60 protein-coding genes are annotated in these 84,810 nt (G+C 60.2%); 23 read left to right on the forward strand and 37 right to left on the reverse strand.

The window, feature by feature from the left end:
- Window positions 1-485: 485 nt before the first annotated feature.
- Window positions 486-1,139 carry a DsbA family oxidoreductase gene (locus tag ACI77I_RS17055; RefSeq protein WP_242154661.1) on the reverse strand — a complete coding sequence of 218 codons (654 nt, stop codon included), beginning with the start codon at window positions 1,137-1,139 and terminating at the stop codon, window positions 486-488.
- Window positions 1,140-1,194: 55 nt separating this feature from the next.
- Window positions 1,195-2,214: an alpha/beta fold hydrolase gene (locus ACI77I_RS17060; RefSeq protein WP_094950909.1), complete on the reverse strand. Its 1,020-nt coding sequence runs from the start codon at window positions 2,212-2,214 to the stop codon at window positions 1,195-1,197.
- Between the two features lie 227 nt (window positions 2,215-2,441).
- On the opposite strand from ACI77I_RS17060, the gene ACI77I_RS17065 reads away from it, so the two are divergent.
- Window positions 2,442-3,398 carry a hypothetical protein gene (locus tag ACI77I_RS17065; RefSeq protein WP_406998013.1) on the forward strand — a complete coding sequence of 319 codons (957 nt, stop codon included), beginning with the start codon at window positions 2,442-2,444 and terminating at the stop codon, window positions 3,396-3,398.
- Window positions 3,314-4,231 carry a transcriptional regulator MetR gene (gene metR, locus ACI77I_RS17070; protein ID WP_057012200.1) on the forward strand — a complete coding sequence of 306 codons (918 nt, stop codon included), beginning with the start codon at window positions 3,314-3,316 and terminating at the stop codon, window positions 4,229-4,231. The genes ACI77I_RS17065 and metR overlap by 85 nt, the downstream gene beginning before the upstream one ends.
- A 225-nt stretch (window positions 4,232-4,456) precedes the next feature.
- Here the strand turns inward: metR and ACI77I_RS17075 are convergent, their stop codons facing one another.
- Both ACI77I_RS17075 and ACI77I_RS17080 read right to left on the reverse strand, forming a co-directional pair.
- Window positions 4,457-4,963: a GNAT family N-acetyltransferase gene (locus tag ACI77I_RS17075; protein WP_242154656.1), complete on the reverse strand. Its 507-nt coding sequence runs from the start codon at window positions 4,961-4,963 to the stop codon at window positions 4,457-4,459.
- A complete protein-coding gene (locus tag ACI77I_RS17080) occupies window positions 4,960-5,373 on the reverse strand; it encodes an NUDIX domain-containing protein (RefSeq protein WP_263274601.1) in 414 nt (137 codons plus the stop codon). The genes ACI77I_RS17075 and ACI77I_RS17080 overlap by 4 nt, the downstream gene beginning before the upstream one ends.
- A 231-nt stretch (window positions 5,374-5,604) precedes the next feature.
- Between ACI77I_RS17080 and ACI77I_RS17085 the strand changes: the two genes are divergently transcribed.
- Complete coding sequence (locus ACI77I_RS17085) at window positions 5,605-9,795, forward strand: hypothetical protein (protein ID WP_406998014.1); 4,191 nt, start codon at window positions 5,605-5,607, stop codon at window positions 9,793-9,795.
- Between the two features lie 27 nt (window positions 9,796-9,822).
- Here the strand turns inward: ACI77I_RS17085 and ACI77I_RS17090 are convergent, their stop codons facing one another.
- Window positions 9,823-11,169 carry an HD domain-containing phosphohydrolase gene (locus ACI77I_RS17090; RefSeq protein ID WP_094950914.1) on the reverse strand — a complete coding sequence of 449 codons (1,347 nt, stop codon included), beginning with the start codon at window positions 11,167-11,169 and terminating at the stop codon, window positions 9,823-9,825.
- Window positions 11,170-11,426: 257 nt separating this feature from the next.
- Between ACI77I_RS17090 and ACI77I_RS17095 the strand changes: the two genes are divergently transcribed.
- From ACI77I_RS17095 to ACI77I_RS17110, 4 genes are all read left to right on the forward strand, one after another.
- Entirely contained in the window at window positions 11,427-13,301 is a 1,875-nt protein-coding gene (locus ACI77I_RS17095; protein ID WP_263274599.1) for a bifunctional diguanylate cyclase/phosphodiesterase, read from the forward strand.
- 66 nt (window positions 13,302-13,367) lie between these two features.
- Complete coding sequence (locus ACI77I_RS17100) at window positions 13,368-14,315, forward strand: cytochrome-c peroxidase (protein ID WP_406998038.1); 948 nt, start codon at window positions 13,368-13,370, stop codon at window positions 14,313-14,315.
- Window positions 14,312-16,123 carry a DAHL domain-containing protein gene (locus ACI77I_RS17105; RefSeq protein ID WP_242154649.1) on the forward strand — a complete coding sequence of 604 codons (1,812 nt, stop codon included), beginning with the start codon at window positions 14,312-14,314 and terminating at the stop codon, window positions 16,121-16,123. Before ACI77I_RS17100 ends, ACI77I_RS17105 begins: the two co-directional genes overlap by 4 nt.
- Window positions 16,120-17,505: an ATP-binding protein gene (locus ACI77I_RS17110; RefSeq protein ID WP_094950917.1), complete on the forward strand. Its 1,386-nt coding sequence runs from the start codon at window positions 16,120-16,122 to the stop codon at window positions 17,503-17,505. The genes ACI77I_RS17105 and ACI77I_RS17110 overlap by 4 nt, the downstream gene beginning before the upstream one ends.
- Before the next feature lie 6 nt (window positions 17,506-17,511).
- Here ACI77I_RS17110 and ACI77I_RS17115 read toward each other — a convergent pair whose 3' ends face one another.
- The 3 genes from ACI77I_RS17115 to ACI77I_RS17125 form a co-directional block, all read right to left on the reverse strand.
- Window positions 17,512-17,784 (reverse strand): type B 50S ribosomal protein L31, encoded by a 273-nt coding sequence (locus ACI77I_RS17115; protein WP_094950918.1) that lies wholly within the window; start codon window positions 17,782-17,784, stop codon window positions 17,512-17,514.
- A 100-nt stretch (window positions 17,785-17,884) separates the two neighbouring features.
- A complete protein-coding gene (locus tag ACI77I_RS17120) occupies window positions 17,885-19,210 on the reverse strand; it encodes an APC family permease (RefSeq protein WP_406998015.1) in 1,326 nt (441 codons plus the stop codon).
- A 140-nt stretch (window positions 19,211-19,350) separates the two neighbouring features.
- Window positions 19,351-20,172 (reverse strand): carbon-nitrogen hydrolase family protein, encoded by an 822-nt coding sequence (locus ACI77I_RS17125; protein ID WP_406998016.1) that lies wholly within the window; start codon window positions 20,170-20,172, stop codon window positions 19,351-19,353.
- Between the two features lie 93 nt (window positions 20,173-20,265).
- Between ACI77I_RS17125 and ACI77I_RS17130 the strand changes: the two genes are divergently transcribed.
- From ACI77I_RS17130 to ACI77I_RS17160, 7 genes are all read left to right on the forward strand, one after another.
- On the forward strand, window positions 20,266-21,030 hold the full coding sequence (locus ACI77I_RS17130) for a LuxR C-terminal-related transcriptional regulator (protein WP_094950921.1): 765 nt from the start codon (window positions 20,266-20,268) through the stop codon (window positions 21,028-21,030).
- Between the two features lie 26 nt (window positions 21,031-21,056).
- A complete protein-coding gene (locus ACI77I_RS17135) occupies window positions 21,057-22,676 on the forward strand; it encodes an FMN-binding glutamate synthase family protein (RefSeq protein WP_242154643.1) in 1,620 nt (539 codons plus the stop codon).
- 11 nt (window positions 22,677-22,687) lie between these two features.
- A complete protein-coding gene (locus tag ACI77I_RS17140) occupies window positions 22,688-22,972 on the forward strand; it encodes a putative quinol monooxygenase (protein ID WP_094950923.1) in 285 nt (94 codons plus the stop codon).
- Window positions 22,973-23,030: 58 nt separating this feature from the next.
- The gene (locus ACI77I_RS17145; protein WP_406998017.1) at window positions 23,031-23,327 is read left to right on the forward strand and encodes a cupin domain-containing protein; all 297 of its coding nucleotides are present in this window, start codon (window positions 23,031-23,033) and stop codon (window positions 23,325-23,327) included.
- 131 nt (window positions 23,328-23,458) lie between these two features.
- A complete protein-coding gene (locus ACI77I_RS17150) occupies window positions 23,459-24,589 on the forward strand; it encodes an OpgC family protein (protein ID WP_406998018.1) in 1,131 nt (376 codons plus the stop codon).
- A 20-nt stretch (window positions 24,590-24,609) separates the two neighbouring features.
- Window positions 24,610-25,422 (forward strand): hypothetical protein, encoded by an 813-nt coding sequence (locus ACI77I_RS17155; RefSeq protein ID WP_406998019.1) that lies wholly within the window; start codon window positions 24,610-24,612, stop codon window positions 25,420-25,422.
- Between the two features lie 83 nt (window positions 25,423-25,505).
- Window positions 25,506-26,204 carry an NEL-type E3 ubiquitin ligase domain-containing protein gene (locus ACI77I_RS17160; protein WP_406998039.1) on the forward strand — a complete coding sequence of 233 codons (699 nt, stop codon included), beginning with the start codon at window positions 25,506-25,508 and terminating at the stop codon, window positions 26,202-26,204.
- A 75-nt stretch (window positions 26,205-26,279) separates the two neighbouring features.
- Here the strand turns inward: ACI77I_RS17160 and ACI77I_RS17165 are convergent, their stop codons facing one another.
- The 3 genes from ACI77I_RS17165 to ACI77I_RS17175 all read right to left on the reverse strand — a co-directional run bounded on the left by ACI77I_RS17165 (window position 26,280) and on the right by ACI77I_RS17175 (window position 35,195).
- The gene (locus ACI77I_RS17165; protein WP_406998020.1) at window positions 26,280-31,484 is read right to left on the reverse strand and encodes a dermonecrotic toxin domain-containing protein; all 5,205 of its coding nucleotides are present in this window, start codon (window positions 31,482-31,484) and stop codon (window positions 26,280-26,282) included.
- Window positions 31,485-31,595: 111 nt separating this feature from the next.
- A complete protein-coding gene (locus ACI77I_RS17170) occupies window positions 31,596-33,620 on the reverse strand; it encodes a M3 family metallopeptidase (protein ID WP_406998021.1) in 2,025 nt (674 codons plus the stop codon).
- A gap of 153 nt (window positions 33,621-33,773) precedes the next feature.
- Window positions 33,774-35,195, reverse strand: coding sequence for an amino acid permease (locus ACI77I_RS17175; protein ID WP_406998022.1), 1,422 nt, complete (start codon window positions 35,193-35,195; stop codon window positions 33,774-33,776).
- Window positions 35,196-35,592: 397 nt separating this feature from the next.
- Between ACI77I_RS17175 and ACI77I_RS17180 the strand changes: the two genes are divergently transcribed.
- On the forward strand, window positions 35,593-38,715 hold the full coding sequence (locus ACI77I_RS17180) for a transglycosylase domain-containing protein (RefSeq protein WP_406998023.1): 3,123 nt from the start codon (window positions 35,593-35,595) through the stop codon (window positions 38,713-38,715).
- On the opposite strand, the gene ACI77I_RS17185 is transcribed toward ACI77I_RS17180, so the two are convergent.
- Window positions 38,624-43,312, reverse strand: a complete 4,689-nt coding sequence (locus ACI77I_RS17185) for a hypothetical protein (protein ID WP_406998024.1) — start codon at window positions 43,310-43,312, stop codon at window positions 38,624-38,626. The genes ACI77I_RS17180 and ACI77I_RS17185 overlap by 92 nt on opposite strands.
- A gap of 135 nt (window positions 43,313-43,447) precedes the next feature.
- On the opposite strand from ACI77I_RS17185, the gene ACI77I_RS17190 reads away from it, so the two are divergent.
- Complete coding sequence (locus ACI77I_RS17190; protein WP_406998025.1) at window positions 43,448-48,514, forward strand: dermonecrotic toxin domain-containing protein; 5,067 nt, start codon at window positions 43,448-43,450, stop codon at window positions 48,512-48,514.
- Between the two features lie 194 nt (window positions 48,515-48,708).
- On the opposite strand, the gene ACI77I_RS17195 is transcribed toward ACI77I_RS17190, so the two are convergent.
- The 14 genes from ACI77I_RS17195 to ACI77I_RS17260 form a co-directional block, all read right to left on the reverse strand.
- The gene (locus tag ACI77I_RS17195; protein ID WP_406998026.1) at window positions 48,709-49,206 is read right to left on the reverse strand and encodes a CS1 type fimbrial major subunit; all 498 of its coding nucleotides are present in this window, start codon (window positions 49,204-49,206) and stop codon (window positions 48,709-48,711) included.
- Window positions 49,203-49,943, reverse strand: a complete 741-nt coding sequence (locus ACI77I_RS17200) for a molecular chaperone (protein WP_406998027.1) — start codon at window positions 49,941-49,943, stop codon at window positions 49,203-49,205. The genes ACI77I_RS17195 and ACI77I_RS17200 overlap by 4 nt, the downstream gene beginning before the upstream one ends.
- Window positions 49,944-49,984: 41 nt before the next feature.
- On the reverse strand, window positions 49,985-50,902 hold the full coding sequence (locus ACI77I_RS17205) for a hypothetical protein (RefSeq protein ID WP_406998028.1): 918 nt from the start codon (window positions 50,900-50,902) through the stop codon (window positions 49,985-49,987).
- Between the two features lie 327 nt (window positions 50,903-51,229).
- On the reverse strand, window positions 51,230-53,749 hold the full coding sequence (locus ACI77I_RS17210) for a CS1-pili formation C-terminal domain-containing protein (RefSeq protein ID WP_094950947.1): 2,520 nt from the start codon (window positions 53,747-53,749) through the stop codon (window positions 51,230-51,232).
- Between the two features lie 98 nt (window positions 53,750-53,847).
- Entirely contained in the window at window positions 53,848-54,342 is a 495-nt protein-coding gene (locus ACI77I_RS17215; RefSeq protein ID WP_406998029.1) for a CS1 type fimbrial major subunit, read from the reverse strand.
- Between the two features lie 339 nt (window positions 54,343-54,681).
- Window positions 54,682-55,638, reverse strand: a complete 957-nt coding sequence (locus tag ACI77I_RS17220; RefSeq protein ID WP_406998030.1) for a fimbrial protein — start codon at window positions 55,636-55,638, stop codon at window positions 54,682-54,684.
- Window positions 55,639-55,724: 86 nt separating this feature from the next.
- On the reverse strand, window positions 55,725-56,273 hold the full coding sequence (locus ACI77I_RS17225; RefSeq protein WP_406998032.1) for a fimbrial protein: 549 nt from the start codon (window positions 56,271-56,273) through the stop codon (window positions 55,725-55,727).
- An 11-nt stretch (window positions 56,274-56,284) separates the two neighbouring features.
- Window positions 56,285-56,764: a fimbrial protein gene (locus tag ACI77I_RS17230; protein WP_242154614.1), complete on the reverse strand. Its 480-nt coding sequence runs from the start codon at window positions 56,762-56,764 to the stop codon at window positions 56,285-56,287.
- A gap of 45 nt (window positions 56,765-56,809) precedes the next feature.
- Entirely contained in the window at window positions 56,810-57,304 is a 495-nt protein-coding gene (locus ACI77I_RS17235; RefSeq protein ID WP_242154613.1) for a fimbrial protein, read from the reverse strand.
- A gap of 10 nt (window positions 57,305-57,314) precedes the next feature.
- Complete coding sequence (locus tag ACI77I_RS17240; RefSeq protein ID WP_263274579.1) at window positions 57,315-57,887, reverse strand: fimbrial protein; 573 nt, start codon at window positions 57,885-57,887, stop codon at window positions 57,315-57,317.
- Window positions 57,888-57,908: 21 nt separating this feature from the next.
- The gene (locus ACI77I_RS17245) at window positions 57,909-58,670 is read right to left on the reverse strand and encodes a fimbria/pilus periplasmic chaperone (RefSeq protein ID WP_094950941.1); all 762 of its coding nucleotides are present in this window, start codon (window positions 58,668-58,670) and stop codon (window positions 57,909-57,911) included.
- Window positions 58,667-61,294, reverse strand: coding sequence for an outer membrane usher protein (locus ACI77I_RS17250; RefSeq protein ID WP_406998033.1), 2,628 nt, complete (start codon window positions 61,292-61,294; stop codon window positions 58,667-58,669). The genes ACI77I_RS17245 and ACI77I_RS17250 overlap by 4 nt, the downstream gene beginning before the upstream one ends.
- Window positions 61,295-61,313: 19 nt before the next feature.
- The gene (locus ACI77I_RS17255) at window positions 61,314-61,874 is read right to left on the reverse strand and encodes a fimbrial protein (RefSeq protein ID WP_094950942.1); all 561 of its coding nucleotides are present in this window, start codon (window positions 61,872-61,874) and stop codon (window positions 61,314-61,316) included.
- Window positions 61,875-61,925: 51 nt separating this feature from the next.
- Entirely contained in the window at window positions 61,926-62,435 is a 510-nt protein-coding gene (locus ACI77I_RS17260) for a fimbrial protein (RefSeq protein WP_256589255.1), read from the reverse strand.
- A gap of 538 nt (window positions 62,436-62,973) precedes the next feature.
- Between ACI77I_RS17260 and ACI77I_RS17265 the strand changes: the two genes are divergently transcribed.
- Window positions 62,974-63,495: a PadR family transcriptional regulator gene (locus ACI77I_RS17265; RefSeq protein WP_094950944.1), complete on the forward strand. Its 522-nt coding sequence runs from the start codon at window positions 62,974-62,976 to the stop codon at window positions 63,493-63,495.
- Window positions 63,492-64,259 carry a siderophore-interacting protein gene (locus ACI77I_RS17270; protein ID WP_094950945.1) on the forward strand — a complete coding sequence of 256 codons (768 nt, stop codon included), beginning with the start codon at window positions 63,492-63,494 and terminating at the stop codon, window positions 64,257-64,259. Before ACI77I_RS17265 ends, ACI77I_RS17270 begins: the two co-directional genes overlap by 4 nt.
- Window positions 64,260-64,382: 123 nt before the next feature.
- On the opposite strand, the gene ACI77I_RS17275 is transcribed toward ACI77I_RS17270, so the two are convergent.
- The gene (locus ACI77I_RS17275) at window positions 64,383-65,009 is read right to left on the reverse strand and encodes a Pr6Pr family membrane protein (protein WP_406998034.1); all 627 of its coding nucleotides are present in this window, start codon (window positions 65,007-65,009) and stop codon (window positions 64,383-64,385) included.
- 4 nt (window positions 65,010-65,013) lie between these two features.
- A complete protein-coding gene (locus ACI77I_RS17280; protein ID WP_048720273.1) occupies window positions 65,014-65,247 on the reverse strand; it encodes a VF530 family DNA-binding protein in 234 nt (77 codons plus the stop codon).
- A 324-nt stretch (window positions 65,248-65,571) separates the two neighbouring features.
- Between ACI77I_RS17280 and ACI77I_RS17285 the strand changes: the two genes are divergently transcribed.
- From ACI77I_RS17285 to ACI77I_RS17300, 4 genes are all read left to right on the forward strand, one after another.
- Window positions 65,572-67,590 (forward strand): TonB-dependent receptor, encoded by a 2,019-nt coding sequence (locus ACI77I_RS17285; protein ID WP_406998035.1) that lies wholly within the window; start codon window positions 65,572-65,574, stop codon window positions 67,588-67,590.
- A 554-nt stretch (window positions 67,591-68,144) separates the two neighbouring features.
- Window positions 68,145-70,562 (forward strand): glucose/quinate/shikimate family membrane-bound PQQ-dependent dehydrogenase, encoded by a 2,418-nt coding sequence (locus ACI77I_RS17290; protein WP_242154606.1) that lies wholly within the window; start codon window positions 68,145-68,147, stop codon window positions 70,560-70,562.
- A 219-nt stretch (window positions 70,563-70,781) separates the two neighbouring features.
- Window positions 70,782-71,627 (forward strand): 2OG-Fe(II) oxygenase, encoded by an 846-nt coding sequence (locus ACI77I_RS17295; protein ID WP_094952988.1) that lies wholly within the window; start codon window positions 70,782-70,784, stop codon window positions 71,625-71,627.
- A 34-nt stretch (window positions 71,628-71,661) separates the two neighbouring features.
- Entirely contained in the window at window positions 71,662-73,071 is a 1,410-nt protein-coding gene (locus ACI77I_RS17300; RefSeq protein ID WP_406998036.1) for a pyridoxal phosphate-dependent decarboxylase family protein, read from the forward strand.
- 7 nt (window positions 73,072-73,078) lie between these two features.
- Here the strand turns inward: ACI77I_RS17300 and ACI77I_RS17305 are convergent, their stop codons facing one another.
- The 9 genes from ACI77I_RS17305 to ACI77I_RS17345 all read right to left on the reverse strand — a co-directional run bounded on the left by ACI77I_RS17305 (window position 73,079) and on the right by ACI77I_RS17345 (window position 83,327).
- Window positions 73,079-75,415 (reverse strand): bifunctional diguanylate cyclase/phosphodiesterase, encoded by a 2,337-nt coding sequence (locus ACI77I_RS17305; protein WP_094952990.1) that lies wholly within the window; start codon window positions 75,413-75,415, stop codon window positions 73,079-73,081.
- Between the two features lie 207 nt (window positions 75,416-75,622).
- Window positions 75,623-76,798 (reverse strand): PotD/PotF family extracellular solute-binding protein, encoded by a 1,176-nt coding sequence (locus tag ACI77I_RS17310; RefSeq protein ID WP_406998037.1) that lies wholly within the window; start codon window positions 76,796-76,798, stop codon window positions 75,623-75,625.
- On the reverse strand, window positions 76,795-77,769 hold the full coding sequence (locus ACI77I_RS17315) for a GTP-binding protein (protein ID WP_094952992.1): 975 nt from the start codon (window positions 77,767-77,769) through the stop codon (window positions 76,795-76,797). The genes ACI77I_RS17310 and ACI77I_RS17315 overlap by 4 nt, the downstream gene beginning before the upstream one ends.
- Complete coding sequence (locus ACI77I_RS17320) at window positions 77,766-78,062, reverse strand: hypothetical protein (protein WP_094952993.1); 297 nt, start codon at window positions 78,060-78,062, stop codon at window positions 77,766-77,768. Before ACI77I_RS17320 ends, ACI77I_RS17315 begins: the two co-directional genes overlap by 4 nt.
- A 13-nt stretch (window positions 78,063-78,075) precedes the next feature.
- On the reverse strand, window positions 78,076-78,825 hold the full coding sequence (locus tag ACI77I_RS17325) for an SDR family NAD(P)-dependent oxidoreductase (RefSeq protein ID WP_094952994.1): 750 nt from the start codon (window positions 78,823-78,825) through the stop codon (window positions 78,076-78,078).
- 138 nt (window positions 78,826-78,963) lie between these two features.
- Window positions 78,964-79,725: an SDR family NAD(P)-dependent oxidoreductase gene (locus ACI77I_RS17330; RefSeq protein ID WP_094952995.1), complete on the reverse strand. Its 762-nt coding sequence runs from the start codon at window positions 79,723-79,725 to the stop codon at window positions 78,964-78,966.
- 10 nt (window positions 79,726-79,735) lie between these two features.
- Complete coding sequence (locus tag ACI77I_RS17335; protein WP_242154601.1) at window positions 79,736-81,076, reverse strand: MFS transporter; 1,341 nt, start codon at window positions 81,074-81,076, stop codon at window positions 79,736-79,738.
- Between the two features lie 29 nt (window positions 81,077-81,105).
- Window positions 81,106-81,984: a polysaccharide deacetylase gene (locus ACI77I_RS17340; protein ID WP_053254585.1), complete on the reverse strand. Its 879-nt coding sequence runs from the start codon at window positions 81,982-81,984 to the stop codon at window positions 81,106-81,108.
- 11 nt (window positions 81,985-81,995) lie between these two features.
- Window positions 81,996-83,327, reverse strand: a complete 1,332-nt coding sequence (locus tag ACI77I_RS17345) for an amidase (RefSeq protein WP_094952997.1) — start codon at window positions 83,325-83,327, stop codon at window positions 81,996-81,998.
- Window positions 83,328-83,676: 349 nt separating this feature from the next.
- On the opposite strand from ACI77I_RS17345, the gene ACI77I_RS17350 reads away from it, so the two are divergent.
- Window positions 83,677-84,666, forward strand: a complete 990-nt coding sequence (locus ACI77I_RS17350) for a GntR family transcriptional regulator (RefSeq protein WP_094952998.1) — start codon at window positions 83,677-83,679, stop codon at window positions 84,664-84,666.
- The last annotated feature ends 144 nt before the right edge of the window (window positions 84,667-84,810 follow it).

Consider the following 84,810-nt stretch of genomic DNA (forward strand, 5'->3'; position numbering starts at 1 on the left):
GGTTCAGTTACAAATAAGCTGACTGACCCACCGCATTCGCGAGCAAGCCCGCTCCCACAATTGGATCTCGGTACATCAGACAGAAAGTGTGCCGCTGTGCTTCTGCCCTGCTTCTGCTTCAACCACTCAGGTCGGCTACTAGGCCGCCGTGCTCTTGCTTTTGATCTTGATCTTGATCTTGATCTTGATCTTGATCTTGATCTGAGACGCCCCGTTAACCACGCTGGCCGAACGCAGGCTTGAATCCGTGGGTAACCCGGCAGGACGCCGGGTTAGCCGCGCTGGGCCAAGGATGGCCCATCGCGGCGGCCCACGGATTCAAGCCGGAGTGAGGGCACACCGAGCCTAAGCGAGGTGCCGAGTGGTGGGGCGAGGACCTTTTGGTTACTTTTGGGTCCTTCCAAAAGTGACCCGCTGTAAGAGCGGAACCCTAGGTGGCCGTTACCGCAGCAACGGATATGTACTCAAACCACCAAACGAAACCATCAGCCCTTAGCCTCACTGATAATCTGCCGAATCGCCCCAACAAAAGCCTCAGCCGGCTGCCCCCCACTCACCGCATACTGATCGTTAAACACAATCGTCGGCACCGAAGTCACCCCCCGAGAAATCCACAGCTGCTCCTGCTCACGCACTTCTGCCGCATATTCATCGCTGGCCAAAATCTCAGCAGCACGCTTGATATCCAACCCAACACCTTCAGCAATAATCGCCAAAGTCGCATGGTCGGACGGATCCTGCCCATCAGTGAAGTAAGCCTTGAACAGCGCTTCCTTAAGGTTGTACTGCAACCCCTCCAACCCCGCCCAATGCAGCAGACGATGCGCATCAAAGGTGTTGTAGATACGGCTCTGACCGTCATTGCGAAAAGCAAAGCCCAACGCCGCCCCCATGTCACGAATACGCGCACGGTTAGCCTGCGATTCCTCAGCAGTGGAGCCGTATTTTTCAGTAATGTGCTCAACAATGTTCTGCCCAATCGCAGGCATATTCGGATTCAGCTCAAACGGCTGAAAATGAATCTCAGCCTGCACCTCAGCGCCCAACTGGTCCAACGCCTCGGTCAACCCACGCAGGCCGATAATGCACCAGGGGCAAGACACGTCGCTGACGAAATCGATTTTCAGGGGAGTACTCATGGTAGGCAACCTCGCTGGCATTAATGTGCCGCAAAAGTTGCACGATACACCAACTTCACAACACCTTCGAAGGCTGCCCCAAGTCAATCTGCGCCCAATGCGCGGCATCTTCGCGGTGGGCTTGCAGGTACGGCAACACCGCCGCCAGCAACGGCGCCTTGAACGCCTCCTGAAAACGATGCGCCAAGCCGGGAATCAACTTCAACTGGCTGCCCTGGATATGCGCAGCCAAGTGCACGCCGTGCATCACCGGCAGCAACGGGTCGGCGGTGCCATGCACCACCAACGTCGGCACGCGCAACTGGTTGAGCAACGGCACGCGGCTGGGCTCGGCGAGGATCGCCATGATCTGGCGCTTGACCCCCTCCGGGTTGAAAGCGCGGTCGTAGGACAGCGCCGCCTGATGCAGCAACACCTGGCGATCATCTTTCACATTCGGGCTGCCCAACGCCGCCAGCAGGTCGGCCTGTTGCTCCAGCGCCACCTCACGGTTGGGTGCACTGCGCCGCGACAACAACTGCACCAACGCCGCATTGGGCGCCGGCAGGCCTTCGGCGCCGGAGCTGGTCATGATCAGGGTCAGGCTCTCGACCCGTTGCGGCGCCATGGCCGCCAGGTGCTGGGCGATCATGCCGCCCATGCTCGCACCCAGCACGTGGAATTGGCGGATCTGCAAGGCGTCCATCAGCCCCAAGGCATCGTCGGCCATGTCGGTCAGCGTATACGGCGCCGCTACCGGCAGGCCGAGCTTGTAGCGCAGCACTTCAAAGGTCAGGTTGGCGCTGGCCGGGGCCTGACGCCAAGTCGATAGGCCAACGTCACGGTTGTCGTAGCGAATCACCCGAAAACCTTGTTCGCACAAGGCCACCACGACTTCATCCGGCCAGTGGATCAACTGCCCGCCCAGGCCCATCACCAGCAACAAGGCAGGGTCGGACGCACGGCCGATGCTCTGGTAAGCGATGCTCACCTGAGCCAGGTCGACCGTTTGGGTCGGAACATTGACATCACATCGAGACGCCGCAAAAGACGGCAGGCCGACTAATAGAGCGGCCAGTAAAAGCAACACGCGCATGAAAAACACCGAAACGCAGAACCCCAGTAGAGCGCGAGTCTGATGAAGTTTGTTCAAGCGCGCTGCCACGGTTACGTGACAGTTTGATGAAGGCCGCTCAACGGTCGTCCGATAGTTACATCCCACCCTGGGTCATGGCGATCGCTCTGTAATCATTGTTTAAATGAATGAGCCTCCACCATGACCGACACCCAAGCACGCAACGCTGGCAAGGATGCTGCCTGCAAATGCGCGAGCTGATGGCGGGCACCCCATCGGTATGCAACACCATCAACCAGATGCTCCAAGAACACTTGCAACTAGATGACGAACGCACTGGGGTGGGATTTTTTGCCACCGGCAAACGTGGGGCAGCCCGGTTGTCCATGACCGAGGCCTGCCTTTACCAGCAACAGCGTCCCACCCTAGACCCGCGGCAAATACCCGAAGGCAAAACCCTCTATTTGCCGCCCCACCACCGATTGACGAATTACACGCGGGCCATACTGTTTGATGAGCTCAAGACACTGAACCTGGAGCAAGCGATCAAGGACAACTGGCGACGCTACCTTTGGACCCAGCGGGCCACTCACTCTCCCCTGTCATGGCGTGCCAAAGCCGGCGAACGCTATAAAATCCACTTCGAAGCGTCCGGCCTGACGCTGCTGGCCCAAGGAAACGTGCAGACACCTGCACTCCAACCGCTACTTGCTCTTTTTCATCCGCCTGCGCCTGGGCCTGAAGGGCACAAGGATTACGCGGAGCAAATTTTCCTCACGCTTGCCACGGCCAGCACCCTCACCCTGCCCGGGGCCTGGGTGCTGACACGCGACGGCAATCCGCCAGTCAGCCAACGTTTGTACCTGCCGACCCAAGCGCCTGCCTGGAGGTGTTTCGCCCAGCGCATAGACATGGAGCGCTGGCTGCTCGACCACCAGCAAACCTTGTTTTCAACCATCGAACTCGATCCCCAGGCAACCATTGGGTACCGCGTCGACAACACGCCCCCATCGCCTAGAAGCACTTCCTGCCACGGACATAATCCGAATGGCACCGTGGCCAACATGAATAATGTTCAATGCTTTATCATTGAGCACAAAATTTATTCATGGAGGCCGCCGTGCTGGAAATCCGCCACCTCAAGACCCTGCATGCCCTGCGCGAAGCCGACAGCCTGGTGGAAGCCGCCGAGCGCCTGCACCTGACGCAGTCGGCGCTGTCCCACCAGTTCAAGGAACTGGAAGAACGCCTGGGCATGCAATTGTTCGTGCGCAAGACCAAACCGCTGCGTTTCACCAGCGCCGGTTTGCGGCTGCTGCAATTGGCCGACGCCACCCTGCCGCTGCTACGGGGCGCCGAGCGTGACATTGCACGCTTGGCCGGCGGTACCGCTGGGCGCCTGCACATGGCGATCGAATGCCACAGCTGCTTCCAGTGGCTGATGCCGACCATCGACCAGTTCCGCGATGCCTGGCCGGAAGTCGAGCTGGACCTGGCGTCCGGTTTCGCCTTCGCCCCACTGCCGGCGCTGGCGCGGGGCGACCTGGACCTGGTTGTGACCTCCGACCCGCTGGAACTGCCGGGCATCACCTATGTGCCGTTGTTCACCTACGAAGCCATGCTGGCCGTGGCCAACCAGCACGCGCTGGCGAACAAGTCGTACATCGTGCCCGAAGACCTGCTCACCGAAACCCTGATTACCTACCCGGTGGAGCGCGACCGCCTGGACATTTTCACCCGCTTCCTGGAACCGGCCGATGTGGAACCGGCCCAGGTTCGCACCTCGGAACTCACGGTGATGATGATGCAACTGGTGGCCAGCGGCCGTGGCGTATGCGGCATGCCACATTGGGCGCTGCATGAATACAGCTCGCGCGGGTACGTGAAGGCCAAGCGGTTGGGCGAGAAAGGCTTGTTTGCGACGTTGTATGCGGGGATTCGTGCGGACATGCTGGACGCGCCGTACATGCGCGACTTTTTGCTGACGGCCAAGGACACGTCGTTTTCGACGTTGGACGGCGTCAGCGCCGTGCGTTAGACAACACCGATCAACCTGTGGGAGCTGGCTTGACTGCGATAGCCATCGGTTGAACGCAGAATCTGTAGCAGGCGAGCCCGCTCGCCACGGAGGAATGTGACGGCCGTTGAAAGCCGTGTACATACCTATGCTGGGACGGCATCGCCGCGGTGCTACAGCCAGACCGCGCGGTCTGCATCGCAGGCAAGCCAACGCCCACATTGGCTTGAGTGGGCACCGGGGATTTCAGTCAGCGTTGAGTTCACGCCACATGTGGATCTTGTCGAAATACTCCTCACCCACCCGCACCGCCAGCGGCTCCAGGCCGTACTGGATAAAGCCGCAGCGCTGGTACAACGCAAAGGCGGCGTCGTTACCGGCAGTGACGGTCAGCTGAATCACTTGAAGGCGCGGATGTTTGCGCGCCTCGGCCAGTGCCGCCTCCACCAACTGGCGGCCCAGGCCTTTTTGCTGGTAAGCCCCATTCACGTACATGCCGAACAAGGTCACCTTGTGGCGCGCCTTCTCACGCGGCTCGAAGGCCAGGCCGACAATACCGGCCAACACTTCACCTTCAAAAGCGCCGAGCAATTGATCCAGCGGGTTGTCCAGGCGCTTTTCCCACCAGCTCAATGGCATCCGGGCGCGCTCCGCCACGCTGGAGGTGAACGCCTCGGGATAAGCACCGTAGGCTTCAAGCATCAACGCCCGATAAGCCTCGGCGTTACTGGCCCCAAGCGCGCGAATAATCATGCGTCGCAGGTCAGCGATTGGCGATAGAACGGCAGGATCAAATCGCGCGTCAACGGCGCCAGTTGCAGGCCGCCATCACCGGCCGGGTCGATCCAGCGCACTTCTTCGATTTCAGCAGCGGGCATCACCGCCACGTCGATGTGCACCTGGAACAGCTCGGCTTCCACGGTAAACCCCGGCTCATTGGCAGCCGGTGCCGAGAAGTGGCCCAGGTACACGGCGTCGCTCGGCTCAATGCGCAGGTTCAACTCCTCAAACAGCTCACGGGCCAAGGCTTGGGCGGGTTGTTCGCCGGCGTCGATCTTACCGCCCGGCTGCATGAACGCCTGGGTGCCGCGCTTGCGCACCAGCAGAGTTTGACCGTCGCTGCCAATCAGCAGGGCAGCGGCGATGCGGATAGTCATGGGCATGGAATAAACGCCTCGGATTGAAAAGCGCCAAGGATCACATGCGCTCCATGCGCAGGCAACCGCTTACTTTTGGGGCCACTGAAGTGTCCACCCAGACACGCTGCCAAGGCTGCTTCTATCCGACAGACATATACCACTAAGCCCTATACCGGCGCTCCTACACTCGCAAACTCATATTCAGCCAGGCACGCAGTACCTGCGATGCGCTGCCCCAGTTATAAGAGTTTACCTATGCATAGTTCACTGCCCTCCTCCCAGGAATCTCTGGTTGACGACCCGCAATCGGTCCAGGCCGACAGCGCCCCCCTTGATCCCTCATCCCCCTTGACGCTGCCAGTGGTGCCGCCGGCTTCGTTATCGACCGACGAACAACAGATACACCTTGTCCGTGAGCTTGATAGGCTCAGTTCCCGAACCCACGAACTGCTACGACAACAGCCAAGCCCAGACAGCCTTTACCAGCAGCAATTGGCCGCGATTTTTCCCGACATGCATCGGCCCATCAATCCAAACCAGATTTTTTACAGCCGTTACCGGGAGGACCAGCAGGGGCAAAAGCAACGCCTGTCCAGCGAACCGTTGGGGTTGCTACTGAAGCGTTTGCGCGCGCCTGACGCAGAGGCCTATCTGGCCCAAGAGGCCGGCGCCTTTTTCCGAGAGAACGGCACCCTTGACGCCGATAAACGCCTCCCTTCGGTGGTGCCGACAGCGACGCTGGCGAGCGTTCTGGAAGTAGCCATCACCGTAAGCCTGAATAGTTTCTGGAGGACAGCGCGCGATGCACACCCTAATCCAGAGGAACAACTGGTCGCACTGCGCCGGCAACTGCTGGCCCATCAACTGGCATTGCGCTCAGTTGACGGCACGCTGTCGGCGAATGGACGAACACTGGCCGACAATGTGCTCAAGTACCCAAGTGCTGCGGCGCGGGAACAGGCGTTTAGCGCCGACAACAGGCCTGCGGTACACCGGTTGACGCTGGAGGGTGGCAGTGATTTTGCCGGCGCATTCATCCTCAGCACTGGCGACGGCACGCCTCCCACGGGCAGCGTGATGCTGTATAGCCCGAGCGAGGAATTTGAGGAGTTTGAAAGCCTGGAGCGCCTGAATGAAACCGTCTCCACTCGTCTACAGGCTGGCGGATCGGCGGGGAAATTGCTGATCGCAAGCCTGCCGACTGCCGCACGTGCAGGGCTGAGTAACAGGCCCATGCTGGCAGCGCATCCGTCGCAGATACGTGCTGATGTCATGACAGATAGCATCCGTTCACTGCGGATCCGGCAATATTTTGCCATCCGCGAAGCCTTGCGCCAGGAGACATTACCCTCGACAGGCGCGCTCGATCTGGTCGCGGATCTGACGCCGCAGTTAAATGCCACCGATGCTTTTACGCAGCGCAACCTGCGCCTGATAGAGGTCGAGCCCTCCTGGCTGAAAACGGCCGATGGGCAAGATCAGGTGCGGTACAGGCAACTGGAAAAGGCGATGATTGACAGCAATCAGGCGCTCGCGCCTCTTCTCGAGAAGGTCTCGACGCTGGAAGCGTTCTCCCAGGAGAAGACCGACACCGTGTTGAAACAGCAAAAGCCGGCCTATGCGAACGTGGACATTGCCCCTTATAGAAGCCTGGTACGCCTGCGTGTATCGGCTTCCAGCGCTTACAAGGCGACGGGGTATCGTGACGAGGAAACCGCCACTGTCTATGTCAGTGAAGATCGCAAGATAAACATCCCACAGTTTATGTCGGGACGAAAACTGACATGGGGCACCTGGAGTACCCAGGTCATCGTGGACCTGCGGACACTGGGAAGTTATACCCAGCGCAATGTCGACCCCTGGTCTGCGCATGACATACACAGAACCATCAGCGCCACCGCCACTGTTGTCGACACCGCCGGTAAACAGTGGGGCACGCTCGACAACGCAGATTTGCGTGCGCTCGCCACAGAGGCCGACATCGGCAGAAAATACGCCGAGTACCTGAGATCAGCCTTCTCGCACACCGGCGCGGGAAACACTTTTGCGACGGCCTGGCAGCGCGCCTACGCAGCGAAAATAAACCAGGACGCCCTCGAGAGCCGGCTGAATCCTGACGCCTCCAAGCTGTTTATATTCCAGACACCCGGCAGTGGGTTTGACTGGATCAAGGCCATTACGGAACACCCCGACTCAACCACGCGCCCCCGGGTTAACGCGTTCGAGATAGTGGTCAACCTGCTAGTGATGGGCGGTGCGCAGGAAAGGGGTCAAGGGGGACAGGTCATCAATAACGTCCTCGTCATCAACCGAAAAGGTACAAAGCCCCAAGGGGTCAGTGTGCTGCATACCCCAGATGCTCCGGATGGCGTGCCCTTCAGGGAACTGGTCAACGGGCTGGCGGAGTTGGACACACTGAAAGCCAAGCCCGAATGGAAGGCCTACTTCATCCCGCGTATGGCCACTAAAGATGCGCAAGAGATAACGCGGATCTTCAACGATACGCGCGGTGTACACCGCTACGCCCTGACGCCGATCACCGGTCATTTCCATGCGTACCTGTATTCGGCGCAACTGGGCTTTCAACTCGCACACGCCGATCACCGCTCACGGAGCAATGCTGAAATTTCCCGGGAGTCAGCGGTAAACGCTTTTATGTTTGGCGCTGAGATAGCCGACAGTCTGCTCGGGCTGATACCCGGCAAACCCGCATTGTCGCTTTTGCGCCAGAGTATCCATAAAGGGTTAGCCCGGGCCAAACAGCTGGGGCACCGGATCCCGGGGCTTGTCAATAAAATCGACCCGGGCAAAAAAGCCAGCATCGCAATGTCAGGGGCCTCAATCCGGCCGTTGGAGCCCGCCTGGATCGATGTCGCACCGTATCGGCTGCCCAAACAAACTGACTCGTTCTTTGACGTAGAAAGATTTGCCCGGATGAACCAATACGCGTTGTCGCGCCAGTCGGGCAGCGCCCCGATTTTTTTCGACCGGCACAATAACCCACTTATCGCGATGCGGGACGACGCCGGGCGCTATCACCTGTTTCAGTCCTATGCAGAGGGCGGCGCGCGCTATGTAAAAGACCCGGCAGGCAACAACGTGGACTTTATGGTCGTGCCGGGAGACGCAAAAAGCTGGAAGCCGCGTTTCGAAAGAAACGCTAAAGGGGGAGGCTCCGTGTTGGGCGCCCTGCGCCCTCTCACCGCGGCACAGCAAGTGGATGCCGACCTGATCGCGGCACTGCGGGTTTACTCAAAAGAATCGGACATCCGTATTTCCGAAGAGCTCATTGAAAAGCTAAGTGAATCCCAGAAAAAAAACTTACTCACCAACGCCCGGCAACAGGTGGGTGGCCATGTAGATGAAGCCGAGTTTCGCCGCAGGCTATCGGAACACCACCGTTTAAGCCCACGCGCTAAAAATGTATTACGCAACGCCCTGTTAAACCTACAGTCTGAACTGGACATTTATTACCACCTGAACGGCTCCGCACGATTCTTTATCCCGCCTCTGTCTGCCTCAGAACAGGACCAACTGTTTAACAAAGTAAAAAGAATCATTGGAAAAAATGAGAACTTTTCAAAACAAATCAGGTACTCGATCAGCATTACAGACACCGACACTGGCGCACAATTTGCCGGCTACGCCATCACCCAAAGACAGCTGAACGCGCTGAAGAAATTCTCGGAAAAATACGAGCTTTCGACTTGGGAAAGGGACGTGTTCGAGGCTTTTCTGGGTGACCATGGACGGCGAGCAACGATTAACAAAATAGCGTCAGATCACAACATCACACCTCAAGCGGCACTGGATCAACTTCTGGCAGACGGTGAGACCCTGCAGGTTTATCGCGCCTTCAGGGCAAAAAAATTCAAGGAGAAACTCGAACGGCTTCAGGTACCTTCCTATTCAGAGGATTTTAAAAAATCCGGCGTTCCTTATGTCGTGATATCGCGAGGCAACCCCTCCGGCCCGGAGGCGGGTGCACACATGGTCGACAGTAACACCATCACAAAATTTGAAAATGAGCTGCCTCAATTCTCAACGCCTTTAGAATTTGAAACACCCCGCGTTCAAACACACAAAATTGATAAACCCTCCACTCGGCCAAAGCCCTCGACCGTCCCAGATCCAATCCCTATCCGCGATCCCGCCATCAACACCGTGAAACTGGATGAGCTGGCAGACACTCAAAAAGGGCTCCTGCCAGACAATGCCAAAGCCAAACTTGAGCACATCATTCAGGATATTGAAGCCGGTCGTGTCAGCCGAAAAAAAATAGGTAACTACACCTATGTAGATTTACCGCAAGCGCAGGAGGGCGCGGGCCGTGGTCGATGGCGAGTGGCGATTGAAAGAGCCGGACAAGAAAACGAAAAAGATCTCTTTATAATCAGAGGCGTTTTTGATTATCACGCCAGTAAACCAGTCGCCTGGGGCGTATAGAAGGTCAAAACACCCACACCGTCGCCGCTACGTCAGTAGCGGCGCATCATCCGGCTCCTTGATAAACACCGAATACTTGGCCCCTTCCATCGCCTCAAACGCGATCAACTTGTCCACCAGCGGCAGGTTCAACACCTTGCCAGCGTTGAGCAGCAGCATGCCGTTATCGGCGTTGAGGTTGCGCGCCAGCACCATGCCCTCGGCCAGTTCGCGGGTGGTCAAGACCTTCACGCTCGGGTCACCCAAGGTCACGTCACTTAAAAACGCGGCGCAGGCCTGCACGAAGTCTTCGACCATGTCCGGGTCGTAGAGCTTGCCGGCGTACTTACGGATGTACAGCAGCGCTTCATCGCTGTTCATATGGCGCTCGAGGATCAAGCCCTTTTGCAGCTCGATAAAGTCGACGGCCAGCTTCAATAAGCGCGCGCCCGAGGGGATCAGCTCGCCCTTGAGGTGGTCCGGAAAACCCGTGCCGTCCCAGCGCTCCTGGTGATGACGAATCAGGCGGGCGGCGTCCTTCATCGGCTCCAGGGTCATCAGCAACGACTCACTCTGGGCCGGGTAAGCCCGATAACGCTCGCGGTCGGTACTGTGCAGCAGGTCCGAGGGCGCGACCATCATGCTGTCGCTCCAACTCAACTTGCCGATGTTATACAGCGCGGCGGCCATGGTCAGGTCGCGGGCGCTGGCTTCGTCCATCACCTGAGCTTTGCAATACACGCGTATCAGCTCGATCAACTGGCGGTTGGTCTGCTTCTGCTTGGGCAGGCGCAGGTTGGCCAGCAGTGAAAACACTTCGGTGCCGGTCACGTAGCTGCGCTTGAGCTCATCGTAGGCCAGGTCGAGCATGTCGGCGGTTTGCTGCAGCTCGCTGGTGCGGGCGTCGACACGTTTTTCCAGGGTGGCGTTGAGGGCCTTCAACTGGTCGTTCTGCTCGCGGGTCAACTGTTCAAGACGCAGGCGTTCGCGCTCGGAATGCTGGTGCTCCAGGGACTGGCGCAACGTCAGGAGCATTTCCTCATCGTTCCAGGGTTTGCTGATGTAGCGGTGAATCTGCCCCTCGTTGATCGCCTTGATCATCATGCTCATGTCGGCATAGCCGGTCAGCAGGATGCGGGTGGTGGACGGGTACAGGCGATGGGTCTCGGCCAGCAGCATCGCACCGTCCATGGCCGGCATGCGCGCATCGGTCATCACCAGGTCGATGGGCTGGGCGGCCATGATCTCCAGGGCCTGGGCACCGCTGCCGGCCAGCAGCACGTCGTAGGGTTGGCCACGCAGCAGGCGGCGCAGGCTGTTGAGGATCGACTCTTCGTCATCGACCAGCAAAATAGTGGGGGTGTAGGGGGACGTAGTAGCAGTTTTTTCATCCATGGCGACACCTCCTGACAATGACACATAATTGCTTCATTGCGCCCCGACATGATCAATCGCTGTACTTGCGCAAGCATTGAGCGCTAGATGAATGCCGGGGTAATTGGTGTTGATTTGACGCCAACTGGCCGACTTATTCAAGGGAGCCAACTATGCTTGTGCCATGAAGCCCGTGACCCGCCCTGTTTACTGAAGCATTCACGGTAAGGAAGCCCTATGCGCCAGAAATCGCCGTCACGCGCCTCTCGGAACCAGCCATGAACCCGCGCTCGGGACGCGCCAATCGACGGGTTCTGATCGTCGACGACACGGCTTCGATCCACGCGGACTTCCGCAAGATCCTGTGCGCCGACGCTAACGGCCACGCGTCCCTGGCCAGCATCGAAGAAACCCTGTTCGGCACCGCCCCGGCCGTGCGCCAGACCTTTGTGCTGGATTCCGCCTATCAAGGCCAGGAAGCCCTGGCACTGGTGATCCAAGCCCTGGCCGACAACGCCCCGTATGCCCTGGTGTTCATCGACATGCGCATGCCGCCGGGCTGGGACGGCCTGGAAACCATCGAACAGCTGTGGAACGTCGACCCTCACCTGCAAATTGCCCTGTGCACGGCCTACTCTGACTACTCTTTCGAAGCCATCGAGGCGCGCCTCAAATACGACGACCAACTGCTGATCCTGAAAAAGCCCTTCGACGACCTGGAAATCCGCCAGATGGCCACCGCCCTGACCTGGAAATGGCAGCTGGCGCAGGACGCGGCACTTAAACTGCAGGGGCTTGAGCGCACAATTGAGGAACGCGTGCAGGAACTGCTCAAGGTTTCGCACCTGCTGCAATACGACGCCCTGACCGAACTGCCCAACAGCACACTGCTGGGCGACCGCCTGAGCCAGGCGATTGCCGTGTGCAGGCGCCATGACACCCAGTTGGCCGTGATGTTTATCGGCCTGGACCGCTTCAAGCGCATCAACAACGCCCTGGGCCACCCGGTCGGCGATGAAATGCTCAAGCACGTCAGCCAAAGCCTGGTGGCCACAGTGCGCGAATCGGATTCAGTGTTTCGCTACGGCTCCGACGAATTTGTGCTGATCCTCAACGACATCAAGCACCCCCAGCAAACCCAGTACATTGCCGAAAAACTCCTCGCCGCCGTCAGTACCAGCCGCTATGTGGCCGGCCACGACCTGAGTGTTACGGCAAGCCTGGGCATCAGTGTGTACCCCGATGACAGCAGCAGCGCCGTGGAGCTGATCAAAAAAGCCGAAACCGCCATGCACGCCATCAAAGACCACGGCCCCAACGATTTCAGTTTTTTCATCGACGAGATGAACCTGCGCGCCCAGGAACAGCAAAGCCTGGAAAGCGCCATTCGGCAGGCCCTGCAGCGAGATGAGTTTATCTTGCACTACCAGCCGAAACTGGACCTGAACAGCGGGCAGATCGTCGGCGCCGAAGCGTTGATCCGCTGGCACCAGCCCGACCATGGCTGGATCTACCCGTCGGCGTTCATTCCCGTGGCCGAAGACAGCGGCCTGATCGTACCGTTGAGCCAATGGGTGTTGCGCCAGGCCTGCGAGCAGGCCCGCGCCTGGCAAGCCGCCGGCCTACCGCCCATCTGCATTTCGGTGAACATCTCAGCGATTGATTTTCGCCAGCGTAACTTTGTCGCCAACCTGGCGACGATCCTTGAGCGCACGGGCCTGGAGCCGCGCTTGCTGGAGTTGGAAATCACTGAAAGCGTGCTGATGCAAAACGTCGAGGACACCCTCATCACCCTGCGCGGCATCAAGACCCTGGGCGTGCGCCTGTCCGTCGACGATTTCGGCACCGGGTATTCCAGCCTCAGTTACTTGCGACGCTTTCCGATTGATGTGCTGAAGATTGATCAATCGTTCATCCGCGGCTTGAGCGACAACAGCCAAGACGCGCAACTGATCAGTGCAATCATCAGCCTGGGTAAAAGCCTGGACATGAACATCGTCGCCGAGGGCGTGGAGACGCTTGAACAACTGGCATTCCTCAAAGCCCACCAGTGCGAGGAAGGCCAGGGTTTCCTGTTCAGCAAAGCCGTGGCGGCCGATGAGTTCGCCCAATTATTGCAAACCGGGCACCACAGCCTGATGCCCGGCCACTGACCTTTTGCCCCAAGGAGCGAGCGCTTGAGCCGCACCCCGCCACGTTCTCTGCGCCTGTCGCCACAGGTGCTCGGCATTGCCATTGCCCTGGGCTATGGCGCCTGCTTGCCCGCCACCGCTGCGCCGCTGGATGAACCGCTTAAACCGTTGCCGCCGGTGCCGACGCTGGATGCCGCCACCGTGGAACTGGGACGCCAGCTGTTCAATGAGACACGCCTGTCGGTGAATAACACCCAGTCCTGTGCCAGTTGCCATAACCTGCAAGCGGGGGGTGACGACAACCAGGCGTTTTCCCTGGGCTTCGATGGCAAACCGGTCGGGCTCAACACCCCGACGGTGTTCAATGCCAGCCTGAACTTCAAACAATTCTGGAACGCCCGGGTCGACACCCTGGAGGCGCAGGTTGAACAGGTGGTCACCAGCCCCATGGAAATGGGCAACGACTGGAAAACCGTGGTCCAGGCCTTGTCGGCACTGCCCACTTACCAGGCCGCGTTCCAGCGGATCTACCCCGACGGCGTGACGGCCGCCAACGTTCAAAACGCCCTGGCCACCTATGAGCGCACCCTGCTCACTCCCAACTCACGCTTCGACCAGTACCTGCAAGGCAACACCGAGATCCTCACCGTTCAAGAGAAATACGGCTACCAGCGTTTCAAGGACTATGGCTGCATCGCCTGCCACCAAGGCGCCAATATCGGCGGCAACATGTACCAGAAGTTCGGCGTGATGGGCGATTACTTCAAGGCCCGTGGCAACCCGACCGAAGCCGACCTGGGCCGCTACCTGCTGACCCAGGACGAAGATGACCGCAACGTGTTCAAAGTACCGAGCCTGCGCAACGTGGCGGTCACCGCCCCGTACTTTCACGATGGCTCGGCCAAGACCCTCGAGGAGGCTGTCGACGTCATGTTCACGTACCAGCTGGGGCGAATCCCCACGGCTGAAGACAAGACACTGATCATCCAATTCCTCAAGACACTGACCGGCGAATGGGCGGGCAAGCCCTTATGAAATCATCCCGCCTCGCCAGCCTGCTCACGCTCAGCGGTATCGCCCTGATACTGGCCTCGGTGCTGGTGTTTCTGTACCTCAAGTCGATCGGCGACCAGTCCACCACCTACACCGAGTCCCGCGACCTGATCAGCCAGATCAAGCAACTCAACTCCCAATGGGACGTTGAAGTGCTCAAGGCCCGGATCGCCCTCACCCACAACTATGACCCGCTGGTGGTCCCGTTCAAAGAGATGAGCGCGCTGTGGGCCACCCTGGAAAGTCGCGAGGGGCAACACCGCCACGCAAACCTGGCCGAATGGCAGGCCGAGCAGAATGCGTATCGCCAGTCGTTCCAGGAAAAGGCGCGGCAGGTGGAACAATTCAAGTCGCACAACGCGGTGCTGCGCAATTCCCTGGCCTTTTTGCCGACGGCCGAGGACGACATTCAGGCGCATTTCCTGCAACTGGACGACGCCGAAAAACTGCAACAACAAAGCATCGCCACCGACACCTACGACTTGCTGCTCAGCGCCCTGGAGTTTGCCCAGGTGACGAGCGATGACAAAGCCGCAGACATCCTCGTGGGCCTGAACAAGCTGGCGGTCAACAAACAAAGCCTGCCGCCAGAGTTTCAGGTGCCGGTGGAGATTCTCAGTAACCACATTGCACTGATCCTGCGCGAGCAACCCCTCGTCAATGACCTGCTTGATCGCATTGCCGCGATCCCGTTGTCCGATCAACTCGACGCCATGACCACCCAACTCAATCAGGACCAGGCCGCCGCCGACCTGATTGATCAGAAGTACCACCGCTACCTGCTGGTGTTTTCCGCACTGTTGGTGGTGGTGCTGTTGTACTTGGCGATTCGCTTGTTGCGCAGCTTTGCCGAGATCAACCGGGTCAACCGCGCCTTGCAAGCGGTCAATGAAAGCCTTGAACAGCGTGTAGAGGCGCGCACGCGCGAACTCAAAGACGCCCAGAGCGAACTGCTCGACAGTGCGCGCCAGGCCGGCATGGCGGAAATCGCGACCAATGTGCTGCACAACGTCGGCAACGTGCTTAATAGCGTGAACATCTCCGCCGAGCTGGTCACGCGCAAGCTGCGCACCAGCAAGGCCTTGGGGTTGGGCAAAGCCATGCAACTGATCAACGAGCACCCGGATGACCTGGGCACCTACCTGCGCGAAGACGAGAAAGGCAAATTGCTGCCCGGCTACCTCAACCAACTGGTGGAGGCCATCGCCATTGAGCAGCAGGGCCTGACCGACGAACTGGCGCAGTTGAGCAAAAGCGTGGACCACATCAAGGACATCGTTTCTACCCAGCAATCCTACGCCGGCGTGTCCACCCTGCTGGAGCCGGTGCAGATCAGTGCGTTGATGGACGACGCCCTGCGCATGAATTCCGGGGCGCTGAATCGTCACCATGTGACGGTGGTCAAGGAGTACGCCGAGGTGCCGGAACTGATGGCGGACAAACACCGGCTGTTGCTGATCATGGTCAACCTGATCAGCAACGCCAAGTACGCCATGTCGAACCTCACCGACCGCTCGCGACAGATCACCTTGTCGATCAGCACGGTGGAGGGCAGCCTCTTGCAGATCAGCGTCAAAGACGAAGGCGAAGGCATCCCGGCCGAGAACATGACGCGGATCTTCACCCATGGGTTCACCACGCGTAAGGAAGGCCACGGTTTCGGCCTGCACAGCTGCGCCCTGGCGGCCATTGAAATGAATGGCCGCCTTACCGCCCACAGCGATGGGCCGGGCAAAGGCGCCGTGTTCACGTTGCAAATCCCCCTCAACGATGCCGCAGGCCAAGCATGAACCGCCCCCCCAATCGACGCATTCTGCTGATCGACGACACGCCGTCAATTCACGACGACTTCCGTAAAATCCTCATGCCACCCATGGAGCAGAACCAGGCGCTGGACGATATGGAAGCCGCACTATTCGGTGCCAGCGAGCCCCAGCACGGACCCGTTTTTGAGCTGGACTCGGCCTACGGTGGCCAGGAAGGGCTGAAGTTGCTGGAGGTCGCCATGGCCGAGCAAAAACCCTATGCCCTGGCGTTTGTCGACATGCGCATGCCCCAAGGCTGGGACGGCGCGCAGACCATTGAAGAACTGTGGAAAGTCGACCCAAGCCTGCAAGTGGTGGTGTGCACGGCCTACTCGGATTATTCGTGGGAAGAGCTGCTGTTCCGCCTGCACGCCCACGACCGGCTGCTGATCCTGAAAAAACCATTCGACAACATTGAAGTGCAGCAGATGGCCAATACCCTGGCCGCGAAATGGGACATGGCGCGACACGCGTCCTTGCAAACCAGCCACCTGGAACACTTGGTGGAACAGCGCACCCTGGCACTGACCCAGGCAAGCCAGGCGTTACAGCTGGAGATCGACGAGCGCAAACAACTGGAAAGCCAGCTGGTGCAATCGGAAAAACTCGCGTCCCTGGGCCAACTCGCGGCCGGCGTGGCCCACGAAATCAATAACCCGGTGGGGTTTATTTCCTCCAACCTCGGCACCTTGGGCGGCTACTTCAACCAGCTGCAAGAGATGCTCGATGCCTATCGACAGGCAGAAACCGCACTGGGCAGCGACCAGTTCGAAGCCCTGCGTCGGCGTCTGGACCTGGATTTTCTCAAGGAAGACATTCCCACGCTGCTGCGCGAATCCAAGGAAGGCATTGGCCGCGTGGTGCAGATCGTCAAGGATTTGAAAGATTTTTCCCGGGTGGACAACGACCAGACCTGGCAATGGGCAAACCTGCAACAGGGCATCGATTCGACCTTGAACATCGTCGCCAGCGAACTCAAGTACAAGGCCGACGTGATCAAGCACTACACACCGCTGCCGGACATCGAATGCCTGGCATCGCAGCTTAACCAAGTGGTGATGAACCTAGTGATCAACGCCGCGCAGGCCATGGGCCCGGAACGCGGCACCATCACGATCAGCACCGGAGTGGAAAGCGAGAATATCTGGTTGGAAGTCGCCGACAACGGCTGCGGGATTGCCCCGGACAGCGTGCAGAAAATCTTCGACCCCTTCTTTACCACCAAGCCGGTGGGTGAAGGAACGGGGTTGGGCTTGTCACTCTCCTACGGCATCGTCAAAAAACACCGTGGCACTATCTCCGTGAGCAGCGAAGTGGGCAAAGGCACCACCTTTAGGGTGGTGCTGCCCATTCGCCAAACAGTTTAACCGCCCTCACGCCTCGGCGTTTTTCGGGCTCGAACCAAACGAAGCGAAACGCTTGTTGAACCCGGCAATCCGGCCTTCGGCCTGGGTCTTGCGCTGCTGGCCGGTGTAGACCGGGTGCGAGGCGCTGGAGACGTCCAGCGGGATGTATGGGTAGGTGTTGCCGTCGCTGTGTTTTTGGGTGCGGTCGCTGTCGGCGGTGGAACCGATGAGGAAGAACACGTCGGCGGCGGTGTCGTGGAACAGCACGGTGCGGTAGTCAGGATGGATACCAGCTTTCATAAGGCCTCCGGGGCGTCTGGGTGCATTTGATGCGTTATACAGTAACACAAATCATGCACCCAAACGAGAACGGATTGCAATAAGAATAGACCTCGGGCTTCTATGCGGCTTCCTTGAAGTCCATTTCCGGCGGCTGTTGCGAAAAGCCACGGGTGAGCAAACCCAGGTAAACCAGGCCGATCGCCAGCCACGCCACGCCCAGGTAAATCGCCAGATGATCCAGGCTGACCATCAGCCAGAGGTCCGCGAGCAGGCCGATGGCCGGGAACAGCAGAAACAGGATCAGCTCGCGCACACCACGCGCTTTCGCGCCGACCCAGTAGTGAAAGATCACCGACAGGTTCACCAGGCTGAAGGCCAGGAATGCACCAAAGTTGATGAACGAAGTGGAGGTGGTCACATCCAGCTTCAGCGCCAGCAACGCCACAACCGCACACAATAAGATGCTGTTAACCGGCGTGCCGAAGCGCGCATGCAAGGTGCCGAAGAACGACTTGGGCAACACACCGTCACGGCCCATCGCGAACAACAGGCGCGAACCACTGGCCTGGGCCGATAGCCCCGAGGCGAACTGGCCGACAATCAGGCCGATCAAGAAGATCGACACGAACAGGTCACCGCCGATATTGCGCGCGATTTCATACGCGGCCGAATCCACGTTGGCGAACTCGAACGACGGATGGGCGATCTGCACAAAGTAGGACACCGCCACGAAGATCAGCCCGCCGATCAAAGTGATCAGCATGATCGCCCGTGGGATGGTGCGGCGCGGGTCGCGGGTTTCTTCGGTGAGGGTACTCACTGCGTCAAAGCCCAGGAACGAATAGCAGGCGATAGCCGCACCGCTCATGATCAACGGCATGTGCATCTGGCCGTTGAAGAACGGGGCGAGGGTCCACAGCGGTTTGCTGGCGTCACCGCCGATGTAGTGGATGCACAGCACGACAAACGCGCTCAGCACCAGAAACTGCACGAGCATCAGCAAGGCATTGATGCCGTTGGCCAACTTGAGGCCGACAATATTGATAGCGCTGGTGACGCCGATAAACGCCAATACCCAGACCCACTGCGGCACCGCAGGGAACGCCGAGTTGAGGTACGCCGCACCAATCAGCCAGATGGCCATAGGCAAGAACAAGTAGTCGAGCAGCACCGCCCAGCCGGCGATAAAACCCAGCTTGGGGCTGATGGCCTTGCGCACATAGCTGTAGGCGGAACCGGCCACCGGGAAGGCAGACGCCATGCGCCCGTAACTCATGGCGGTAAAGAACATCGCCACCAGCGCCGCCAGGTACGCGGCGGGGACCATGCCCGCAGTGGATTGCGCCAGGATGCCGAAGGTGCCGAGCACAATGATCGGCGTCATATAGGCGATGCCAAACAGCACCACCGACCCTAACGACAGGGTGCGTTGCAAACGAGCCATGAGCGATTCTCCGCTGATTTATTAGATTTATGGCAGAACTGAAGTCGGTGAAGCGGATGTCATTTTTCTTATGGTTAAGCCTATTTATGTGGCGAGCGGGGCTTGTTGTGGCGAGCGCCCTCGCCACATGGGGGTCAGCGTTAAACTTGTGGAATCAGCAGTTCGCGCGTCCCGTCTGCGCGCTCAATCACCTCACCCGGCAATTTCAAGCGCTGGTCATCCAGGTAGCGGTAGTCCTTGCGAGCCGCTACCAGTTGGTCGAGGTCCAGCTCGACCGCGAACTGCCCTTCCTCGCGCCCTGCTTCAAACAGCAGCGTGCCAATCGGGTCGACCAAGGCGCTGCCGCCGGCAAACAGCAGGCCGCCATCGCCCTCTTCCACCCGGTTGACCATCAGCGCAAACGCCTGGTTTTCCTGGGCGCGGGCCATGATCGCGGTGCGGTGCGTGGGGCCATAGGGGTCCATGTTGCCGTTGGTCACGATCAACAGTTCGGCGCCCAGTTGCGCCAGGGCGCGGGCGGTTTCCGGGAACTCGATGTCGTAGCAGATCAACAGGCCGACGCGCACGCAGTTCCACAGGCACGTGGCGTAGCGATCCCCGGGCGTGAACACGCCGCGATCCGAGGCCCACAAATGGGTCTTGCGATAACGCAGGGCGATGCCTTCGGGCGTGATCAACAAAGTGGTGTTGTAGAATTGGCCGCCATCGCTTTCGGCTATACCGATCACCACGGCGATAGTGCGCGCACGGGCGGCCCGGATAACGGCCTGTACGGTGGGCCCATCCACCGGCTCGGCGATGTCGGCGACGGTCTCGGCCGACGGGAAGCCCATCAAGTGGGTTTCCGGGAAAACGATCAGTTGTGTATCGGCGGCGCAGGCCGCAATTGCCGCCAAGGCGCGCTCAAGGTTATAAGCTGTACCGTTATCACGACCTGCCAACTGGGCAAATTCGACCTTCATGGGTATTCCTTGTTCTCAATCTGTGCCGCAGTATGCGCAGCCACACCCCGCCAGGGAATTACGCGGCAGGGGTAACCCGATAGGGGTAGATCAATGACCATGTCGCTGCAAGACATCGCCTGGCACCGTTCGGTGGGGCAAATGATAGACGCCTTGGACCAGGCCAACTTCTGGACCCAACTGGTGCGCTTATTGGACCAATACGTGCCGTTCGATAGCTGGGTGGTGTTGCTGTTCAGCAGCGCACACCGCCCGCTGGTGTTCGCCGAATGCCCAGGCGCGGACGGCACGCCAGACCAACTGTTCCAGGATTACCTCAACGGCCTGTACCTGCTCGACCCCTTCTACATCGCCAGCCGCGAGCACTCACGCACCGGGCTGTTTCGCCTGGCGGACGTCGCGCCCGAGCATTTCGAACTCACCGAGTACTACCAACGTTATTTCCGCCTGAACGTGGTGGCGGATGAAATCCAATTTAATTGCCACCTGCCGGATGGGCGTACCCTGTGCCTGTCCCTGGGCTCGAAACAGCGTTTTGACCCGCAGCAGATTGCTTTGCTGTCGCTGATCCAGCCCTGGGTGCTGAGCCTGCTGCGCCAGCGTCTGCCCTATGAGCTCCATCAGGTCAGCGCCCCACAGCCGCCGATGCACAATGATGATTGGGGCGCGCAACTCACCGCCCGAGAGCTGGATGTAGGCCGCTTGATGCTCAGTGGTTGCTCCAGCAAGGAAATCGCTCGTAAGCTGCAAATCTCTGTTGAAACCGTGAAAGTCCATAAGAAACACATCTACAGCAAGCTAGGGATCAAATCCCAGTCGGAGCTGTTCTCGATCTTTCTTCAGGCGCAAAGCGCCTAGCCGATGAGTGAACCAAGGAAAACCGTATGAGCCTGTCGTTACTAAGCCGTTACGCCTTCTTTGCCGTGTGCGTCATTTTCACCCTGGTAAGCCTCCCTTTTATTGAACATGAATGGCTGTGGCCGATCACCGTGGTCACCGGCATTCTCAGCCTGATCGGCCTGTTCGACCTGCTGCAAAGCCCCCACGCGGTGCGCCGCAACTACCCGATCCTGGGCAATATTCGTTACCTGGTGGAAGCCATACGCCCGGAAATCCGCCAGTACCTGCTGGAGTCCGACAGCGATGCACTGCCCTTCTCGCGCTCGCAGCGCTCGCTGGTTTACTCGCGCGCCAAGAACGAAACCGCCGACAAGCCGTTCGGCACCTTGATCGACGTCTACCAGTCGGGTTTTGAGTTTATCGGCCACTCCATGCGCCCCGCGCCGTTGAGCGACCCGAGCGCGTTTCGCGTAATGGTCGGCGGCCCGCAGTGCAAGCAGCCGTACTCGGCGTCGGTGTTCAATATCTCGGCGATGAGCTTCGGTTCGCTGAGCGCCAACGCGATTCGCGCGCTCAACCAAGGCGCCAAGCTCGGCAACTTTGCCCACGATACCGGCGAAGGCAGCATCAGCCCCTACCACCGTGAAAACGGCGGTGACCTGACCTGGGAACTGGGCAGCGGCTACTTTGGCTGCCGTACCAGCGACGGCCGTTTCGACCCGGAACGCTTCGCCGTGCAGGCGCAGAACCCGCAAGTGCGCATGATCGAAATCAAGATGAGCCAGGGCGCCAAGCCCGGCCATGGCGGGATCTTGCCCAAGCATAAAGTCACCAAGGAAATCGCCGAAACCCGCGGCATCATGATGGGCGAAGACTGCATCTCGCCGTCGCGTCACAGCGCGTTTTCCACGCCGATTGAAATGATGCAGTTCATCGCCCAACTGCGCGAACTGTCCGGCGGCAAACCCGTGGGCTTCAAGTTCTGCCTGGGCCACCCGTGGGAATTCATGGGCATTGCCAAGGCCATGCTCGAAACCGGCATCCTCCCGGACTTTATCGTGGTCGACGGCAAGGAAGGCGGCACCGGCGCCGCACCTGTGGAGTTCACCGACCATATCGGCGTACCGCTGCGTGAAGGCCTGCTGTTTGTGCACAACACCCTGGTCGGCCTGAACCTGCGCGACAAGATCAAGCTGGGCGCCAGCGGCAAGATCGTCAGCGCGTTCGATATCGCCAGCGTCCTGGCCATCGGCGCCGACTGGGCCAACTCCGCGCGCGGCTTCATGTTCGCCATCGGCTGCATTCAGTCGCAAAGCTGCCACACCAACAAATGCCCGACCGGCGTCGCCACTCAAGACCCGTTGCGCCAGCGCGCCCTGGTAGTGCCGGACAAAGCCCAGCGCGTGTTCAACTTCCACCGCAACACCCTCAAGGCCCTGGCGGAAATGCTCGCAGCGGCCGGCCTGGATCATCCGTCGCAGCTGTCGGCCAAGCACTTGGTGCGGCGTATGTCGGCGACTGAGATCAAGCTGTTCTCGCAGCTGCATGTGTTCCTCAAGCCGGGTGAATTGCTCACCGGTGAAGTCAGCGGCGAGTTCTATTCGCGCATGTGGCAGATGGCGCGGGCGGACAGTTTTGAGCCACATGAAATCGCTGCGGCGTGAGGGCACCGACCATGCTCAACGTCATCGCTGAAGACTTCATCAAGCCCGAACACCTGGAAACCGTGCGACCGTGGTACGCCGAGCTGGTCGAAAAAACCCGCCTGGAACCGCTGTGCATTGCCTACGCGTTGTTTGTCGATCAGAAAGACCCGGGGCACTTCACTTTCATCGAGCAATGGCCCGATCAGGCCGCGCTCGATGCTCACTGCCAAACCGAACACTTCACCCGGCTGGTGCCGCAAATCAATGCGCACCAAGCCAAGCCCTGCCGGGTACTGTTGATGGATGCGTTCTAAACACCCTATTGCTGCTGAACCGGACCACCGACGGCATCGTTGAAACCAGGAGATTCACATGCCGTTACTCGACTTCGCCGCCATCGCCGGGCAACTGCCCAGCAGTTGGACATCCACCCGCGTGGGCCGGGTAGGCCCGGCGCGGATCAAGGTGCTGCGCATGGATGAGCAGGCGTATGAGGAAGAAACCCATGATTACAACGAAGGGTTATTGGTGGTCAGCGGCCTGTTGCGCTTGAGCGTCGGCGCAGAGGAAATCCGTGTGGAAGCCGGCCAGATGTACCTCGTTGAAGCCGGTACCGCCCATGGTGTGCTTGCAGGCAGCTACGGCACGTTGGTGATCATTGATGTCTAGAGACATTCAGTAATACCCAGCTTTTGCAATTGCTTACAAATACCGCCACCCTGCGCCCGCCCGACGTTCGGCGTGCGAAAACCTTCCGTTCGCCGGTCATTACTAAACCATTTGTTCAAGAGCCCGCTGCCATGCTGAACGGACGCGACCCGCGCATCGATTTTTTTCGGGGCCTGGCGTTGATCTTCATTTTTTGGGACCACGTCCCCCACAATCCCCTCGGTTTGATCACCCTGCGAAACTTCGGCTTCAGCGATGCGGCGGAAGTCTTCGTGTTCCTCGCCGGGTTTGCCTCGGTGCTGGCCTACGGCAAAGTCATGCAACGCGAAGGCTACTGGATGGCCTGCCTGAAAATCCTGCGCCGCACCTGGGTGCTGTACGTGGTGCATATCTTCTTGCTGGCGCTGCTGATGGGCATCGTGTTTTACGCCAACAACCATGTGCAAACCCGCGACCTGGTGGCGGAGATGGGCCTGACGCACTTCATCACCCACCCACAGCAGGCGCTGACCGATGAGCTGCTGTTGCGCTTCAAACCCAACTTGATGGACCCCTTGCCGTTGTACATCGTGTTGCTGGCAGGCTTGTCGGTGGTGCTGCCACTGATGGTGCGCGCCACGTGGGCGGTGGTCGGCGTCTCGCTGGCGGTGTACCTGATGGCGCCGTGGATGGGCTGGAACCTGCGGGCCATCGCCGATGGCGTGTGGTACTTCAACCCCGTCACCTGGCAGTTGCTGTTTGTACTGGGCGGCGCTGCGGCGATCTACAGCCAGCGGCCAACCGTGCCCGACACGCGCCCCTTGCAACGCCAGCCGCTGTTTGTCGCGGCGGCGGTGTATGTGGTGGTCGCCGGGGTGATTACAGTGTCGTGGCTGTGGCCGCACCTGCATGACGCGGTAATGCCAGAGGTGCTCAGCAATTGGCTGTACCCCATCAGCAAAACCGACCTGTCACCGGTGCGCCTCATCCATTTCCTGGCGCTGGCCTATGTGACAGCCAAGCTCCTGCCCGGCCGGGAATGGACGCAAAACCGCCTGGCCGAACGGGTCTGTCAAATGGGCCGATATTCCCTGGAAGTGTTCTGCCTGGGCGTGGTGCTGGCGCCCCTGGCGGACATGCTCAATGCACTGGCGGATGACGCCGTGACCATGCAATTGCTGACCGCCGTGGTCGGTGTGTTGCTGATGTCGGGGCTTGCCGTGTGGTTAGAGTTCATTAAGCGCCTCAACCAGGCGCCACGCTCGACAGGGCTACATAGCTAGCGCCCGCCGGTACCCACTGGGTGTTTCCATTTGCCTTCCACTCGATTGTGAAAGGAAATGCCCTTGGCTACCCATCTACGGCTCAACGGCCTCTGCAGTCCAACCAATCCTGGCCCCGGCAAGAGGCCCTGGAACTGATTCACCAGATCCTCTCGCGCAACCTCTCCAGCCTGACGCCCAGCCAACAACGCACGTACGTGCGCCTGCAACGCGAAGCATTGCAGGCACTGAAGGCGGTGGACAAGGCAAACACCGCCCTGATCAACGCCTTCAAGACCAAGGGTTTGGCGCAATTGCGCAGCAAACTCGGCGGCCTGGACCCGCAGGCGATTTTTATCCACACCCGCTACCGGGAGGAAGTGGGCGTGCCCCTGCCGTGGGAGCCACGAACCAGCACGGCCAAGCCGGTTTCAGGCTCACGCTTTCGCCGCCCCTATGATGAATGGAAATACCGCCCTCACCTGTCCACGCTATCACTCTGGGATGCCGCCTGCCTGAATTTCGATTTTGCCGCGCAGGTGAAGCAGAGGTCCGGGCACAGTTTTGTCGATTCGACCTACCTCACCGGCGTCGAGAAACACCAACTGGATGTGCCACGCTTTGTCACCATCAGCCGCGAGCTGAACCTGGGTGGCCAGTTGCACGCCAGCCTGCAACCGGCGCTTGCCCCAGGCGACACACTCCAGACGCTGATCGAAACCAGCGCACGTACCTGCCTGTGGTTCCAAGCGCTGGAAGCCTATCGCAACCGCGACAGCACCGGGGTGCACGCGGGCCCTCTACGACACACTGGTCAAGGCCATCGACGGCACCGGCACCGCCTTGCCCTTTGACACCCAGAGCATGGATGCCACGCCCTACGACCTTGCAACGCCGTTGCCGCTGTTGCTGATCCGGGTGGCCATCCAAGCACGCGCTGACCACACGGGTCTGGACCTTGCTGCTGGCCATGGGCGAGTCCACGGCGCTGCGCCCCCATGTCTGCCTCAATACCTACAATGCTGGAAAGTGTGGTGACCGTGCGCTGCTGGCCTTTACCAATATGGAGTTTGAACATCAGGTCCACCAGGCCAAGGAAAAAAGTCGCACCTACGAAAGCGACCGCGCCCTGATTGCGTTGGCCACTGGGCACTTCTACATGAGCCCACTGGACCAGATGTCCGACAAACTCATCAAGCAGCGGGAAACCGCTGGCCTGGAAGTCGATGCGGCCGAGGTCACGGTTTATTTTCGCGCCAAATTGGCCGGGGAATGTCACCTGCCCTTTCACCCACTGCAGTTGCTATACAGCGTTGATGACTACGTGACCCAGGAAGTACTCGATGACGCGCGTGCTCAATTGCGTCGGCTGGGCGCGAGCCCGGCCCTGCAAGAGTTTCTGTTGATGGAGGCGTTCTGGATCGAGTACCTGGCGAGGAGCCACCCGGGACCCTTTTCCACGGTCAAGGACAGCATCAAGCACAAGGTGCGAGCGTTGGATGAAGAGCTAACAGACAAGCGTTCGGAAGCCTACCTGGAGCGGCGCCAGTCACTGATTGACTTGGGGCAGGATGAACAAAATCGCCTGGTGCGGCAACTGACCGAGGCCACGCAGGCGGCTTTGCTGCGCGCGTGAGCCGGCGCCCTGGAGCTTGCACAGCGGGCAAGCTTCGGGGCGATGACCTGGCACCTCGATAATACCCACCTCGAATTATGGCGAATTGCCGACTTGGCCAATCGGTGTTTCTTTTCTACGCCCCAACTGTGCGATCAGGTAAGCAACGGAATCGGCATTGTTGAGCACCGTGATGACACGTTTGAGCGGATCGGTACGGAATACTCGCCGAGCATCGCTGAGGGTTTGGGTGCCCGTGACGGTGAGCAGCCTGTTGAGAACAGGCTCGGTTGACGTGCCCATGGATGGGTCTGTTTTGATGCCGGTTGCGATGTCGACCACTTGGAATAACTGCTGGATCGGGGTGTTGAGCGACAGCCTTGAAAGTTGACGGTTTTCCAGGACCGCTTTAGTGGTGCGGCCCGTAGAAGTTTGAGCATCGATCAGGTCATGAAAAGGATGAGTGGCGTTCACATAAGCCAAGTCCAACGTCAGGCCTACATGATGGGAGACTTCATGAATGAGGGTGGTCGCACGGGCATGGACGTTGACGTAGAACGGTTTTATCAACAGATGACTGTAATTCAGACCGGGGTTAAAAAATGCCTCGGTCAAGTACAGCAATTGAAGGGGGTCGGGGACAATCGTAAACGCCATCACCTTGTAGGCCCCCGCAAGCGCTGGCATTCGCGAGCGGCCAATGACAAATCGCGTTGAGTTCGGGGAGGTCAGTGAAGGCTCCATCAACGCGTTGCACATCTTGTCGACGGTCTCCTGAATTTTTTCAAGGTGTTCGACTTCGAGCGTATGCAGGCCAAAAAACGTTTGGACTTGTTTGACGAGCTCAGGGGCGGCAAGGGGCGTTTGCACGAGCAGGCGTAAATTTTCCTGGGCATTTTTTGTATAAAACGTGGCCAATGCCAATGCCTCGGTGATCATCAACGATTCTTGAGCATACAGCGCTCGAATGTCGCGCATGCCAATGGCCAATATATTCATATTGGGCCGCGCAAATGGCTCGGAGTAGAAGCGATTGGTCAATCGCGCAATGGTTCTTCGGCCCATCAGCAACGGATCACTGCTACTGAGCATCCACTGTTGTCGTGTGTTGCTTTGCACCAAAGGGCCGACCTCTCCATTGCCAGTAATGTGCCAATCCACGCTGTGTTGGATGACCTGAAACACTTTCCCAGCCACTGCTGCGTAGTAGCGGTTAGAGTCGGATCGGTAAAGGTTAAGCGTGGTGTCTTTAATCAAGCTGTTCAAGGTCGGCTCAAGGACATCGAAACGTTGTAGCCGGGTGCGTGGCGCAGCCGTTATGTCGAGCGCGGGCCAGGACACCAGAGAGGTCGCAGGTACAGGAGGTGCCGGGCTCGGCTCGGGCGTCGGGGATATACCGCTCTCTGGCACGGAGGGCATGGAACGGCGTAAACCGGCCATCAAGGCGATACCGGCGATGAAATGGCCAAGTGCCTCATGCCACTGGTGGCTTTGCAGTTCTTCAGCCGAGGCTTTGAACAGTTTGTAGCTGCGCCAGACGATCAAGGGATAAGCCAGTTTGCCGGCAAAAAACATAACGGCCTCATGCACCCCCTCTGAGAATACGGCTTTTACCGTATCCCAAGCGGTATCCGCATTGTCGACTTGCTGGCCACTCAGCAAGGTTGTCAGCAACTCGAGATTATCGGTGTACAACTGTTTGAACAGGGGCGTGTTTATGGGGGTGTGTGCCAGCTGCATGGGAGTGCCGTCTTGGGGTTGCCCCAACGCCTTTGTCAGTGCGGCCTGGTCTACTGCCGGGACCACCTGCCGGACCCAGCTTTGTAAGGCCCCGGGCGCCGTCAGCTCGGCGAGCAGCCCAGCCTCATCGGCATATTCTTTGAGGGTATGGCCTGGGCTATAAGGGGCATAGAGAACGTGAGGCGTCTTGTCAGCTGAGGCGGGGCTGATCACGTAGCTCCCAGGCACCTTGATCGTTTTCTTCCCGGCATCGATCAGCAGCTCCAGAGGGCGGATCATGGCGCTGGCGTCTACCACGGTCGCACGGGCGATAGCATCCGGCATATCCATGACCTGTTGAATGAGCCCGAAGGTCGCCGGTGAAAGCTGGCCTTGCAACGTCAGGCTGTGAGCGTACTGCATCAGTTGCCAGGGCAGTTGCTTGGCGAATCGCGTAGAGCGTTGCTCAAAGTCCGGGCTGGCAGGGCCCAGGGAAGATTTGACGTAAGTTTGATAAGCCGCATTGATGTTCAGCGCCTGTATCCGCGTTTTTAGCGTCTGCGCATCCATAGTATTGGGCAGCGGCGTTGTGCCGGTGCTGGCGAAGAGCGGAACCGCATCGTTCCAATACGATTGGTGGCTCAAGGCATAGTCCAGCAGTGCCTGGCTGCGGGCAGGCATGTTGCCCTGTGCCGGAAGCCCGACTTCGATTTCATCAGCAGTGACGCTACTCTGGCCGTCAAGTTCCTTTAGCAAAGCGCTGAGCGTGTTTCGCGTGAACTGAGCCAGCGAGTCGATCCCGTGCAGGTAATCCTGATTGTCGATGACGTTGTTTCGATACTGCTCCAACAGTTCAGCATAGAGCTGTTGATCGATCGCGCTGGCTTGGCCCAACCATTGCGTGCCATGTTGCACAATCATCGCCTCGACCATGTCCATGGCTCGCCGCAGGTTAGTAGGCGCCAGGGTTTGCGTGACTTGAACCTGCCACAGGTTGCGCAACTGTTCGACCGACAGTTTCTTGGACAGGATTTGCTCCAGTTCACGGTCTTTTTGTTGGACGTAAGTCCGTTGCAAGTACTCGACGAGGTTGGCTTCGATCAGCTCAAGGCCGCTGAATGCATAGGTCGGATGTGAATGCCAGTCCGGTTGCGCCAGGTTCGCCAGGAAAGCCTGTCGTTCGTCCAGGGTTGCCAGGCGTCGATCTACCTCTGCCTTGAAGTGACTCAATGAATGAAAACTTTCCAGCCCCAACGCAGGCGTCCATAGCAGCGTGCGACCGCAATATTGAGGGTCAAGCCCGCCGCGCTCGGTCAGCACGAAACAGTTATTAAGCGGTTGCGAGGTCGTTTGCCCCACGGTCGCGACCTTCAAGCAAAACGCGTCAGGGCGGAACCCATTGACACTCAGGCGCAGGTCTCTGGCGTAAATACCTAGTACGGCTAAAAGAACTTCGTAGTCCAGGGGCAGTAAAGCGTTATTCCAGAGCCTGAGTTGCATTTCCCCGGTCAAGCCCATCTCCATTGCCTTTCTCAGCAAGGGCTGCATGTCGGGGTACACGCTGTGGGTTCTGCGCAGATACTGGGTAAAACCGCCGATGGCAGTGTCGATCAGCGTATTGAAGGCCGTGACATCCACGCCTGGAATTCTAGTGGCGGGTCTTTCAGCAGCCGTTGAGTAGAAGTGGATGTGCGGCGAATCGGGGAGAGACTCCACTTCGCCACATAAACGTGCCAGAAAATGCTCGACCATGCTGCTTGATGTCAGCAACTGAGGTTTTTCATCGGTGCCCGAGGGGTTGCTGTAATGGTGCACCCAAAGGCATGCAGCCTGCAGGTGTTGCTGTTTGATGGCGTACAGCTTGGTGTTGAGGTAGGTGGTGGCGGAGCGCTCCAGCGAGGGGCGAGAAGCTAGTTGTCGTTCGACTTCGGCGATTGTATTTTCGAGCGAATGCTGAGCGCTACGCATTGCCAACAGTGTGGGCGGGACCCTGGGCTGTGTCGCAGACACTGTCCAGAGGGGCGCCAATTGTGTACTCCAACGGCCCATGGGCTCGAGGGTCAATAATTTTTGTTCAATCATGGCCCGCACATCCAGCACATGATCGACCAGGGCATCGAGGTCCATCGTGCCTTGGCTCAGGCGATACTGATCGAGGGCGTATTCAAGGTTGCGAGCTTGTTTTTCAATGACACCCTCTATGAGGCTTTGGAAAATGACCCCGGTGATGGGCGCGGTAGTGACGTCGCAGGCCTGCAGATCTACTTCGCTATAGCGTTCGGGCCTCGACAGATGCTTTCTCCAGGCATCGGGATGCTCCCCAGGGTTGAGACTCTCCAGAAGACGGGTTTTCAGTGAGTCCAACTCGGTAAACGCCTGCAGCCCATGGTGGGGGCTATACAGCAGCCAGGGCGAGTCATCGTCGCCTTTGTTGCTGATGATCAGTGTACCGGCCAGCTCGGTGGGGGGCTGTTCGGGCTCGTCCAGCATTGCTTTTTCAACATCCAGGGCTGGAGGCAGCGTCGTCTCGGGGAGTGCCGTCCTGAGCGGCAGGGCCTGTAGTTGCAGACGCTGGTCAACCGTAATCGTGGATTGCTGTTGTTGGTCCAGTAACACCGTTAAAAAGGCATTGGCCATGGCGTGCGTAAAAAGTTGCAGCCGCGAGAGCCCGGTGGAAGCCGGCAGCGCCCAGAACGCCTTGGGCCGTTGCTTCATGTGTGTTTTCAAACCCTGGGCCAGTCCTTGGACTGATACCTCCCAACGCAACTGATCATCGGCCTCCTGCGTGGACGATTGGGAGACCGGGGTGCGTTGGGGGTTGTCGTAGCGTCGGGTTTCACCCGTTGGCCAACCATTGGCGACGAAATACCTGAGGACGGTATCGCTCAACGAGCGGGTAGCGATGTGTCGAGGTGTTGACGTGTCAGTGTCACCCGATTGGCTGGAGGTGCCGACGACATAGCTCTGTACCTGGATTTGGCGCAAGTCGACACCTGCAAAAGACTGGGCCAGTTCAGCGCAAATGTAGTCATCCAGCAGAGAAGTGAAACTGGGCAGCTTGAGCAATTCCTCGCGCATCAGCCGGGCATTTTCAAGCAGGTTATTGGAGAGGGTATTTTGCTGTGCTTCGAAGACCGCTCCAGCCACGGGCTGTAGAGTAAAGGTCATAACCGCAGTGGACTTTAGTGTGGCTTGCTGGGAGATCGACAGGTAATCGAGCAAAGCCTGGCGCTGCACCGGGTCTTTGAACCAAGTGCCCAGTTGCGTCTTGAGTGTTTCATGGCTTTCGAGCTTTTCCAGGCCACGCGCAGGCGAGTAGAGAAAAACCCCACCTTCCGGGGCGGGGCCCATGACGAATGCGCCCGCAAGTTCAACTGCCGGTTGGCCGGGCACGTTCACTTGCAGGGTTTGGACGTGCATCGGTGCGGTGTGTGCCCGTCGCAAAGCATCGGTTGCCAGATAGACCGAGTCGAGCCAGTCCAGGTCCTTGAGGGTAAAGTTACGCGTGCTTTGGCGCTGGCTTAGCTGTGTGCGATCGGCTTGGGTTTCGCTGAAAAAATACGGTCGGTTGTCATTGTCCATCGAGTGCTCTCCAAACAGGCTCGGCTGCCGGCAGTGCAGCTACGAGTGACCTGAAAGGATCAACTCTGGCATTTCAGATTTCAGTCCAGGCGTTACATATGCAGCAACGCCTCAGGCCCCGGTGGAGTGATCGGCGTATAGGTCGCCTTCGCCACGGAAAAGCGCAAGTGACTTCAACAGCGTACGGGTGTCCCCCGCAGTAATAAACGCTTCACGGAAGGCTTTCCCGGTTTCAGGGTTGAGCAGGCCGTCACGCTCAAATCGTTCAAAGGCTTGTTTGGCCAGGACACCCGACCACTTGTAGGAATACATTTTGGCGCCATAGTGACCCACAAGTTGTTCGAGGCAGTTGAGCGGGCGAGCGCCATCAGGCCACTGCACAAACCCGACGTCAGCGCTGGCACGGGTGAAAACCTCATGAGGTGTGCGCCCGTCACCATAAGTACGGTGCAACTCGAAGTCGACCAGGCCCGTGAGTAAAACCCGGGCGGTTTCCTGGCTGGTTTGAGTGTGAATAAATCGGCTCATTTTGTTGGCCATATCCTCAGGCAACGATTCTCCCGTCTGGAAATGGCCTGAAAGCCAGATCAGGGACGCTGAAGTAAAACAAAACTGCTCCAGCACTTGGCTAACGAATTCCGCCGCGTCATGGCTTAATTGACCAATACTGGAGAGCACCCGGTAGGGGGCGGCGGTCAACAGGTGCTGCAGGCAATGGCCAAATTCATGCAATAAGACCCTCAATTGCAGATGATCCAGCAAGCACGGTTGGGTCGCTGTCGGTCGTGGCAACTGGGTACGTAGTACTGCGATAGGCCGTCGTGGTCGCCCCTCGGCAGTCATCCGATGGCTGCGCAGGCTCGACATGGCGCCAAGCCCTGCGTCCGCCTTGCGGCGATAAGGGTCAATGAACAAATGGCCGATCGGCTCCGCGTACTCCCTGACTTCAAACACCCGCACATCCGGGTGCCAGGTATCGACAGTGGTTTGTTCAACCAGGTCAACGCCGAACAGTGTTTTGGTGAACATGCCCAAGCGTTGCAGTACCGTCTCCAACGGGAAGTAGTTGCGCAATGCCTCCTGAGAGACGCCAGCCAGATCCTGGCGAATTTTTTCCGCGAAATAGTCGTTATCCCAAGGTTCCAGATCATCGATACCTCGTTGCGCGGCATAGTGCTGCAGTTGTTGCGCGTCATAGGAAGCCGTCGTTCGTGCCTGCTCAATCTGTTGATGCACAAATGCAATGACCTCATCGGTCGTCTGCGCCATCTGATCGACCAGAGCCAGTTGGGTGAAATTGGGATAGCCCAACAGCTGTGCTTTCTGGTGACGGCTGGAGAGCAGCACTGTCAGGACCAGTTCATTGTCGGTGGCAAAAGCGTCAGGGCCGGTACCCACGGCACGGCTGTAATAAGCCACCATCATTTCCTGGCGCAAAGCTCGATGATCGGCATAGGTCATCACCTCGCGAAAGGATTGATCCGAAAGAGTCAATAACCAGCCTTCCAGGCCTGCGGCTCGAGCGGCGTCCTCCATGCGTGCCTGGGTCGCATCAGGCAATCCGCTCAGCAGCGACTTGTCGTCGATGTGCTTACGCCACGCCCTGTTCGAGTCTTCTATACGGTCCAGAAACTCCTGGCCCAATGTGCCGATTTCCAGGTTCAACGTTTTCAGCTGTAACTGCTTTTCGCAGGACAGATCAAGGCCGGCCAAGTGGTACTTGCGCAGTATTTTCTGCAGCGCGCTTTTGCGTTGTTCATTGAAAAGAGCCGCGATCGGGCTATTGGCAAGTTGTCGGTGAAGCTGATACAGGTCGTTGTTCTCAGTCAACTCGGCTTTGTACTGCATTGCCAGATCGTGACTACGGACTGATTCCTGCTGCCAGGCCGGCCCTTGGGAAATGGAGTTAAGCAGTTCAATGATTTGGAGAACGCCATCCAAGCGAGCCTCCAGTGCCTCCACGGCCTGCACCAGGTCATCCCAGGTTGGGAATGGCGCCTGGCTGGCGATAATCGTGGTGGTGGTGCCGCGGCTTTCGGTGATGATCTGTTGAATGGCAGGCACCAAGTGTTCTGCCTGGATAGACGAGAACGGCGGCAGATCGTAGGGCGTTAGAAGTGGATTGCTGTCAGGCATGGCGTCACTGTTCAAAGAGGGCAGTCGAAGCAGTCAGCCTAAAGAATGAATAACCGATGGGAGGGATAGATAAGTAGGCAAGCAGGGAGAAAGGCAATAACGCGGGGAGCCCGCGTTATTCTCAAGCGCATCCGAGCACTCTCGCTCAGTGGCTCATATCTGCCTGAGCGTCGCACCTTCGCCAGCCTGACTCGGCTGCAACTTGAACACGTAGAACAGCACCGTCAGCAACACCAGGAACACCGGGCCGACGTACAGCGCAATACGCGTTTCCGGGAAGTACGCCATCAGGCCCACCACCAGCACCAGGAACGCCAGCGCCAGGTAGGAGCTGACCGGGTACAGCCACATGCGGTACTTGAGGCCAGCCACCTCGGCTGGGCTCAGGCTTTTGCGGAATTTGAGCTGGGCCAGCAGGATCATCAGCCAGGTCCAGATCGCACCGAAGGTGGCGATGGAGGTGACCCACACAAAGACTTTTTCCGGCACCATGTAGTTGAGCAACACGCCCAGCAGCAGCACGAAAATCGACAGCAGCAGCGCCCGGCGCGGTACGCCGTTGCTTGAGGTCGTGCCGAACGTGGCCGGCGCCTGGCCATTCTGCGCCAGGCTGTAGAGCATGCGCCCGGTGCTGAAGATGCCGCCGTTGCAGGAGGACAGCGCCGCCGTGATCACCACGAAGTTGATGATGCCGGCGGCCGTCTTGATACCCAGGCGCTCGAAGGTCATCACGAACGGGCTGCCTTGGGTGCCGATTTCGTTCCATGGGTAGATCGACAGAATTACGAACAACGCCCCCACGTAGAACAGCAGGATGCGCCAGAACACCGAGCCGATGGCACTGGGGATGGTCTTCTGCGGGTTCTTCGCTTCACCGGCGGTGAGGCCGATCATCTCGACGCCCAGATAGGCGAACATCACCATTTGCAGGGACATCAACACACCGGTGACGCCATTGGGCATAAAGCCGCCGTGGGCCCACAGGTTGGAAATGCCCAGCGCCACGCCGTCATTGCCGAAGCCGAACGCGATGATGCCGACGCCGCCGATGACCATGGCAATGATCGTGACGATCTTGATCAGCGCGAACCAGAACTCGAATTCACCGAACGCCTTGACCGCGATCAGGTTGATGGTGCCCATGCTGACCAGGGCCGCCAAGGCCCAGATCCAGCGCGGCACGTCGGGGAACCACACGCCCATGTACACGGCGACGGCGGTGATTTCCGCCACGCAGGTCACCAGCCACAGGAACCAGTAGTTCCAACCGGTGAGAAAGCCCGCCAACGGGCCGAGGTAGTCCTGGGCGTAACGGCTGAACGAGCCGGCGACGGGGTTGTGCACCGCCATTTCGCCGAGGGCGCGCATGATCACCAGGATCGCCAGGCCGCCGATGATGTAGGACAACATGATCGCCGGGCCGGCCATTTCAATGGCCTTGGCCGAGCCCAGGAACAGGCCGACACCGATACAGGCGCCAAGGGCCATCAGGCGAATATGCCGTTCACCGAGTTCGCGTTTGAGCGGGCCGCCTTGAGCGGTCTCGCCATGGGGCAGTGGGTTGCCGACTGGCATAGGGGTACAACCTCATTTTGTTATTGGAGTGTCCGTCGAGTTTCCGGGGTGCAGGCCGGTAAGCCTGTGCCCTTGTTGAAACGGGACCGCCTCATGGACGGGCCCTTCTTGCCAGGCAAGATCAGCGGGGCGTCAGTATAAAAAGCCCAGAGCAGGGTCTTTCACTATAAAAATGGGCCAATTTAGGGGAAGCGCCGGTCAAAATGCCATTTTACAGGAGCATCTTACCTGCATTGAGCGACAAAACGTCGCGCAGCACCACGCTGACAAATGGTTTGCCACTGCAAGCCCGCTCGCCATAAGAACCCGCGCACCACACACAAATCCCTCACAACCAGCCCTCAGCGACTACGCTTCAAGCAGGTCCGATCTATCTGCGTGAAGGGATCAATCGACTATGGGCGCACTCTGGCAAACCGAATCGAGCAAGGCTGCGAAACTACAAGGCAGTTCGGACCCAGCGCCCTTACCCAAAAATAAACCCAGGCCCCGCCATGGGCGGCGCCTGTTCTGGTTGATCGTGTTGATGGCACTGGTAGCGCTGGGGTTTGCCGCCGCCAAAGAGCTGCGCACCTCCCGCCTGCAAGCCCAGGAGCTCAGCCGCCTGGCCCGCAGCCTCACCTACCAGGTTGAGCCCGGCCCCAGCCAGGCCATGGTTTATCCGGGGGCCGGCCCCTTCGACCGGCGCCTGGGTTACAGCAACCTCGGCAGCTTCCTGCCGCGCCTGCTCAAGCGCGGTTATGTGATTGAGGCCCAGGCGCGCTTTTCGCCCGCGTTGATGGACTACACCGCCAAGGGCCTGTTCGTGCCCTACGCAGAGAAGATCCAGGCCGGGCTGACCATCAGCGACTGCCGCGCCGTGCCGCTTTACCAGTACAACTACCCGCAACAGCTGTACGAAAGCTTCGCCGCGATCCCGCCCGTGGTGGTCAACAGCCTGCTGTTTATCGAAAACCGCGACCTGCTCGACCCCAGCCAGCCCCAGGCCAACCCCGCCGTCGACTGGCCGCGCTTTGCCAAGGCCGCGTGGTCACAAGTCGCCAAGGTGCTGCACCTGCCGGGCCAAAGTGCCGGCGGCAGCACCTTGGCCACCCAGCTGGAAAAATACCGCCACTCCCCGGACGGCCTGACCGTGTCGGGCGAGGAAAAACTGCGGCAGATGTTTTCCGCCGCTGTACGCGCCTATCGGGATGGGCCGCAGACCTTGCCGGCGCGGCAGAATATCCTGCGTGACTACCTCAACAGCGTGCCGCTGTCGGCGGTGCCCGGCCACGGCGAAGTGCATGGCCTGGCCGAGGGTTTGCGGGTGTGGTACGGCGCCGACTTCAACCACGTCAACCTGGCGCTGGTGGGCTCGGTAAACGCCGAACAAGGCCTGGCACTGCGCCAGGTGTTGTCGTTGATCATTGCCCAGCGCCGGCCTTCGCACTACCTGGCCAAGGGTCGCGAAGAGCTCGCCGAACTCACCGACAGCCACCTGCGCCTAATGGCGCAAAACAGTGTCATCACCCCTGCTCTGCTCCAAGCGGCGCTGGCGGCCAAGGTCAGCTACCGCGACTGGATGCAACAACCGACGCTGCAACCGGTGGAGACCAACAAAGGCATCAGCATGGCCCGCGCGCGCCTGGCCACCCTGCTCGACCGGCCGCTGTATGACCTGGACCGCCTCGACCTTGCGGCGACCACCACCCTGCAAGCCCCGTTGCAGGGCCAAGTCAGCGAATACCTCAAGCACCTGGCCGACCCCGACTTTGCGCGCCAGGTCGGCCTGCTCGGCGAACGCCTGCTGAGCGAGGCCAACACCGCGCAAGTGCGCTACAGCTTCACCCTGTTCGAGCTGACCCCGGACGGCTCACGGGTGCGCGTGCAAACCGACAACACCGACCAACCCTTCGATATCAACGAAGGCAGCAAACTGGAACTGGGCTCCACCGCCAAGCTGCGGGTACTGACCACCTACCTGCAAATCATCACCGAACTGCACGATAAGTACGCCGCCCAAGCCCCCGCTGCGCTGAAAAAAATCACGGTCGACGACCAGGACCGCTTGAGCCGCTGGGCCCTTGATTACCTGATCCAGACCCCGGACAAATCCCTGGCAAAAATGCTCGAAGCCGCCCTTGATCGCACCTACTCGGCCAGCCCCGGCGAAAGCTTTTTCACCGGCGGCGGCCTGCATCACTTCCATAACTTTCGCAACGAAGACAACGGCCGCAGCCCCAGCTTGCGCGACGCCCTGCGCGAGTCGATCAACCTGCCGTTCATTCGCCTGATGCGTGATGTGGTGCGCTACACCACCTATTCCGGCGCCAATAACAGCGCCCAATTGCTCAAGGACGACAATGACCCGCGCCGCCAGGAATACCTCGCCGATTTTGCCGACCGCGAGGGCACGACCTTCCTGCGCAAGTTCTGGAGGAAGTACCAGAAAAAAGACACCCAGGCGCGCCTCGACACTTTTCTGGACGGCCTGCGTCCCACGCCAATGCGCCTGGCCGCCGTGCACCGCTATTTGTTGCCCAACGCTAACCAGGAAAGCTTCAACCTGTTCGTGCGCGCGCACCTGACCGGGGTGAAAACCAACGAGAAGCTCAGCGACGAACGCCTGCAAAAACTCTACACCGCGTATGGCCCCGGCACCTATGACCTGCCCGACCAAGGCTACATTGCCAAGGTTCACCCGCTGGACCTGTGGCTGATGGGCTACCTGCTCAACCACCCCGAGGCGACCTTCAGCGAAGTGGTCAAAGCCGGCCAGTTCGAGCGTCAGGAGGTCTACAGCTGGCTGTTCAAAAGCCGCCATCAGAGCGCGCGCGACAGTCGCATCCGGACCATGCTCGAAGTGGAAGCCTTCCTCGATATTCATCAGCGCTGGCAGGCGGTCGGTTACCCGTTCGACCACTTGGTGCCGTCACTGGCCACGGCCATCGGCAGCTCCGGCGATCGCCCGGCGGCGCTGGCGGAATTGATGGGGATCATCCTCAACGATGGCGTGCGCGCCAAAGTGGTACGCATCGACAGCCTGCACTTTGCCGCCGATACGCCGTATGAAACCCGGGTGATCAACGACCCCGCCACCGGCAAACGAGTGTTGCCGATGGAAGTGGCGCAGGCGCTGCGCGGGGCCTTGTCCCAAGTGGTGGACGCCGGCACGGCCAAACGCGTGGCCGGCAGCTTCAAGCTGGATGACGGCACACCGCTGGCCATGGGCGGCAAGACCGGCACCGGCGACAACCGCATCGAAGCCATCGGCGCCGGTGGGCGGGTGCTCAGTTCCAAGGCGATCAACCGCACCGCCACCTTTGTGTTCTATATCGGCGAGCGCCACTTTGGCACCCTCACCGCGTTTGTTCCGGGCAGCTCGGCGCAAGGCTTCAAGTTCACCTCGGCGCTGCCCGTGCAGGTGCTCAAAGGCATGGCGCCGATTCTTATGCCGTACTTGAAGCCGGGGAGCCTAACGCTGTGCCTGCCGGTAGAGGGCCCGCACGGAAAAACAGCCGCCGGGCAAAAGGCCGGGTAATCGTTGCCCGGTCAATGTCCAGGGTCTGGCGCACACGCCCGGTTTGGCCGGTGCGCATACGGGCGAACGCCTCGGCCTCGACCCGGGCTTGGGCCTGGCGCCCCAGGCGCTCCTGCTCAGGGCGCTTGAGATGAGGCTCACCCTCGTAATGATCATCCGGGCTGTCCCGTCGTTTGTAGTGGAAGTGGGCATAACACAACGCCTGTTGGGTATCCCGTGCGTCGGTGACCACATAGACCTGCAAGTAATCATCGACGGTGCCCTTGAGCAACACGCGTTCACCCTGCCGGAAAATCCGCACTTCACCGCGTGAGAAAAGAAAATCGACGCCGCCCTGAGTCGCTGGCCGACGCCGAGTCGCGCGGGTTCGTGCGTTTACCCCGGCAGCGCTCAGCCGGGCTTGCGCCAGCCGCAGATCACGCTCCATTGTCAGTGCCTTGGCCTGTTGCGGGGCCACCAGCCGGGTGTTTTCCATGCCCTGGCGTCTGCGGGCAATCGCCTCGGCAGTCCACCGGCGCATATTGGCCTGAGCCTCCAGCAGGTACTCCAAGGACGACGGATCGTTGGCCCGCTCAATCAAGGCTTCGACCTGCTGAATAGCCCTATGCTCGTCGTCCAACAGGCCCTGGCCCTTTTGCAACAGGCTACCGAGTTGCGCATCCGCCTTGGGCGCCGGTTTCACCGGTTCCCACACCCCATCATCCGCCTCGGTGAACGAACCAATGACCTCGCCGCCCGCCTCGTGCAGCGCTGCGGTGACAGGCCCCGGCTGTGTGGCCTCACTGACCTGTGCCACATACATATCGTGATTGCGTGTACGGATGATTTTTTTGCGCCGGCTGCCTTGGGGCGCGGGGGCAGGCACCGCCGGCGGTGCTGCCTGGGGTGGCACTTGCAGGAGGTCTGCAAGGTCTTTTTCGGCCTGTTGGTGCAAGCTGACCAGCAGCTCCTGCAGTTTTTGCAGAAACTCCAGATCGAATGTGTCAGGCGCCATGGCACGCCAGAACTCAATCTGATCGTCGGTTTGCGCATAGACGTGGTCAATGCTTTTGAGCAGTTCAATACGCTCTGCCGACGTTGCTTGAAGCTGCTGCAAATCCGCCAGGGATCGACTCGCCAGACGTGCACGGTTAACGGTTTCATCGACACTGTTGAAGAAATCGTCGCTGAGCACAGGCCCTGCCACATCAATCGAGATGCGCCACAACGTCGTCAGTAGCAAGGATTGCAGGTCCCGTATCGAAGGACGTACGCCCAGCGTCAGCGCCCCAGATTTGTCGCGCCCCAGACGGGGCACCTGGCTCAGGTCATCCAGATAGCCTGCTTCCAGGGTTCGCCAGCGGATTGCCTTTTCTTGCACAGCGGCCAATTCACGCATGATCGTGTCCAGTTCGGCGTGATCTTCACGGTTGATAGCCGACTCGGCCTCCTCCGTGGTTTCCCCGCTCAGCCGATCCACGACTGGCCTGAGCCGGGTATTGAGGGCAACGATTTGTCGTCGCGACTGTGCATCCAACAGCTGCGCGGTCAGAATCACTGACTCCAGCGCCTGGCACAGATGCGCCTCATAGCCGGGTCGCGGCCCCAGCTCCCGCAGGTACTTGAGTCGTTGCAGCTCCAACTGCCCATGCTCGAATTTGTTGCTCATTTCCCGGCCATAAGTCTCCCATGCCTGCGCGCGCTGCTGCTCAGTGATCTGCCCGGCCGGCTGGGTCGCCAACGTGCGCGCCAGTCTCATCGCGCGGTCGGCCCTGGCCCGGTCCGCCACCGTCTTTTCATAGTCGACCTCAAGCGAAACGCGGGTAGCCAGCTGCGCTTGCCGGGTACGCTCAATCGCCTCGTCAGCATTGCCCCCCGGCAAACGCAGGCCCAGGTCAAAATCCCACTGGCCCTGCCCCAAGTGCCTGAGCCAAGGGCCAAGGGTGGCGCCATCCGCGCTGACCACCCGGACCAGGCCCTGCATGACGTTGACCCGGTACAACGCCCCTTGAACCAGTGCCTGCCATTGCTGCGGGACCTGCGAGGTATCGCGCAGCAAACCTTGGGTCGGGCCACTGGCATCGGCATTGTCCAGGGTGACCGGCCAGGGCTCGGCAAAGGTCTTGAGCCGCAACGGCTGAATCAGCGCCTGTTGTTGTGTGCTAAGCACCTGCCGGGCGTTGGCCCAGCGCGTAGGTGCGTAGAAGGTCACGGGGGCGGGAATCGGCTTGAGCGGCACTGCGATTGGCTCGCCAGCGGCGGGTTCGACACGCGCCAGGGGCGCAAACACTGGGTGCTCGAGCGCCACATGCTGCTGGGTATCCTGGGGCGTGGCTTGATGGGCGACAATCGCCATCAGGTTCGCCAGCATGTCCGTCAGGGCGGCGTTGCGGGTTTGCCCGTCCTGGCTCTGTAAACCGTCGATATCGCGCTGCGCACTGTCCACCACCTGCAGCAGCCAACCGCCCAGCGCCAACGGCCCGTTGAGCAACGGCAGCACCGTACCGAACAGCAGCCATCCAGCCTGCTTCAAGTTAGCCCAACGCTGCTCGGCATTGGACACCGCCTGGCGATCTGCCAAGGCCACAAGGGCCTTGGCCGTGGCCTCGAACACTTGGTGCGCAGGGTCTGTGTTGCTCACCTGTTTGCTCAGTTGAGCCGGCGCAGGCGCTTCATACACGGTGAATTCATCGCCCTGCAAAAAGCGGCGGATATGCGGCTGGTTAAAACCCTTGTTGGCATACACCGCCCGGCGCGCGGGCGCGAGCCAGGTCAGCACGTTGTCCTGTAAGGCGCCTGGGTTCTTGATCGCTGTGAACAAGGCCTCCAATGACTCATATTCCTGCAGCATCGGGCTGAACAACGGCCGGTACAGCAGGTGCGGCCCGCTTTGCCCCAGCAATGGGCCAATGATGAACATGTTAGCGACCCCATCCGCACGGGCATCTGCCGTGGCCTTGAACGCCAGCGGCCACAGCGCAACAGCCTGTGTGCCGACCTTGCGTTCGGCGGCGCTGGCCTGCAAGGCCGCCCGTACTCGCTGAAAACCGACCCAGGTCACACCGTGCTCGCCCGTGAGCTTCGACGCCAGCGCCCACAGCGGCAGTTGCACACGCAGTTGCCGGCTGAACTGTTGCCGGCGGCGGGTGGCCTCGGCGGTGTCGTCGATCAGCATTTTTTTCAGCAGGGCGGGATAGGTCTGGCCTACGTCCGCCTCCTCTACGCACTGTTTGATCAGGGTGTAGGTCAGCCACGTCGGCGCCGCTTTGCCGTTCAGCGTAATGCGCTTGGCGGTATGCGGGAAACCGGCCAGGTTTTCCAGGGCCAGTTCGGTCAGCGTCACCGTGACCGGGTCCACCTCGCCGGCAATGAACCCGCCCTGCACCGGCACGGGTGCGGCAATCACCCGATCAAAGGTCAGGGAAACCTCGCCCGGTTTGATGCGCGTCGCGCCAGGTTGGGCATTCAGGCAATGCTGCAACTGGCGGTCGGCACAGGCTTGAATCGACTCGATACCCGCCAGGAAATGCGTGGCTCCGCTGTCGTGCTGAGCCAACACCCACTGCTGCAACAGGCGCGCATAGGCGATGCTGTCCTCGGCACCCGCCTGGGCCAGCCACAACGGCATGGCTTGGCGCAGGCGCTGTTGGCGCGCACTCAGTTCGCAGACAAACCAGCGCCGTGGATCAACGATGTAATCGAGCAGCGCCTGGCATGCCTCAACGGTGCGCGGCACGTCACGCTCGATGCTGTCGATTTCCAACTGCTGGCGGGCCAGGTAGCTCGCCGCCAAAGCATCGAAGGGGTCGCCCTGGGCCTGCTGGGTGAACCACTGGTCAGCCGCGCCCGTCAGTACCGGGCTGGTGTAGGCCGGTAACAACGCGCCAACGTCGTCAAGGCTATTGAGTTCGTGCACACCGCTGGCCGGGCTGAACAGCAGGGTTTTCGCGGCATGGCTGAGTATCAGCAGCGGCAACGTCTGCGCCTGATCGCCCGCCAGCCCCGCGCCCAGCAGGTGCACGGTTCGCACCTGCAGCGGGCCGTCATGCAGGCTCCATTGCACAGAGGGCCGCAGGGGGCGCAGCAGGGTCTTGGGGAACAGCGCGGCGAAGCCCTTTTCGTCCATACCGGGTGGCTTGGGTGAGTCGTAAAGCAGCCCCAGCAGGTGATCGGACAGATAACGCCAACGGGTCATGTTGATCGGCACTGGCTCACTCCACCAGGCTTGCAAACGGTTGCCAAAAGACCTCAGGAGCACCGCGCCGCAGTGATTGATCAGCTTCTCGACGTCGGCGAGGCTCGGCCCACTGGGGTCGAACACCTCGCGAACCCGGCAGACCACGAGGTGATAGCCCTCGACCAGCAACGTAGGCCTGGCATTGGCCAGGCGCTGCACCAGCAGTTCGGGCAAAGGCTGGTAGGTAGAGCTGTCAGCCGTGGGGGTGCCCAGATGGATCAGGCTGGCGGACCATTTTTGCGCCGCAAAATACTGGTCCAAGTAGGCCTGGGCAGCCTCTTGCGCCACCGCTTGCAACGGCGCGGGGCTTAAAAACAGCGTCTCGATTTGCTCGATATGCACTTGGCGCGCAGACGTTGCGCGAGGCTCGGAGGGCGTCATGACAGGGCTTCTCAGTGATATAGACCCGCGGACGCTACACGCTGCCAGGCGCCCGATGACCATACACAGTTACTGCCAGACCAGCCCCTGTGCGGGCCTAGTCTGAGTGCCCTATTTGCCACAGAACACCACGCCATGAGCGCACTTGTTTCACAGGCCCCCGAAGATAAAGGCCAACACTACGAACTCATCCGGGATGCTTTGCCCGACTGGGTCAAAACGCTGTCCGCTGCAAGAATCAGCGCCTTGAAATCCAGCCGAAAAACCATTGCGCCCTGGTACAAAAGTGCCTTGGCGCAGCCGCATCAACTGTTGAAAACCGCGATTGCCGAACAGTGGAAAACCCAATCCCACGTCGACAAAAAACTCTCAGCAATCACCGACCTCAAACGCTTTGCCGAACCCTTGTTAAAAGCGGCACTGAAGCAGCACTACAACCTCGATGTGGACGTTCACAGCACCTACCTGCGCCTCTATGCGCCGGTCAAACAAGCCTGGTGGGTCACTGACATTCGCCCAGGCGTAAAAAGCCGCACGGTCTCGCTGCTGGAGGCGGCGTTGCACAACTTTGCCGATTCAGAGGTGTTCACCGACGACTCGCAGTTCATCACCCGGCCTGACGCCCTCGACCATTTCGAGGTGCTCGCGCTGAAAAAACAGCTGTCGATCCAACAGTTCAAGACCCTGGTGCGCACCCTCGACATCGGCGCCCAGTACCAACAGCACCTTGAGCGTTACCTGGGCCGTTCCGAACCGGTGGTGGACGGCGTGCTGCGCGCGCATGTCACCCGCAACCACCAGGCGGCCCTCAAGGTCGCAGCGCAGATGGCGCTGATGAAAGGCGATATCCAGCCGCAGGACCATAGCCTGATCACGCAGCTGATTGCCGGTCGCCAAGGGCTGACGCTGGACGGCAAGGCTGTGCATTGCCATGGCCTGAGCCTGATGGACGCGACCTTGACCGGTGTTGTACTGATCGCCGCCGACCTGGAGACCAGCCGCCAGGCGCTTCCTGTCATCGTGTATGTACCGGATGACCCGCAGCACCCACTCAAGCGCTACGCCTCCACGCTCGAGTTCATGCTGGCGCTGACCCGGCAACTGCGCCATCCCGACTATCAACAGTTTTTCAGCCGGTTCATCGACCATTCATACCAAGGGCTTTTTTTCAGCCAGTTAGGCGCGCGCCTCAGCCAGGTGAAATGGCACCAACACGTGCCGGGCGATCCCCAGCCGACCTGGCACGACACGGCGCTCGACAACCCCAACCTGCAGTTCAGCGTGACCCGTATCCGAACACCGTTGTGGGAGCATCTGTACCAGCAACAAATCAACAAAACCCTCAACGATGCGCGTGAACTGGCCATCGCCACCGCCTACGCCGACCGCATGGCACGCTGGGCCTGGTGGGACAACCTGGAGAAAATACTCTCGGACGTGCTTAACCTGGCGTTACTCGTCGTGACGCCGTTCGTGCCTTTTTTGGGCGAATTGATGCTGGCCTATACCGCCTATCAACTCGCGGACGAGGTCTTCGAAGGCCTGTTGGATTGGGCTGAGGGCCAGGGCACAGAAGCCATTGAACACGTGGTTGGGGTCGCGGAAAACGTGTTGCAACTGCTCGCGTTCAGCGCTGCCCACCTCACGCTGTCACCCTTCGTCGAGCGTTTGAAGCGTGTGGCCCTGAGTGACGGAAAACTGCGTTTATGGCATGCGGACTTGAGCCCCTACGAACAAAAAAACCTGACCCTGGCGCCCGCATCGCAGCCCGACGCGCAAGGGTTTCATCAGCATGAGGGCAAAAAAATCCTGCGCCTGGAAGGCAAGCACTACGCCGTCAGCCAGGAGCCCGACACCGGCCTTCAGCGCATTATTCACCCACAACGCCCCGAGGCTTATCGCCCCGAGGTGGTGCTTAACGGTCTCGGGGCCGTGGTGCTCGAGGGCGAGGAACCCAGGCGCTGGAACGACTCGCAGTTGTTCCAGCGCCTAAGCCCCTTGACCGCCACCTGGCCAGAGGCACGCCTGCAACAATTGCGCGATATCAGTGGCACCGAACCCGGCGCGCTGAGGCATATGTACAGCGAAAACCAGCCACCACCACCGCTGCTGGCCGACACGCTGGACCGTCTCGAACTCAGGCAGCACATTGATACGCTCAGCGAGCCGTCCGGCGACACCGGGGAAGCCGCCTATTGGTCCGCCGACATGGTCACGCGAATGGACGGCTGGCCCACCGACAAAGCCATCGCCGTGTTCGAGGCCGCCGACCTGAGCGGCGAGTCGATGCAACATGGCGCAAGCCAGGCAGCGCCGGATGCGACATTAGCCATCAGCCGTGAAGACTTGGCGGCCGGTCGGCTGGCGGAACGGGTGGTGGGCTTTCTCGACGAAGCCGAACTCGCGGGGCTGATCGGCGCGCCCTTGCCCGCCGCCCCCAGCGCGCGGGTCCACACGCTGCGGGAGCAACTGAGCCGTTACGTGGCCTCGCGCAAAGACGACATCTTCGAGCATCTGTATGGCTTCAAACGCCAGTCATCCAGCGCCCACGGGCAGTTGCTGCAAAGACAATGCCCCAACCTGCCCGACAGCCTGGCACAAGCGATACTGGCCCAGGCCCGGCCCGCTGAAGTGCAGTTGATGAACGACGCGAGTCGTCTGCCGTTGCGCCTCAAACATCAAGCCAGGGAGCTGCAGTTCGAAGCCCGCGCCACCCGCGCCTATGAGAGCATCTACCAAGGCAGCACCCCCACACCCGACACCGAGAGGATGCTGCTCAACACCCTGAAAATCCACAGTAACGCCTTTGGCAACCAGCGCCTGAGCATCCGCGAGCAACTGCCCAGCGGGCAACTGCGCTGCCGTGTCGGCCCGCACGATGCGAGCACCGATACGCTGCTGATCCGCACCGCGCCAGGGCGGTACGCACTCGACGGCGCAAGCCTGCAGACCACCTGGGACCTGTATGAAGCCGTGCTGCGCAACGTGCCGCCTAACACACTGGGCTTCGCGCCGGGCGAAGGCGAAGGGCTGCGCCAGTGGCTCAAGCAGACCCTGCAACCGCCGGCAGAACGGCGCACCGTGCTGGCCGACCCGCCGACCCTCGCAACCGCCTCCAGAGAGACCCAGTTGCTGCTGCAAAAACCCCTGTTCAGCGCCCTGCGCCAACGGCTGGGCCGCACCCGTGTTGAGGATCGGCTCAAGCTGCTCTACCCGACGCTGAGCGAAGAGGACGTGACGGCCTATGCCGAGTCCTTGAACACGGCCGATGGCAAACGCCTGCTGCTCGCACTTGAAACCCAGAAGCGAAGCCTGCTCAACGCACTGAAAAAATGGCAGAACCAACCTGCCGCAGGCACCCAGCAACGCCGACCGCCCCTGCCGGAGAAACTGTTCAGGAAGCGTTTGACCACACTCATTCAGGAAAGCTGGGAGCAATCGGCCAAGGGTTACGAAACCGATTTCGGCGGCCGCCGATTGGGCAGCGAACTGGACCTGCAGGGCGAAACCATCTTCGGCTTTTTACAGAATTTCCCCACCCTTGAAAGACCCTTGGAGCACATCACCAGCCTCAACCTTGCGGGCACCGATTTCACTGACGCCGACAGCCCGTTCCTGTGCAACTTTCCCAACCTGCGCAGCTTGGATATCACCGGCAAGCGCCTGGTCAGCTTGCCCGAGGCCGTCGCCGGGCTGCGCCGGCTGACGCACTTGGGCCTGGCCGAAAACCCGATCCGCTGGAGCTCGCAGCACCTGGAACAGCTCAAGCAATTGAACCATCTGCGCGTGCTGATCCTCTCGCACAACCCGCACCTGGTGGCACCGCCGGACATCAGCCGCATGCCGGAACTGCGCATACTGGTGCTCAACAATACCCCGCTCAGCCAATGGCCTACGGGCCTGTTCGAGTTGCCGCGTTCGCCGGACTTCAACCTGAACCTGCTGAACACGCCCATCACCCAGGTGCCCACCGTCGAGCCCGGCTCCGCGTCGGCGGAGCTGGTGGCCCGCACGCGTTTGGACCGCAACAAGCTTGAGCCGGGCGCCGAGGACCGCCTGGTCAGCTACCGCCGCGCGGCGGGCCTGGACCCTTATCGCACGTACCCCCCGCGAGGCGAGCTGGACAGCCAACACTGGCTCAGCCACTTGCCGGAGGAGCTGCGCCCGTTATGGCAGGAGGTCTGGGATGACCTGGAACGGGAACACGGCTCCCAAGGCTTTTTTGAGGTCATCAAAAGCCAGCAGCACCCGTCTCCCGAAGTCGTCCAGGACCCGGATGACCTGACGCGCTATGAGCTCAACCGGGCGCATCTGCGCACCAATGTGCTGCGCCTGCTGAGGGCGGCTGACAGCGATGAGCCCACTCGCACTGCGCTGTTCAACCCTGCCGCCACCCCCACCCACTGTGCCGATGCGGGTGCTCAAGTGTTCAATGCCATGGGCATCGAAACCCTGAAGCTGGAGGCGTGGAACAAGCCTTCCCCCCAAACCCGGACTGACGCGCTAGTGCTGCTGGCAAAACAGAAAGCGCGACTGGACAAGGTCAACCGGATTGCCCAAAAAGATATCGAGGCGCGCCTTCGCGCACCCACGCGCAACAGAGATGGCAGCGCAGGCCCCGCCTTGCGCCTGACCACCGATGTCGTCGACGGCGTGTCGGGCACCCTGGATGAGGTCGAGGTGTACAGCGCCTACCAGACCGGTTTAAAGACGCAACTGGACCTGCCCTGGCTGGCGGACCACATGCTCTACCGCGAGACCGGCAATGTCCAAACCCGGCAACTGATCAGTGCCTACAACAAGGTGATCGAGGAGGAGCAAGGCGATGGGCTGGTGGAACAAATGCTCGAGCAGTACTTCTGGAGCGACTATTTGCGCGGTACCCATCCCGATGAGTACCGACAGATCAACTGTCAGCACGAACAGGTCAGTGAAAACATCGACGATTTGCGCCTGGCTCAGAACGCCTGGGCGGCCCATGAACAACTGCCGCCGGAACAGCAAAACCCGGCCACCGGCGCCCCACTCAAGCAGCGCCTGGTGGAGCTGGCCGACGCGCTGCAGGTGGCCCGAGCGCAGGTCTTGACCGGCGAATCCATGAGCGAGGAGCTGTACCTGAGCCTGTTTCTCAAGAGTTTCTACGACGAACAGGAACTGGGGCGACGCCTGACTCGCCAGGCCATGGTGGCCGCTGGCGTTTAACACCCTTCTGTTGCCGTACACCCGCGACAACAACGAACGGCGCGATGTAGGGGTTATTGGGGCTGTCTCGCGAGTCATTAGTGTGGGCATTCGCGTGGGGTGCCCTCACAACTGACACCGGCCGGCACGGATAACCCTATCGCTACACAAAACCCAGGTTATGCCTTCGCAACCACTCGCCTCTATCGAGGACCTCAAGGGCTCAACGCATCAAAGATGATTTGCACGTTGCCGAAGTACTGGCCCGGCAGGTAACCGTCAGCGGGTTGCTCGGCGGCAACCACCAGCGGCACGCGCTTGCCAACCTTGGCCTCGTCTTCCGGCACCACGAGGGTGTCGACCACATCCAGGCGATGGCCATTGAAGGTCACTTGCAGGGTAATCACGTCAGTGCCATTGGACAGCACCGGCGCAAAGCCCAGGCGCGCATTGATACCGCCCAGCACGTTCTTCACATCAAAAGGTTCACGCAACGAGCTAAGGCGCCCGGTCACCAGGTTGTAGCTCATGACCTGCTCGCGCTCGAGAAGCCCTGGGTTGACCGGCAGCACGTAAAAGGCGCTGGTGGGCACCTGAACCGAGACATGAAACACCGCTTCCTCTCGGACAGCGACGGCTGAAAAACTGAGCAGTGCCAACACACAAAACAGCACTATCGCGGACAATCGCCACTGCGGCACCCTCCGGCTCATCCTTTCACCACTTGGTCTTTGCTGGCCTGGCCCTCGACGAGTTTAAAGCGATATTCACGGCCCGCTTCCTTGTCGAACGAAAAAGTGCGACCCGGCAACACATGGTTTTTGGTGGTGGGGTGACAGTCGTCGGCCTTGCCGACCACGCAGTTTTTGAACTCATCCACCTCGATCACGCTGTTGCCGTTGTTGTGCAGAGCGTATTGAGCACCGCTGTTTTCAATGCGGGTGTCGTAGCGGGTGTCCTTGGGCCGCACAAAAAATACCGTGCCATAACCGGCCAATACACTAACCCCGGCCTGCAAGGTGCTTTGGTAAGCCTCACGTTCCTCCTCGGTGACGGCAAACGCGTCCTCCTTCTCCGGCACCACGGGGATGTAACGCACGCGAAAATAGCGCTCGTTATTGCGCTCACCCAAGAACACCAGGCGTGTGCCCTGCAAGCCGTTGGCCGGCACGATCAGCCTGGCCGGGCTGGCCATCAGGCCGTCACGGGCGCTGCTGTCGAGCTGGGTTTGAAGCGGCACTTCCTTGGCAACGCCCTGTTCGTCGTAGAGAATTTCCAGCACCTCGACCTTCACAAACGCGGTGCTGGTGCCGCCGTTGAAAATGCGCTTGAGATAAGTACTTTTGTCGCCGTCGAGGTAGTCATAGACCACCCCCACGTTGATGCTCGGCCCGGCATGGGCAGCATGGGCAAACAAACACAACCCCAGCAATGACAGTAAACTTTTCATGACAATCAAACCTCATGTGAATGGCAGGCAGCACGACTGCCCTAGACTTCTGAATCCCATATAACCGTGACGTTGCCGGTGTACTTGTTCGGCGCGCCAGGCACGAACATCTGCGGCATCGCGTCAGCCGGCACTTCGAAATGCAGGGTGCCCGGCCGGCGATCAACGTAGTGGGTTGGGGCAAACAGGCTGGTGGTGCTGCCGTCGAGCAGCAAGGGCAATCGGCTGACCCTCTGGCCGCTTACATCACCGATACCATTGGGCAGGCTGACGCTGATATTCAGCGGTACACCGGTGCCGTCTTCGGACTCGATTGCGCAGGTGTTGCCGCTGGGGAACTGGCATTGCAGTTCCATCTTGAAGCGCCCCGAGGACCAGATATTGAAGGTCTGGTCACGGAACAAGCGCGTTGGCCGTCGGCCTTGTTGAACCCAGGATTGCCAGCCGCCCTGGGGCACCAGCTCGACGTTATTGCCCCCCGGCGGGATTTCGACTTTGAGGACATGCACCACGCTCAGGGTAAAGTTGAAAACCAAGGTGTCGTCGTTGGGGATCATGATGTCACCGAAATCAAAATCCTGATTCGGGCCTAGCGAATAGGCGATGGTTCCCCGGTAAGTCCCGGTGGGCATGGTCAAAGGATTGGGCGTCCTCAGTTCATAGGCGTATTCGAAGTTGACATAGTCCAACCCCGGCACATCCACTCTGTGAACAAGGTTGCAGGCGCCTACGGCCTCAGGCACCAGCCAGAACCACAGCGCATATTGGGTAGTGCCTGTAAGAAACCCGGTGCTCAAACAAGGTGCTGGCGCGTACTGCCAGGTTCTGGGGCCCCACGAGTTAATGGTTGCAGGACCGGCGACGTTAAACCGGTTACCAATTCCCGCGATACGCACTTCGACAGTTTCCTTCGCCCCACCCTCTGACACCACCTCCAGGCTGCGCCATTCGGAGGGCATCTTGAACATCACTCCTTTACGCGCATCCGCAGGGCCACTGGGGTCGACCAGCATCGGACCATTGGAGCGAAAAGTGATGTCCCACGTGCGGATACTGAAAATCCCCAACTGCTTGCATCGCGCAGGTATGTGCCCCGGGCAGACCCCACTTTGCGGTGTGGTATTGATAAACTTGTTGTTCTGCGGATTTTGCGAGTCCGGAGAGAACACCGCCGTCAGCTCTTGTGTTGCGGCGCTGACTGAAAACGCGACACACCAGAGTAACGCGGTACTGAACAGGCCCCCGACAGGGCTATTTCTGGATCGTTGTTTCAAGAACATAGGATATCAACCTGCTGCTTCAGTGGTGGCGGTGGCATCGGCCAAGGTGTCTGGGGTACAGCGCAGATCACCGATCATCAGCACATCGTTCTCGCTGAGGGCCTTGCTCGGGTCGAGACGGAACTGGCACAGCAACTCGGTGCCACGGCGGACTTCCAGGGTCGGTGAACCGGCGTTCATTTCCATCGAGAAGAACCCATCCACCTCACTGACGCCCCGACTGGCGTGGTTGATGATGTGGTGGCCCTTGAGCGGGCGGCCTTGCGGGTCGACCAGGCGACCGAGCACAGTCACGGTTTTCATCACGCTGATCTTGCGATAACCGACGCCACCCTTGTTCATGTGGTAAGCAGTGCGCGCCGGCTGGATGGTGGCGGCCGGTGGGTGATTGCCCTCGAAGTCGAAGGCGACCGAGCTGCTCTTGTAAGCGGTGATAGGCACGAAGTTACGCCCGGGCCGCAGCGCCACGCTGGTGCCGGTCATGTCATCGGCGCGCAGGGCGATGTCTTCCACATCGGTCTCCACGTCAATGATCATTCCCGAGCCGCTGCCGTGGTACTGGCTGGTCAGGACCATCTTTTGCGCCCCCACTGCGAGTGTGTTGTTGAGGTTGAGGCCGCCGGTCAAATTGCCGTTAAAGGACGAGCGCTGCGCAAAGGCATCACCCGCCAGGGTGTCGGTGGCGAAGCTGGTCATGCTCGACAGGCCCATGCCGTAGACATCGGTCAGGGCCGTGACCGAGACGTTTTGCAGGGCGTGATCTTTGAGCTCTTTGCGGTAGGTCAGCGAGGCATTGTTGTCGCGCTGGCCTTCGCGCGCGGTGCGCGAACCGATGCTGCCTGACCAGCTTTCGCCCGGGCCACCGAGGGCCAGGTTGAGGGTCAGGTCGACGCCACGGTTACGCTTGTCGCCAGTACTGCTGCTGGAGGGTCGATCGAACACCGACAGGCGCCAATTGGCATCACTGCCGAACAAGGTGTCGTGACGCGTCCAACCCAGGTCCAACCCCACCCCTTCGACATTGCCCTGGCTGTGGGATACGCGAGCATTCACCGAATTTCGGTTGCCCAAACGGTGGTTGATCGACAGCGACGATGTACTGGTTTGGCCGACAAACGTGTTGCGCTGGCGCAGACGCGTACCGTCGGGCAGGGTCTCGTAGGTGTTACGGGTGTCGAGCCAACTGCGGTTGTGGCTGACAATCACACTGCCCAAGCCGTAGCTGTAGAGCCCTTGCACATCCAGGCCGGTGCCGTAGTCGCGAGTCTGGTAGACATTGGCATACACGCTGGCGCCCTGGGCCAGGCTCCAGTCGATGGAGGTGCCCAGCTGCAAACGGTCCTGCACTTGGCGGCCGGACACACCGAGCACCGCGCGTGGGTGCAGCAGGTAGTTGACCGAGGCACCGGCGGTCATGTCGCCTTTGTCGCGCTGCTCCCAGTTGTTGAGCAAGGTGCTTTCGCGCCCGGCAAACAGGTTGTAGCGCCAACGCTCGTCATGGTTACGCCAGTTGTTGGGCTTGTACACCAGCTCCTGGCTGGTGGAGGTGACTTGGCCGTCTTCGACCAAGCGCACTTCCACTTCATAGATGCCGCCAGGCAAGGGCCGGGTATCGAGGGTCTGTAATCCGGCCGGCACACGTTGAGTGTTGATCAGCAAGCCGTTACGGAAGATCTCCACCGAGCCCTGGCGGTTGGCGGTGACGTAGATCGGGTAGACGCTGGGCTTGGGGTTGTTCATCGCCAGGCTGTCGGAGCTGCCAACCATGACCCCAACCGCCACGTCCGGCGCCGCGCCGAACGCACGGGGTTGGCGGTTCAGGCCCTCGGAGTTGGGGGTGAAATAACCCAGGCGCAAAAATTGGCCCTCGAACTCGCGCTGGGCGTAGGCCGAATAAAGTGCGTGGTAAAGCTGGGTGTCCGGCCCGCCCAGGCGTGCCAATTGAACGTTCAGGGTTTGGCTCCAACTGCCCAGGCTGCTGCTGGCTTCAACGCCAAAACGCCCACCCAGGTCCTGGTTCTGCCCGCCATTGAGGTTCAGTTGGTTATTGATGATGAGCCCGGTGCTGCCGCCGTCGGGCTGAGTGTAATACTGCTGTGGAGCAGCATCGCGCTCGGCATTTTCGGTGAGAATGGAGACTAGGGAGTTTTCCAGGTTGTAATGCACCGCCAACAGTTGCCCGGGGCAGCTCTGCGTGCATGGCCCCAAGGGAATACCCGGCTTGAGGTAGTCCTCCCAGGTATCGCGCTCGGTGCCGCTGATCGGGCTGTCACTATGGTCGGTAAACTCCAGCAGGGTGAGCCGGTCATCACGGGTCAGCACAACCATCGCTTCGCCCACGAACTGTTGATCCCGTTCAACCCGTACCGCCAGAGGCACATCAAAAAAATGCGCTTCGAAATCGCTCGGCAACCCTTTGGCCTGAGCCAGCAAACTGCGAAGGGTGTGATTGTTATCAGGCGCGGCCATAACGACCGAACAGGTGGCCAGCGCTATGGCTGCCACGAGGGGTCTCAAAGGGAACATGAACTCGATACTCTGTTTGCGAACGACAGACAGGTTGAATACCGACCGCGCAGCGGCCGGCAACTTCAATAAGGTGTGGGCTTATTTAAAGCCGGTGATCAAGGCGTGACCGTGCGTGGGTTGTTATCGAAGATCACGGTAGCCACCGCGGTAAACCGGCCGGTCTGCGCAGCGGTTGGCTTGTCGGCCCTGATCGTCATGGTTCTCTGCAGCCCTGGGTTGGACTCCTCGTCTGCGGCCACTTCCTTAGGTGTGCCATCCAGCGCCACGGTGCCCAGGGAGATGGTCAGTGGGATAGCTTGGGTACCGTTGGTCAGTGACGCAGGGCCGTCCTGCAGGTAAGCGTCAATCGAGCCCCCCGTGTTTTTCAGCGCGTACACCGTCGACAGCGGGCTCAGTTCGCTGGTCACGGTGTTGAAGGTCATGACCTCGTCGCGACCAAAGTTAGGGTCCAGGGGCTGGGCATGGAACTGCTGAGTCGGAATATCGGCTCGGATGTTGATGAGCGTACTGGCGTCGTTGGCGGCCATAACAGCTGTAGACCCCAATACCGCAACAGCCAGAGGAAGAGAGAGAGCGAACGTCTTGAACATGGTCATTACCCTTTATTAGCGATGCGTTGAGAGGCTGCAAGTTGACACCCAGGAAAACTTGCAGCGCAGGGCGATCATCGCCTAATTAAAAAGGTAAACATGCAAGCCACGTCCTTATCGCGCGTGGCTTTTGATCACTATTAACTTACGAAAAAGATGGCATTTTGACCAAACTTTAAAAGCAACTGTAAGAAGCAGACTACATGCAGGCAAACGAGAATATTTTACTGCGGGATGTCACTGCAAGAATAAGCGCACAACCCGCTCTAAAACAATAACTACCCACCGCTAACAGGGCACAACGTTATACCTGCTTTAAACCTGAATAATGAATCTAGTTCATGGCACGCCCATCACCAGTACACCGCTGCCACTGATGGCGCCAGGCGTCGGCAAGGACCCCGCTCGCCGAACCAGAGAAAACGTCACATCGTCCCCACCCACACTGTTGGTGATGCGCGTCAGGAACGAGCCGCCGACTTGAACGGCACTGCCCCCACGGACCATGGCTGTGCCCACGTCAGCATTGGTCATCCGCAGCAGGCGGTTGTCGAACGACGATGAGGTGCCTTTGTAGGTGATAGTGATCGGCGTAGTAATCCCGCCGTCCGGGCAGGCATAGGTAAGCCTGCGGTCGCTTCGGATGGAGGTTGTCAGCGGATCGCTGCCGATGGCCCGCTGGTGTACGTCACCGAAGTTGATCTCGATGGGGTTGTTGTTATTGATCGTGCAGGTTGATGGCGAGACGGTGAAGTTGTTGGCGGCGGTGTACGTCACCGTAAGATCCGCCGAGGCTCCGTTGTGGTTGTTGGTGGCGGTGAGGCGCAACAGACCGAGGGTGTCGCCGATTCGAACATCGATCGGATTGGACGGATCGTTACGCAACAGAATATAGGGCGTGATATTGATCGGGTAAGCGCCCCCATTGTTGGGAATCGTGACCACCCGTATACCTGTCTGAACCGGGGTATTCAGGAAAGTACCATTGATCCGCAAACCGGTCCTTTCTCTGCCAAACTTTGACCCGGCCGTCCAAGGGGCGCCTGCGCGACTCCCCGTCGCCCAGTAGTCTTCCCCCCAGACGGGCCCCTGCCCCGCGCTGAATCGACATTCCAGCCTTGCCCCTTCCAGCATGATCCGAGTGCGATCTGCGGCCAGGGTAACCGTAACAGGCACCCGCTGGTTGGGATTGCCCGTCTCCCAGGGGCCGCCATTAACTCGACAATCAACCGCCTGTGCGGTCGTCGCCGCGCCTGATAGAACCAGAAGCACAGTGGCTCCATAGAGTCGTTTCATTTTGATCTCTCGTTGCTCACCCACCCAGACACCGCCCCACGAACATTCGGTTCGTGCCTTGAGGCTGCCCAGAAGAGAGTTGAGGTTTAGGGATAGTCCAGCGTAAAAGTAGAAGTCACCGTGAACGTCCCATGCCCGATGGTTTCATCCCGGATGGCCTGCGGCTCACCCTGCACATAAGCCTTGAGGTCGATCACATTGTTGCCGTCAATCAATACCTGTTCGTCACTGACGGCATTCAAGGGCAACGGCTTGTTGGCGACGGTCTCCAGGCCCACGCCAATGCCTGAGGCGCCACTGCCACCATCGAGCGCGAACAAGCCGGGCAGCGCGGTGTTTTCCGTGCCGCCAAAGAGGATGGTGACCGTCTTGCCGATGGTGGTGTCGCAGTCCTCCAGGTGCAGCTTGAAACCCTTACCTTGCGTGCGCGTGTTGATGTAGAGGTGCTTGCTGGTCACGTCCCACAGTTCCAGCGTGATGGCTTCGTCGCCCGGCCGGATAGTGCAGGCCTCTTCCACCAGGTTGCCCTTGAAACTCAGATTGTCCGCTGCTTGCCCCTGGGCGATCAGGCCAACGCTGAGCAGTACGGCCAGCCCGACGCGTGGCCACCCCTTATGAACCCTTTGATATCGCATAGATGTGACTCCTACTCGTATTCCGCCAGCAGCGTGGCCACCGCTGTAAACCTTGCGGGGGTCAGGTTTGCACCGGGCTGTTTGACGGGGACGGCTTCCAATACCGGCGGTGACGACACGGTGATATCCAGTGGCGTATTGAGTAAAAACGGCACGTTGTTCTGAAACAGCCGAATGCCCAGCGCAGGCACGCTGCTCTGCACCGCTGCGCCGTCAAACGTCGTGGCGGTACCGTTGACACTCAACTTCAGTTCCCACGGCAGCGTGGCGGCGCTACAGCTGATGGTGTAGGCAACCGCCCTGCGGTATCGCTCACCGTCGACACGCTTGACCCCCACATCGCCAAAATCCACTTCAATCGTGTTGCCCGCATCAATCGTGCACGGCGGGGGCTCGTTCAACGTACCGCTGAATGTCAGGTTGGCCGACGCACCGCTGCAAAGGCCGATGGAACACAAGGCGAGCAACGCTCGCTGCTGCCAACAGGTCATGGGTCATTTCTCTTCATGGATAATCGACTTCATGGGTAATCGACTTCATTGGTAATCGACCACAAGGGTGGCGGCGGCATCAAAAGCCCCGCCCGTCAGCGTGCTGCCAGCCCGCTTGACGGGCACCGCCTGCACGGTTGGGAAGTTTGGGTGAGTAAAATTCACCGCTGTGTTCAGCGGCCAATCGGCACCGTTCACGAACAGCTTCACCCCAAGGTCCGGCTTGCGCGTCAACAGCACGTTGCGGTCAAACGAAGCCGCTGTGCCCTTGAGTTCCAGGGTCATCGCGTTGTTGAAGGGCGAATCACAGACGACGGTGTAAGGCACCGCTCGACGGTAATTGACCCCGTCAATCCGTGACGTCAGCAGGTCATTGCCAAACGGCACATCCAGCGTACCGCCGCTGTTAATGACACACGGCGGAGGCGCGATGATGACCGCGCGGATGGTCAGGTTGGTGTCGGCCTGCACACCTTGGCTGGCCGCCCACAGCAGGCCGCCCGCGACAAGAATGGCCCACGAGCCGGTTGACTTAGCCATTGTTCTGCCCTCACTCATAATTGAGCCTGAAATCCACCACGGCCCGAAATGCCCCGCTGGTCAACGGCGCGGAGGTGCGCGTGGGTTGGACATTCCAGGTCTGGGTGCTGCCGCCCAAGGGCAAAAACAGCGGTTGGCCCCTTGAGCCCAGCTGTACATCCCGGCCTAGGGAATCGGTCAAGCGCAGGCCCATCCCGGTGATGCCTTGCACTTTGACCAGCCGTGGGTCATCGGCATCGGCGGGCGCAAAAAACATCACCGACACCACGGGTTGATGGGCACTCCACGTCAGGTTCCCCGTGCGTTCATTACGGATGCCGCCCGCGCTGCGTTGGCAATCGGCAAACCGCAGTTGAAAGACCACCGTTGCGGCCTGATCACCGGGCCGCTGCAGGCGGCTGGTTGATAGAGCGCCCAGGTCAATCGTTTGATGCTGCGAGGTCATCTCCAGGCTGCACGGCATTTCGTGCATGGACCCGCTCACGTTGAGCATTCCATTCATGCCTTCGACATCCTCGGCGTAGGCGCGCCCTGCCAAGGCCAGTAACACACCGCCCAAGAGCTTCACGTTATGCGACTTCATGATTTTCTCCGGCAGCAGGCGCTACTCATTAGGCGCGGATACTTGCGTGTTCACCGTGCACGTACTGTCGGTGCAGGTGAAGGCCATCAACGGGCGTCCGCCGTAGTCATTCACGTAGGCCAGATAAGGTTTGGCGCCGAGAGCCTTGGCCGTTGGGCCCATGGGCAGCGAGCCTTTGGGCGGGATCATCAGCGGCTCAAAGCCGGCCACGGTCTTGCCGTCCTTGGTGCTGCGCGCATCCACCAGGGTCACGTAGTAAGGCGTCGGGTTGTTCACCTGATAACGCTCGCCTTGCAGGGTGAGGGTCAGCTTTTCTTGCCACGGGTTGGACAAGTCTTGCTGGCTGGGCGTAATAGCTTGCGGGCGGTAGAACAACTTGATGCGGGTTTGCAGCGCAATCTGCAGGGTATTGGCCTTATCGCTGCGTGGAGGAATTTCCCTCAGGTTGAAGTAGAAGACCGTCTCTCGGTCCTGCGGTAGCGATTTGGCGGCCGGCAGCGCCTGCACTTTCACCTGGCTTTGTTTGCCCGGCTCCAAGCGTTGCACCGGTGGCAGCACGATCAAGGGTGAGGTAATTTTTTTACCCGCTTCATCCTCAATCCAGCCCTGAGCCAGATACGGCAACTGGGTGTTGTTGTTGGTGATGTTCACGCTGGTGGCGTCTTTGCCGCCGTCAAAAATCACCCGGGTGCGGTCCAGGCCAACGGCGGCGTAAGCGCCCTGGCTCAAGCCTAGAACCAGCAGCGCAAAAGCCTGTGCGGTAAGGCGTGTGTTGAGCATCATGAGGATGTGTTCTCCGTGTCGATAGAGTTGCCAGTCAGCGCGGCTGGTTGGGGCAAGGTGGGTTCGGGCAAGGACGGCTCAGCAACGACTCTTTGGCAGTGCAGTTGCAAGGCGTCGGTCAAGCCATCAGCGGGCAAAATGACCGGAAGCGTGAGCCTGCATTGCTCGGCACCGCCCCAACTGACAACCATCTGATCGCCGGCCTGAATGCCGCTGAGGTAGACGTTGCCGCCGTCATTCACAATCCCGGTGTCCTGCTGCTTCAGGTTTTTCACCGTGGCGCCGAAGGGTGGTGAACTGCCATCGCTCAGGCGCAGAACCGCCATGGCCTTCGCACCGGAAATCACCTCCAGCGAGCGGTAACCAATAGCCCCTTCAGTGAGGGTCAGTTGAGTGACGGATTGCGTGGCTTCGACGTTGCTCGGCAGGCTCGCCAAATCAACACTGGCCGCCGTGCGTTGATAGCTGCTGACATCGGCAATGACGGCCTTGCCGAAGGCGTTACTGCGGGTCGGTGTGCCGTAACCGCGCACCGGTACATCGGCCACACCTGCGGTATCGACCATCAGGCGGGTGCCGCCGGTACTGGTGGAACGATGCAACGCGCCCCCGTCAGCCGTGAGCGTGCCGCCGCCGCGAGCCGACATACTCAGGCTGCTGTAATTGCCTTCTTGCTGGCTGACGCTGAGATTGACGTCGGCCTGTTCGCCAACATGGCTCAAATAACCACTGGCGGAGTTGTTGGCGGCTGTGAGTTGGTAGCTGTTGCGCTCATCGATTCGATCGCTGTAGCGCGTTGAAAAACGGTTAGTGCCTGCACCTCGGTTGGCATCCAGCGACAATGTGCCGGTAGGCCCCAACGGCAGGCTGACCGTCAGCGACACGCCGTTGTCCTTGTAGTTGTAATCCCGGGTGCGGTACGTGTTCAGGGACAGGCTCATGTTTTTGACCGTGCCCAGATTGAAGTAGCGCGACACCGACAGGTTCCAGCGATGAGTGTCCGGCCGATCCCAATACGTCTGCTTGTTGTAACTGGCGTAGACGGTGGCGCCCAGGTCACGAAACTGCTTGTTGACCGTCACCGTATACTGCGCCTTGCTGCCGCCAATCGGCCTCCAGTTCTCGATGTAGTTACCGTACTGGTCGTACACGACCTCCCCACGGCGCTCACCGTTCATCCCGTAATGCCGGGCGTCCAGGTACTCACTCATACTCAAGTAGTTTTTTTCGGAGAACCGGTAACCGGCGAAGGTCACTTGGCTGTCGTACTCTTCAAAGTTCTTGGAGTATTGAAGGCGATAGGATTTACCCGACAGCGTCTGGTTCCACACCTCGGCGCGGGACTGTGTGGCATCCAACGAAATGGCCCCGAACGCCAACAAGTCTCGACCCACCCCAACGGAAAGCGCTCGATAGTTGTTATCGGTGATGCCCCCGCCAAACAGCGACCAGCCATTACTCACGCCCCAGGAGAATTCACCCGTGCCGAAAAAGTCGCCCTCGGCGCCGTACTGGAGATTGGACGGCCGCCCCGTCGCCAGTTTGTAGCGAACGCGACCCGGGCGTGTCAGGTAGGGAACACCGGCCGTATCGACCTGAGAGGTGTGCACCGAACCATCCTGCTCTTCCACCCGCACATCCAGCCTGCCGCTGACGGCGTCATTGAGGTCTTGAATGCGAAAAGGGCCTGCTGCCACCAGGGTTTCATACAACACACGTCCCTGTTGGCTGATAACGACCTTGGCATTGGTCTTGGCCACGCCGACCACTTCCGGCGCGTAGCCGCGCAGGTTAGGTGGCAGCTGGCTTTCATCCGAATTGAGCGCGGCACCGGTAAAGCGGAAGCTGTCGAACAGGTCCGAATACAGGTAATCCTCGCCCACCACCAAGCGCGCTTTGAGCGCTGGAATGGCGCGATAAGCGTAGTAGCGACTCCACTCCAGCCGTTGCGGCCTGGACCCGCCATCGCGTGTTTTTTCAACACGCCCCTGCCAATCGGCACGCAGGCGCCAAGCCCCGGCATTGGCGCCAATTGTGCCGTTACCTGAGAGATTATTACGGTTGCCGTTGTCCCTGCGGTAGCTGGTCAGCGCCGTCAGGTTGTAGTCAACCAACAGCCCCGGCACGCCTTCATCCCAACGCGAGGGCGGGTCCCAATTAATGTCGCTGTATTCAAGGTAGGCTTGGGGCAGGCTGATGCTCAGTGTGGAGGTGGCCAGGTCGCCACTGACCTCCATGCCCGGCAAGCCTTCTGTGTCCAGGCACTCCCCGCCTTTCCACCACGTCAGTTTGTCTGCGTCGGACTCTTTAAGCCCCAACTGCTGCACGAGCGCGGGCGATATACAGGCCTGACTGCCTTTGGGATCATTATCGGGAGGGTAGAACGCCACCGACTGCTCAGAGAGCGCCTGTGAATTAATCTGCACCACCATCGAGTAAGTACCCGGCAGAATAAAACCACTGCGCGCGAACTGGGACAAGTCAATATTGGAGCGATCACTCAGATCAAGAACGTCGGTATTAAACTCGATATCCCCGGCACCCAATGCCGTTCCCGCCAGTGATATCAACCCGCCAAACAAGCTTGGGCGCAGCGTATTTTTAACTTTCGACGTATTCAACATGAAAGCAGTCCATCAATGTTCAAAAGTATTCCAACTTGAACCGCACTGCGGCGCTGTGAGGCCCGGCCGTCAGTGGTGATCCGTTGCCGACCAACCACATCGTGTAGCTAAGCGTCATGTCGCCATCCACCAATGGAACCAACGCCATTGGCACGCCCGGCACACTCTCCTGGCCCAAAGCGTCGGCAATATGCAGCGCCACCCCCTCTGAGTTGCCAAACAGCGCAAAGGATTGCCCGGCTCGGTCCGTCGGTGCGTCAAACGTCACGCGCATATGCTGCCAATCCGGCAGGCTTGCACCGGGGCGCGACGGGTCGGGACGACTCAGTGAGCAATTGACCAAACGCAGCTCGAAGGGATGTACCTCGCCCCTCGCGTTGCGCAACAGCCGGCCGATGGGTTCAGGGGTCATATCGATGGCTTGATCGACACTGGCCAATTCCAGCCCGCAGGCTGAGTCAACGACCTCGCCTCCGAGCGTGACCACACCCTCGCCTTGCGCAGGCGCCTGGGCGAAAGCGCAAGGGCTGAGGAGCAACATCAAGGAAGAGGCAATAGCGAGACTTATGAATGTGTTCACCTTTATCTCCCGCCAAGTTGCCCCCCACCACCGAAGTGGCGGGGGCAAAACTTACTGATAAGCCAAGGTGAAGTTGGTGACTGCGCTGAAACCACCTGGGACGATTGCGCCGGTTGCCGCGCCTTGTACATAGGCACCGAATTCCAACGTGTTATTACCGGTGGAAATGGCCTGCGGGGTGGTCGGTACGCCCAGTTCAATGGCTTTACCGCCATGGCTCATCATGATGCCCACGCCGCCCGCGCCACCCACGGTGCCAATCGCACCCGGAACAGCGCTGGAAGGTGCAGCGGTGAAGGTGGTCGTCACCGTGTTATCGGTGAGGCCAGTCAGGTCGCAGCCTTCAAGTTCGATCAGCACGCGCCGGGCTTCAGACTTGCCGCCCGATTCCAGCTGATGCTTGGCGATCGCACCCAAGTTAACTGTCTGGTCAACAGAGTCAGGCTTGATAGAGCAAGCACCGGAGTGGACCGAACCCAAAAACGTAACCGTTCCATCGGCCGCAAGAGCAACGGAAGTCGAACCCATCAGCAGCCCGATAGACAACAGCGCAGTTTTCATTTTGGTTTTCATTAGCAAGTACTCACACATTGATAAATGTCATAAAAAACCCTGCCGCAATGGTGCGTAGGACTTATTCAGCAAGCGCCGAGCGGTGGTAGTGCCTGATATCAACTCAGCAAACGTTTGGATCACGCTGTGGTGCGTGAAGCGTTTTTCCAACTATTTGTATTGCTAATCAGGACCCGTTCGAGGCGAGGCAAGTTTCTATTTCAAACCAGCGGATGTAAGCCGGGTAATTCGCTGAATGGCGTAGCCGGGTTACATCAAGACACATAGGAAAATTATGGCAATGTGCCAAAACTTTAAAACCGGCTGTAAGAATTGAACTACATGAGGATTAATGAGAATTCTTTAGCGTAAGACCCGTATGTAAGAACAGGATTACATGAACTAAAAAACAATAACATTTACTTGGGCAAAGCAACTAACGAAGCACGAGCATGCATGAGCAGCAGCAGACCGTCTGTCAGGAGCCCTTGCGTAGCTCGTAAGATATATCTTACGTTATATCTAGACACACATAGAGGCGCCTACCATGCGAGACCATCCTCACCAGCGCGACGGTTTTGACCCCCGCGCCGGCCGCGGTCGCGGCCCCCGGGTGTTTGCACCCGGTGATTTGAAACTGCTGCTGCCAGCCCTCATCGCCGAACAGCCGTGCCATGGCTATGACTTGATCCGCCAGATCGAAAGCTTGTTCGACGGCGCCTACACCCCAAGCCCCGGCGTGATCTACCCGACCCTGACCTTTCTGGAAGAGAGCGATTTGATCCAGGGCGACGCCGATGGTGGAAAAAAACGTTACACAATCACCGACGCCGGTCGTCTCTTCTTAAGCGAGCAAGCCGTTGCGCTGGACGGTGTGCGCATGCGCATCGACGTGAGCAAGCGCGCGCTGCGGGGCCAGGACCGCCCACCCGAGATCCACGAAGCGGTGCACAACCTGCGCCACGCCTTGCATTCGCACCACGGGCAATGGAGCCCGGAAGAAATCGTTCGTGTCGCGGCGCTGCTCAACGGCACCGCTCAAGCTATTGCCGACGGGAAAAACCAATGAATACGCAAGCTATCCACCGCGTTACCCACGAAATCAAACGGCGTCGCCTGCACGTGCTGCGGGTGGTCGACATCACCCCGCGCATGCGCCGCATCACCTTGGGCGGGCCGGAACTGGCAGGGTTTATCAGCCTGGGCAGCGACGACCACATCAAGCTGCTGTTCCCGCAGAACGCCGCCGAACAGGCCGCACTGCAAAGCCCGACCTTCAACATTAAGGGCGAGGGCCCGCAACCGGCCATGCGCGACTACACGCCACGGCGCTTCGACCTGAGCCTTGGCGAGTTGGACATCGACTTCGTGCTGCACGGCGATGGTCCTGCCTCAACCTGGGCCGAGCAGGTGCAGGTCGGCCAGCACCTGTACATCGGCGGGCCACGCGGCTCGATGATCGTGCCGGATATTTTTGACAGCTACCTGCTGATCGGCGACGAAACCGCCCTGCCCGCCATTGCGCGGCGCCTGGAAGAATTACCGGCGGGCCGTAAGGTGCTGGCAGTGATTGAAATCGCCAATGCGGCGGAACAGCAATCGCTGAAAAGTGCTGCGGATGTGGAGGTGATCTGGGTGATACGCGGCCAGGGCGACCTGCTCGAGACCGTTCGCACACTGACACTGCCGAGCGGTTCGCTGTACAGCTTCGTGGCGACGGAAACCAAGCTGTCGCGCCAAGTGCGGCGTGTGCTGCTGGACACGCATCAGGTCAATGAAGCGTTCCTCAAGGCCGTGGGTTACTGGCGTGCGGAAGGTAGCGAAGAAGAGTAAAGCCGGACTCAAATCAACTGTGGGAGCCGGGCTTGCCCGCGATGCCGACAACTCGGTTTATCTGTTACACCGAGTTGATGCTATCGCAGGCAAGCCCGCTCCCACACAAGCTTGCTCCCACATTTAATGTCGGGTTGGCTTCAAGATTTTATCCAGCCCCACCACTGCCAATGCGATCACGATAAACCCCACCAGAATCCCCCCGGCATTCACAAACACTTGTGGATAACCGAGCGTGTCCACGTCAATGAACGGGTACTGATACTGCCCAAGCAAATGCCCACGCAGTAGCACATAGGCGAAATACACCACGGGGTAAATCACCCAGGCGCCGATGTGCTTGAGGCGCAAAAACCCCTTGGGCACGCACCGCCACCAGTACACGACAAACAGCACCGGCATCACGTCATGGAGCAATTCGTCGGCAATAAATTGAAAGCCTTGGGGGCTCCACAAATGCCGCAGCAGCAGGTTGTAGGCCAGGCTCACCACGATGATGCTTGCGGCGATTGCGCTGCTGACCGGGGGCGCCAGGAAAAATCGTTTTGCCGCTGAATCCCGACTGACCAGCGCATAGCTCAACACCACCACCACCAAGGTGTTGGTCAGCACAGTGAAGAAACTGAAGAAGCTGATCAGCCCGCCCAGCAGGCTGGCGCCTGCGTCCCAGCGCGAATACAGAATCAGGTATTGCTGGATCGCCAACCCCACCCAACCGGCCAGCGCCGACGCCGCGATAACGCGCTTCATTGGCTCAGTCCAACGGGCGTTTGGTGCGCATCAGCTTGACGTACAGCCCTTCGACTTTCTCCCGCGCCCACGGGGTTTTGCGCAGAAACGTGAGGCTCGACTTGATGCTCGGGTCGCTCTTGAAACAGCGCACATCAATGCGCTCGGCCAGGCCTGCCCATTCGTAATGTTCCACCAGGGTGGTGAGGACGTGCTGCAGGGTCACACCGTGGAGCGGGTCGTTGCTTGTCGCGGTCATGCCGGGCCTTTTGCAAAAAGAGGAAACACAGCCGCGCACCTTAGCCGACGGGGCGTACCGGTGGAAGCACTGCATTAACTGTAGTCGCATGATCATTCCCACGCTCTGGGTGGGAATGCCGCCTGGGACGCTCTGTGTCCCGCCATTCGCGCAAGGATCAAGGCAGGCGTACGGGTAACGCGGAGCGTGGGAATGATCATCAGCAGAAAGTTCCGCTTCACGGCCAAAAAGAGATGTTATATTGTAACCATACCTATCAAAAGTAACTTGCCCGATACCGTTTTAAGCCTTCTCTTTTCTGCCGTTTTGCCAAGGAATGTACCGATGTCCCTCTCTTCCCTGTGGCGCTTGACCCCGCTCGCTGCCGCTCTGCTGATCTGCTCTGAAGCCCACGCCCTTGAGCTGCAACCCCAAGTCATCACCGGCAACCCGCTGGGCAGCGAACAACTCGCCTCGCCCACCACGGTGCTGGAAGGCGATGACCTGACCCTGCAACAAAAAGGCAGCCTCGGCGAAACCTTGAACAAGCAGCCGGGTGTGTCGTCTTCGTACTTTGGCCCAGGCGCCAGCCGGCCGATCATTCGTGGCCAGGACGGCGACCGCATTCGCATCCTGCGCAACGGCGTGGGCGCGTTGGATGCGTCGTCGCTGTCCTACGACCACGCGGTGCCGTTGGACCCGGTCAACGTCGAGCGCATTGAGATCGTGCGCGGCCCGGCCGCCCTGCTGTACGGCGGCAGCGCCATCGGCGGCGTGGTCAACACCTTCGATAACCGCATCCCCACCGAAGCCATCGAAGGCATCCACGGTGCCGGTGAATTGCGCTACGGCGGCGCCGACACCACCCGCAGCAGCGCCGGCAAACTGGAGGCCGGCAACGGCACCTTCGCCCTGCACCTGGACGCGAATGCGCGGGAATTCAACGACCTGAAAATCCCTGGCCAGGCGCGTAGCCGCCACGCCCCGCCAACCGACGACGGCCCCGGCAAGAACGGCCGTCTGGGCAACAGCGACGGCCGTCAGGACGGCGGCGCAGTCGGCGGTTCCTACACCTGGGACGACGGTTACGCCGGGCTGTCCTACAGCAACTACGACGCCAACTACGGCTCACCCGCCGAGCAGGATGTGCGCATCCGCATGAAGCAGGATCACTACGCCTTTGCGTCCGAGATCCGCAACCTGCAAGGCCCGTTTACCTCGGTGAAACTCGACGCGGGCTACACCGACTACGAACACCGCGAAATCGAAGGCGGCGAAACCGGCACCGTCTTCAAGAACAAAGGTTATGAGGCCCGCGTTGAAGCGCGCCACCAGCCGATCGGCCCGTTTGACGGCGTGGTCGGCGCACAGGTAACCCGTAACGAGTTCTCGGCCCTGGGCGAAGAAGCCTTCGTACCGCAGACCGACACCAACGCCGGTGCGCTGTTTATCCTCGAAGAAATGCAAGCCACCGAACGCCTGAAACTCAGCCTCGGTGGGCGCCTGGAACACACCAACGTCGACCCGAACGCCAAGGGCAACGCGCGTTTCGCCGGTGCCGACAAGTCCAATGACTTCACGGCCGGCAGCCTGTCATCGGGCGCGGTCTACACCCTCACGCCGATCTGGTCCCTGGCCGCGACCCTGGGCTACACCGAGCGCGCACCGACCTTCTACGAGCTGTATGCCAACGGTGCCCACGTTGCCACCGGCACCTACGAGCTGGGCGACGCCAACCTGAAGAAAGAAAAAGCCGTGTCCAGCGACCTGGCGCTGCGCTTTGACAATGGCACCCACAAGGGCAGCTTCGGCGTGTTCTACAGCCGCTTCTCCAATTACATCGGTCTGTTGGGCACCGGTCGTACGCTGAACGACGAAGGTGAGCAAGACGCAGGCGGCATCCCTGAGTACACATACTCCGGCGTGCGTGCACGTTTCGCAGGCTTCGAAGCCCAAGATCACTGGAAACTCGGCGAAGGTGCCTACGGCAAGTTCGCCCTAGAGCTGTCGGGCGATTACACCCGCGCCACCAACCTCGATACCGGCGAAGCCTTGCCACGCATTGCACCGCTGCGCTTGAACAGCGGCTTGCTGTGGGAACTGGACCGCTGGCAGGCGCGGATTGACGTGGAACACGCGGCGGGCCAAGGGCGTGTGCCGGCTAACGAAAGCGGCACCGATGGCTACACCACCTTGGGCGCGAGCGCGGGTTATCGCTTCAATGTCGGCGGCAGCCAGTGGCTGGCATTCGTCAACGGCGAAAACCTGACCAACCAGACCGTGCGCTATGCCAGCTCGATCCTGCGCGACATCGCCCCGGCACCGGGCAGAAGCGTGCAAGTGGGTCTGCGCACCACCTTCTAAGCCCCTGTGAAAGCGGCTTCCGCTGGGAAGTGCAGTTTGTCGTGGCCCGCGGGGCTGTCGTAACGAGCGGGCTTACTGTGGCAAGCCCGCTCGCCACAACCCCAAAAGCCTCCAATGATCGTTCCCACGCTCCGCGTGGGAATGCCGCCTTGGACGCTCCGCGTCCGCCCTGTAAACCGTGACGCAGAGCGTCACAAGCGGCATTCCCACGCAGAGCGCAGGAACGATCTGTCGCGCGACGTTCTGTCACTGTTACCAAATCTGAAATGATGCATCTTGCGATTTGTGCTTTCTCTTGGTGCACCAGCCCTTTATCCTTGCGGCAACAAACTGAAACGTTTCACTTCCGCGGTCGACCCCATCTTGCTGAAATTCTCTCTCTTCGAAGACAGCGCTGTCTCTTACCAGCCTGCACCCGGGGATAAATCGCCCGCCTGTGGATAACCCTCTTATCCCCAGAAAAACCGAATTAACGCTGAACCAAGCCCGCGCTGAATCGTCATCTACAGTGAAGCACGGGGTTACATAATTCCAACGTCACGGAGAAACACACTATGAGCACTGATGGTGCTTCAAGTCCAAGCCGCCTGCTGCCCAGGCTGCTAGGCGTCTTGCTGCTGATCATGGGGCTGGCCTTGCTGGCCGGCGGCGTCAAGCTGAGCATGCTTGGCGGTTCGCTGTACTACCTGCTGGCCGGTATCGGCATCGCCCTCACCGGCGTCCTGCTGCTGGCTACCCGCCGCGCTGCGCTGGGCTTGTACGCATTGGTGTTGTTCGCCAGTACCGTGTGGGCACTGTGGGAAGTCGGCCTGGATTGGTGGCAGTTGGTGCCGCGCCTGGCGCTGCTGTTTGCCTTGGGCATCGTCCTGCTGCTGCCGTGGTTTCGCCGTCCGTTGCTGCGTGGCCAACCCGCGCCGCTGGGCACTGGCGCCCTGAGCGTCGCCGTGGTGCTCGCCGGTGCTGCCGCCCTGGCCAGCCAATTCACCAACCCAGGTGAAATGGTCAAGACCGGCCAACTGGACCGCGACGCCGTGCCTGGCATGGCCAGCGCTGCGCCGACCCAGGCCGATGGCGACTGGAACTCCTATGGCCGCTCGGCCTTCGGTGATCGCTACTCGCCATTGGCGCAGATCACTCCGCAAAACGCCCACACGCTGGTACCAGCGTGGACCTATCGCACCGGCGACATTCCTGGCCCAGGCGACCCCGGTGAAACCACCGCGGAAAACACCCCGCTGAAAGTCAACGGCATGCTCTACGTGTGCACCCCGCACAGCCAGGTGATTGCCCTGGACCCGGACACCGGCAAAGAAATCTGGCGTTTCGACCCGAAGATCAGCAGCGAAGGCGCCGCGAACTTCAAGGGTTGGGCACACATGACCTGCCGTGGCGTGTCGTATCACGATGACGCTGTGTACGCTTCCGAGCAAAGCCCTACCGGCAGCGCCAGCGCTGCTCCGGTTAGCGCTGTATGCCCAAAACGCATTTTCGTACCGACTGCCGACACCCGTCTGATCGCCCTGGACGCCGACACCGGCAAAATGTGCGAAGACTTCGGTGACAAAGGCCAGGTCGACCTGCGTGCCAACATCGGCAGCTTCGCACCCGGCGGTTACTACTCCACCTCGCCACCGGCCGTGACCAAGAACCTGGTCGTGATCGGCGGTCACGTGACCGACAACGTCTCCACCGACGAGCCTAGCGGCGTGATCCGTGCGTTCGACGTGCACACCGGCAAGCTGGTGTGGAACTGGGACAGCGGCAACCCGGACGACACCACCCCGTTGGCCGAAGGCAAAACCTACACCCGCAACTCGCCGAACATGTGGTCCATGTTCAGCGTTGATGAAAAACTCGGCATGCTCTACCTGCCGATGGGCAACCAAATGCCCGACCAATACGGCGGCGACCGTACCGAAGATTCGGAAAAATACAGCGCCGGCCTGACCGCCCTGGACATCGACAGCGGCCACGTGAAGTGGACCTTCCAGTTCACCCATCACGACCTGTGGGACATGGACGTGGGCGGCCAGCCTTCGCTGATCGACATCAAGACCGCTGACGGCGTCAAGCCAGCCGTCATGGCGTCGACCAAGCAAGGCAGCATCTACGTGCTGGATCGCAGCAACGGCAAGCCGGTGGTGCCGATCAACGAAATCCCTGTACCGCAAGGCGCAGTGGCCGGTGATCACACCTCGCCGACTCAACCGAAGTCCGACCTGAACTTCATGCCGCCGCCGTTGAAAGAACGCGACATGTGGGGCGTAACCCCGTTCGACCAGATGCTGTGCCGGATCGATTTCAAATCCATGCGCTACGACGGTCCGTTCACCCCGCCATCGCTGCAAGGCTCGATCGTTTACCCAGGTAACTTCGGCGTGTTCGACTGGGGCGGCATTTCCGTCGACCCGGTTCGCCAGATTGCTTTCGTGAACCCGAGCTACATGGCGTTCAAATCGAAACTGATCCCGGCCGCCGACATTGCCAAGCAAGGCCCACGCGTCAGCGAAACCGAAGGCGTACAGCCGAACAAAGGCGCGCCGTACGGCGTGATCCTCGAAGCACTGCTGTCGCCTCTGGGCCTGCCGTGCCAGGCACCGGCGTGGGGTTATGTGGCCGCGGTCGATTTGACCAACCACCAAACCATCTGGATGCACAAGAACGGCACCGTGCGTGACAGCTCGCCGGTTCCAATCCCGCTGACCATGGGTGTGCCTAGCCTGGGCGGTACGTTCACCACTGCCGGTGGCGTGGCCTTCCTCAGCGGCACCCTCGACCAGTACCTGCGTGCCTATGACGTGAAAAACGGCAAGCAATTGTGGGAAGGCCGCCTGCCTGCAGGCGCGCAAACCACACCGATGACCTACACCGGCAAGGACGGCAAGCAGTACGTGCTGGTCATGGCCGGCGGTCACGGCTCGCTGGGCACCAAGCAGGGTGACTATGTGATGGCGTTCAAACTGCCGGATTAAGTAGAACCGGCGGTAAAACAAAGGCGGCTACCTGATGGGTAGCCGCCTTTTTTTCGCCCTGAAAAAATAAAAACACATTAACGAGCGGGTCACTGGCCCGCAAAAACTGGCAGTTGAAGAAAAATCCTATCCTCCCTCTGTGCCCTTAAAACTAATTTAATGCGCACGCCCTGCGTAATACAGGTGCGCACAGATAAATTTTAAAGGGAGCTTCTCTACATGATGGACCATACCGCGCTAAACCCAACCCTGTCTAAATCAGCAAAAGTCATAGAACTTAACTATCTCGACACTTCAAGTTTGGAAAAACTTATCAGCGGAGCCGTACTCGCTATTCGAGTCCCCCAGTTTGCGAGCGAGAAAACCAGCGCACAGTTAAGTCACACCCTCGACGAAACCGCCACGCTGGAACAATACAGTCATGAAACCTACGAGAATGGCCGCGTCGTACAGCACTTCTATGGTGTACATCGTTGGGGAACACCGTTCAACTCCACCTACGGCAAGGCCGCAGGCAGTGATGCGCAACACAAATATTATGCTGACGCGGCCCATATGCGCAGCGTGATCGACAGCATCTGTGCCCCAGAAAAGCCGCCCATCCAGTTGCTGATGGAACAGCTCCAGGACATCTGGCCGCAAGGCGCAGTAGCCGCTGCGTTTCAAGGCCAACCGATGTTTTGCGGGATTATCCGCGCCATGTTTCCCGAGACGGCGCACCTCTCGGAAAAGGTGCCCCATGTTGATTGCCTGCCCCTCTCAATTGCTGAACTGGAACATCAATTCAGCGCCAATATTTATATTGAAACGCCGCCTGCGGGGGGAGAGTTGGTCATCTGGGATACCGAGGCTTTTGCCTATGACGAGGTGAAGCGTTTCGAGGGCGCTCAACTGCCCGAGCACCGCTTACAAAAGCCACTGCGAATCCAGCCACGAAAGAACGAACTCGTGATCATCAATACCCGCCGCCCCCACGCCATTTGCGGGTTCGATTCGGGAAAACGCATCAGCATGCAGTCGTTTATCGGCTACAACGCTGGCGAACCGTTTTATTTCTGGTGCTAATACTTTTAACACGCTTGCATATGGACATCTTTTTATGACACCCGAGGAATTCCGTCGCCATGGCTACGCCATGATCGACCTGATCGCAGACTATCGACAAAATATAGAGCAGCGCGGCGTACAGCCCACCACGGTACCTGGCGAAATCAAAGCCGCCCTGCCGGTGAGCCCACCTGAAAGCGCCGAACCGTTCGAACACATCATGGGCGACGTGGAAAAACTGATCATGCCCGGGCTGCTGCATTGGCAGCATCCGAGTTTTTTCGGTTTCTTCCCGTCCAATGTGGAGCTGTCCTCAGTGCTGGGCGATTGCCTGAGCACCGGCCTGGGTGTCGTGGGGTTGTCTTGGCAATCAAGCCCGGCGCTCACCGAAATTGAAGAAGTCACCACCGATTGGCTGCGCGACATGATCGGCCTGAGCCGTGAATGGAGCGGTGTGATCCAGGACTCTGCATCCACCTCCACCCTGGTGGCACTCATCAGCGCCAGGGAACGTAGCTCCCAGTACGCACTGATGCATGACGGCCTGCAAACCCGCGGCGCACCGCTGATCGTCTACACCTCCGCCCACGCGCATAGTTCGGTGAACAAGGCGGCCATCCTGGCCGGATTCGGCCAGAACAATATCCGCACGGTAGCCGCCGACGAACACAACGCTATGTCGCCGCAGGCATTGGCGCAAGCGATCGAACAGGACCTGGCCGCCGGCAACCGGCCCTGCGTGGTGATTGCCACCACGGGGACCACGGCGGCCATGGCGATCGACCCTCTGGATGCGATTGGCGAACTCACCCAACGCTATGGCGTGTGGCTGCATGTCGACTCGGCCATGGCCGGCGCCGCGATGATCCTGCCGGAATGCCGGGCACTGTGGAATGGCATCGAAAAAGCGGATTCCCTGGTCCTCAACCCGCACAAATGGCTGGGCGCAGCCTTCGATTGCTCGGTGTACTTTGTTCGCGACCCCGAGCATTTGATTCGCATCATGACCACCAACCCGAGCTACCTGCAGTCCAACGTCGACGGCCAAGTCAGAAACTACCGCGACTGGCGGATTTCCCTGGGCAGCCGCTTCCGCGCCCTGAAGCTGTGGTTCCTGATACGTGAGCAGGGCGTCAGCGGCCTGCAAGCGCGGCTACGGCGAGACCTGGCCAATGCACGCTGGCTGGCGGAGCAAATTGAAGGCAGCGAGCACTGGAAGCTGGTGGCCGCGCCCGCCCTGCAAACCTTGTGTATTCGCCATGAACCGCCAGGGTTGAATGGCGAGGCGCTGGATAATCACACGCGTGCCTGGGCAGACAGGCTTAACCAGTCAGGCAGCGCCTACGTCACCCCCGCCATCCTCGACGAACGCTGGATGGTGCGCGTGTCCATCGGCGCTCTGGGCACCGAACGCGCGCATGTCGAAAGGCTATGGGCGTTATTGCAAACCCTGGTGGTTTAAACCGCGGTTAAGTCGGTACGCGCTCACGCCGCATCCACATCTCAAACGCCATGGCAGTCAACGGCCGGCTGATCAGGTAACCCTGGGCCGTGTCGCACTTCCACTGTTTGAGCAGCTTCAGGCTGGGCTCAAATTCCACGCCTTCGGCCACCACCTTGAGCCCCAGGTTGTGGCTCATTTCGATGGTCGAACGCACGATCACGCCGTCACCGCTGGCGCTGTCGAGGTTGCGGATGAAGGACTGGTCGATCTTCAATTCCTGCACCGGCAAACGCTGCAATTGCGCCAGGGATGAATAGCCGGTACCGAAGTCATCCACCGACAGGCTGATGCCACAGCCGCGCAGTTGCTCCAGCACGCTGAGGGCCTGCTGCGGGTTGTGCATGATCGCACTTTCGGTGATCTCGAAGATCAACTGCTCGGCCAATACGTTGTATTGCACCAGCAACGCGGTGACGCGAATGGCCAGGTCATCATCGCCCAGGTCGTCCACCGAAATATTCACCGAGAGCTGCATGTGCAAACCACGCTGTGCCCAATCAGCGATTTGCCGGATCGCCTCCTCGATCACCCACAAGGTCAAGCCACCCATGCTGCCGGTGCGCTCGGCCAAGGGAATGAATTCGGTAGGGGACACCTGGCCCAGGGTTGGGTGCTGCCAACGCAGCAAGGCTTCGGCCTGGTGCACATGGCCATGGTTGAGGTCGAGTTTGGGCTGGTAGCACAGGAACAATTCGCCTTCGATGGCGGCGCGGCGCAGGTCGCGGATCAAGGTGATCTGGCGTTGGTGCGCCAGGTCGCGGTCCTGCTGGTAGATCTGCAGATGCCCGGGCAGGCTCGCCGCATCATGCCGGGCGATCGCGGCGCGGCTGATCAGCTCTTCCACCTGCTGGCCGTCGGTGGGGTATGCGGCAATGCCGATGCTGACTTCATGACGCACTTCGTCATGCCCGATGCGCTGGGGTTCGGTGAGCAGCCCATACAAGCGGTCGGCGCGGGCCACGGCACGGTCGATCTCGGTATTTTCCAGCAACAGCAGAAACTCACTGCCGGCAATGCGCGCGGCGGTGTCGCTGGCCAGCAGGCTCATGGACAGGCATCGGCTGGCTTCACGGAGCATTTCCTCTACACCCTGGGGGCCGAAGCCTTCGTTGATCACCCGGTAGTTTTCAATCCCCAGGTACAGCAACACCACGGGCCGCCGCGCACTGATCGCACTGCCCAGGCGTTCCATGGCCAGGGCGCGATTGGGCAAGCCGGTGAGCGGGTCATGCAGGGCGTTATGCGCCAGTTGGCGCTCGCGCACGGCAATGCCGCTTTGCATGGCATTGAAGGCGCGGGCGAGCAAACCGAATTCATCGTGGCTGCGCACCCGCACCGGCGTGCGGTAGTCACCGGCGCCAATGCGTTCGGCGGCCTCGACCAAGGCGTTGAGCGGGCGCGATACGCGGCGCGCGAGCAGCAACGCCGCCGCCAGCGACACCAACAGCACCGCCAGGGCGATCCCGAGGAACTGCCGGTCCAGCGGCGCAAAGGACTCCAGCGCATGGTCGAGCGGGCTTTGCAGCAACACGCGTACCTCATCACCATCGCCGGTGTTGGCCAACGGCAGCACCTGGCTGAGCACACGCTGCCCATAAAACACGGAGATCTGGGCTTCAGGGTTCAGGTGTGCTTCGCGCAGCGTACTGATGACGGTGGTCTGGTAGGCCTCGGGCTGGGTACTGAACAGCTCGCCCGCGCGGCCGTCCTGCACGCTGAGGAACGACACTTCAAGGTTGCTCATGGAGCGCAGCTCATTGGCGAACAACTTGCCCATGGGGAAACCCATGACCACGCGAGCGATGGGCTCGGGGTCGAGCACTTCATCCTGCACCAGCAAATACGGTTGCCCGTCCAAGGCGACGATGAGCATCTGCTGGCCACTGCGCCGCGCATGGCGCAAAGCCTCCTCATAGGGAAACGACTGGCCGTAGGTCAGTACGGGTAAGGTGCTGACGATCACCTTGCCATCCAGGCTCAACACAAATACCTCACTGGAGTGCAGGCCCGTGCCATGGCGACGCAGCGCCGCCTGAATCGATTCGGTCTTGCCCTCGATCACCGCTTGCTTGAAGGGCCCGTCGACAGTCAGCCAGTCCAACCCGTATTGCAGGCGCCGCCCGCGCAGGTCCAGCAGGCGCTCGAACACTTGGCTGCCGGTCGTGAGTTGCACCTGTGCCTGGTTTTCTACCGCGCGAGTAGTGGCGGCCTTGACCGCAAAATAGGTGGCGGCCATAACCACCAGCAGCAATAGCGCCAACACCCCGGCTATGCGGGTTTGGAAGGTGTGGCGCCACTGCATTGCCGTGCCCTCCGGCAGCGTTCGCCGTTCTTTGCCAATCCGTCCCTTTGTCATACGTGTTCCTGGCGACTGCTGCCCTGGCGTCAAAAAAACATCTATTTTTATTGGATATTTTGTTTTAGCAGATTAGCTGGGACTTGGGATAAGTACACCCAACAAAGACAGGAACATCATCGTCAGTCTATTGACGCCATGGCACTCATTGATCTAAGCGGTGCGCGCCCGCATGAAGTCCCCCCACCGGCGCACCAGATAATTGTGCTCATCCATCACCGAGTTCCACACCGCAATGTGCCCCATGCGTTGCGCATAGGAACCCCCATCGCGCACATCGCCGACATCAATCAACGGCAAACCATCACTGCCCAACAACTCCTCCCGGGCAGGCTTGCCAGCATACCAATAATCCCACTCGGCACTGCTCAAATTATCGCGCGTACGCGCCGGGTTGCCGATGTAATAGCCCTGGCGCGCCATGACCGCCCCAGGCCAGCCGGACAACCACCAATTCAGATAAGCGTAAGCCGCATCCAACACCGAGCCCTGGGCATGGCGTGACAACGACAACCCGCCAAACCAAGCCCGATAGCCTTCGCGGGGCACCGCCAGCCGGTACTTCACCCCGGCACGGTGCAAACGCATCAAGGTCGGCGACCACAGGCTCTGGATATCGATGCTGGGGCTGAGCATCAACTGCGCCGCCTCTTCATCGTCCGACCAGAACGCCGCAAAGTGCCCTCCCTTCTGCTTGCGCACCAGGATGTCGGCGAGCACATCGATCTCTTCGATGCTCATATTGCCGATGTCCTTGAACTGCGCCAGCCCCGCGCCTTGCACTGCCAACGCGGCGTCCAGGGCGCCAATCGCGGCATCACTTTGCAACGCGGTGCGTGCACGCCAGGCCGGGTCAAGCAGCCAGCCCCAGCTTTCATTGCCGTGGCTGAAGCCTTCGGGCAAACGTTCGGGGCGGTAGGCAAAACTGTCAGCGTTGTGGGTCAGCGGCAGCATGCTGATGCGATCGGTCACGGTGCTGCCGAGGCTGCCGTCGTGCTGCACGAACAGGCGCTCACTGGGCACGCTGCCGCTGCCCAAGCGATCGTTGGCCGACAAGCGACCGCGCTTGGGCAGGTCGTTGATCTCATGCCACAGCGCGATTCGCCGCGTGTCGATAGGCTGGATCGCGCGCGCCGGCCACACGAAGTCGACGTTGTGGAACCACTGGTCGTACAGGTCGTAGCTGTCGGGCTGCATCACCGCGATGCGCTGGGCCTGCGCAACGTCGTGTACCTGGTACACCAGGCGAATACCCAATTCCTGTTCGGCGCGCACGCGCAAACATTCCAGCAAGGTTACGGAGGTACCGAGCACGCGTAACGTGATCATGCGGCAAACCGTCGGGAGAACACTTCAAAGGAACGCCGCAACAGCGCCGGGTCGAGGCCACGCAGGATAAACACCAGCCGCGATTGGCGGTCGGTGCCCGGCCACGCGGGCAAGTGCACCGGGGCATGCAGGCAATGCTGCACGCCATGAATGACGATAGGGGCCGAGCTTGCGTTCACGTTGAGCAGTCCTTTGACGCGAAGGATTCGTTCGCCGTGGCATCTTAGCAGCATCGACAACCACACCCCGAAGCCAACCCAGTCCAGCGGCTGGTCGAAGCTCAGGCAGCACACTTGCGCCGCGCCGTGGGTGGCGGTGGTGGTTTGGTGCAATTGCCAACGGCTGACTTCAACAGCCGGTTCGGCGCTGCGCAACCCTTCGCCGAGCAGCAGTTGGTCGCCGCTGTGAACCTCATGGGTATTGAGGATCGGCGTACCGGCGTTGAGTGCCTGCAAGTGCGCGCGCAGTGCATCACAGTCGCCGGCCAGGTCGGTCTTGCTCAGCAACAGGCGGTCTGCAGCGGCGACCTGGGCCAGCCATTCCGGGTGCAGGCGTTCTTGCAGGGTAGCGTGGCTGGCGTCGACCAACGTAATCACCAGGCCAATATGGAAACGCCCACGCAGCTGCACGTCGTTGTTCAGCGTGGCGAGGATTGGCGCCGGATCAGCCAGGCCGGTGGTCTCAAGAATCACCCGTTTGAACGCCGGGATTTCGCCGCGCTCACGCCGTTGTAGCAAGCCGAGCAACGCGTCTTTCAGCTCGCCACGGATCGAGCAACAGACACAGCCGCTGGGCAGCAGCACGGTGTCCGGCGCCACTTCTTCCACCAGCAGATGGTCGATGCCGACATCGCCGAATTCGTTGATCAGCAACGCGGTGTCGCCAAGGCTTTCGCCTTGTAGCAGACGCTTGAGCAAGGTGGTTTTGCCGCTGCCGAGGAAACCGGTGATGACATTGAGGGCGATGCTCATGATGACTCCAAGTGATCAAGCAAGCGCGGATCCAGCGGGTCCAGCGGGCGCCCGAGCATGTTTTCAGCCGCCTGCCACAGTTGATCCAGGCCACTCGCCAGTTCTTGCTTGCCGGTGGCGCCCAACAGCAGGTACGACGCGCCCTGGAAGTCTTCGACCTTGAGCCGGAACACCGCCAGCACTTGGTTGATCGCAGCGATCCGGCGCAAGCGTTCGCGGCGCCGTGGCAGTTCATCGCCTAAGGGGTCGCTCCAGTGCAGGTCTTCACCGAGCAAGCCGCAGAGTCCGCACATGGCTACACCTCGCTCATGGCATGACATCGCCGGAGTTCGGGCCCAGGGTCTGGCCGACGAACAGGTTGCCGCCCGGTTCACTGGCGAGCAGCACGGCGGTGGGCGCCACTTCATCAGCCAGGCCGAAACGGCCCAGGGGCAATTCGGCGGCCTTGGCGCGCTTCCAGTCGGCGCTGATGCCGCCCACCAGCGGCGTTTCGATAGGGCCCGGCGCAATGGCGTTGACCAGCACGTTGTCCTTGGCCACTTCCAGCGCCAGGGATTTGGTGAAACCGATCACGCCAGCCTTGGCGGCGGCGTAGTGGGTCAGCTCGGCGCCGCCCTTGATGCCCAGTTGCGAGGCCACATTGATGATCCGCCCCCAGCGCTGCGCAAGCATGTGCGGCAAGGCGCGCTGGCTGGCCACGAACACACTGGTGAGGTCGACACGCAGCATGTCGTTCCACATCTCGATGGAGAGGTCGACGCAACGCGCCTGGGTAAGCATGCCAGCATTATTGACCAAAATATCGATGCCGCCGAAGTGCTCGACACAGCGGTCGACGCTGGCCTGGGCGCCTTCGACAGTGCCGACGTCAGCGAGGCATTCGAACACTTCGGCGCCGAGGTTGCGGCAGGAGATGGCGGTTTCGGCAAGGCTGGCGGCGTTGCGGTCGGCCAGCAACAGCCGCGCGCCTTCGGCGGCGTAGGCGCGGGCGATGGCGGCGCCGATGCCGCTGCCAGCACCGGTGATGACGGCGCGGCGATGGGTGAGTTGATGCATGCAGAATCTCCTAAGGCAAACACGGTCCACTGTGGGAGCTGGCTTGCCTGCGATAGCGGCGGGTCAGCTACAAATATTTCAACTGTTCCACCGCCATCGCAGGCAAGCCAGCTCCCACCTTTTTTGCAGAGCGTGGAGTCAGTCCGGCCAGCGCACAGTCAAGCCACCGTCGATGACGATGCTCTGCCCAGTCAAATAACTCGACGCATCGCTGGTCAAGAATTGCACCAACGAGGCCACCTCATCCGCCCGCCCTACCCGGCCCAACGGAATCGCCCGCGCCGCCTTCGCCAACCCCTCAGGCCCCAACGAGTTCTTCGCATCCAACGACTGCGGCGTCTCGATCAACCCCGGAATCACCGCATTACAACGGATCCCCAACGGCGCCAACTCCACCGCCAGCGACCGGCACAACCCCGGCACGCCGGCCTTGGCCGCGGCGTAATGGCTGTGCTCCTGCCAGCCATACACACCGCCGGCAATCGACGAAATCGCCACCAGCGCCCCGCCCTCGCCCATATGCCGGGTGGCCGCGCGGAAGGTGCGCATCACCCCCGTCAGGTCGACATTGAGCATCTCGTTCCACAACGCATCGGTCATCTCCAACAACGGCGCGCGGCGCAATAAACCGGCATTGGCCACCGCGTAATCGAGGCGGCCAAAATGCTGCACGGCTTGCGCGGCCAGCGCGTCTACCGAGGCGGTATCGCCCACGTCCAGCGGCAACATCAGGCATTCACCACCGGCTTCTTCTACCTGGGCCACGGTGGTGTGCGGGTCATGCGGGTCAGCCGGGTAATACCCGCCCACCACCGCCACGCCGCTGCGCGCATAGGCCACGGCGAGGGCTTGGCCGATGCCGCTGGCGGCACCGGTAATCAAGGCAACTTTACGGCTCATCAAACACTCCTTACTGAACGGTTTCCGGGCGCACATGGCGGGCGGCAAACATCAAGGCGCCGGACAAAAAGCACGGCAGCGCGCCGAACCACAGCGCGGCGGTCTGCCAGTCACTGCCGGCGGACAACACTTGGGTGGCGCCGAAGCCGGCGACCACCGCACCAATCGGGCCCATGGCATGGATGATCGCGCCGCCGGTAGCGCGGATGCTGGTAGGGAAACTCTCGCTGATAAAGAACAGCGCCGCCGAGTACGGCCCAATCAGGAAGAACAGGCCCAGGCTGTACAGCCCGACCACCATGGGCATATTGCTGGGGCCAAACAGCATCCCGGCAAACGCCAGGCCGCCGAGCATCCAGCCCAAGCCGATAACATTGCGACGGCCGATCTTGTCGCCCATCCAGCCGTGGGTCAGGTAGCCGCAGTAACCCACCAGGTTCGACAGCACAAGGATGATCAGCGAGTTCTCGAACGAGAGGTGGTGCACGCTGACGATCACCGAAGTCCCCAGCACGCTGAACACCTGGATCGCCGCCCAGTTGAGCAACAGCGCGGCGCCGATCACCAGCGTGGCGCGGCGAGCCGGGCCACGGAAGGCGGCTTTGAGGCCGGCCTTGCTGTGTTCGTCATAGTCCACGCCGTAGGTCACGGCGACGTTTTGCGCTTCTTTCACCGCGCCGCTTTTACGCAGCTCGCTGATGCGCTGGTGTATCTGGAACTGCGGGCTTTCCTTGAGCTTGCGCGCCATGATCGCAATCACGATGGCCGGGATAGCGGCAAAGATGAAGCAACCCTGCCAACCGATAATCGGCAGCAGCAGCGCGGTCAAACCGGCGGCGATCAATGCACCGACCGGCCAGCCGCCCTGCACCAGGCTGTAGATAAACCCGCGACGTTTGGTCAGGCGCGGGTCTTCAGAAGCACCATACAGCTCGCTCAAATACGTGGCGTTGACGGTTTCCTCGGCATAGCCCAGGCCGCCCAGCGAACGGATCAGAATCAGCGGCGACTTGCCCCACGCCCCGCCAATCGCCGTCAGCGCCGAGCACAGCGCGGAACCGGCCACGGTGACAATAATGCCTGTGCGCCGCCCCAACTTATCGACGACAGGGCCAATCGCAAAGGCGACCACCGCCGTGCCCACCGCCACCCAGGTCGCGATCTCAGCTTGCTCCACTTCACCCCAGCCAAAGTGTCGGCCGATCTCCGGCAGCAAGGTGCCGAACAGAATGAAGTCGTACACCGCAAACACCCAGGCGAAAAACGCGATCCAGGTGGCGAAGCGCACCTCCTTGGACGTCAGTTGCCGGGGTTTCCAGCCAGTCAGGTCAAGCTTGTTGTAGATGGACATAGATCGCGCCTCGGGGTGTGGGCTAAGGGTCAGGAACGCGGTTGGCGGCGGATAAAGTCGTCGGCGATTTCGTCGAAGGTGACGAAGCGCACGCCGGCATGGCTCTGGATGTGTTCGATCAAACGCTCGAGCATCAGCAGCACTTGCGGGCGGCCGGACACGTCGGGGTGGATGGTCATGGTGAACACCGCGTGTTCGTGCTCGCGGTAGACCCAGTCGAACTGGTCGCGCCACATTTCTTCCAGGTGGCGCGGGTTGACGAAGCCGTGGCTGTTGGGGGCTTTTTTGATGAACATCATTGGCGGCAGGTCGTCGAGGTACCAGTTGGCCGGGATCTCCACCAGGTCGGTTTCTTCGCCGCGCACCAAAGGTTTCATCCAGGTGTCGGGGTGCTGGCTGTAGTCAATCTTGGTCCAGCTGTCACCCTTGCGCACGTAGTAGGGGTGGAAGTCGTTGTGCATCAGGCTGTGGTCGTACTTGATGCCTTTTTTCAGCAGCAGCTCGTTGGTGACCTTGCTGAATTCCCACCAGGGCGCGACGTAGCCGGTCGGGCGTTTGCCGGTGACTTGGGTGATCAGTTCGATGGACTTATCCAGGACGATTTCTTCCTGCTCGGCCGTCATCGCGATGGGGTTTTCGTGGCTGTAGCCGTGCACGCCGATTTCGTGACCGGCATCGGCCACCGCCTTCATCTGCTCCGGGAAGGTTTCCATCGAGTGGCCAGGGATAAACCAGGTGGTGCGCAGGCCGTAGCGTTCGAACAATTTGAGCAGGCGCGGCGCGCCGATTTCACCGGCGAACAGGCCACGGGAGATGTCGTCCGGCGAGTCTTCGCCGCCGTAGGAACCGAGCCAGCCGGCGACTGCGTCTACGTCGACGCCAAATGCACAGAGGATGTCTTTAGCCATGGTGTGTCTCCTTAAATAGTCATTACGGATTCGACGGACAACGCCGCGCGCAACAGCCGCGCGTCTTCCCCCGTCGGGGCACTGAGCAGCAGCCCGGTGGGCAAGCCCAGGGCATCACGGCCGCTGGGCAGGGCAACGCCCGGCATGTCGAGCAAGCTGCCGGGCATGGTCAGGCGCAGGGTGGCGAGGTTGGTTTTCACGAACAAGTCATCGTCTGCCTCCAGGGCGGCCAACGGCGGTGCGACATGAGCGACGGTGGGGGTAATCAGGAAGGCGCCGTCGAGCTCGTCGACCAGTTGGTATTGCAAGCGGCAGCGCGCGTCGATCAGGTGCAGCAATTGGCTGGCGGGCAGTGCACGCGCGGCTTCAAGGCGGCGGCGTACGCGCGGGTCGAGTTGCTCGGCGTCGCGGCTGTCGAGCAAGGCTTCGTGCAGGGCGAAGGCTTCGAATGAGCCGAGCCAGCCGTCCTGCTTGATCAGGTTGAGGGTGGCCTGGAAGGTGGCGGACGCACGCACCTCGATCAGCGCGCCCGCGGCCTTGAGTTGGTCCACCGCGCGCAGCAGGTTATTGCGTACGGCCGGCTCGATGTCTTCCAGCGTGCCCTGCTCAAGCACAAAGCGCTGGCCCTTGAGGCTGCGGGCAGTGTGGGTTTGCGCACGGCCGTTGAGCAGGTCGTCGATCGTCAGCGCATCGCGCACGCTGCGGGTCAGCGGGCCGAGGCTGTCGAGGGTGTGCGCCAGCGGGAAGACGCCGTCGCGGCTGTAGCGCCGGCTGCTGCTGCGGTAGCCCACTACGCCATTGAATGCTGCGGGGATGCGGATCGAACCGGCGGTGTCAGTGCCCATGGCGATCGGCACGATACCGGCGGCCACGGCAACGGCCGAACCCGAGGATGAACCGCCGGGAATGCGCGGTTGATCGCTGCCGCTCGGGTTGTAGGGCGTGCCGAAATGCGGGTTCAGGCCCAGGCCGGAATACGCCAGTTCACTGAGGTTGGTCTTGCCGATACTGACCATCCCGGCGCGACACAGTAGCCCCACGCTCGGCGCGTCGAGCAACGCGGCTGGCGCCTCGCGACGGTAGTTGGCGCCGGCGGTGGTAATGCTGCCGGCGACGTCAAACAGGTCTTTCCAGGCCAGCGGCACACCATCGAACACGCTCAACGGCTGGCCGGCACGCCAACGAGCGGCGCTGGCTTCAGCTTCTCGGCGGGCACGCTCGGCCGTCAGGGAGATAAACACGCTGGGGGCCAGGCTCGCGTGAACCAGTGCCTGTTCGAGGACCTGCACCGGGTCGCTGCGACCACTGGCAAAAGCTTCGGCCATTGAGGTGGCGTCTGACATCAAGATGACCTTCTTAAAACGTACATATTATTAAAATGTACGTTTTACAAAGGCAGCTTTCGTGCCAGTCTCTCAACACGCATTTTTCGCGAGTGCGCTTTATTGCCTGGAGCTACGGACTAGATGGTTTTGTAGGCGGCAAAAATATCGGATGAAGGTGCTGGAACAGACCTTGAATGAAATAATGTATCTTTTATTAATCAATACATTTTGGTGCAGAAAAGTAACAACGTGACGGGTAAGGCCCCAAAAAAGTGCCACCACCGTGGCGCAGAGTGACAGCGGCAACTATGAGAGAATCCGTAGCCACTTTCCTACAAACCCATCCACTCTTTACCTAGAGAAGCAGATGAAAGCAGCGTCCGCCTCCGCTTCCCGTTACGCGATGATTCACACCGTGTTGCGTGACGCCATCGTCAACGGCACCGCCCGCCACGGGCTGGTCTTGCTGGAAGCGCCGCTGGCCGAGCTGTTCGGCACCAGCCGCGTGCCGGTGCGTAAGGCGCTGGACCTGCTGCACGATGAAGGCCTGATCTGCCGCTTCAACGGACGCGGTTACCTGATCAACCCCGAAGGCCTGGTCATGGAGCCGCTGCGCCTGCCGCTGAGCCATGCACACCTGGGCCTTAATGGCGACGACGAGCTGGTAGACACCCGGCCGCTGGGCGAGCGGATTGTTGAGGAAATCGGCGCGGCGCTGTCCACGTGCATCGCCTTCGGCCATTACCGCCTGGACGAGCAAGCCGCCGCCGACCACTACGGTGTCAGCCGCGCCGTGGTGCGTGAAGCGCTGATGCGCCTGCGCGACCGTGGCCTGGTGGAAAAAGAGCCTTACTCCCAATGGCTGGCGGGGCCGCTGACCGCGCGCGAAGTCACCGAAGACTATGAACTGCGCGCCTGCCTGGAACCCGAAGCCCTGCGCCAGAGCGCGCCGAACCTGGACCGCGAGATGCTTGAGGCCATGTTGCAGCGCGTGCTGGAGGCCCAGCAAAGCCCGCAGTGCAGCCTGCAAGCCATCGAGCAGATCGAGGAGGACTTGCACCAGCGCTGCCTGGCCGGCCTGCAGAACCGCAAGATCGCCGCGCTGATTCGCCAGGGCCAGAGCCCGATGATCATCAGTCGAATTTTCTACCGTTTACTGGGGATAGGCGCAGATCCCGCCATGCTCGCCGAACATCGCTTGATTCTGGAGCTATTGCTGCACGGCGCCTTCGATGCGGCGGCGCTGAATTTGCGTGAGCATTTGCAACGGGCCAGTCAGCGTATGTTGCAGCGTTTGAAGGTGTTGTCGGTGCTACCGGAACAGCCGATTCCCGCCTACCTCCACAAGATCAGCTGACCCCACGTGCTCTGAAATGTGGGAGCTGGTTTGCCTGAGATAGCGGTCTGCCAGCCAACACATCAGTGGCTGATGCACCGCCATTGCAGCTTAGGTATCTACACATCTTTTTTATGGGTTGAATTCTTTGGTTGTCGCGGGGGT

It is taken from the genome of Pseudomonas sp. D47 (genome assembly GCF_045447305.1).
Classification (GTDB): domain Bacteria; phylum Pseudomonadota; class Gammaproteobacteria; order Pseudomonadales; family Pseudomonadaceae; genus Aquipseudomonas.

Coding starts and splice junctions, on each gene's coding strand:
- ACI77I_RS17350 (WP_094952998.1), top strand. CDS start 83,677: ATGAAAGCAGCGTCCGCCTCCGCTTCCCGTTACGCGATGATTCACACC.
- ACI77I_RS17275 (WP_406998034.1), bottom strand. CDS start 65,009: ATGAAGCGCGTTATCGCGGCGTCGGCGCTGGCCGGTTGGGTGGGGTTG.
- ACI77I_RS17250 (WP_406998033.1), bottom strand. CDS start 61,294: ATGTTGAATACGTCGAAAGTTAAAAATACGCTGCGCCCAAGCTTGTTT.
- ACI77I_RS17125 (WP_406998016.1), bottom strand. CDS start 20,172: ATGAAGGTCGAATTTGCCCAGTTGGCAGGTCGTGATAACGGTACAGCT.
- ACI77I_RS17215 (WP_406998029.1), bottom strand. CDS start 54,342: ATGTTCAAGACGTTCGCTCTCTCTCTTCCTCTGGCTGTTGCGGTATTG.
- ACI77I_RS17310 (WP_406998037.1), bottom strand. CDS start 76,798: ATGATCACGTTACGCGTGCTCGGTACCTCCGTAACCTTGCTGGAATGT.
- ACI77I_RS17335 (WP_242154601.1), bottom strand. CDS start 81,076: ATGTCCATCTACAACAAGCTTGACCTGACTGGCTGGAAACCCCGGCAA.
- ACI77I_RS17295 (WP_094952988.1), top strand. CDS start 70,782: ATGATGGACCATACCGCGCTAAACCCAACCCTGTCTAAATCAGCAAAA.
- ACI77I_RS17080 (WP_263274601.1), bottom strand. CDS start 5,373: ATGCCCATGACTATCCGCATCGCCGCTGCCCTGCTGATTGGCAGCGAC.
- ACI77I_RS17325 (WP_094952994.1), bottom strand. CDS start 78,825: ATGCATCAACTCACCCATCGCCGCGCCGTCATCACCGGTGCTGGCAGC.
- ACI77I_RS17300 (WP_406998036.1), top strand. CDS start 71,662: ATGACACCCGAGGAATTCCGTCGCCATGGCTACGCCATGATCGACCTG.
- ACI77I_RS17340 (WP_053254585.1), bottom strand. CDS start 81,984: ATGGCTAAAGACATCCTCTGTGCATTTGGCGTCGACGTAGACGCAGTC.
- ACI77I_RS17210 (WP_094950947.1), bottom strand. CDS start 53,749: ATGTTCCCTTTGAGACCCCTCGTGGCAGCCATAGCGCTGGCCACCTGT.
- ACI77I_RS17140 (WP_094950923.1), top strand. CDS start 22,688: ATGCTCAACGTCATCGCTGAAGACTTCATCAAGCCCGAACACCTGGAA.
- ACI77I_RS17305 (WP_094952990.1), bottom strand. CDS start 75,415: ATGCAGTGGCGCCACACCTTCCAAACCCGCATAGCCGGGGTGTTGGCG.
- ACI77I_RS17085 (WP_406998014.1), top strand. CDS start 5,605: ATGCATAGTTCACTGCCCTCCTCCCAGGAATCTCTGGTTGACGACCCG.
- ACI77I_RS17230 (WP_242154614.1), bottom strand. CDS start 56,764: ATGACCTGTTGGCAGCAGCGAGCGTTGCTCGCCTTGTGTTCCATCGGC.
- ACI77I_RS17115 (WP_094950918.1), bottom strand. CDS start 17,784: ATGAAAGCTGGTATCCATCCTGACTACCGCACCGTGCTGTTCCACGAC.
- ACI77I_RS17190 (WP_406998025.1), top strand. CDS start 43,448: ATGAGCGCACTTGTTTCACAGGCCCCCGAAGATAAAGGCCAACACTAC.
- ACI77I_RS17290 (WP_242154606.1), top strand. CDS start 68,145: ATGAGCACTGATGGTGCTTCAAGTCCAAGCCGCCTGCTGCCCAGGCTG.
- ACI77I_RS17170 (WP_406998021.1), bottom strand. CDS start 33,620: ATGCCTGACAGCAATCCACTTCTAACGCCCTACGATCTGCCGCCGTTC.
- ACI77I_RS17165 (WP_406998020.1), bottom strand. CDS start 31,484: ATGGACAATGACAACCGACCGTATTTTTTCAGCGAAACCCAAGCCGAT.
- ACI77I_RS17225 (WP_406998032.1), bottom strand. CDS start 56,273: ATGCGATATCAAAGGGTTCATAAGGGGTGGCCACGCGTCGGGCTGGCC.
- ACI77I_RS17095 (WP_263274599.1), top strand. CDS start 11,427: ATGAACCCGCGCTCGGGACGCGCCAATCGACGGGTTCTGATCGTCGAC.
- ACI77I_RS17315 (WP_094952992.1), bottom strand. CDS start 77,769: ATGAGCATCGCCCTCAATGTCATCACCGGTTTCCTCGGCAGCGGCAAA.
- ACI77I_RS17185 (WP_406998024.1), bottom strand. CDS start 43,312: ATGACGCCCTCCGAGCCTCGCGCAACGTCTGCGCGCCAAGTGCATATC.
- ACI77I_RS17065 (WP_406998013.1), top strand. CDS start 2,442: ATGCGCGAGCTGATGGCGGGCACCCCATCGGTATGCAACACCATCAAC.
- ACI77I_RS17135 (WP_242154643.1), top strand. CDS start 21,057: ATGAGCCTGTCGTTACTAAGCCGTTACGCCTTCTTTGCCGTGTGCGTC.
- ACI77I_RS17220 (WP_406998030.1), bottom strand. CDS start 55,638: ATGAAACGACTCTATGGAGCCACTGTGCTTCTGGTTCTATCAGGCGCG.
- ACI77I_RS17330 (WP_094952995.1), bottom strand. CDS start 79,725: ATGAGCCGTAAAGTTGCCTTGATTACCGGTGCCGCCAGCGGCATCGGC.
- ACI77I_RS17180 (WP_406998023.1), top strand. CDS start 35,593: ATGGGCGCACTCTGGCAAACCGAATCGAGCAAGGCTGCGAAACTACAA.
- ACI77I_RS17120 (WP_406998015.1), bottom strand. CDS start 19,210: ATGGCTCGTTTGCAACGCACCCTGTCGTTAGGGTCGGTGGTGCTGTTT.
- ACI77I_RS17235 (WP_242154613.1), bottom strand. CDS start 57,304: ATGGCTAAGTCAACCGGCTCGTGGGCCATTCTTGTCGCGGGCGGCCTG.
- ACI77I_RS17060 (WP_094950909.1), bottom strand. CDS start 2,214: ATGCGCGTGTTGCTTTTACTGGCCGCTCTATTAGTCGGCCTGCCGTCT.
- ACI77I_RS17345 (WP_094952997.1), bottom strand. CDS start 83,327: ATGTCAGACGCCACCTCAATGGCCGAAGCTTTTGCCAGTGGTCGCAGC.
- ACI77I_RS17200 (WP_406998027.1), bottom strand. CDS start 49,943: ATGAAAAGTTTACTGTCATTGCTGGGGTTGTGTTTGTTTGCCCATGCT.
- ACI77I_RS17175 (WP_406998022.1), bottom strand. CDS start 35,195: ATGCCAGTCGGCAACCCACTGCCCCATGGCGAGACCGCTCAAGGCGGC.
- ACI77I_RS17285 (WP_406998035.1), top strand. CDS start 65,572: ATGTCCCTCTCTTCCCTGTGGCGCTTGACCCCGCTCGCTGCCGCTCTG.
- ACI77I_RS17090 (WP_094950914.1), bottom strand. CDS start 11,169: ATGGATGAAAAAACTGCTACTACGTCCCCCTACACCCCCACTATTTTG.
- ACI77I_RS17075 (WP_242154656.1), bottom strand. CDS start 4,963: ATGATTATTCGCGCGCTTGGGGCCAGTAACGCCGAGGCTTATCGGGCG.
- ACI77I_RS17320 (WP_094952993.1), bottom strand. CDS start 78,062: ATGTGCGGACTCTGCGGCTTGCTCGGTGAAGACCTGCACTGGAGCGAC.
- ACI77I_RS17240 (WP_263274579.1), bottom strand. CDS start 57,887: ATGAAGTCGCATAACGTGAAGCTCTTGGGCGGTGTGTTACTGGCCTTG.
- ACI77I_RS17245 (WP_094950941.1), bottom strand. CDS start 58,670: ATGATGCTCAACACACGCCTTACCGCACAGGCTTTTGCGCTGCTGGTT.
- ACI77I_RS17270 (WP_094950945.1), top strand. CDS start 63,492: ATGAATACGCAAGCTATCCACCGCGTTACCCACGAAATCAAACGGCGT.
- ACI77I_RS17130 (WP_094950921.1), top strand. CDS start 20,266: ATGACCATGTCGCTGCAAGACATCGCCTGGCACCGTTCGGTGGGGCAA.
- ACI77I_RS17260 (WP_256589255.1), bottom strand. CDS start 62,435: ATGAAAACTGCGCTGTTGTCTATCGGGCTGCTGATGGGTTCGACTTCC.
- ACI77I_RS17145 (WP_406998017.1), top strand. CDS start 23,031: ATGCCGTTACTCGACTTCGCCGCCATCGCCGGGCAACTGCCCAGCAGT.
- ACI77I_RS17110 (WP_094950917.1), top strand. CDS start 16,120: ATGAACCGCCCCCCCAATCGACGCATTCTGCTGATCGACGACACGCCG.
- ACI77I_RS17265 (WP_094950944.1), top strand. CDS start 62,974: ATGCGAGACCATCCTCACCAGCGCGACGGTTTTGACCCCCGCGCCGGC.
- ACI77I_RS17205 (WP_406998028.1), bottom strand. CDS start 50,902: ATGCCCTCCGAATGGCGCAGCCTGGAGGTGGTGTCAGAGGGTGGGGCG.
- ACI77I_RS17105 (WP_242154649.1), top strand. CDS start 14,312: ATGAAATCATCCCGCCTCGCCAGCCTGCTCACGCTCAGCGGTATCGCC.
- ACI77I_RS17195 (WP_406998026.1), bottom strand. CDS start 49,206: ATGAGCCGGAGGGTGCCGCAGTGGCGATTGTCCGCGATAGTGCTGTTT.
- ACI77I_RS17055 (WP_242154661.1), bottom strand. CDS start 1,139: ATGAGTACTCCCCTGAAAATCGATTTCGTCAGCGACGTGTCTTGCCCC.
- ACI77I_RS17280 (WP_048720273.1), bottom strand. CDS start 65,247: ATGACCGCGACAAGCAACGACCCGCTCCACGGTGTGACCCTGCAGCAC.
- ACI77I_RS17150 (WP_406998018.1), top strand. CDS start 23,459: ATGCTGAACGGACGCGACCCGCGCATCGATTTTTTTCGGGGCCTGGCG.